We start from the raw sequence: 115,343 nt of genomic DNA, 5'->3' as shown, positions 1-115,343 counted from the left end.
CGACGCAGGGCCACGCCCCCGGCGTCCGCTATTCACACCCCGGTCTGTAAGGCTGCTGAAAGCTTCCGGCTCTATATTCAGCAGCCTCAACAGACGAATAACCGGGACCACCCGGAGACCGCCTGATGAGCGAGCTTTTTTACAACGCCGTGCCGAATGCGACCCGTGTCGCCCCGCCACTGCCCGAGCCCCGGCAGTACCCCAGCGAGAAACCGTCACGGGTCTACCTGTTCGGGACCTGCGTGGTCGATTTGTTCTACCCGGAAGCCGGGATGGATGCGATCCACCTGCTGGAGCGCGAAAGCATTCGTGTCGAATACCCGCAAGGGCAAAGCTGCTGCGGACAACCGGCCTACACCTCGGGTTACACCGAACAGGCACGGACCGTGGCGCGCTCGCAACTGGCGCTGTTTGCCGGCGACTATCCGGTGGTGGTGCCGTCAGGTTCTTGCGCGGGCATGCTCCGCGAACATTACGCCGACTTGTTCAAGGACGAGCCGGACACGTTGAAACAGGTTCAGGCCCTGGCTGCCAGAACCTACGAACTGGCCGAGTTCCTGTTGTTTGTCTGCAAGGTGCAACTCAAGGACAGCGGCGAACCAGTGAAAGTGGCGCTGCACACCTCGTGCTCGGCACGCCGCGAGATGAACACCCACCTGCACGGCCGCGAATTATTGGCGCAGTTGAGCAACGTGGAACGGGTCAATCACGATCACGAAAGTGAATGCTGTGGCTTTGGCGGGACATTCAGCGTCCGTATGCCAGACATTTCCGGCGCGATGGTGGCTGACAAGACCCGGGCGCTGAAGGAATCTGGCGCGCACAAGGTGTTGAGTGCCGACTGCGGTTGTTTGATGAACATCAACGGCTCGCTGGAAAAACAGCAGGAAGCGTTGCGCGGTCAGCATCTGGCCAGTTTCCTCTGGCAGCGTACCGGAGGTGCCCGATGAGCACTTCCACGATTATTCCTACGGTTGCCGTAGAAGAAGACTTCCGCACCCGGGCGCACAACGCCTTGGGTGACAAGCAGCTGCGAAACAACTTCCGCACTGCGATGGATTCACTGATGAGCAAACGGGCAGCGGCTTTCAGCGATGCCCATGAAAGAGAACATTTGCGAGCGCTGGGTAATGCTGTCCGCGCCCGTGCTTTATCCAAGTTGCCCGAGCTGCTCGAACAACTTGAACAGAACCTGACCCGTAACGGTGTGACAGTGCACTGGGCGGAAACGGTGGACGAGGCCAACGGCATCGTCCTTTCGATCATCCGCGCTCACGAGGGGCGGCAAGTGATCAAGGGTAAATCGATGGTCAGCGAAGAGATGGAGATGAACCATGTCCTCGCTGAACAGGGCATTGAATGCCTGGAATCGGACATGGGCGAGTACATCGTCCAGCTCGACCACGAGAAGCCTTCACACATAATCATGCCGGCGATCCACAAGAACGCCGGTCAGGTCGCGTCCTTGTTCCACGACAAACTTGGCGTGGAATACACCAAGGACGTAGACCAACTCATTCAGATCGGCCGCAGAGTCCTGCGGCAGAAATTCTTCGAAGCGGACATCGGCGTCTCCGGCGTCAACTTCGCCGTGGCCGAAACCGGTACCCTGCTGCTGGTGGAAAACGAAGGCAACGGCCGCATGACCACCACGGTGCCGCCGGTGCATATCGCCGTCACCGGCATCGAGAAAGTCGTCGAGAACCTGCGCGACGTGGTGCCGTTGCTGTCATTGCTGACCCGCTCGGCCCTCGGAATTCCAATCACCACCTACGTCAACATGATTTCCGGCCCGCGCAAGGAACATGAACTCGACGGCCCGCAGGAAGTGCACCTTGTACTGCTCGATAACGGCCGCAGCCAGGCCTTTGCCGACAGCGAACTACGCCAGACCCTGAACTGCATTCGCTGTGGCGCCTGCATGAATCATTGCCCGGTCTATACCCGAATCGGTGGTCACGCCTATGGGGAGGTTTACCCCGGGCCTATCGGAAAAATCATCACCCCGCACATGGTTGGCCTGGCGAAAGTGCCGGATCACCCGAGCGCCTCGTCGCTGTGCGGTGCCTGCGGGGAAGTCTGCCCGGTGAAAATTCCGATCCCTGCTCTGTTGCGGCGCCTGCGGGAAGAAAACGTCAAAGCCCCGGACAGCCCCCATCAAGTGATGCGCGGCCAAGGCAGCAAGTACTCGCGCAAGGAGCGGTTCATCTGGAATGCCTGGGCGAAGCTCAACAGCTCGCCGACGCTGTATCGCCTGTTCGGTTTCTTCGCCACGCGACTGCGCACCCTCACGCCGAGCAATGTCGGCCCGTGGACGCAAAACCACAGCGCACCGAAACCCGCTGCCCGCTCGCTGCACGACATGGCCCGCGAACATTTGGCCAAACAGGGAGACCGCTGATGAGCGCCAAGCAAAATATCCTCGCCAAACTGCGTAAAAGCCTGACAGGCACCACGCCAGTGGCCGACAACTTTGATGTCGATCTGGTGACCCAGCCTTACACCTACGCCCCTGAGCAGCGCATTGCGCAACTGCGCAAGTTGATGGAAGCGGTGCACACGGAAATTCATCTGACGTCCGGCCAAGAGTGGCCGACGCTACTCGCGCAATTGCTGCGGGACCGCCAGTTGCCGAGTCTGCTGATCGCACCGACAACGCCCCACGGTCAACGGATCACGCAGCACTGGGCGAATAATCCCGGCCTGCCAATGCTCAAGGCCTACGACCGTCCGATTGAAGAATGGAAAGCCGAGCTGTTCAACGACACCCCGGCGAGCCTGACCACCACCCTCGGCGCCATCGCTGCCACGGGCAGCCTGATTCTCTGGCCGACCCGGGAAGAACCGCGCCTGATGAGCCTGGCGCCACCGGTGCATTTCGCCCTTCTCAAGGCCAGCGAAATCCGCGACAACTTCTATCAGGTGCAACAGGAGTTCGAATGGGCCCAGGGCATGCCGACCAACGCGTTGCTGGTATCCGGCCCGTCGAAGACCGCCGACATCGAGCAAGTGCTGGCGTACGGCGCCCACGGTCCGAAAGACCTGGTGGTACTGATCCTGGAGGACCAATGAGTCTACCGGCCGCTTTCCTGCGTGATGCACAGCAACTGATTCCTCAAGAGCGACGTTTCGACGACCCGTTGTCGACCCTGGCCTTCGGCACCGACGCCAGCTTCTATCGCTTGATTCCGCAACTGGTGATCCGCGTCGAGTCCGAAGACGAAGTGGTGGCACTGCTGCAACTGGCGCAACGTGATCAGGTGCCGGTGACCTTCCGCGCCGCCGGCACCAGTTTGTCCGGCCAAGCCATCAGCGACTCGGTGCTGATCGTACTGGGGGATAACTGGAACGGTCGCGAGATCCGCGGCCATGGCACGCAAATCCGCTTGCAACCGGGCGTGATCGGCGCTCAGGCCAACGCCTGGCTGGCACCGTTCGGACGCAAGATCGGCCCGGACCCAGCCTCGATCAACGCCTGCAAGATCGGCGGCATCGTCGCCAACAATGCCAGCGGCATGTGCTGCGGCACGGCGCAAAACACCTATCACACCCTGGCCGGCATTCGTCTGGTGCTGGCCGACGGCAGTCGTCTCGATACCGAGGACACCGCCAGCGTCACGGCGTTTCGCCAAAGCCACGCAGCCCTGCTGGAGCGCTTGGCGACCCTGGGCCGCGAGACCCGGGCAAACGCCGAACTGGCTGCGAGAATCCGCCACAAATACCGACTGAAAAACACCACCGGCCTGTCGCTCAATGCCCTGGTGGATTTCGACGAGCCTGTGGATATCTTGAGCCATTTGCTGGTGGGCTCCGAGGGCACGCTCGGGTTCATCAGTGCCGTGACCTACGACACGGTAATCGACCACCCGAACAAGGCCTCGGCCCTGATTGTGTTCCCGGATGTCGAGACCTGCTGCACCGCGGTCACCGTGCTGAAAAGCCAACCGGTGTCAGCCGTGGAGCTGCTGGACCGCCGCAGTCTGCGTTCAGTACAGGACAAACCCGGCATGCCGGCTTTCGTACAGCATCTGTCGAACAATGCCTGCGCCCTGCTCATCGAATCTCGCGCCGCATCGTCGACATTACTGCACGAGCAACTGGCGCAAATCATGGCTTCACTAAGCCCGTTTCCGGTGGAGAAACAAGTCGACTTCACCGAAGACCCGCAGGAAAACGCCCGTCTCTGGGCCATCCGCAAGGACACCTTCCCGGCCGTAGGCGCAGTGCGCAAGACCGGCACCACGGTGATCATCGAAGACGTCACCTTCCCGGTCGAACAGCTGGCCATCGGCGTCAACCGCCTGATCGAACTGTTCGACAAACATCACTACGACGAAGCGATCCTTTTCGGACACGCCCTGGAAGGCAATCTGCACTTCGTCTTCACCCAAGGCTTCAACAACCCGGAAGAGGTGGCACGTTATCAGGCGTTCATGGACGACGTGGCGCAACTGGTGGCAGTGGAGTTCGGCGGTTCGCTGAAAGCCGAACACGGCACCGGGCGCAACATGGCACCCTTCGTTGAGCTGGAATGGGGCAGCGATGCCTACCAGTTGATGTGGCAACTCAAGCGTTTGCTCGACCCCAACGGGATCCTCAACCCGGACGTGGTGCTCAGCGAAGATCCACAGATCCACCTCAAACACCTCAAGCCATTGCCGGCCGCCGATGAGATTGTGGACAAGTGCATCGAGTGCGGCTTCTGCGAACCAGTCTGTCCGTCAAAAGGCCTGACACTGAGCCCGCGCCAACGCATCGTGATCTGGCGCGACATTCAGGCGAAGAAACGCGCGGGCATCGATACGTCCGAACTCGAAGCCGCCTACGACTATCAAGGCATCGATACCTGCGCCGCGACCGGCCTCTGCGCACAACGCTGCCCTGTAGGCATCAATACCGGCGAGCTAGTGAAAAAGCTGCGTAGCCAGAAGGCGACGCATACGAAAACCGCCAACTGGCTTGAAGGACATTTCGCCACCGCACTGCAAGGTGCGCGCTTCACCCTGCACGTGGCCAATGGCGCGCGGATGTTGCTGGGGGCACCAAGATTGGCGAAGTTGTCGGCGACGTTGACGCGCCTGTCCAAGGGTCAGGTCCCGCAATGGACCAATGCTATGCCGCAACCGGAAAAAGCCATTCGCTTCAGTCCGACAGTGACGGACGCGCGCCCGCGCGTGGTCTATCTTGCGGCCTGTGTATCCCGCGCCATGGGTCCGGCGGCGGGCGACACGGAGCAAATGTCGCTGCACGACAAGACGCGCGGCCTGCTGGAAAAGGCCGGCTACCAGGTGGTGTTCCCGGACAACCTGGACAGCCTTTGCTGCGGTCAGCCGTTCGCCTCCAAAGGCTATGTCGAACAAGCCGAGCACAAACGACAGGAACTGATCGGCGCCCTGCTGCACGCCAGCCGCGGCGGTCTCGACCCGATCTACTGCGACACCAGCCCCTGCACCTTGCGCCTGGTTCAAGACCTCGGTGAAGTCCGTCTGGACCTGTACGACCCTGTGCGTTTCATCCGTACGCACTTGATGGATCGCCTGGCGTTTACGCCACAGGACGCACCGATTGCCGTGCACGTGACGTGCAGTACGCAGCACCTCGGGGAAAGCCAGGCGCTGATCGATCTGGCGCGCAAGTGCAGCAAAAACGTGGTGATTCCCGAAGGTATTCACTGCTGCGGCTTCGCTGGCGACAAGGGTTTCACCACGCCGGAGTTGAACGCCCATTCGCTGCGCACGCTCAAGGACGCGGTGCAGCAGTGCAGCGAGGGGATTTCCACCAGCCGTACCTGTGAGATCGGTCTGACGCAACATGGCGGCATTGACTACCACGGACTAGTCTATCTCGTGGACCGCGTTACCCAGGCTAGGGTGCCCTGATAGCAGGATCTACAGGAGGGTGCATAGAGGTGCATTCCTTAACGCTACTTGCCGGAATCGAAAGCTCTACAGTAGAAGAACAGGACCCTGACGTGCCGCCGCAGTCCACAGATCAAGACCCGCTAATGCGGGACTTCCTAAAACTCGGTAGACCGTTTTGATGGCCAGCAATGCCTGGTCCTTCAGTCCAAGGAGATACACATGAATCGTTCTGTGCTGTTAGGTTTTTTCGTTGTTGCTTCCATGATGGCTTCCACTTCGTTTGCGGCCGAAAAAGACCAATGCGCGGTCAACCTGCAAACCATCGAAAACGGCAAGGCACAGATTCCCGGGGAAATGCTTGACCAGGTGGAGGCCTCCGTCAAGAAAGCCAAAGCCGACCAGGCAAAAGGCACCAAGGCAGGTATTGATGATTGCATCGCCGAGACCAACCAAACCATTATGGACGTCACGAACGCGCATAAAGGCGGGAAGTAACGCTCAACTCAGGGCCAGCCTTCGGGCTGGCCCGAAGGCTGGCCTTGTTGGCGCACATCAAAAATCGGGTACCGGCAGCCGGGAGTTCAAAGCCCGGCAGCATCCGATACGAAGCAAACCAAAACCCGCCAATTGCGGGTTTTGTTGCATCCGGGGTCTGGAAATGTGTAACCGTCCGCATCGCTGGAAAAAGCTCGACACGTTTTCTTAAAAAACCGAATTCTTGCGTTGAATCGTAGTCTTTGAGGTAGGCCCCATCAGATCGTGGCTGATTTTTCGGGCTCGGCGTGGCCGTCCGCTCATACGGCAGCACCGAGACCATCAGCTCAAGGAGACACCCATGAAACGCACCACACTCGCTGGCCTGTTCATTGCTGCCGCCATGCTGGCCTCTCCTGTATTTGCTGCGGACAACAACCTTTGTACGAGCAAGTTGCAAGAGCTCAAAGGCAAAGTGAATGCGCTGCCCGCGACCTCCGGAAACACCTCAATGGAGATTAAACGACTGATGTCCAGCGCCGAAGCCTCACAAGCCTCTGGAGACGACAAAAAATGTGTCACCGAGGCCACCCAGGCATTGGCACTCGCTGACAAACAGAGCAACGAACCAAACCCATGATCTGTGGTGGTCAACCTTCGGGTTGGCCTTCTGGGTCACGTTGACGTACACTGTACAGGCTTGCTGCTCACTTGATTCACAGAGCATCAGGCTCGGGGCCGTTTAGGATTCGACGCCGGTTGCGAAACTTTAGGTGCATGCCGAGTTGGTAACAGAACTCGTAAATCCACTGTTGCAACTTCCTATAGTTGCCAATGACGAAACCTACGGGGAATACGCTCTCGCTGCGTAAGCAGCCTTAGCCCTTCCCTCCTGGTACCTTCGGGTCCAGCAATCATCAGGGGATGTCTGTAAACCCAAAGTGATTGTCATATAGAACAGAATCGCCGTGCAGTACGTTGTGGACGAAGCGGCTAAAACTTACACAACTCGCCCAAAGCACCCTGCCCGTCGGGTCGCTGAGGGTTAACTTAATAGACACGGCTACGCATGTAGTACCGACAGCGGAGTACTGGCGGACGGGGGTTCAAATCCCCCCGGCTCCACCAAATGATCAAACAAAGACGTCCACGGACGTCTTTTTTTGTGCCTGAAATCCAGTGAAATCAAGGGTTTACGCGCTACTGGGCTCCGTAGAGGTTTTTTGAGTTCCAGCCGTTTTGGTATTCCAAATGGTATTCCAAGCCATCCGGTGCTATTTTTTGGAATACCAAAACGGTGTCAGAGGTAGCTCTCATGCCTGCTCCAGCCCTCCGCCTCTCCGACCGCCAGCTCAAGGCAGTCAAAGCCAAAGACAAGGATTACGTCCTCAGCGATGGTGACGGCCTCCAGCTCCGAGTCAGGAGCAATGGCTCGATGCTGTGGAACTTCAACTACCGCGAACCGGTAACCAAAAATCGTATCAATATGGGGCTGGGCACGTACCCAGAGCTCTCACTAGCGAACGCCAGGAAAAAAGTGGTGGAAGCGCGCGAGCTGCTTGCACAAGGAATTGATCCCAAGGTGCAACGCAATGCACAGGACGAAGCCAAACGAGCGGAGACGGAACATACGTTCGAGAACGTGGCCACCGCCTGGTTCGAGCTGAAGAAGGACTCCGTCACGCCGGCGTACGCCGAAGACATTTGGCGATCGCTTACGCTGCATGTATTTCCAGACTTGAAAACAACGCCGCTCTCGAAAATCAGCGCACCGATGGTCATCGAACTGCTTCGCCCAATAGAAGCTAAAGGCAGTCTCGAGACAGTGAAGCGACTGAGCCAACGGCTCAACGAGATCATGACCTACGGGGTAAACTCCGGGCTGATTTTCGCTAACCCCCTCAGTGGCATTCGAGCGGTATTCAAGAAGCCGAAGAAAGAGAACATGGCTGCGCTACCAGCTGATGAGCTTCCCGAGCTCATGATGGAAATCGCCAATGCCTCCATCAAAAGAACGACCCGCTGTCTGATTGAATGGCAGCTGCACACCATGACCCGTCCTGCTGAAGCGGCGACTACCCGGTGGGCAGACATCGACTTCGACAAACGCATCTGGACTATCCCGCCGGAGCGCATGAAAAAACGTCGTCCACACACCATCCCGCTGACCGAACAGGCACTCGCGCTACTGGAGACGCTCAAACCCCTCAGCGGCCACAGGGAATACGTGTTCCCGGCAGATAGAAATCCGCGCACCCACGCCAATAGCCAGACCGCCAACATGGCGTTGAAACGCATGGGCTTCCAGGACCGCTTGGTCAGCCACGGCATGCGCTCCATGGCCAGCACCATCCTGAACGAGCATGGGTGGGATCCGGAGCTGATCGAAGTCGCGCTGGCTCATGTCGACAAGGACGAAGTCCGAAGCGCTTACAACCGAGCTGACTACATCGAACGCCGGCGTCCGATGATGGCTTGGTGGAGTGAGCACATTCAGAAAGCGGCCACTGGCAACCTGTCGGCATCTGCGATCAATCAAACCAGGGACCACAATGTCGTGCCGATACGGTGAGCGCTCACCGGACGCCGCCGGTAACCGAGAATGACTCCCCAGATGGAGTGATGGTTGATTTGGCGACAGCGGTGGCGACTGTCGCCGTTGCAAGCCTCGCTCGTGGGGCTTTTTCGGCCAAGCCCACGCGAGCGGCAAGGCTCCGCATTCCCACTCGCATGGGCTCACATTAAAAACCGACGAACGACCACCCGGCCATGGAAAACCACCGGTCTCCAAGGTCTTCCAGCGCTACCGATTTGCGCAAGAGTCGCCCCCAAAATGCTGTTGACCGCGAGCAAAACGAGCACTAAACCAGAACCGTACAAGCGCTGTCCTCGACAGCACCCAGGTAGCCAGAACCTTTAAGGCTACGCCGCATCGTGGTGGTTCTCCCCGAAGTGCGATTAGCGTCCGGCGGCTCGCACGGTCACAGCGATGTGATGGATGCCACTTCTTCCAGAATGCCCACTGCGGCAACTCATGCCCCCTCCTGGCTGCTCTGCAGCAACTTATTCGCTTGGCCATTTCTTGCGCCAACCTATTGCCCGTCTCTTTGCCCCCTAAAGAGACGGGCGCTCATCCCACTGCTGCAACCCACGCCTGATCGGGCTCTGTGGCACTTCACCGCGTGACAATCGGCATGACAAAACCGATTCGACACCTCTCGCATTAACGCTGGCAACGGTGCCGCAGCCCAGGACAGGCTGCACCTGACTGACAGTCAGGCATGCCCCGCTCGCAACGTTGATGCCTTGTCCCGCCCATGGTCTCGCGGTACCGGACTCGTCAGCCGGTGCAGCCTCCACCCGCCCGCATCCTCAGATGCGTTCAGGAGGCCAGATCGATGGGGAATGCCCGTGCTCTTGGTCGTAAGGAGCCGTCCGTTCCGCGTCAGTGAACACCCTCACAGGCCGCAGGGGCCTCTATCCCTGATAACACTCAACATCCGTGGCGGGAACGTGAGGACAACACTGGGAGAACAGGAGACAGGTGATGCTGCAATCAACATGGCGACTACCGCCGCAACCGTTGCTGGAGGCCAGCCAGGCGCCATTGGATTATCCGGTGGCCGCAATCGGTGATCTGCTGGGACCAGCCGTCGAACGCATGGCCGAGGTGATGGGCGTGCCAACCGAATTGAAGTGGTCTCTGCTTACATCGGAGGCCGAAAGTTACCAACCCCTTCGACATGAAGTTATTCCTCAGCGGAGTGTTCAGCGGCTCATATGCCACTCGGCGGCGCCATATCAGACAAGCCAGGACCATGCAAATGGCGATTCAAAAACGCTGGAAACGAGACACCCCTTGGAACTGGAATATCAAACACGTGAAATGGTTTATAGATCGGCATCTGGAAAATCACACCCCATCCACTCGGTACTACTATCTGCTCACTGTAAAACTGATCTACAAGCGTCTGGGAAAAGGCACTCGGCGGGGATCGGGCAGTGTTTTTCAATGACAAGGGACAGCCACAGGACATCTTCCAGCACAACTCAAACGGCTCACCAAAAACCCGAATGATTGCGCCTCAAGAGCCCGTCTGAGCGATACCGAAGCGCGTTATCCACCCACGACCATCGGCAACACCTTCGGCAATCCGCTGCGAGGAAGATCCTCCAACCCATCGATACCGGACGCCAAGTAACGGCTACGCCACTTGAACACTACCGGTGCCGAGATGTTCAGCCGGAAGCTGATTTCCTTGGGGGAGAGTCCGCTTTCCAGTAACAGCAGAATCGAAGCCCGGGTGACACTTCTATACGGCAGAAGTCCGGAACGGGCGATTTTCTTCAGTCGCTCGCGGTCTTCGTCCAATAGTAAAAAGTTGATTGCCTTTCTGGCCATGAAGCCTCCTTGGTTAAATCATTCAAGTCTGTTTATTTGCTGGCTGAAGCCATCAGCACGCCAAAGCAAAAGAAGGTGATACCCGACAGTTTACCGACAATCCTGGCGCCCTTGTTCGTGGAGAGCCAGCCTCTTGCGCCGTTGGCCATGAGGGCATATCCGGTATGAACCAGTACGACGAGCAAGCTATAGGACGACACCAGCAAGAAGAACTGGCTGTAGTAGTTACCCTCCGGTTTGATGAACTGAGGGAATACTGCGAGAAAGAAGAAACCGGCCTTGGGGTTCAGCAACTGGATCGACAACGCCTCGACGAATCGACGCCACGGACGCGACGAAGTGACTTTGAGTTCGGGGATAAAACTCTTTGTACGCCACATCCTGATCCCCAGGTACAACAAGTACAGTGCGCCAATGTATTTGAGAATGGTGAACGCAGTGGCCGAGGTGGCCAGGATCAACCCTACGCTACTGGCGGAAATACCCGCCACGACAAAAGCGCCCAACGCGATACCGAAGATGCCGGGCAGCGAACCGGTCCAGCCGTGACGCAGCGAGTTGGAAATCGTCAGCACCACCCCAGGACCGGGGCTGAGCACGGTCAGGGTTGCCAGAATTAGAAACAGTCCGTAACTAGCCATGAATCACTCCACTAGGCAGGGAACTCAGAAGACTCTGTGTAGCCCAAACGATGTACTTGCTTAACAAACCCGTGAACAACAACCCGGCGCCGGTGACATAGAGGCAGGGCTGAATGTGCTTGTAGTAATTCCACACGCGCTCACTGCTCAGGGCCTGAATGCACGTCGCGCCATCCAGCGGCATCACGGGCAGCATGTTGACCACACAGAGGAATAGATTGAGAGACACGCAGGTCTCCAGAAACGCGACCAACCAGGCGTGTTCCTGCACCTGGTTGCGCACACCGATGCAGAGTGCGGCCAGCAGCAGGTTTGCCACCGGCCCGGCCAGTGCGGTGCACAATAGCCCGGCCTTGCGAGAGGACATACGTAGCGGTAACCGAAAATCCTCACCAGCCGGTTGGCCGCCAGCAACAGGCCCGCCTGCGGCAAACTGATGCCGAACGCCTCTGGCTGCATGGGCAACACCAAATACAGCAGGGTATCTGCGGGCAGACAAAGGCCTAATATTGACGCGGCTCGCATCGAGGCCCGATCAGCAGTATGGGTGTTTTTGACTGACATTGGATCAACGGCCGGCGAGACAAAGTGCGGCCTTCAGATTGGCGTGAAGCGAGAACGCTGACAAACGCTTTAATTGCACCTCGGATGTGACTAAATTAGACACATGATTTCCGACCTCCCCCCCTTGAACGCCGTCCGGGCCTTCGCCGCTGCCGCTCGTCATCAGAGCTTCAGCCGTGCGGCCGAAGAACTGCATGTCAGCCACAGCGCCGTCAGCCGTCATATAAAGCTGCTCGAAGAACACCTGGGGGTGTTGCTTTTCGAGCGTCGAACCCGGCAATCCTTGCTCACGCCGGCCGGCCAGACGTTTTATGAGCAAGTCAGCGTGGCCCTGGCGCAGATCGCCAACGCCGCCACCGCCCTGACCCGGGGCGCTTCGCTGCGCAAGGTGACCATCAACGTGCGCCCATCCTTTGCGGTGCGATGGCTGATCCCGCGGCTGCCGAACTTCATGGCGCTGTATCCGGATATCCAGCCCGAAGTGGTCACCAGCACCCTGCCACCGGATCAATCGCGCGAGACATTCGACGTGGTGATCCGCCGTGGACAGTCCGGATGGTCGTCCAATGTTCAACCACAAATATTGCTGGAAGATGACTTGGTGCTGGTCGCAGCACCGTCGCTGCTGCAAAGCGTGCCATTAAACAACGCCCACGATCTGGTCCACCACACGCTGTTGTCAGGCAGAACCCGCAGCAGCGACTGGCAAAACTGGGTCGAGCACGCTGGCATCGCTCAATTGCGCAATCAGCCGATCCTGCAATTCGATCACATGCACCTGGTGTTGCAGGCCGCCGTCGATGGCCTCGGCGTGGCCCTGTGCCCGGCGTCACTACTGGGCAAGGACTTGTCCACTAGACGCCTGATCTGCCCGTTTCCCTCCTTGCGCCTGCCATTGACCCGCTATTACTACGGCGTCTCCCAGGAGGCGGCGGCTGAAACGCAGGTCTTTATCGACTGGATGTTTTCCCATATCCATCAGGACGCGACAGCCCGCACGTTATGAACTTCAGCCGAATCCTGATCATTGGCAACTCTGGCTCAGAATACAGCCCCCACACCACCAGAACCACGGGAAGTACCCGGCTCAACGAGATGGGCTATCCCGCCGACTGGATCGAGCGGCAACTCGCCCACGCCGAGCCCAATGCGGTACGGCGTACCTATAACCATGCGGCGTACCTGGCGGATCGTACGAAGATGATGCAGCAGTGGGCAGACATGCTTGATGTATGGATTCTCGGCGAAAGCAACATCACACCTCTCAGTCGAAGTGCCAATCGGTAGCAAATAGCTCCTTTACCTACTGGCGACAGCGGCGATACCGGCGACAACCCGCGTCGACGCTGGGCTGGAAGGTGGCGACAGTGTTGGCGACAGTCGCCACTTTCAGGTTCGCTGCTTCGCTCTTCCGGCCAAGCCTTCATCGCTGGGAAGGCTCACACGACAAACACGACAAATGGCTACATCGCCACCGAAGTCCACAGATTCCCAAGGCCTTCCAGTGGTCTCAACTGGCGCAACGCGCCTCCCAAAACAGCGGTTGACCCACAGCAAGACAGGGCTTAAACCAAGCCCTGAGGATAGCTGTCGCTGACAGCACCAGCCCAGGTAGCCCGAACCTTCAAGGCTACGCCACAGTGTGGTGGTTCTCCCTAAGTGCGATCAGCGTCCGGTGGCTCGCACGGTCACAACGCCGTTGTGATGGATGCCGACTACTCCAATGCGTCTGTGCAGCAGACTACCTGCCTCATCACCAACTGCCCTGCAGCAACCTCCTCCCTTAGCGCATCTCGCCCTGCTGCAGCCCTGCTGCAGCCCTGCTCGCACGGGCCTTTGCGGCTTTCCCCCTCGTGACAATCGGCGTGACAAACACCGAATGCTCACTCGCCACAGCGATGCCGATGATGGTGCCGCAGTCCATGAAATGGACTGCGCCTGACTGACAGTCAGGCATGCCCCGGTCATCAACTCGCTGCCTTCACCCGACTCAGGATCTCGCGGCACTGGCCTCGTCAGCCAGTGCAGCCTCCACCCGCCCACTTCTTCGGAGGTGTTCAGGAGGCCAGATCATGTGATGCCCAGGCTCTCGGTCGTAAGGAGCCGCCAGTCCCGCGTTAGTGGACAACCCTCACAGGTCGCAGGGGCCTTGATCCCTGATAACACTCAACAACCGTGGCGGGATGAGTGAGGACGACGTCGATAGTCTCAGGAGAAGTGCGATGCAACTGTGCGAAGCGTTCGAGCCCCCACAACCATTGCTGGAATACCAGCAGGCGCCACTGCCCTACCCGGTCGAAGCACTCGGGGATCTGTTGGGCCCTGCGGTCGAACGACTGGCCGAGGTGATCGGCGTGCCCTGCGCCATGGCCGCGCAATCGGTGCTGGCTACTGCTGCCTTGGTGAGCCAGGGTCATGCCAATGTCCAACTCGACGGTCGAACCTATCCGCTGTCCCTCTACCTACTGACGGTGGCGTCCTCGGGTGATCGTAAAAGCGCGGTGGATCAGCTGGCACTGAAGGCGGCGCGCGACTGGGAACGACAGCAGTGGGCCCTGTATGCGGAAAGGCTCAAAGCCTATCGCGCAGCCAGCAGCATCATGGCCAAACCCAAAACCTCAAAGAAACACTCGGATACGGAAGGCGGTGAGCTATCCGAGCCGGTACCACCGAGACTGATCATTGCCGAGCCCACCATTGAGGCCCTGGTCAAAAGTCTGTGCCAGGGCTTGCCCAGCATGGGCTTGTTCAATGATGAAGGCGGCCAGTTCTTGGGCAGTAGCACCATGAGCAAAGAGAACCGACTCAAGGCGATCGCCACCTTGTCGACGCTGTGGGATGGCAGCCCGATCGACCGGGCACGCTCCATGGCCGGAGAAAGCCTGCGCGCCTATGACCGCCGCCTCAGCCTACATCTGATGCTACAGCCCTACCTGGCCAACCAACTGCTCAAAGACCCGGTGATCAATGGCCAAGGCATCTTGGGCCGTTGCCTGATCAGTTGGCCCGAGCGCCTGGCCGGCCAACGGCTCTACAAGGCGATCGACCTGACCCGAGATGCCAAAATCCAGCGCTACCAACAGCGGATCACCGCCCTGCTGCAAAAGCCCTGGTCGCTTCACCAGGATGGATCACTCAATCCCGCCACACTGGAGCTGACTTCCCGTGCCCGTCGTGCCTGGATTGATATTCACGACACCATCGAGTGCCAGTCTGGCGAGTTCGGCGAGCTGGCTGGCGTCCAGCCTTTCGCGAGCAAGGCCGCGGCGAATGTACTGCGTATCGCGGGCGTGCTGGCCATGGTTGAAGAGGCCAGTGCGTTGGACGAAGCCCACATCCAGCGCGCCTCCACGCTGATGGATTACTACCTGGCCGAGATTCAGCGCCTGACCGAACAAGAGCCGGTCAATAGCCGACGCGAGGAAGCGGATCGGCTGCTGCGCTGGCTGATGCAGAAAGGCTGGACCCACTTCACCATCCGCGACGTCAATCGCAACGGCCCTCGTTTTGCCCGCAAGAGCGCTGACCATACCGCCTCTTTATTGGTCGTGCTGATCACTCATCGCTGGCTGAGCAGTCGCGACGGAAAAACTTTCGAGGTCCGCCATGTTTCGCCTCAATGACGCGGTGCGCCGCTACCAGGCGCAACATCAACCACAGCCAGAATCACGGTGTGTCGCCACCGCTGTCGCCACCCTGTCGCCACGTACCAGGCCAGCAACGACGCAGGTTGTCGCCACTGTCGCCGCTGTCGCCACACCACCCCTAGACCCTGCCCACCTCGCCCTGCTGATCGAGCAACTGCGTGAGGAAGGGGCACTGCTGCAACACCACGAGAACACCCTTCTGATCCGCCCGACGCACTGGCGGCAGATGGACAGGCTCAGCCCTCACTGGAAAGCCTTGCTGCGCTTTCTACAAACAAACGAAAACGGTGATGACAATGGCACTGGTCGGTCGGCGTGATGGTCGCAACTTCGGCTACGGCCGCCAGCTAAGCTACGCCGGCCCACAAGCGCTAAAGGATCTGTTTGCCGGTGGCCACTTCGCCACGGTCAAAGCGCATAGCGATCGCTGGCAAGCGTTCGTGCGTTGGTGTCGGTCAGAGGACGGCCCCGGTTACAACGATGCGCGCCAGATCGATCGACAGACGCTGCACGATTACGCCGCTTACCTGCGCCAGCAGATCCAGCAAGGAGAACTCGGCATCGCGACCGCGCAGAACCGCTTGAGCAGCGTCAACCGTACCCTCGCGGCGCTGCGCGGTGATCAGGACATGAGGATCGCCAGCCCGAGCCAGGCGTTAGGTCAGCAGCGCTCGAGCGTACGCACCCGCGCGCCGGATGGCCAAGACCACCAACAGGTGCAGCGAGTACTCGAGACGCTTGGCGAACAGCACCACGAGCGGGTGGCCGCGATTGTCCTGTTGGCCCGAACAACCGGTATGCGCCTGCGCGAAGCCATTCTCGCGGACCTACCACGCTTGCAACGCGAATCCGAACACTTAGGCCGCATCAACATCCAGGACGGCACCAAAGGCGGCCGCTCAGGGGCTTCCGCGCCGCGATGGATCGTGGCCAATGAAGCGGTGAAAGCGGCGCTGCAGTTGGCTCGTCATGCGTCGCCGCCCCGTAGCCGCAATTTGCTGGCCCGAGACGAAAGCTACGCCGCGTTCCTACAACAGACCGTACTCCCCGCCCGCGAAATACTGCATGAACACGGGCTGAAGGGCTTTCATGAATTGCGCGCGGCCTACGCCTGCGAGCGTTACGAACAGCTCACGGGCCGCGCCGCACCGGTCAATGGTGGTCACTGCTATCGCATTGACCGCGACCTTGATCAACAGGCGCGGCAACAGATTAGCCTTGAACTCGGGCATAACCGGATCGATGTGGTGTCGGCCTACATTGGAGGTCGAGCGTGACCAAGCCCTTCGATATGACGCTGTTCCTGAGCGGCGTACTGACCGGTTCGAAGGCCACCCAGCAACGCCACCTACGCCAAGCCCGAATCATGCAAGCGGCTATTCAACAGCGATGGCAGCGAGACAATCCCTGGACCTGGCAGTTCAAGCATGTGCGCTGGTTTCTTACTCAGCACCTGAGAGATCACTCCGAGGCCACCCAGTATTACTATCGGCTCACCGCTCTATTGGTCTGGAAGCGATTAGGGAATGACTGGCAATTGCTGATTGGTAGCTCGACTAGTCGTAGGTAGGCAGCCCCCCAGTCTCACTTGCCCGCCTTCATCTATCTCAGCGTGGATATTCTCTTGCGGATAAACCTGCTCGAAAAACACCGCCGCAATGGCAAAAAACAACCCAAACTGATTAGTCGTGACAGGCCGAAAACGGCTGATTCTGTTGAAAAAGTCGGATTTTCAGCTCGCCTGAACTCAGGCACGACCACCACCGGAGAACCTATTCACCACATTGAGTGGTTTTTCGGCCCTTCGTTGAGCTTTGCAGCTCGGTTAGTGGGTTAGTTTGAGGTTTTTTGCTTCGTGCAGGCGCACCTATCCCGTAGCAGGTGGCCCTTGAGAGGTAAATTTGGCCAGACGTCGCAGGTTCTGCACCGCGGCGGCCAACGTGAACTCATCGGACGCGCCACTCATGCCACGTAGTCGCAAGCGATCCAGTTTCAGGATGCGCTTGAGGTGGGCAAACAACATTTCGACCTTCTTACGTTCGTGGCGAGAGCGCTGATACGCCGGCGTCGCCGCGATGCGCCGAGCCACATCACGAGCGGCTTCATGGACGCTGCGGACGATCTTGCGAATCGAAGTGTTCGGGCAGCACTTGGCTTTCATCGGACAGGCAACGCAGTCAGTCTGCCGGGATCGGAAGATGATGGTGTTGGCTTTGGTGACGTGCGAACGCTCGTTCTTGAAGGCTCGCCATTCGCTGCGCAATACGTTGTCGGCCGGGCAGCGGTATTCCTCAGCCTCTTCATTCCAGTGGAAATCGTTACTCGAAAAGCTGTCGTTCTTGCGCTCGGTTTTGTCCCACACTGGCACATGCGGTTCGATGTCTTTGTCCTCCACCATCCAGGCCAGCATCGGCGCGGTGCCGTAAGCGGTGTCGCCAATGAGGCGCTGTGGCTTGATGTCGAACTGCGCTTCGACCCGATCGATCATCGTCTTGGTGCTCTCGACCTCAGCGGTGCGATGAGCCGGTGTGGGTTCCACATCCATGATCACGCCGTGCTCGGTATCGATCAGATAATTCGTGGAGTAAGCGTAGAAAGCTGGGCCGCCTGGAGCCGCGGTCCAGCGAGCCTGAGGATCCGTCAGCGACAGGCGCTTCGGTAGCGTTTCGGCCAAAGCCTCTTCATCGAGGCCTTCAAGGTACTCACGCACGGCGCGGGTGCTCAGGGCCGGATCGCTCCAGTTGACCGGTTCATCACCCGGTACGCCACGCTGCCGACTCGCATCCGCTTTGATGATGCTGGCGTCCACGGCAAAGCCTTCGCCTTTAACCAGGCCTGCGTCCATGCAGCGACGCAGCACTTCATTGAACAACCAGCGAAACAGATCACTGTCTCGAAAGCGGCCGTGTCGATTTTTGGAAAAGGTCGAGTGGTTGGGGACTTCATCTTCAAGGCTCAACCGGCAGAACCAGCGATACGCCAGGTTCAAATGGGCCTCTTCGCACAACCGCCGCTCGGAGCGAATGCCGTAGCAATAGCCCAAGATCAGCATGCGGATCATCAGTTCAGGATCAATCGACGGACGCCCAATCGGGCTATAGAAATCGGCGAGGTAATGGCGCAGGTCGTTCAGATCAAGACACCGATCAATGCTGCGCAGAAGGTGATTGGCGGGAATGTGATCTTCAAGGTTGAACGAGTAAAACAGCCGCTCCTGCCCACTCGATAACTGTCCCATCATGCTGCGTGCTTCCCTGCTGGCCAATGCAGAGATTTTGCCGCAGGCCAGACAGGGGAGCTACTTTTTCAACAGAATCGGCCAAAAGCGGTCAATCGCAGATGTACAAAGCGACAGGCACTTCACTCCCTTGAGTGCGGATTGTGAATGGGCTTTCGCTCATCAGCTAACCTCTCACTGGGCTGTCTGGCAAGCTTTCCAGCAGCGAAGCATGTTCACCAAGATAAACTCCGACTGCTAGAAAACTCACCAATATTTATATGTTCGCATTACGTCAGTACTTCAATTTGAGTTGCAATTTTACTATCCCCGCTATTCGCAGGATAAAATCTGACCCTGGCATCTAAGCGTAAAATTTTCTTTTTATCAGACTCGACTAAGGAATCAACGCTGTAAAAATATTTTACATTATTGTCGCAAGATAAAAATCCAATCTCGCGACCCGAATGTATGAATGAAACTTTTCCTTCTATTTTGCCCGGCAACGATGCCTGCTCGATAAGATCACTACTGACCTGCGCTACCCGCCCAATCCATATACCGTCTTTTAATGTTCTATCTTTATTTATTTTCTCTGTCCCTTCCACGTAATGCGTAGGCACATCCTTTAGTACGGAATAGGCGTAATCAAAAGCATATATAGTGCTGCGCCGCCCAGAACCTAACTCAACAACATTTATTATATTATGCTCTTTCGATTTTCCAGTATACTTGTATAGAACTGGAGACATATTAGGGAACGTAAACTTGTAAGCTCGTCGAGACTTGCAAACACTCACCAGCACATCCAAAAAGTCTCGCTCTTGGGCATTGAATAAAGACTCAATACCATCCGCATGTTCTTTTAAAGCCTCAAAGACACACTCTTTAGTGACTAGTAAATTATCAAAATCGTCCCGATACGTTACACTCATTGACGAATCGATGAGCTGCATCAGCCTCCGCATGTTTCCTTGCGATGAATATATCAACTGCTCCAAACAGTCGCCGTAATCATCCGCACTTACAGAAAAGACATCGGAGATGTTGTATTTTATATCTTCATACGAATTAGGATTCAAATAGTTCTGTATTAAAGCAATGACCTTCTTTCGAAACCTCAAATACTCCCTTGTAGTTTCATAACCCTCTTCAAGCCTTACCGCATCACCATACCTCGTTTCGGTCAAGATGTCTGAATAAGAGTGCGGATAAACGGCTATTTTGGTACGAATGAATTCAGCTGTTCTAAACTGATTCATTATAACCTCGAAGAATGCTGAACCATCTTCATTCTGGAAAAACTTCTTATCAAGCGAACCTGCTTCATCCAAAAGCAGCAAAATCTTACCGGATTGCCCTTCGAGTAGATTGCGGTAACATTCTTCGATGTCTTTTATGCCAGGATTGGGTTTGTTTTTTATTTCCGTGAAGTGATTGTTTTTCCATTCTGCAGAAAGTTCGAGAAATTTAGATTTCACTCCACCCTTCAGTCCTAAATCCGTTGTTACCCTCTCAACGTATTCTGTGCTTCCTAGTTTTGCAAGCTGTTTCAGACTTTTAGAAAGCTTATGCGCCGAGTACAACTCATCTTTTAAAACCCTAAAACCGGAGTGCAGTCGTGCCAGTTCAATACCATCCTCCAAGTGCAGGTATATAGAAGTTAGTTCCTCTATTATTTTTATAATTATTGCTTTATAAATTTCGGCCGGATCTTGGATGTGCTGAAAATCACTAAGCCTAACAAAAACAGGTAAAACTACGTCTTCTGTTCCGTCGATTAAGCTTGGAACGATGCCGTACAGATAAAATGCATAATTTGCTCGCAAGTACATAGTCTTGCCAGACCCCATCCTCCCCTTAACAATTGAGTTTTCATAGTCAAAAGGAGTGGTAAGACCTGACAAAGGATTTACATATAAATTCAAGATACTTGACAGTTCAAACTCATCAGCATTTCGTGTTTTGAAGGGTCTGGATCTGAAAAGCGCTTCCGTATCTTTCTTCACTATATATTTCCCTATGTATGAGATGCAAAATTGCGGGCATGTTGATGGATCCTTGTTTGCCCATTTGCTAATGCCTGCCGTATCGCCATCCATATTTTTGAGGTCGATACAGGTATCGCTTGAGTGTAATGCAAGTATTCGAAGATGCAAACCGAATAATTTTGGCTTATATCTTCAGTGTTTTACTGGAACGGCTCGCAATTACGCATGCGAACAAATGCCCTAGCCAACCGAGAATCCGATGATGGCGAAAGCAGCCTTGCATGAAGGTTCGCTTCTGGCCGATTCTGTTGAAAAAGTCGGTCTGCCAAAACTGCTTGATCATTGACTGGTGAAAACGCTTTTTTGCGCGCTGCTACGCGAAATCCGAGTCCGAAAACCTCTGCCAAAAGCAAAGATTTCAATCTCGGACGCGTACTTTCCCGATGCGCAAACCATGGCTGACTTTTTCAACAGAATCGGCCGATAACAGCCTCTCGACAATGGCTGCAGTCGACGATGAGGGAACGTTAGAACAGGAAAAACAAATCTGTCCCCGTTCTTACAAGTGCAGACATGGATTGAAAAAAAAGCCGCCAGGAGGGCGGCCTAATTTACACTTTTCTTTCGGAGAGCTCCTTGAGGGATGTCTCGACCTTGGTGGATATCTCGCTTATATCCGGCCCCTTGACATTGAGCGCATCTATTTTAGCTTTCAAGCTCTCGATATCAGTGATCAACTTGCTTATATCCACATCAGCTTGGAGCTCATAAGCTTTTTCTTTTAAAAACGCAGAGAGCCGATCATCCTCTAACTTTCTCTTAAGCTTAATCCAGCCCAGCGCACTACCAGCTGCAAATATGGCAGCTGCCACGGGCAATGCTGCAGCTATGCCTGACGAAGCGAGAGCTGCGGCGCCACCCGCCACGAGAGATAAAGAAAGAAGATTCTTCCCCTCAGTTCCTTCGTCAGCGGCCCTTACGGTGTAGTCCGCCGCTTTCTCGTGAAGTGTCGAAATAAGGTCAGTAATCGAGTCGCGCACGTCGATCATTAATTATCCTCCTTGCCAGAAGACTTGGAGTAAGCCGACAGTATTCCAGTCAGGCCAAGCCCTGCTGCTAGTGCCTGGCTAATGGTTGTTGGGCCGGTTAGGGGAAGAACAATAATGGCTCCAATCATAGATGAAAAAACCATATCGCCAAATATTGTCTTTGGCTTTCCGTTATTTCCTACATCAATATTAAGGGCTGCAAACAAGGAGAAAGGCTGCCTATTATTGAGACGATTCATCACATACAGGACAAAAGCACCGCTAAATGCGAAGAAGTGTAACTTCACATATCCTCCAACGGCCACCAATGCAAGCAGCCACTGCGGTAGACCTTCTCCAGCCAATCTAATTCTCCTCATCCATAGCAGTCGAGGCTAATGAGCCCCATTCGCAGAGCATTCATCTGATCTGTCGCTCTTTTTTACTATCCTAGCCGATCCCGCCTATTGAGTCAGCAGCCACAACCTAATCAGCCCAAACCAGCGTCTTCTCTCGGCGCTCCGCCAGATGCTGGACAATCATGCGCAGCTACAGAGGACATCATTTGTGCACTCTGACATGTAGTGGGCTGTTTCCTTGCACCGGATCAGCCAAGCGCCAATTGTCTATGCGGTTCAAATACAATCTTATGAGGCTGCGCTCACGGCTCTTGGCCAGTTTCTGAAGGTTCCCACCGGCAGCTTTGGGTCGTTTTTTGCCCCTCGTGACAGGCAGAAATCGACCCAATATAGATAGTCCGTCCCGCCTGTCTTCGAAACTAGGCGCATTCAGAGTGCGGTGTTTGGTGTCTTCTAGGCCAGCTGCGTTCAGCCTTCGGTTCGATCTTTCATTGCTGTATTTAAGGGCTTAGAAACGTCCAGAACGAACACATCAATTAGTCCAGCTAGCTCTGGCGGCATCGTTTTCTCGATGCTGCTTTTCAGCTCCTGAGCGGAGTTGATATTTCGGTTTTTAATTCCTGCGACGTTCACATCTCGGCCAAACCAGATCACAAGATAAATGCCTTGGTGTTCAGCGTCTGGGTGGATGGAGTAGCGCGCATATAATTGCGCCGCCGCGGCAGTGTATAGCTCTCTATGCCACTGACCTTTTACCTCTGTCACAAGTAGCCGTCTTTTACCGCCAATCAATTTGGTCGCCGTGAAATCGCTGCGGTTAGCACTCTTCAACTGGTGCTCCGGCGTAATCGCGATGCCCTGCGGTTCGAGTATTAGGTTGAGACGTTCAGCAATGATCTCGGTAGCTCGTACTTCGTTCAAGTGCTTACCATTGTCGTAAAATCGATCCGCGGAGTTAAATTCACCACCATTTATTGCTTTCTGAAAATCTTGAAGTTCTTGGAGGACGAGTTGGCGCAAGCCCTCAACATTCACCACCATGTCGCGATCCAGGCGATCGACGATTTCCTTTGGCGTCGGTGGTTCGAAATCCCTCAGCGCTTTCTGAGCGATTTTGCCGGCACGTATGCTTTTCAGATCGTTGTACATGTCTGTGAACTTTGGATCAGCAAGAAGGCGATCAAGGACACGGACGGCGTCATCGGAGTCATCTAAATCTATTAACCAAACGACTTCCGTCAAAAATCGGTATGCATTTTCTTCGCTGGGGCTTCCCGTACCCCAATGGCTCGGTAGGTCAACCTTCGGCCATTTGTCAATAAAGGCCTCTAGAACAGCCTGCACTTTTCTTAATGTAAGCTTGGGCCAATGGGAGTGTTCACCATGGTTGAATCGCCCAGAGCGGTCATTAAGCAAAAATATAGTGTCCTTGTCGGCTTTGAGCCAATTCCAGTATGTTTCAGGTGTGTCCTCTAAAAAATAAAATGCTCGCACGAACCAAAAAGCGCGCCTTTTTTCGAGGTCTTCATCGCCTGTCGGGCTGGGCCACGCGGACATGAAAGTTGAGCAACGCTCTGCGATGATTTTTTGCAGGGCATCGCGATCACCGAACTCGGCCGCAATTTCAAAAAGTGTATCAAGCGATCCGAGCGCCAAATCAGGAAATCGGTTAAGCCATTCTATTGAGATTGCCGCCCGTAGGTGGCTGAAAGCCTCATCACCGCGTAACAACCAAATATCGGGATGTTGGCAACCCTTTTGTGCGAGTTGGGGCTCGACGTACTGCCGGAGAAAGGTTTCGGCACTTCCCGCGGCTGCGAAAATCAATCGGTTGACTTCATCTTTCAGCGCATGGCGTTCTTCGTCGGACACGGCACTGTAGCCCATGTCGATATTAGTTCGCAGTGCATTCAGTAACGGCAGATCGACATTTTCCAAGTTTCCGTCGCTGCGCATGATTTCCAAGCAAGCTGCAAAAAGAACAGGTTCAGTGTATGCGCCCTGCGATGCACACTGTAATTCCGCAAGCCTGAGCAGATTAGGGACATCGGGAGCAATGAAATCTAGGCAGTTTCTGAGAGCCTTTCGAACAAGCGCTTCATCACCGAACTCATACTCAATTTTATCTGGGTCGGTAAGAACCAAATCAGCAAAGCGCGTAAGACAAGGCCAATGCCGACCACTTTGAACAAGCTCTCGATTGTCCCGTAAATACTGGATGTTTAACTTATTGATGTCGTTTTGTTCTCGGCGGCGGCGATTCATCCTCCGCCTGTGGACAAACATGCTTTTTTGTTGGGCTTGTGCAGATTGCGCGGCCGCTCTATTGAATTTTGCCCACTCGCGCATCAAAGGAGATTTCTCCAATGCCTGTTCACGCATGTGCCGTCGCAATCTATTTGGGCCTCGCTGTGCTTGACTTTGATGAAAGTGATGCATTGCGATGTAACTCGCCCACAGTGCTGGGTTATCAATTTCAAATGCCAGATCAACTATAAAGTAGTAATCGCTGGATTGAAAACGAAGTCCGGAGTGAGAGTGAAAATCAAATTTCTGTATTCTAGTTTCGAAAATATCGTCGCTGCTGGTGAGGTTTCCAAATGCATGAGCCATTATTCCTTGCCGCAAGCCATCGTCATCTTGAAGCACTTTAACGGCCTTGCTCTGATCTGCTGATTTTTGCTCATGAAAAATCAGATTTTCGATCCAATGCCAAACCCTTTTCGGGTCAAAAGGAGGTGTTGCCAATTCAACGTATCGATCCAGCATCATGCCTACAATCTTGCTGATCCCAATTCTACAATCACATTCGTAATATTTTTTTTTGCATGTGCAAACAAGGTCTTTAGTTAAGTCATCAAGTAGCCACTCGATTGGTATCAAACCAAGTCCGCCAACGAAGCGCCTTATGAAATAACGCGTACCGATTGTGGATTTGTAAGGTTCTCGATGACTCGGGTAAAGGTTTGAGCAGACTCGAAAAAAGCCAGCGAGGTAGGCTAAACCAAATGCTTCGGCGCCGATAGCTGTTAGGATGGTTACCGCAATTTTCAGAGAGGTATGACTGGCTTCAGAGACCAGGACTGCTAAATCGGTGTGATGGTCATGGCCCGGCAGGTCGATCAGACATTTGCTGGCCAACAAGCGAGTGTGTTCGCTTTCGTCTGGATTCAACACGAGTTGACGCAACTCTTGTGTCAGATGCGCAATCGCTGGTGACCCCGTCAACAACTCAAGAATTAGATCACGCAAATGCCCATCACTGCCGCTCGCTAGAAGGGGTTTAATCTCTGTCATGACCTCTTGGGTGAAGAAACCTGAAGCACTGAACCGGCGCCAAGCATCTCCTCGCCGGAAATAGGGATCCTTCGTTTCGACAGCTTTCAGGCCTTGTATAAGTAGGCGCTTTGAGGAGTGTTCAAGTTGAGAGGGATCACCATTCGCAAGCACCGCGTAGGGATCAAGTTCAATAGCAGTCTCTTGAATGGATCTGTTGCCTAGCGCCGCGAGCCAACCCAGTAATCCCCGGAGTTCATCTCGAACTACGTTGTTCGGAGCGATGATAGGTAGGCATTTATGTAATGTCAGAGGATCAACCGGATCAGCGATCCGCTTGGCAAGGTAGTCCGCCGCACAGTATTCAGCAACGATCTTGTGAACAGGCCGATGTTGATCCGCACTGTCTCCAGGTTTAAAAAGTCGAGTTGCCAGGATGCCTTCAGCTGCTGTGTGTTTGTCAAAGAGTGATGCCAGCAGTGGATAGATCCGATCTGCGGTTGCCTCGCTCGTCCCTATGCCTTCTGCTCCGGACAGCAAAAGCTTGGCGAATACTTCCGAAGACAGAGCAACCCTTTGTGTGCTGGATAGCGTCTGCACTACATTGACGTTAGCTTCCTTCGCCAGCCGTTCGACCGCTTGTGAAAATATACTTCGTTTATCTGTGAAGTGTCTGCCGCTTTCCATATAGGCATCTGCAAACATCTTCAGAAATTGGGGGTTAGGGAGTAATGCTCCTAAGCCGAATCGAGCTACTTCCGCTTGGAACTTTGAAAATTCCTCACCCCGAACATGATGATGAAAAATTTCCTGCTGTTCTCCCTCTTCAAACTCGCAAAGCCTAACCACCAACGGTGAGCATCCTAGATAGTCTTCGAATGCGTTTGTGGCAACTGTGCCCCACTCGCTGGATCGGCTCGAAATGATGACGTGTGTTGGCTTTGCTTTTCTGGCGTTAGCAAGAAGGCTGTGAATACCCGTTTGATCGAGTTTGGCCAACTCATCAAACGCATCGATCACGAGTGGGTAATTCTCTGCATCGGCCCCCAAGTGTTTGAACTTGTTTGCGGTAACGGTGGAGGTTCCCAGCTGTCGGGCTAGGCTTCCCATAAGTTCAGTTTTTCCGCCTCCGGGTTCTGCTAAAACAACAACGTAATTTGAAGCTGCTAGCAATGCTTCTTCAGTATAAATACTGTCTTTGCTGGAGAGTATGCGCGGAAGGTAGAAAGTTGAATTCATAGGTTAAATTCTGTGTTTTAAACTGCACCTTATTTTCGGTGCTATGTTATTTCAGCCAGGTCGTTTCACTGACTGTTCCTGCTGATGATAGTACGCCATTTCAATCTCACATTGGGCTTTGCAAAGGTTCTGGCGCTCGGTTTTTTCGGTACGGTGCCAATCTCAGCAAGAGTAATCTGCCTGACCATAGGTTTGTGGTGCTGGTTGCGCTTACACTCTGAATCGCCCCCAATTTAGTAGACACGTCTGAATTAACGCTTTTGGCCGATTTCTGCCCGTCTCGAAGGGCTGCAGCCGACCCAAGTCGGACTTGTCCAAGCCTCTCGGATGCGGCCCAGCAGCTAGCTTCGGCTATACGTCAGCTTGCTAGTCAGGTCCTCCAGTTCTAAGATCGAGCTGAATCAAGGGATAGCGCCGCACGCGGTGAGCTTTGGATAAGTAGTATGACCGGATCCTAGGATCAAGCTATCAGGAAGGTAGATCTCAATGGATATCCCGTCTCAGCATGTTTTTGAGGCGCTTTCAGGGAAAGGCGTAGACGAGCTACATCATGCTAATAGTATCGCGACCGCTTGCCAGTTCCTAAGAAGCAAAGCTTTGATGTCTCGCGGCACCGTGGAGCGTATGGGATTGACGCAGACTGCGCAGTCCTCTGACGATGCAGATAAGCGATACAGCATCTGGTTTGATGTCTTTCTTGACTCCGTAGATATTCATGCGAGAGCAAGTCGTGCTAACGCCTATGGTCCTGTTCTATTTGTCTTCGATCTCGCACTCATTGATCGAAACAAGACAGGCCGAATCTGGGTAACCAAAGAGAATCCGACAAAGTGGGCAAGGAAGTCGGACGAAGAAAGATGGTTCCAGGATAAAAAAGAATTAAATAGCGATTTCGTCAGGGGAAGGTTCGATCAGATGATCGTATTGCGGCACTGTGGCGGATCATTTCCATTCGGACGGCACCTGAAGAAAATCATCCTTGATGATCCAAAGATGAAAACCGATGAGAACGTCAACATCTATAGCATGGCAGTTGGAGCTCTTAGGCTTGCGATGCAAGATGCCAACATCGATGTTCCCATTGAGCGTAGGAGGTGCAAAGCGCAATGCAAGTGTAAGGCTCACTGGAGTGGTGACGATGAGCGTCTCTTCAAAATGTTTGATCCAAAGACCTAACTGGCATTTCAAGTCGAGGTCCAGACCCTTCGCTGCGCCGCAGTTCAGCCATGGTTTAAGCTGGCCTTACCTGGCGGTTATTTTTGGTTCGTAGCAGCCACAATCCAATTCGCGGCGCGGCCTAATTCAGAGGGCACTAATGTCCGCCTCTGGCTGGCACTATCCGCTCGACGTTCAATTGCGTCAGTCGGCGGGTGTCCTGCTTTCGGTTCTTGCACGATGGCCGAGGCTACAAGCTTGGGTTCGCAGCATGGATGCCGCTGCCAACGAGCTGCATGCGCCGGCTGCACCGACCGCTTGATAGTCTCCTACTGGGCAATTTGTGCCTCTGGCTAGGGACAGCAGTCGACCCATTGCGGTCAATTGCAGAAGATGGCGGGCCAAAAGGCAAAAAGCGGCCTTTTGAACGTTCGCTCGATGGAAGTGTTAAGCCTACGCCGTTACATACTGGGCACTCATGGCAGCAAGGAATTGATTCATTTGCTTAGCCTTCGCGTCCGGTATCCCTGGGATTTGCCACAGAGTGGTTTGCCTCGCGTTTATGAATCTATTCTCCGCGTTCTCCACATCTGCGATAACGGCACAGGAAACCAGAGCGGATATTGCGCGTCCCGGAGTCAGGTATTTTCGTAGGTGGCGCTCATGGGCCTGAAGAAAGGTATTGTTTCTTTCCTCGAGTATTGACGACATGACCGCCAGCGTGGGCGCTTTTAAGATCGTATTCTCAGGCAGCAGGTCATCGAGATTAAGGGCAATGATGCCGAATTCACCCTCCCGTTCGATCTGCGCCACGGCGTTTGAGAGAACCTTTGAAACGTTGCCCTCGGAGTAGATCTTTTTGCAGGCAAACCCCACGGGTGCACCGGAGAAGCGAACTGAGAGATCAGGCTCGTCCAGTCTTGCGTCGATCTTGTGGCCTACAAGGATCCGGAGTAGTTCAAGTTCCCAGAGCGTATCTTTCGCCTTCGATCGTTCGCGACCAAGGAGGTCGAGGCTTCCCGTCAACAGACCTCGCAAGGTGTTACTCGGTGCTTCACATTGCGCTGCCGACAGCACTGCGGTGGAAATTCGTTCGACTTGAGCTGCAGCTAACAACTGAGCGAAGGTTATATCCTCTTTGGAGCCACTATCCCACGAGTCCGACATTTCAACCGTCATATCAATAAGTTGCTGCAATGATGGACTCTTCCTCGGGTTCAGCCCGTGGGACTTGATTACCTCAACAAGGGACAATGCCCTTGCCTTGATGCCGGCATACGGTGAGCTATCGACAGTAGTGAAGGCCGACGTTGTGCCAACCTGCGTTGCAAAGCCGGACGCGTAGACTTCAAGAATTGGCGAGTGTTCCGAGTGTCGTTTCATAGGCCCTACTTACGATTTGAGCGTGAGACGCATGTAGGAGAAGTTATGACTGTCCGCTCGATGAAGGCGTTAGGCGCCGATCGATCGCACATACCGAACCAGCGCTTCCTCTTCTGTTAGTAGAGTTGCATGGACTTTGGTGAGTAAAGCGTCAACTCGCGCTCGATCGCCACTCGAAAGACCATGCATGGCTGCCTTACTTCCATCAAGCATGGTACGAGGATAGAGTGCCTCGGGATGAAGTGGAATAGGATAACGCCCGGCCCATTCAAGAAAGTGCTCGAGCCTCTCCATGAGTTCTCTTTCGTCTGGCTCAAGAGTGAGATCATCCGCAAGGTCTTCGAGTTTATGTGACTTAAGAGCGAAGTTGCCGCCAGGACTGATTGCTGCTCCCTTAGCCGCAAGGCCTGCCTTGAGTAGGTTTTCTAGGGCGAACGCATAGAGCATCATCGCAACACTACCGGTGAACGGTTCACCACTGTCATCTCCACCTGATGCGAGTGCCGTTAGTTCAGAGGAGAACTGATCCCAGACGAGATTGGCGGCTCGCCGCATCTCCCTTGCCTTAATAAGCCACGGAAAGGGCTCCGCGCAGGCCTTGTGGTACTTATCGTTCGCGAAGGCCTTAGGCAACTCTTTGGTAATAGGTGTTCTTCGGCGGCTCATAATTTGGCACTCCTTACGTACCTAGCGCTTCACATAAACGGCGCGAAGCACGAGTGTCCGGCGCCCGCAGGGAGCGAATTTGATGTGATTGTACTTTTTCCAAGTATTTCGCTAGCAAGTTTGCTGAGTGTGTAAAGTTCTTCTCTACGTGGGCAACCCCGTAAATAGAAACCGTTCAAGAAACTCACCATGATCCTCAGATACAACTGACCTATGATTGCCCTCAATTAGCCAGCCCGAAACAGGCGAAAGATTTGTCCACGGTGGCGGCTCAATCAGTTCAGTGCCCATCGATTTGGTGAAGTACATGCTCCGACCATCCACGACCTTCACCGTTGCAATTTTATGCACTTCGGCGTACTTCAGAGCGCCGGACTGATAACCGGACGTAGTGAACACGGCACATTTCTGAGCCCCCACGGAACGCATCTTGTCGTAAAGCGCTTGAAGTGTCTCCCGCTTCACTGAGTACTTGTAGTGTTTGCACTCTACGAGAACCAAGAATTCCATCCCTAGGAACTCGAATCGAGCGGATACGTCAATTTCGTATTCGCCATCGACTCCTTGGATTACCTCCCGATGCTCCGACCTATATTCGAGAAGCGAATGACCCATCGCATTGAGCATGGAGCGCACATGAAGCTCAAACTCGATAGGGGTAAGCGTCAATTGAGGGTATCTGTCGTCCATTGACATCCGCTCCAGCGGTTTGCAGGGATAGGAAGGTTAGCGCTTTCCCCATGCGTCAGCCAGAGGCTGCTTCTGGCCGATCTCTGCCTGTCGCCACCGGCAGCTATGGGCAGTTCACTGCCAATCATGGATACGAAGCGTGCTGGTCAGATCGAATGCAAACGGCTGGTCAAGTGGAGTGCAGTATTCCAATTGGTATTCCAACAAAAAATTAAAATAGTTTTTAATGTTATAAATCAATAAATTACCGAACCGATTCAAATTACCCCGGCCCACCAATTGAGACACCAACGAAGCCCGCCCAGTGCGGGCTTCGTTGTATCTGGAGCTTCATATGTGACGGCTGTTGTGGACTCAGACAGGTTTCAGCGACATTTCAGCAACATCCTCTCTCCGGCGCTCTGCCGACCAAACACCAGCCCCATCTATATCAAAAGCCTTCAAGGCGCTCGAAACCTCCTACCTCGACCGGCACGTGGAATAATTGATCTGTTGGCAGGCGCAAACAGGACTCACGCTAACGATCAGTACTTGATGTCCCGGGCTGTGCGGCGGGTATCCTGCTTGGTGCTGCGCTTGTCCTGGCGACACTCTACGTTGCTCTTGTCATTGCCTTTTCTACAATCATCCTTGGTTTGCCGGGCAGTGGAGCGCCCTTCCTGCCTGGTATCGCGAGCTTCACGCCGTTGTTGACCCTGCTCGGTCGCGTAAGCGGGTAGCGTCACCCACTGCACGCCAGCGGCGATGAGCAGCATCGCCAGGGCTTTCAAGTAGTGCTTGCGAATCATGATTTTTCTCCAATGCCATATCGCTCAGTCGCTTCGTTCGCGCCCCCAGGAATTCAGCGAAAACGTGAGTTACATCGTACGCTCACAACTCACAAAAGCACTTTGTGGTACGTGAATTCTGACGATAGGGTCACATAGGCCGTCGCGCTAGGCTGTTATGTGCATGGTTGCAATATGGGCATCGGTCACGACTAAGCTTTGCAGCGGCCTGCCCCCAAAGAGGCCAGCGAGCCCCTCCAGAATATTTTGCATCCACGGTCACCCCTATCACTGCCATTTCCTCGGAAAAGCCCATGCGCCAAGCCCTCCTGATCATCGACGTACAACCCGGCTTCGCCCCGCCGCAGTGGCTGATCGACGGTATCCAGGCGCTCATCGGCACCCTGCCCAGTGTTGCCACGGTCGAGCGCCATGACGAATCCATAACCCCCTTCGAAAAACAGCTCGGCTGGCACCCCGCGCCGGACGATGACAGCCTGATCCCGGCCGACCGCATCTTTATCAAGCACGGCTATGCGCCCACACCGGAAACCATCGACTACCTGAAAAGCCTCAACGTCGAACGCGTGCTGGTGTGCGGCCTGCAGACCGAGACCTGTTGCCTGGCGGCGGGGTTTGCGCTGTTTGATGCGGGTTTGCAGCCGACGTTGATCACGGATTTGACGGTGGGGTCTTCGCTGGACCGGACGGGCGGGTTGGGGGTCAGGCTTTGGGAGCATCATTTCAAGCACACGGTGAGATCGAGTGACCTGTGATCGGTGCAACGACTTCACCGCGTCCTAGGACATTTCCCGCAAAACGCGTCGCCTTTCATGAACTGGCGGATGCAACTTCTCGACGATAGCCTTCAGGGGTCGCTGCACATCAGCGACCGGCTTTGACAGGCTGAAAACCGGGGCAGCTCCTATAAACAGACCAGGATCTCCATCATGAAAAGACACAGCCCCACCCCGCAAGACTCTTCACCCGATACAACTACCGAAACACCCAACTTATCCAACCTCTCCAAAACCACCGAACCCACCATCAGCGCCCGCCTCCGCAACCCCAATCACCTCGATCCCATCAGCCACGTATTCACCCTCCGCCCCAACATCGACACACCGTCCCTGCTCACCCACGCCAGTGAAACCCTCGCCTCACTCAACGTCATGAGCACTGACCTTGCTTGCGAGCTTGAGAGTTCGCGTCGCAACATCGCCCTGGCGATCCAGCAGTTGGCCGTGCTGGCGCAATTGCTGGTGAACCGGGCACTGGACAACATTGCGCCACTCGACGAAGTGGAGGCTTGAGATGGATCGATACATGCCGATGACCGGCATCGACTGCACCATCGCGTCGCTGCTGATAGACACCGAAGCACCACTGGATGTGCTGCACGAAACAGCCGCCTATCGCATTCGAACCGCGACGCAATTGCTGGAGAGCTTCGCGGCTGACGAGGGTGTTTACAGCGAACTGGCGCGGGTGCTGGTCACGTCCCTGCGCGATGGTTGCGATTTGCTGGATGTGGTTGGGCGGCGGTTGCGGATGCAGGTTTGATCCTTGAAAAATGGACGGTCTCATTGAGGTCGTCCAACTCCAGAGCCGCGATCATCAAGCACGCAGCCGCTTAATCCCAACCCCCACCAATATCCCCAACACAATCGACACCAACGGCACCGTCCCCACCCAGGTCAACGTCGGAAACACCAACAAAATCTGCGAGTCATTCCCACCGAGCATCATCGATGCACCGGTCCCCATCAACACGCCTGCGAGCAAATGCCTGCCCGCTGTCATCGCTGCCAACCGCTGATAGTTGAACGTGCGGCGATGCAAGGTGTAACAGAGCATGCCCAGCATCAGCATGGCGAACACCGCCACACGTTGGGTGGTCAATGATGTGTCGCCCGGGCCCCAGAACCTTTGCGAGAGATCGTAGAAGAACACGCTGGGCGTCCACAGCGGTTCGAAGGTGTAGAGGGCACTGGTCAACGCCCCCAGGAGCAGGCTCGACAGCACCAGGTGTCTGTCGCCGTGAATCCGCATCAGGAACAGCAAAATCAGCAGCACGATGCCAATGACCAGCCAGTAATGACGGCTGGTGATCATCGGCATTTGCAGCGCCCGGTGTTCGGTCAGCATGTTCAAGTGATGCCACAGCACGATGCCCAGCACCCAGCCGAGGATGGTGAAGGCCTTGTTGAGGTTGCCGCTGGCGAGCTTGGTGAGGGTGCCGACACTGCATCCGTCGTTGAGTACCGAGGCGAGGCCGAACAACAACCCGCCACCGACCAGTGACAGATAGCCAACTTCAGGGATGAACAGCGGCTGACTGACGCCAGACAAGGCGTAGAGCGGTGCGAGCAAGAGACCGAACAGACCGCAACTGACCAGCGACACGAACAGGGTCGGCCGGCGTTTGAGCAGCAGCCCCATGGCATTGACCAGGCACATGCCCATGCGCTGGGACACCCAGCCAATGAGGAACGCCAGCAGCAGTGAAACCGGCAATGAAAACACGGGCCTCCTTGTTTCCGGGTGATGGCAGCGAGTCGATGCCTGACAGACAGATTAGTCGCTGGGCAAACACTTCGGATGAACCCGCAAAGCCCTTCTACACTCATTTCGCAATCGCCCTACAACCCCTGTCGAATAGGCCCCCATGACCACCCTCACCGACCGTTTGAAGCAAGGCAAGGATGCGCGCAAGAAGTGTTCCCGCAGTTCGCAAGCAGCCTTGGGCAATGTCGACCGCGACCCCATACCGCTGATCAAGGCGTCGAGTGAAGGACGCGTCAAATCGCTGGTGGAGTTGCGCTACGGACGCATGCTGGTGTCACCTTTCACCTTCTATCGCGGCAATGCGCTGCTGCAGGCCCACGATTTGGCGGGCACCTCGAACATGGGGCTGGTATCGCCGATTTGCGGTGATAGCCACCTGATGAATTTCGGGGGGTTCGCAACGCCTGAACGCAACCTGCTGTTCAGCGTCAACGACTTCGATGAAGCCCATCCCGGGCCGTGGGAGTGGGACTTGAAACGCCTGGTCGCGAGCTTCCTGGTGGCCGCCCGCGACTTGCGTCATGGGGAATCAGTTGAGGAAACCATCTGCCACGACGTGGTAAGCGCCTATCAAAAGACCATGCAGGAGTGCGCCGAACAGAGCTCGCTGGAAACCTGGTACGAATCCATCAGCTATGACGACCTGCTCGAGCAGGCCAACAAAAGTACGCTGGAGCATGTGGAACGCGCCATCGCCAAAGCCGAACGGCGCACCCACGCCGAACTGCTGCCGAAAATCAGCGAACGCGACGCCCATGGCCGTCTGATCATTCGCGATGACCTGCCGGAAATTTTCCACCTGCACAAAAACACCACCTTGCTGGACGCCGATGATGACTGGTTGCGCCTCTCGGACTGGCGTCCGCTCTACGACACCTTCATGCGCGACTATCGCGGCACCCTGCAAGCGGACCGCCGTGATCTGGTGTCGCGTTTTCACGTTCAGGACATGGCGTTCAAAGTGGTGGGCGTGGGCAGTGTCGGTACCCGTTGCCTGGTGGCGCTGCTGACCGACGATCAGGAGTTCCCGCTGTTCCTGCAATTCAAGGAAGCACGACGCTCGGTACTCGCCGGCTACGTGAAGACCAGGTCGCGGGTGCGGCATGAGGGGCAGCGAGTGGTCGACGGCCAGCGGTTGATGCAATCGGCCAGCGACTTGTTCCTCGGCTGGACCACCGGCCCCAGCGGGCGACATTTCTATGTGCGGCAATTGCGCGATATGAAAATCTCCGCCGAGCTCGAGACCTTCGATGGCGACGCATTCGCCGCCTATGGCCGGCTCTGCGGCCGGGCCCTGGCTCGCGCCCATGCCAAGTCTTCCGGGCACGCGGCGGTGATCAGCGGCTACATCGGCAAGAGCGACGCACTGGCCGACGCGCTCTATAAATACGCCCAGGGCTATACCAAGCACAACGAGCGTGATTTCGAGCGGTTCCAGCAAGCCTGCCGCAAGGGCCGCTTGCGTGCCCGGTCGGAAGCCGACTTTGCCGCGGATCATTTGCCGTAGCGGTGTTGCAAGCTCTGGTACGGGGCTTTGTGCGAGATGAATTTTTCTTCACCCCACTACCCCGCGCCAGCCTGTACATTTCGCTCGCTCATTCAAGAAACTACGGTTTGCCCGCTCTCCCGCGGGCTTTTTTTCGCCTGTTGATTTGCCTGACGGCCACCGCTGGTTTTAGCCGGCCGTCACCCTCCATCACTGTGCCACCTGCGCGACGCTCCCTTGCGATTGCTCGGGCAGCAAACAGCCTTTGGCCATCCACTGGCAGTCTCTGGCCCAGCGAAAGCCGGATTCCAGATCGCCGCGGTCGTTGTAATACCCCAGCCTGAGTTGAGTGGCACTCAGGTCGAGTTTGGCAAAACCAGCCCGCGAGTCAGTAAAGGTGCTATCCGGTGTTGGCGTTTGCAAGGCAGACAGCCTCTTACCACCCGCCCCGGAAATCACCCAAGCGGGTTCGCCTGCACGCAACAGCAATTGCTGGTTGTGATCATGACCCGACAAAAGCAGATCGACGTGGTTGCGTTGCAACACTGGCAAGAGCCATGTGAGCAGATTCGACTCCTCGTCATGCTTGCCTTGATTGCGCACCGGGTGATGGGACGCGGCTATTCGCCATACCGGTGCCGGTCCGGGTGCCTGGTACGCCTGATCGATCAAATCGATTTGCTGCTGCAAACTCTCACGTGGCGCCGAGGTGTCGAGGAACACCATCCGCACCAATGGCCGCCCGTCGACGTCACCGAAATCCTTGACGTAGAAATTCGCCGGCAACTGCCAACGGCCCGATCCCTTGTGCTGTTGGCCGTACTCGATCTCGTATTTTTGCGACACCGGGTAATCGTGATTGCCCAGCACCGCGTAGAATGGCACACGGCTGAGCCAATGGCCCCAATAGACACGCTCGAATCGGGTTTCCCAGTGGAGATCGTGGGTGCTGGTCAATGGCTTGCCATAGAAGTTGTCGCCGAGGAAAACCACCATGTCCAGGCGCCCCTCCCTGGACGCAACCCACTCCATGGCTTGTCCCACCCGCCACTGTTGCAAGTCGCCGCTACCCTGATCGCCCACCGCGATCATCGACACCGATGCAGGGTCCAGACCGCTCAACGGAACGTACGGCGATGGTGGCGTAAACAGCCAGTAACCACCGCTCGCCAATAAAAGAGCGAAGGCAATGCCTGAGCCAAGTACGATCCTTCGGAGCACCAAACGTTTTGCAGAAATCGAGGTGGAATTTGTGCGTTTCACTCAGGGGCTCACTGGGCTTGGAAAGCCAGACAGGGTGGCGAAATGAAGATCAATCTACCCCCCAATAGATCACAGCATTTGTCCACGATTTGTTAAGAAATCGTTCTTTAGACTTTTTCCAGCCTGTTTTTTCGGCCTTCCTTTTCCGGTAGCCAGAAGTCATGTCGTGCGCTGTGTTGCCTGCGACTTTTCAGCGAAGCGTTTCTGGAAAAACCGCCTCTGCGCCTGCTGTACCGTTGATCGCAGTCGCACACGAACCCTGAGCTTTCTGAAGGTTTCCCCGGGCAAAAAAAACCCGCAACCCTTTCGGGTTGCGGGTTTTTCAGTTCAACGCCAACTCAATTCACAGGCTGAGTCTGAGCCGTCGGCACCGGTTGTTGCGCCTTGGAGAGCACGGGCTGTTCCAGCCTCGCTCGCCCATAGAACGCCAGCGCCGTCAGCAAACACGCCAACCACACGAAGATCCCGGCCCAGAAGGTGTGGGACATGTAGTGCCACCCTTGCAATACCCGTGTGGTGCCATAGATGAAACCGAGGGTCAGCGAGCCGTACATGATCGCTTTCGAATAGCGCCAGCGATAACGGCGAGCCACGAAGTACAACGCCAGCATGGTGAAACCGCCCGATGCGTGTCCGCCCGGCCAGCAGCGACCGTCACCGGCGACTTTCAGCAGGTCGAAATTCTCATACCACTCAACGTGCTCCTTTTTGCCGCCGTACTGGGTGGTCTCGATCGGGCAATACACGCTGGTGTGGCCCTTGAGGTAGTGAATCACCCCGGTGCTGATGGAGAACGCGAACACCACGTAGAGAAAATCGCGACGGTGCCGGGTGGCAAAGCGCAGCACCGGTGCGACTTTGATTTTTTCCAGGAAGGCGATGATTTTCGAGTGCTTTTCAGCCTTCAGGCGCGGCCAGAGAAATGACAGCAAGGCACCGATAATCGCGATCTCGCCCGTCCAGTTCGGGATGATCCGCGCCCATTTATGGGTAATTTTTTCGAACAGATGGACATGGTCCAACGGGAACGTCTGCGTCACCGGATCAAAAAAGTAATTATTGAAGGCGATGTCGATGCTGGTCATGTCGAACATCAGAAACACCACGACCGCGCAGGCCAGCGGAATACCGAAGTTCACCCAGTAAAAGCGGTAGCGAGAAGCGGTCAGCATTGTGAATCCTGATTCTGAAAGATGAAGGAAAAGCTCAACGAGTGGTCACCGAGCTCCAGTCGGAAGCTTCGATGAAGCCAAGCATGCGCGGAGTCTGCGGGGTTTCGGCGGAAATAAACAGAGAGGCGCCGTAACCCAGCGTCGATGCCGGCAACTTGAGGTCTTTTTCCAGTTGCTCCATGCACTCGCTGTGAGTGACAAGAATCAGGTTGCGCCCGGCCACTTTGTGCGCCAGGGAGTCGCGCAACATGGTGCCCTTGCAACTGATCAGCCAGTTTTCACCCGTGCCAACCTTGTTGAACATGAAGTTGGCGGTCTGCGCTGTACGCAATATCGGGCTGTTGTAGATATCAGCCTTGTCCAGGCCCAGGTGCTTGAACTGTACCCCGAGGCTCTCGGCAACACTGCGAGAGCGCTCGGTAATGCCATCGTTGCCTATCAGGCAAGGCGCCGAGGAGTGATCGCAGCGCTCGACGTGACGCACCAGCACGATCATGTCGCCCTTGGCCCATCCCGTCATCAACGCCTGTGCACCGGCTACATTACCGTGAGCCAGGTCCGGTGCGGTGGCGGGACGCAACAAAAATACGGTCAGCGGGATGACCAGCAGCGCCGAGGCCAACACCACGGCGGCATTGCGATAGCGGGCATAGCGGTTCAGATCGATCGAGCGTTTTTTCCCGAAAAGACTCAGTCTCAATTCCACATCAAGCCGCCTCACCGGCACGCAACACCTCATTAGATCCCGAAAGGCTAAAGAAACGTGCGTTGCCGGCGGGTGAAAGACATGTGAAAAAAAGCTTAAAGCATTGCAAAAACCTTGTTACAGAATCCGCCACACAAAAACCTTTCAGCTCCCGGGATTGCTGCCGATACATCCTGCTTACACAGCTTGGCGGCCCCCAAAAAAAACAATCTTCCAGCCAACCGACGATAAAGAAGTACCAAGTTCCTGGAGGAATGTGATGAATAGCTGGTTCGGCAACATCAGCGTGAACCTGAAACTGGGCCTGGGGTTTGGCCTGGTCCTGGCACTGACCTGCGTCCTCGCCCTGACCGGCTGGACCAGCCTGGGCGGGTTGATCGACCGCAGTAACTGGATGAGCGACATCACCCAGCTCAACGCCGGCCTGACCAAGCTGCGCGTGGTTCGCCTGCAATACATGCTGACCAACGGCGACGAAACCGCCGCGCAGAGCGTGCAGACCACCCTCGACGCCTTCTCGGCCCAGCAGCAAACCCTGCTGGCGAAGTTCAAGAGCCCGGAAAACCTCAAGCTGCTGCGCGAGCAAGGCGCCGTCATCGACGCCTACAAGACGTCCCTGGGCAAGATGCGCAGCGCCTATCGCGCCGGCAACAGCGCCCGCGACGCCATCAGTGCCAACGCCGAAACCGCCAACACGCTGATCAATGACATCAATACCCGCGTGCAGCAAATGCCGTTGAGCGACCAGCGCTTCGAACAGTTCCAAGTCATCACCGCGGCCAAGGAAGCGTTCCTGTTGGCCCGCTACGAAGTGCGCGGCTACACCACCAGTACCAATGCCGAGACCGAGCAAAAAGCCATCGGCCAACTGGACGCCGCCATCGCCAGCCTGAAACCGCTGAACGCGCACTTCGCCGATTCCCAACAAGACGCCCTGCGTCAGCTGGAAACTGCGCTAGGCAACTACCGCAACGCCTTGCAGGCCTACAAGGCCGCCAGCAATGACGCGGTGCAAGCGCGCAAGGAAATGACCGACCAGGGCACCGCCATCGTGTCCCAGAGCGATCAGCTGTACCAGATCCAGCTCGACCGCCGTGACGCCGAAAGCGCCCAGGCACGCACCCTGCAAATGATCAGCACCTTGCTGGCGTTGCTGGTGGGCGTCATTGCCGCTGTGGTCATCACTCACCAGATCACCCGCCCATTGCGTGAAACCCTGGCGGTGGTCGATCGCATCGCCAGCGGTGACCTGTCCCAGAACGTGCTGGTCACCCGCCAAGATGAGCTCGGGGTGTTGCAGCAAGGCATCGCACGTATGGGCGTGACCCTGCGCGACTTGATCAGCGGCATCCGCGACGGCGTGACCCAGATCGCCAGCGCCGCCGAAGAGCTGTCGGCCGTGACCGAGCAGACCAGCGCCGGGGTCAACAGCCAGAAAGTCGAGACCGATCAGGTGGCCACCGCCATGCACGAGATGACCGCCACCGTGCAGGAAGTCGCGCGCAACGCCGAAGAAGCCTCGCAAGCCGCTGCGGCGGCGGACGGCGAAGCCCGTGAAGGTGACAAGGTGGTCAACGAAGCCATCGCCCAGATCGAGCGTCTGGCCAGCGAAGTGGTACGTTCCACCGAGGCCATGAGCGTGCTGCAACAGGAAAGCGACAAGATCGGCAGCGTCATGGATGTGATCAAGGCCGTCGCCGAGCAGACCAACCTGCTGGCGCTCAATGCCGCCATCGAAGCGGCCCGTGCCGGTGAAGCCGGTCGTGGTTTTGCCGTGGTGGCCGACGAGGTCCGCGGCCTGGCCCAGCGCACGCAGAAATCCACCGAGGAAATCGAAGGCCTGGTGGCCGGTCTGCAGAACGGCACGCAACAAGTGTCGGCGGTGATGAACAACAGCCGAGTCCTCACCGACAGCAGCGTGGCCCTGACCCGCAAGGCCGGCGAGTCACTGGAGAATATCACCCGCACGGTGTCCAACATCCAGTCGATGAACCAGCAGATCGCCGCCGCTGCCGAACAGCAAAGCGCCGTGGCCGAAGAGATCAGCCGTAGCATCATCAACGTGCGCGACGTGTCTGAACAGACTGCTGCTGCGAGTGATGAAACGGCTGCGTCGAGTGTTGAACTCGCTCGACTGGGGAGTCAGTTGCAGATGATGGTCAGCCACTTCCGCGTCTGACATTCAGTCAGCGCTTAATGATAGATCCAATCGCGAGCAGGCTCGCTCCCACAATGGATCTGTGTCGTCCCATCGCCCCCTGTGGGAGCGGGCTGCTCTTGGCACATCATGCCGGGTAACCCTGAGCGACTGGCGAACGGTTTTAAACACAAATCGCATTGGTAAACACCAACCGATTGCCAAACGGATCACTGATGGTCATATCCTGGCTACCCCATGGCATGGCCTGGATCTGTGGAGGCGCAAACGCATACGCCTTGGCCAGCAATTGCTCCTGGAAGGCTTCCAGTTCATCGGTCTCGATGCGCAAGGCCGAACCCGGCGTACTGTCGCCGTTGTATTCGGACAAGTGCAGCACGCACTCACCCCGCGAGACTTGCAGGTACAACGGGAGGCTGGCTTCGAAACGATGCTGCCAGTCGATCTTGAAACCGAGGAAGTCGACGTAGAACTCCACTGCCTTGGCTTCGTCGAAAATGCGCAGGATCGGAGTGGTTTTGCCGAAGCTCATCGGGTTGCTCCCTGTAGGAACGAGCCTGCTCGCGATGGTCGTTAACGATAACGCGTTTTGACTGGCTAAACGCGGCGCCTTTGACTCCATCGTCGGATCGCCGCCCGGAGCAGGCTCGCTCCTACATGATTGAACAGCGTTAGGTTGTCGGCTTTGATAACAGTCCTTCGGCGCGGAAATGCCAATCTTTAGTCTCAAAATGCCATCACTGTGACGCAGTCCTCGAAACTCACTGAAAACCCGTGCGCAAATCCCCTTCCCGGGCCAGGAACCGCCCTTCCCTGCGCCCGTTGGCCTGGCCATCGCGGTAGCTCAACACACCATTGACCCATACGCCCTCGATACCTTGCGCCGCCCGCTGCGGGTCGTTGAAATCGGCGACATCACGGATGGTCGCCGGATCGAACAACACCAGGTCGGCCCAATGGCCTTCGCGTATTTCACCGCGCTCCTTCAAACCGAAGCGTGCCGCCGACAGCCCGGTCATTTTGTGCACGGCGGTGTGCAACGGGAACAGTCCTACATCACGACTGAAATGTCCGAGCACCCGGGGGAATGCGCCCCACAAGCGTGGGTGCGGAAACGGGTCTTCCGGCAAGCCGTCGGAGCCGACCATCGACAGCGGATGCGCGAGGATTCTGCGGACATCCGCCTCATCCATTCCGTAGTACACCGCACCGGCCGGTTGCAGTTGGCGAGCGGCCTCCAGCAACGGCACATTCCATTCGGCGGCAATGTCCATCAGGTCGCGGCCACCCATCTCCGGGTGCGGCGTCGACCAGGTGATGGTGATGCGATGGGCATCGGTCACCTGCTTGAGGTCCAGGGTCGAAGAGCTCGCGGCGTAGGGATAACAGTCGCAACCCACCAGGTGGGTTTTCGCCGCCTGTTCGAGGGACGCCAGCAGCTGCGGACTACGCCCCCAGTTACCGGCGCCGGCGCATTTGAGGTGAGAAATGATCACCGGGCTTTGCGCATGACGACCGATCCGGAACGCCTCGTCCATGGCCTCCAGCACCGGTTCGAACTCGCTGCGCAAATGGGTGGTGTAGACCGCCCCGAACGCGGTCAACTCTTCAGTCAGCTGCATCACTTCCTCGGTGGACGCCGAGAAGGCACTGGCATAGGCAAGGCCGGTGGACAGGCCCAAGGCGCCAGCCTCAAGGCTTTCGCGCAATTGCTCACGCATCGCGCTGATTTCGTCCGCCGTGGCGGTGCGATACAGGTCGTCCAGATGATTGCTGCGCAACGCCGTGTGGCCGACCAACGCAGCAACGTTCAGCGTGGTGTTCGCCGCTTCTACCGCCGCGCGGTAATCGCGGAAGGTCGGATATACGAACGCAGCGGCCGTGCCCAGCAGGTTCATCGGATCTGGCGGATCGCCGCGCAAGCTCACTGGTGACGCACTGATCCCGCAGTTGCCGACGATGACCGTGGTCACGCCCTGGCTGAGCTTGGGCAGCATCTGCGGCTGACGAATGACTACGGTGTCGTCATGGGTGTGCACATCGATGAAACCCGGCGCCAGCACATGGCCCTGCGCGTCGATTTCCTCGCTGGCACGGGCATCGCGCAAGTCGCCGATACGCTCGATGCGCCCGTTGAGAATGGCCACGTCGGCGGGGTATCCGGGGCTGTTGCTGCCGTCGATGATCAGGGCGTTGCGAATCAGCGTGTCGTACTGCATGTCAGTCTCCCAGCGGCAAGTGATCGTCGCCGCCGCGGTATTCGTCGAGGGCGAGTTTGATCCGCCGCAGACGTTCTTGATTGTCTTCAGGATTGGCCAATGCAAGCTCGGTGGCGAGCACATCGATGGCCAGCAGCATGCCGTAGCGCGCTGCCGTGGGTTTGTAGATGAACGAGGTTTCGGCGCTCTGCAGGGGCAGGACAATGTCGGCCCGTTGCGCCAGCGGCGAATCCGCCCGGGTGATGGCCAGAATGCGTGCGCCATAGTTGCGCGCCAGTTCCACCGTTTCAATCAGCTCCGGGGTGATCCCGGTCAGCGAGCAGACAATCACCACGTGTTCGGCGCTGAGGCTGGCGGCGGTGACGCGCATCATCACCGCATCGTGGCACACCGCAATCGGATAGCCGAGGCGAACCAGGCGCACCTGCAGTTCATCGCTGCACAGGGTCGAGCAGCCGCCCATGCCGAAAGCGTGAATCATCTGCGCCTTGCCCAGCAGTTTCACCGCATCGGCGAAACGTGACTCATCGAACGCGGCCAGGTGCTGGCGCAAAGTCGACTCGATGTCACCCACGATCTGCCCGTAGAACGCCGACTGCTCGGGCGTGCCCGCCGGGTCGAGAAACCGGCTGCCGACGCCGCTGGCCTGGGCCAGTTGCAAGCGTAAGTCACGCAGGTCCTTACAGCCGACCGTGCGGGCGAACCGCGACAGCGTGGCGCTGCTGACTTCCGCCCGCAGCGCCAGTTCATCAAGGCTGGCGGAGGCGGCAAATCCTACGTCGTCGAGCATCAGGCGGGCGATGCGTCCTTCACCGGCGCTGAAGGAATCCTGACGGGCGCGGATCTGGTAGAGGATGTCCATGCAAGTGGCTCCGGCTAAATCAGGTAAGAAAGGCCAACGGTCAGGCCGAAGGCAACGACCGAGATCAACGTCTCGAGCACGGTCCAGGTCTTGAAGGTTTGGGCAACGGTCATGTTGAAGTATTCCTTGATCAACCAGAAACCGCCGTCATTGACGTGGGAAAAGATAACCGACCCGGCGCCAGTCGCCAGCACCAGTAGCTCCGGATGGGGATAACCCAGACCAATGGCCACTGGCGCGACCACGCCTGAAGCGGTGGTCATGGCCACAGTGGCAGAACCGGTGGCGATGCGCATCAACGCGGCAAACAGCCAGCCCATCAACAGCGGCGACAGATGGAACTCGTGGGCCAGGCCGACGATCTGGTCGGTGACGCCGGCGTCCACCAGAATCCGGTTCAAGCCACCACCAGCGCCGACCAGCAACGTGATGCTCGCGGTCGGCGCCAGACATTCGTTGGTGAACTTGAGGATCGACTCGCGGTTGAAGCCCTGGGCCAGGCCGAGGGTCCAGAAGCTCAGCAATGTGGCCAGCAACAGCGCGATCACCGAGTTGCCGATGAACAGCAGGAACTGGTTGAAGCCACTGCCCGGCGTGGAAATCAGATTGGCCCAACCGCCGATCAGCATCAGCACCACCGGCAACAAAATGGTCGCCATGGTGATGCCGAAACCCGGCAGGCTGTCGCGCGGCTCACGTTCAAGAAACTGTCGTTCCAGCGGGTTTTCCGCCGGCAACTGAATACGCGGCACGATGAATTTGGCGTACAGGGGACCGGCGATGATCGCGGTCGGAATGCCGATCAGGATCGCGTACATCAAGGTCTGCCCCACCGACGCCTGATACACCTGCACCGCCAGCATCGCCGCCGGGTGCGGCGGCACCAGCGCATGCACCACCGAAAGCCCGGCGACCATCGGCAAGCCGACCATCAGGATCGAGACGCCCACGCGCCGCGCCACGGTAAAGGCAATCGGCACCAGCAAGACGAAACCGACTTCGAAGAACAGCGGCAGCCCCACCAGAAACGCGATGCACACCATCGCCCAATGCGCATTCTTCTCGCCAAAGCGGTCGATCAGCGTACGGGCCATCTGCTCGGCGCCACCGGACTCGGCCATCATCTTGCCGAGCATGGTGCCCAGCGCCACCACCAGCGCGATGTGCCCCAGGGTCTTGCCGACACCCGCCTCGTACGCCCCCACCACACCCGACGGCGGCATCCCGGCGACCAGCGCCAGGCCAAGGGAAATCAGGGTGATGACAATGAACGGATTGAGCCGGTAACGGGCGATCAGAACGATCAGTGCAATGATGGCAACAGCGGCATACACCAGCAGCCAATAGCCGAAGGACGGGGTCATGCGGTACTCCTCGAGAGGGTCACGTCGAAATATTTGTGAAACTCTTAAAACATTTCGGCGGGTGATTTTCAAACGAGGTGAAAGTAATTTTCGTGCAGAGGTAAGGCGCGTCGTACAGAGGTATGAGTTGTCGCAAATAATGAAAATCAGGCAGGCGGATTTTCATCGCGCCTGCCTGATTGATTTCAGTCGTGCTGCATCCGGGCGCGCTTGAGCAATTTCTTGCAACGCTCGGACAAATGCTGCACCCGCAGGTGCTTGCCAGCCTTGGCATAGCGCTCGCGCAAGGTGCCCAGCGCGGCGATGGCCGAGTAGTCGACAAAGCTCAGGTGCTGGCAATCAAGTGTCACTTGCGCCGGGTCATTGGCCGGATCGAACTGATTGAGAAAGGGTGCGGTCGAGGCGAAGAACAGCGTGCCATGCACCCGGTACAGCTTGCTGCCGTCAGTTTCCAGATGACTGTCGGCATACAACTGTCGGGCCTGCTGCCAGGCAAAGTTCAGTGCCGCGATGATGATCCCGCAGAGCACCGCCATTGCCAAGTCGGTGAAAACGGTAATCACCGTCACCGCGATGATCACCAGCACGTCGTTCAACGGCACCTTGTTCAGCACCCGCAACGAGGCCCAGGCGAAGGTCTGTTGCGACACCACGAACATCACCCCTACCAGCGCGGCCAGCGGGATGCGCTCGATCAGCGGAGACAGAAACAGGATGAACAACAGGATCGACACCCCGGCCACCACACCGGACAAACGCCCGCGCCCGCCGGAACTGAGGTTGATCATAGTCTGGCCGATCATCGCGCAACCGCCCATGCCGCCGAGCGCACCGGACACCACATTCGCCGCCCCCAGCGCCACGCACTCGCGATCCGGGTAGCCACGGCTTTCGGTGATTTCGTCGGTGAGGTTCAGGGTCAACAGGGTTTCCAGCAACCCGACCATCGCCATAAGGATCGCGTAGGGCGCGATGATGCGCAGGGTGTCCAGGTTCCACGCAATGTCCGGCAGCGCCAGCGTGGGCAAGCCACCGGCAATGTGCGCCATATCGCCCAGGGTGCGGGTCGGCAGGCCAAGCAGATACACCGCCAGGCCCACGCCGAGAATCGCCACCAGCGCCGGCGGCACCGTACGGGTCAGGCGCGGCAGCACATAGACAACCGTCATGGTCACCGCGACCAGCCCGATCATCATGTACAGCGGCGTACCGCTCAACCAGGCCTCCCCGCTCTTGAAGTGCTCCAGTTGCGCCAGGGCAATGATGATCGCCAGGCCGTTGACGAAGCCGAGCATCACCGGGTGCGGCACCATGCGCACCAGTTTGCCGAGTTTGAGCAGCCCGAACGCCATCATGATCAACCCGCCCAGCAACACCGTGGCCAGCAGATACTGCACGCCGTGTTGCACCACCAGCGCGACGATCACCACGGCCATCGAGCCGGCCGCGCCGGACACCATGCCCGGTCGCCCGCCGAACAGCGCGGTCAGGGTGCAGATGATGAACGCGCCGTAGAGCCCCATCAGCGGATTGAGATGAGCCACCAGCGCGAAAGCGATGCACTCGGGCAACAGGGCGAAGGACGTGGTAAGTCCGGCCAGTACATCGGCGCGTAGACGTTTTGCTTTCATGGGGAACCGCACACAGGGAGAGACGAAAAAGAGTGTGCGGATGTTACGGAATCGAGGGCCGACCGGCCAGTTAATGGGCTGCTGAAAACGTCATCGCGGGCAAGCCACGCTCCCACAGGTTTTGTGTCGTTCACGAAATGAGCGAACAACACAGTACCTGTGGGAGCGTGGCTTGCCCGCGATGAACGATGACGCGGTTTTAAGCGAACTCAAACCATCTCGTCGAGAATCCACTCCACTACCGACGTGCGCTTCGGCACCCAGCCCAACAACTCCCGAGCATGCTTACCGCGCACCCGACTGTTGGAACCCAAACCATAATTGGCCATTTCATAGCCCCACTCGGCTTCCGCGTCATTGAGCGCCCAGTCCTGCGGCTTGCCCAGATTCAGCGCCTGGGCCATGGCGGTGGTCATGTCGATGAACGACGCTTCACCGCTTTCGACGAAGTAGAAGGTGCCCGGTACGTTTTCAGTCAGCGCCAGCAGGTACAGTGCAACCACGTCCTCGATGTGCACATTGGACCAGATGTTCTGGCCCGGGCCGACATGACGCACCACACCGCTTTTGCGCGCCTGTTTGAGCAGGCGCGGCAACTGCACGCTGTCGCGATGGACGCCCAGGCTATGACCGTAGATCAGCGTGTTGCAGATCACCGCCGAGTTCACCCCGTCCATGGCCGCCGCCAGGATCAGGTTGTCGATGGCCACGCGCGCCGCCTTGTCGACTGTCGGTTTCGGCAGGTTGTCTTCGAAGTAGATGACATCACTGGATTTACCGCCCGAGGCATCACCGACGATGCTCGAACCGCTGGTGTGCAGGAACACTTTGCCAGCACCGCGCAAGGCATCGAGCAAGGCTTCCACCGCGCCACGATGATCGCTGCTGGCGGCGTTGATCACCGCGTCCGCAGCCAGTGCCTGATCGGCCAACAGGTCGTTGTCGTCCAGACTGCCCACCACCGCAGAAATGCCCAGTGCGCGCAGTTCATCGGCTTGTTCGGCGCTGCGCACCAGACCGGTGACGTTGTGGCCGGCCTGGACCAGGCCCGTGGCGATGGAACCGCCGATAAAACCGGCGGCACCGGTAACGAATACATTCATGGATAAACTCCCTGCGTTGATCAGTGATGCAAGGAGTATCAAGGAGCGATCACTGCCGAAAAATGCCCTCTAACCCAATTCACTTTTGCGCAGGAATCACGAATCAGCCCTTGAAGTCTGCGCTCGCATAATCCACCAACTTGCCCTGGATAAAGTCCAGGAAGCATTGAATCCGCAGGGCCAGTTGCGAGTTACGGTAGTACACCGCGTTGATCGGCTGGCGATAACCGCTGTTGAATTCGGCCAGCAACACTTTCAAGCGCCCGGCACGAATGTCTTCGATGGTCATGAAATGCGACAGGCTGGCGATGCCCTGGCCGTCCAGTGCGAGATGGCGGATGGTCTCGCCGCTCGATGCGCTGATCGACGCCTGGATCGGCCAGCGATCGCCATGCACATAACGCAGCGGCCATTGGTTGAGGCCTTCGTTCTGGGTGAACCCCAGCAGCGTATGGTGGGCCAGGTCAGCCACCGCTTGCGGTGTGCCGTGCTTTTCCAGGTAGGCCGGGCTGGCGACGATGTGCAGCGGGCTGCAACCCAGGGAGCGGGCATGCAGCGTCGAGTCGGTCAGGGTGCCGATGCGGATGGCGATGTCGGTGCTCTGTTCCAGCAGGTCGATGATCAAATCGTTGCTGTTGAGTTCGAGCTGGATGTCGGGGTACAGCCGGCGGAATTCATCGATGTAAGGCACGATGGCGTGCAGCATGAAAGGTGATGCCGCGTTGATCCGCAGCCGCCCGGACGGTGTTTGCTGGCGCGAGGACAGGCGCTCTTCGAGCTCATCCATCTGATCGAGAATCCGCTTGGCGTGTTCGAAGAAATACTTGCCCTCTTCGGTCAGGTCCATGCGCCGCGTGGTGCGATTGATCAAGGTGGTGTCGAGCTTGGCCTCCAGCCGCGACAGCGTACGACTGACCGCCGAAGGCGTTTGCCCGACCTGCTCGGCCGCCGCAGAAATCGACCCACATTCAATCACGCAGACGAAAACCTGTAATTCATCGGATCTGGCTTTCACGTGTGTCCCTTATCGATAGTCCTGACCGGTTCTTGCGAGCTGAGAAGAACCCTTGTGGCGAGGGAGCTTGCTCCCGCTCGGCGGCGAAGCCGTCGTAAATGGTTTGACGCGGACAACTTGAACCACCGCGCAGGCTGGTTTTGGGTCCGCTGCGCGCACCAGCGGGAGCAAGCTCCCTCGCCACAAGAGTGCGCACACAAACTCAGGCTTTCGATACTAGCTGACAGTTACGCCTTCAGGCCAAACACCTCAGCCAAATGCTGCTCATATCGCGCCACATCACCTTCGATGTTCGGGCGCTTCATCACGTCCACGCACAGGAACGTCGGCAAACCGGTCATGCCCAGGAACTCGTTGGCCTTGTGGAACGGGAAGTACACCGCGTCCACGCCCTTGGCTTCGAAGAAATCGCTCGGGTCGTCGAAGGCTTGCTGCGGAGCGTTCCAGGTCAGCGACAGCATGTATTGCTTGCCGTGAATCAGACCGCCGCTGCCGTACTTCTGCGACGCGTCCGAACGGGTGCGACCGTCGCTGGCATAGAGGCTGCCATGGCCTTCGGTGAAGACTTCATCGATGTACTTTTTCACGGTCCACGGCGCGCCCATCCACCAGCCGGGCATCTGGTAGATGATCACGTCGGCCCAGAGGAACTTGGTCACTTCTTCGGCGATGTCGTAACCCTCGTCGATGAAGGTGGTTTTCACATCCATACCGCCACGATCCAGCACGCTCAGCGCGGCTTCATGCAGGGTGGCGTTGTAGCGGCCGTCGGAGTGCGCAAATTTTTTGCCGCCATTGAGCAACAGGACTTTTTTCATGGGAGGTCTCGGGAAGGTCGGGAATCGGATGGCGGCAGAGTACCGATCGACCTCGCGCGGAGTAAGCGTCGATTCGGCAAAATTCATTTGACCTACAAGCACGAATCAACAGGAGATTGTTGCCTTAGACTGGCGCCAGTTCTGACTTGAGGAGAGATGTAGATGAATGAAATCCAGGGCTTCATCCTGCACGCCAAGACCCGCCCGGAAAAATCCGATGCCTTCGAAGCGTTTTTCAGCGGCTATGTGCAAGCGAGCCGAGCCGAACCCGGTTGCATCGAATACCACATGTTGCGCGACAAACAGGACCCGACCCTGTTCATCTTCTACGAGATCTGGCAATCCCAGGCCCACCTCGACGTGCACTCGAACCTGCCACACATGAAGCAGTTTCTCGCGCAGCGTGATGAATACCTGGAACGGGACTTCGAGATCCGCGCCATCGAGATGATCAGCCCGTCGTCCGCTAGCCGCTGATCAGCAAATGGCCGCCGAGCACACCCAGGCCAACGAAGAACACGCGCTTGAACCACAGGGAGCTGATCCGCTGGCGCAGCGATTGCCCCAACCACATGCCGAGCATTGCCGGGATCAGCGCCAACAGCGACGCGCTCAACTCGCCCCCGCCAAGCGCGCCACGCCATAGCAAGCCACCGGCCAGCGCGAGGGTCGAGACGGTGAACGACAGGCCCAGCGCCTGTACCAGTTCGTCCTTGCTCAAACCCAGCGCTTGCAGATAAGGCACCGCCGGAATCACGAACACGCCGGTGGCCGAAGTGATGACGCCTGTCAGCACGCCACACAATGGACCGAGCCAGCGTTCGCTGCGCCGCCCCACACGCACAGTCGGCAGGAACAAACCGCTCAGCGCATACAGCAACAATGCCGCGCCCAACCCCCGCACCACCCAATGGCCACCGCTCATGCCGACCCACAGCGTGCCTGCCCCGGTGCCGAAGAAAATCGCCAGCAACATCGGCCACAGCCGTTTGACCAGCCCCGACAGATGCCCGCCGAATGCCAATTGCCAAATGTTGGTCAGGGTCGCCGGAATGATCAGCAGCGCCGCAGCCTGCGTCGGCGCCATAGCCAGACCTAGCAGCCCCATGGCAACGGTCGGCAGGCCGAGGCCGATCACGCCCTTGATCATGCCGGCCAGCACAAAGGTGCCGATAACCAGCAACGAAAGGGCCAACCCGAGATTCTGATAAAACGCTGAGAGTGTGTTCATGGAGCCATGGTGAGCCCGCGGGGGTTGATTGAAAATCTGCCATATACTGAGGCTGCCTCTTGCCCTGACAGAGGCTGAGTATTTCGCTGAAGCGACTGGCCTCTTCGCGGGCAAGCCCGCTCCTACATTTGATCGCATGCAGTCGGGAGAACCTGGTCCACTGTAGGAGCGGGCTTGCCCGCGAAGGCGCCCTTCCAGACAACATTCAACTCGGGATTGTTGTAATGCACTTCGACCTGACCGACCTGCGCCTGTACCTGAACATCCTCGACACCGGCAACATCACCGCCGGCGCCGCACGCAGTCATTTGTCCCTCGCGGCGGCCAGTGCGCGAATTCGCGCCATGGAGGCGTCGCTGGGCGTCGAGTTTCTTCAGCGCAATCGTCGCGGGGTCAGCCCGACACCGGCCGGCAATGCCCTGGCCCGACACGCCCGGGTTCTGCTGCAACAGGCCGAACGCCTGCAACAGGAGCTGGCCGAATACGCCCGGGGCGTCAAAGGTCAGGTGCGGCTGCTGTGCAATACCACGGCAATCACCGAGTACCTGCCAGAGTTGCTCGCGGACTTCCTGCACAGCCATCCCAACCTCGACATCGACCTGCAGGAACTGCCCAGTACCCGTATCACCCACGCCTTACGCCAGGGTGCGGCGGACCTCGGCATCGTTTCCGACGCGGTGGACACCGATGACCTGCAGACCCGAGCGTTCCGCGATGATCCGCTGGTGCTGATCATGCCCCGGGAACATCCCTTGGCGCAGGCAACCTCAGTGAGCTTCACCGACACCCTGCATCACGACTACGTCGGCCTGAATGCAAACAGCGCCTTGGCGGTGTATCTGGAAGAACAGGCACTGCACGCCGGCCTGCGCATGCAGATTCGCATCCGCGCCGATGGCTTCGATGGCGTGATGCGCATGGTCGCCCGGGGGGCTGGACTGGCAATCGTACCGTTGGCCGCGGTCGAACGCGGGTCAGGCGGACTGCACTTCAAAAGCCTCGCCCTGCAAGAACCCTGGGGCCAACGCAAACTGTTGCTCTGTGCCCGGGACTTCGCCGCATTACCCGGCTATGCCAAGGCCCTGCTGCACGCCTTGACTCTCCCCTGAGGAGCAGACTTTATCCTTGAGGTTTGATCTTCAAGGATAGCGATGATGGGTAAACGAATATTGGTGATTCTCGGGCATCCATCAAGCAACAGCTTCTGCGCCGCCCTTGCCGAGCGCTACACACAGTCGGCAGTGCACGCCGGGCATGAAGTGCGTCAATTGTTTCTCGGCAGCATGGATTTTGACCCGGTGCTGCGTGAAGGCTATCAGCAGGTCCAGCCGCTGGAAGACGACTTGCGTAACGCCCAGGCCGACATCCTGTGGGCCGAACAACTGACGCTGGTTTATCCGATCTGGTGGGGTGGCGTACCGGCCTTGCTCAAGGGCTTTTTCGACCGGGTGTTCTTGCCGGGTTTTGCCTTCAAATATCGCCAGGGCAAAGCCTTCCCCGACAAACTCCTGCGCGGCCGAACCGCCCACCTGCTGGTGACCATGGACACACCGCCCTGGTACTACCGATGGATCTACCGCATGCCCGGCTTGCACCAGGTCCGTAAGACCACGCTGGAATTCTGTGGCATCAAGCCAACCCGAACCCTCACCTTCGGGCCAATTCTCGGCGCCAGCGCAGACCGGCATGCGGCCTGGTTACGCCAAGCCGAAGCTATCGCCAGCGGATGAGTCGGTCGATAATGCACCGAGCTTTATCCTCGGAGAAAAGGACCTTCCCATGTACATCGGCCAAGCCGCGCAGCGCTCCGGAACCACTGTCAAAAGCATCCGTCACTACGAGTCGATTGGCCTGCTGCCTGCCGCTCGCCGCCTGGGCAAGTACCGCATCTATGACCAGCACAGCGTTGAACTGCTGATGTTCATCAAATGTGCCCAGCAACTGGGTTTCAGACTCAAGGAATTGCAGCCGATCTTCGCCGGCCATCAGGGCCCGCAGTTGCCATGGGAGCAGGCACACCAGGTCATCGCCAGCAAAAAACAGGAAATCGCTGAGCGGATAGCGGCGCTGTCGCAACAGCACTCGCAACTGGTCGAGTTCGAGAACGGCCTCGAACAATCCAGGCTCGACTGCCCGCTGACCCGTATTTGAGGGCCGTGCGTTTCTGGACAGCTCAGTGTCGAGCACAGACAACTGATGGTTGGACAGGCGCTATAGGGTGCGACTTCAGTTCTTGAGCCCACTGCCCGGAGTCATCATGACCGCACCGATTACCGTTCTTCGCGACACCCACCCGCTGCCTGTGCTCGACGCCTGCAAATGGGAAAAACTCGAAGGCGACCCGCACACCGTCAACCTCAATGCCTACACGAGCGAAGACGGCAGCAAGATCATGGGCACCTGGATCTGCACACCAGGCAAGTGGTACGTGGAATATGTGAAGTGGGAGTATTGCCATTTCCAGGAGGGCTACTGCGTCATCACCCCGGAAGGCATGGCGCCGATCCACCTGCGCGCCGGCGACATTTTCGTCGTTGAGCCGGGGATGAAAGGCACCTGGGAAGTGGTGGAAACCGTGCGCAAATATTTCGTGTTTGCCTGATACAAAAAAACCGGGGGATCACCCGACGTGATCTCCCGGTAAATATCTTTGGGTACATTCAATCCCTGTAGGAGCGAGCTTGCTCGCGATAAACCTGAGACCACCAAGGGGTGTCAGGCTTGCCGCGTAATCGTTGCAGAACATCGCGAGCAAGCTCGCTCCTACAACGGTTTGCGATAGCTGTTGATGATCGCCGAGAAGTCATTCCCCCCTTCCCCACGCAAACTCATCGCCTGATACAACTGCTGGGCCACCGCGCCGAGTACCACCGGCTGGTGCGCCTGACGCGCCGCTTCGGTTGCCAGCCCCAGATCCTTGAGCATCAGTTCGGCCCCAAAGCCGCCGGTGTAACCGCGCGACGCCGGTGCTGTTTCAACGATGCCCGGCCATGGGTTGTACATCTCCGAGCTCCAGCAACGCCCGGTGGAACTGTTGATGATACCCGCCAGCACCTTGGTGTCGATGCCCAGGGCATCGCCCAATGCCATGGCTTCGCTGACGCCAACCATGGAAATCCCCAGCAGCAGGTTGTTGCAGATTTTAGCGATTTGCCCGGTGCCGACCTCACCACAATGGACGATGTTGCGGCCCATTTGCGCCAGTACCGGTTGCAGGGTGGCGAACAGTTCGGGGGTGGCGCCGACCATGAAGGTCAGCGTCCCGGCGGCTGCACCACCGGTGCCGCCAGAGACCGGTGCATCGGCCATGGCCACGCCCTGTTTGGCAGCGGCGGCGGCTACGTCCCGCGCGGTCTGCGGATCGATGGTGCTGCAATCCACGGCCGGTACACCTTTGCCGATACCGGCGAGCACGCCGTCTTCACCCAGCCACACACTGCGTACATGCACCGCAGCAGGCAGCATGGTGATGACCAGTTCGGCGCCTTCTGCCGCTTCACGGGCCGATGCACTGATGCTGCCGCCCAGCTGTTCCAGTTCCGCCAGCACGGCTTTGTTCAGGTCCACCAGGCGCAGTGCATGGCCGGCCTTGATCAGGTTGCGCGCCATCGGCGCACCCATGTTGCCCAGACCGATAAAAGCGATTTTCATGTCCGGCTCCTTAACGCAGGTTGATGGTGGTGTTCACACCGTCGTTGACGCTGTCGTCATCGAACCAGCGACTGGTGACGGTCTTGGTCTGAGTGTAGAACTGCACCACTTGCTTGCCGTACGGGCCGAGGTCGCCGAGCTTGGAACCGCGCGAACCGGTGAAGCTGAAGAATGGGACCGGCACCGGAATCGGGATGTTGATGCCGACCTGGCCGACGTCGATTTCGTTCTGGAATTTACGCGCCGCCGCGCCGCTCTGGGTGAACAGGCCCGTGCCGTTGCCGAACGGGTTGGCGTTGACCAGGGCGATGGCCTCGTCGAGCGTCTTGACTTCCAGCACCACCAGCACCGGGCCGAAGATTTCCTGGGTGTAGATCTGCATGTCGGTGGTCACGCCGGAGAACAGGGTCGGGCCAACAAAGTTGCCCTTCTCGTAACCGGGAACCGTGATCTCGCGACCGTCCAGCTCCAGTTTCGCGCCTTCCTTGATGCCGCTCTCGATCAGATCGAGAATCCGCGCCTTGGCCTTTTTCGAGATCACCGGGCCGACATCGGTACCCGGCTCACTGCCGGCATTGACCTTGAGCTTCTGCGCCAGCGCCTTGAGATCCGGCAGCCACTGCTTGGCCGCACCCACCAGTACCACCACCGAAGTGGCCATGCAGCGTTGGCCGGCAGCACCGAAACCGGCACCCACCAGCGCATTCAGCGCTTGTTCGCGATTGGCGTCCGGCAGCACCACAGCGTGGTTCTTGGCGCCCATCATCGATTGCACACGCTTGCCGTGTTTGCCGGCCAGGTCATAGACATGAGTACCGACGGCGGTTGAACCGACGAAGGAAACCGCCTTGATGTCCTTGTGGGTGCAGAGCCCGTCCACCACGTCCTTGCCGCCATGCACGACGTTGAGCACGCCGGCCGGAATACCCGCTTCAATCGCCAGTTCCACCAACAACATGGTCGACATCGGGTCCTGTTCGGATGGCTTGAGTACGAAGGTGTTGCCGCAGGCGATGGCCATCGGGAACATCCACAGCGGAATCATCGCCGGGAAGTTGAACGGGGTAATGCCGGCGCACACGCCGATTGGCTGGCGCAGGGTGTAGGTGTCGACGCCACCGGCGACGTTTTCAGCGAATTCGCCCATTTGCAGGCTGCCGATGGAGCAGGCGTGCTCGACCACTTCCAGCCCACGGAAAATGTCGCCTTCGGCGTCAGCAATGGTCTTGCCCTGCTCGGCGCTGAGGACTGCGGCGATGCGTTTGGAATGCTCGCGAATCAGCGCCTGGAGCTTGAGCATGATGCGCATGCGGGCGCCGATCGGGGTCAGCTTCCAGGTCTGGAAAGCACGATGAGCGGCACTGATGGCAGCATCGACTTCTTCGGCGGTGGCAAACGGCACTTTGGCCAGCACTTGCTGGGTCGCCGGGTTGATGATGTCGTGCCATTCGGTGGTCTTGGATTCGACCCACTCGCCGTCGATCAACAGTTTGACCTTTTGCACGGTGGTTTCGTTGGGCGTGAGCGATGCGTTCATGTGGGTCTCCAGATCTTTGTTTTTATCGTGGGAGCCAAGGCGAGAGAGTCGCCTTGAGATGAGGCGTGTGTCGCGAATTGGTTGTCGGACTGTTTTTGGAGTATAGATGTGCAAACTTATAATATGAACGCACATAAAAACCGGTCCAACATGCAAAAAAACATCACCTCCCTCGGTTCGCTGAACTGGGATGACCTCAAGTTTTTCCTCGAAGTCGCCCGCACCCGCAAGGCCAGCACCGCGGCCAAGCGCCTGGCGGTGGACTACACCACGGTGTCGCGGCGCATCAGTTCCCTGGAAACGGCGTTGGGTACTTTGCTGTTCGAGAAATCCCGGACCAATGGCTTTATCCTGACCGCCGAAGGCCAGCGGTTGATGGGGTATGCCGAGTCGATCGAAAGTACCTTGCACATGGCGTGCGAGCAGGTTTCCGGGTCCGGCGTGGCACTGTCCGGTCATGTGCGCATGGGCTGCACCGAAGGCTTCGGCAGCTTTTTCATCACGCCGCAGCTGAGCCACTTCGTCGACACCTATCCGGCCATTTCGGTGGATATCCTGCCGCTGCCGCACTTCATCAGCCTGTCCAAGCGCGAGGCCGACATCGTCATCGCCCTGGAGCGTCCCGAGCATGGCCCGTACGTCTGCTGCAAACTGTGCGACTACCGACTGCAGCTGTACGCGACCCAGGATTATCTGGACAACCACCCGCCGATCCGCCGCCCGGCAGACTTGGCGAAACATTCGTTTATCAGTTACGTCGACGACCTGGCGTTCAGTTCGGAGCTGTTGTACCTGGCCAACGTATTGCCCGGTGCCAGTGCCAACCTGCGCAGCACCAGCGTGATCGCGCAGTTCGTGGCCGCGCAGCAAGGACGCTCACTGGCGATCCTGCCGTGCTTCCTCGCCACTCAGGACCCGCGCCTGCTGCCGGTGTTGCCGCAGGAAATCAATATCACCCGACAATTCTGGATGTATTGCCGCGAAGACCTGCGCAAGCTCAAGCGGATCACCCTGTTGTGGGATTACATCCGCCAGGTGACCGAGCAGAATCAGGGTCTGCTGATGGGCGAAAGCCGGGAGATGCTGTTTGCCGAGGCATGAATCTTCAAGGAATCAGGTAGGGGCATCGTAACGAGGTCAACAGACCGTTGCCAAGGGTTTGTGTCAGGGTTTGATACACGACTTGTAACACCTCGACGTTGACATTCAGAGACGCACAGGCATGGGATAAAGACTACGCAAGGGTCGCAAGGCGGGGATGCCTGCACATATCCGTACTGAGGTGATCATTCAGATTTTTCTGCCAGACTCTCAAGGAGTCCTATGCTGTCACAGTGCAGTCGAAGGGGCAGATTGGCAGCGAAATTATAGGTTGAGGCCCTGCCATTGATTCCGCATCCCCTTACCTAAACATAGCTTTGATGAAGGACTTCATCGTGGACCAAATTTCAATCTCGGATTGGCTAATCATTTTGGCAACACTGCTCAGCCCATTCATTGCAGTTCAGGCGACACGATACCTTGACGACCGCAACGAGGTTCGGGGACGCAAGCTCAGCATTTTCAAAACTCTCATGGCAACTCGGGCGTATGTGATCTCTTGGGCCCATGTCGAAGCACTGAACCGAATCGACCTTGAGTTTATGAAGGCACACAAGAAAGAAAAAGCCGTAGTTGAAGCGTGGAAGGAGTATCACGACCTTCTGAATAACGACAAGCTATCTCAGGAACAATGGGAATCCAAAAGGGTAGATTTGTTGGTTAATTTGCTACATAAAATGGCCATCGTTCTTGACTACGACTTCGATAAGACGCACATCAAAAATTCTTCGTATGCACCGCGCTATCACTCGGATACTGAAAATGAACAGGCCGCAATTCGTAGAGGCCTAATCCAAGTGCTGGCAGGTGACCGTGTAGTGCCAATGCGGGTAACAAATCTGCCCGATCAGAATGCTTAGACCTTTACCTATGCACCGGCCCTAAGACGCCCTAATAAGGAATATTGAATCTACGATGGAAAATCACTATGCCCGACTTAAGATATAACTCAATCGAGTGGCGAAAGAGAAAACTTATGGAAGGGGGTCTAGATGGCCATCGAAATTACCTACACAGCAGTGTGTCGTAATAACGGGTTGATCATTTTTGATGCGCTTTCAAAGGGTGAAGGTCAGTCGGGGCGTCGACTACACGAAGATGTTACCGACTTCGCCAACAGCATCGGACGATACAACTACTGCACACGCTATGTAATCAAAGATAGGGTTATGCTGGTAGCTCACTTGAAAGCTATGGAGAGCGAGTGCAGAGCAGGCGTACTGTTACCGGCTTTACATTTTGAATGCCATGGGGATGACGAGAAAGGCTTGTGGCTGTCAGCCAGTAATGAGTACATACCGTGGCCTGACTTAGCAGTCCTCATAGCTCCCCTTAATGCCGCCACCCGGAATAATATTGCTGTAGTGCTTGCATCGTGTCATGGTTTTACACTGTGGAGGTCAGTGAACTTCAAAACACCTTGCCCCTTCCACTTCATGATTGCACCCAACCAAGAGATTAGTGTAGGCGCCATTCACGACTCTCTTCTTCCATTCTATAAAGAAGTCATATCAACTGGCGAACTGAGCACCGCACTTACACACCTTGATAGTAAATTTCAACGCTTCATTGCAGGTGAATGGTTTTATTCAACAATCGCTTCCTACTACACCCATAACTACAGCTTGAAAGACAAGGAAGAGATTATGAATCAAATGATTGATAACGAAGTGGCAAAAGCTGGCTACTCTAATCGTCAGCTGATTAGGGCAAGCAGGGTAAAAATCAAGAAATTCCTTTCCGACCCTAAGGAGTTTTATCAAGCACTAGAAAAACTCTTCTTCCACGGGCAAATGAAAGTGCCATACGAGGAAATGAAGCGGTTTATTGAGTATCGCAAAAGCATAAAGTGAGCAAGGGACGCCGCTAGGCACCCCAAGCTTTTTACTCGACTAAAAACGGCTAGCTGTCCATCTAGATACAGGCGTCACCGAAGGACTCCATCTGGAGCTGACCGTCGAACATTTCGAGATATGACTCCTCAACATCGAAATTCTTCAAATCATTTTGTTCAACGTCATGGAAGTTATGAATAGAGCTATCTCCCAACAAAACGGGTGGCAAATTCATCTCTTGCAAGTCCATCATGCCATAATGGCCTACCGTATTGATCAAGTTCCCGAATCCTGCCACTGCCAAGTCTACAATCGTCTTGACGCGGCTCGTGCTCACTTCTTCAATAATGTTCTCAGCTTCCGCCAGTGCTGTTCTCTCATAATCTTTTTTGTAATGAACACCAAATCGCATCAGCGTAGCTATCAGCGACATTGCAAAATCCGCTACGTTGTCCAGCGCGTTTTTATCCATTCTCAAACACAGAACGTAAAACAAGACCCCGGGATCACAGTTTTCTAAGCCCCGGCGGATTGCTTTAGCTTCTGGCTTCCCATTACTCAACCCAACTACATCAAAGAAAGCTTTTATATTCTTGAGGACTGTTCTGTACACATCCTGACTGGAGTTCAGCACCACTCTCGCGATTATGGCTGATGCCCAAAAAGTAAGGCTAGCCTCCGAAGCATTGAATCGGTTTGCTACCAGATGAGCGCATACCGAATATTCGGTGAGATTCTCATTATAGAGATATGCCATTGTCTCATTTTCAAAAATTTTAGTCTGAACAGCACGCTCTCCATCATCTTGAATTCGCTTTATTAATGAGGCTGTAGCTCTCAACTCAGCAGCCATCGCACTAGTTTCAAGGAGAGAAATTGTTGAGATTGGAGAGCGAACAATGGGCTCCCAGTTTTCGTTAAAGAAGCGGATGAAAAATATAGGCCGCTCACCCGGCTTTCCGTCATAGCGGAACTCTCGACCAGCGGTTGGACTCCACTGCCAAGGTCGAGCAGTGTCAAACTCTTTGGTGACAGTAGTGTAATAATCAGGAAGTTTGATCCGTTTGAGATGTGTGTAGCACGTTCGCATCACATGAAACTTTGACTCATCTGTCATTTCGCATGTAAATGCCCTGTGGAGCATTCTAAGATGTCTCAACCCCCAAAGAGTAGAGGTCGAGTCCACAAAGTGAGTGTATTCGTGCACAGCCAAAGCTAAAGCTTTAGTCAACCGTGAGTAGGTTACCACATCGATCTTCTCTTCCGATTTCAAGTCGGCGAGCGAGATACCTTTAACAGATGGAGCCTCCAAGGAGTCAAGCATTACTATACAAGTAGTGAAATCAAACTGACCAAGAGTATCAACTTTCCGTAGAGGGTTCCAACGGGCGCTTGTCTTCTTTACCTTCTCAGCCAAAGACAGATTTTGGTTTAACATTCCTAATTTCCTAGAGCGTGTCCTACGTTGTAATTATGTGTCGGCGGCGGATTCTACCAGAGCACAAATTACGAAGAGCATTTTTCATAAGAACTAATGCCCGCCCGCCGTGGGAATGTGACTTTTGCACATAAGCTAAGATTCGGGCTAGAGTGGCTAATATGGTGCGCATAGGAGCAGTGAAATGAACGCAATGTTTGCCACAGCAGGTTATACGCTGTACATCCTGAGTTGTAACTCTGACGGTGCAGCGTGCCAAAGGATACAAGATACAGCGGTCTATGAAACGGTTGAGCAGTGCGTGGCCTACGCGCAGGAATCGACTAAGTTTATAGCCGAGCAGCAGGAGTTCCAGTTTCCCGGCCAACCACTACCCAAGCAGGGGTGGGAGTGTTACCAGATTCCCCGTAAGACTGGTGACAAACCACTGGAGGCTGGGGGTTACAAACTTAAGCTCAAACAAATGAAGTGATACAAGAGGTGGGTGGGCTATCCACACTTGAATGTGTCAGCTTAAAATGGCTGTAACCATTATAGAATACGGCTTGCAGGCGGATCGGTGGGAGTAGAACCTCTCCTATGCGCCCTTGAATGAATAACACCAATATGAATAACCACAGGTATGTGACTTAGGGGATTTATGAGTAGACTTCAGTTGGATAATGGAAGATCGGTTGAGATAAGTTTGTATCCAGATCATTGCCCGATTTGCAATGTTGGCGTTAATCCGAATTTCATAACAGCCATGACGTGTAGTAGAGAGGACGATATAGATGCGTTGTTTGTGTGCCCAAAGAATAACTGCAAGAGCATGTTTATAGCCTCATACAGGAAGACATTTCAAAGCAGTACATACTACCTTGGATCAGTACTGCCCAGCTTTCCGAAAAAAGTCAGTGTTGTAGAGGAGGTGGCTGATATATCTCCTCAGTTTGCTGAGATTTTCTCGCAAGCCAACCAAGCCGAAGCTTATGGGCTCGGAGAGATTGCAGGTGTTGGGTTTAGAAAGTCGTTAGAATATCTTGTTAAAGACTACTGCACCTTGCAGCACCCAGATAAAGAAGATGACATTAAGAAGCGACCTATAGCTCAGGTTATCGAAGGTTTTGTCGCAAATGAGAATATTAAACAATGTGCAAAGCGGGCCATCTGGCTGGGAAATGATGAAACCCACTATGTGAGAAAGTGGGTGGAAAAGGATATTAAAGACCTTAAACTGCTTTTGCAGATAACAGTGAACTGGATTCAACAAGAGGTTATTACAAAGAAGCTTCTTGAAGAAATGCAGTGATAGGGGTGGATATATCCTAATAAAGCCCGCTCTAGGCGGGCTCTTTCGTCATTGCTGAAAACTCACTGGCTGTTCTTTTGCAGTTCCGCTAGTGATGTTACGTCACTTTCCCGCACTGGGTTCTGCTTTATAAAGTCTGCCAGCTCTGTCTCCGCTAGCACAAGATCATCCTGCAACGCTCTCATTGCACGCTTTATGCGGGTGACTTCATCAGTCAGGCTCTCAAGATACGCTGTCTTGTGCTGTTCAAACGCCAGTTTCTTAGCCTTGAAGTCGGTTGGTGCAGTTTTAGCACCGATGGCAGCAGGTGCCTTGGTTTCAACACCTTCACCAGCAGCATCAAGCCAGCCTTTCAGGGTTTGGTAAGCTGGCTTGTGGCCGCGTTCCTTGCAGAACAGGGTGATGCCTTTGCCTGACTGCTTATACAAAGCAATGATGGCTTGAATCTGATCGTTGGTGTAGGTCTTGCTTTTGAACTCTGTCATTTCAATTTCTCCGTGTCTGTTGTGTTGCGGCGGAGAGAACCTTACAACATCCTACTAGAATAATGCTAGAACATTCTGCTTTGGTGGTGGTGACGCTTTCCCACGAGATTTCATTTCCGCCGTCAGACAGGAATGACATTCTAGGGTGCGAGCTGTCTGGTGGCTGGGAAAATAAGACAAGACGTTTTCCACACCAAACCCAAATTTTCCCAAAATTTTTGGGCCTCATCCTTATGAAGCTTGGTTTTGAAACTGGGATTTTCAAGTGAGGCTCTTAACGATGTGCGAGCGTCCAAACAAGAACCGTTCTTAATTCTAAAATAACCTATGCCCCTGTAAGCCCCTACAAGGCTCAGAAAGACACGTTGAGAGCGATCATCAGGCGACGTACTGCTGTAGGTGTGAACTGGCTACCACGGGCTGTCTGGATGCCTTTAGCATTGAGGCAATCAGCTACTGACTGAAGCGTGTTGATCTTGTCATGCAGGCAGGTGATGAGGTGTGGACGTACCATCGTTTGATAGCTGGTGACGTTCTCCATTCTCACTGTGTTGGCTGCTGCAATACTCTCTGCTGTACGTCCCTTAGCCAGAGCCTGAGCACGGTTCTGAATCGACTGCACTGCTACAGCATCACCATTGTCAGCACGCTTCTGGAGGGCTGCCAGAGCTTCACGGGTACGGCCTGCAATGAAGGCTCGTTCCTGTTCTGCCAATGCTGCAAACAAATGCAACTGGAATTTGTCAGCTAGGGGCATGGTTGCCACTTTGAAGTCAGTACGCTTCATCAGACCAGCGATGTGTTCAACATCTCTTGAAAGACGATCCAGCTTTGCAACCACCACTGGCAAACCATGTGACACGGCCTTACTGAACTCAGGGCGCTCTAGGGGATGGATGGTGCCTGACACAGCCTCACTATAGACAGCAACAACGTTCCATCCATTTTGTTGGGCTGCACGGTTGATGTACTCAAGCTGAGCCTCAAGACCTAAGCCTGATTCACCTTGCGATTTCATCGACACACGCACATACCCGATACAGTCCATTTCAAATCTCCAATCTCGTTTCTGTTGTACGGATGGTGCCACCCAGTGAGCACGATTCTAGAATGATTTCTGGAATATATCAATTGGTGGACGACCGTTGAACAACTGACATCTGCAATTTCTGCCAAATGACAAATGGAAAATCTGGTGAGCTTGCGAGCCAATCTGACATATGCCATTCGTCGCCTGCAATGGAATCTGCTTGCTTTCAGGTGTGGAGAGTGGGTTGGCCGGTGGCTGGCCTGCACCCTCAAAATCACTTTTGCAACTTTTTCCATTTCCGCCGTCGCGGGAGAAAAAGCGATACGCTTAGTACCTGCGCACTATTATGGTGCGGGAAAGGGGTTTAGAACGTTTGGAGGGGTGTTAGGCGGGAAGGGCTGGATTAGCCAATATGGCTCTAGGCCACGGAAATCAACGTGTGTAGCCACTTTGGTCAATTCGCTGTCGTAACGGCACTAAAGCTAATCCATATACTTTGCATGGGTATTTGGCAGGTTTAGCGGGGTTTGTATATCGTGAAAAGACGATAGACTTAGTGTCGCACTCTATAGACAGTAGGAAACTGGATGCTACGCATCAAGGAGAGGAACAACCTGAACTACGTTCAGAAGGTTTGCACTGGAAGAGTTACCCAGATAAAAACAAAACAGATAATACCTACCATCAGAACTGACGTTCTTGAGAGTGCTTACGACCGACAAGCCTGCTTGTCAGTGTTACTCTTTTTGAAGAGTTGGGCTTTGTTGTAAGTTAATTTATGAAAACTCACAGAAAGAGAACACTCCGCATCCTGCTATCCGTGCAAACATTCGGCTGAAGGCCGGGGCTGGATACCATTGTGACGTTGCCGTCACGGGTTAATACCACTTTCTTTTTGGGGGATTGATTTCATCAATTATTATCCCCCCATAACATTCCAAGTGTATCAACCTCAGTCGTACCGACTAGTGGTGCACCATTCCAGTGTGCGAATGCTTCACCTGAACGGAGTGATTCACCTTCTATATCCGAGCGTAATTCAACCACCTAATGTTACCTTCCCTAAAGTGGCGTTCGCTTCTCTCTCTTATCCGAGCGTAATTAAAATCCAGCCAATTCTTGCAGGGTATCCGCTTGGCCGTCGTGGTACGAATCGGCAAAGTCCACTTCGAACTGGAGCTGCTGGAGTACAGTCGGATTGCGTTCAAGGTAGAGTTCCATTCCGCCAATGGCGAACCGGGCACACTGGCAGATTCTTCGTGCTTGTTGGTCACTCATGGTGCGTAAACCTTCAAGGCGAATCACGCGCTTCATGACTTCAACACTGATCTCATCCAGCAGGCAAGCCCGTAGTACATGGGTTGGTTTTACGTTCAACTTGTCATTGCTGTCACCAGCCGCTACATAGCAGGAACCATAAACGTAATCGTCAACCCATCCACGTTTCTCAGCGTGGGCCACCTTCAACAAGCTGGCGATCTTGTTGGATTTCACTTTGGGCTTTGGTCCCCGTTTACTGCGTTGTGCATCCAGATCAATCACGCCATCCGGCAAGCCTTCCACTTCAGCTTCGGTAACGTCGGGGCGTGGCGCCGGGTCAAGCTCAAAGCTCGTGTATGCCGCTGAGGTCTTACCGACCTGGGGCAATGGATAATCGTAGAGGGCTGGAGTTGGGGCGTGAGTGGTATAGCTTCCCAGACATTCGCCAGTAGCTAAATCAAGAATCAATCCATCAATGATGCGGGTGTGCTTGCGTGCAATGCGTTTACGTTCATGTTGTTCCATGGGGTGGTTCTCCTGTTCAGTTCAATTCGATAGGCGTTACCTCGGGTATTGCCGGTTAGGGTTGGTAAATCGCAGGCAATATAAAGCCCCCTTGCAAGGCACCAATTCGGTGGTCGCGGCGGAGGCTTTAGAAATGTCTGTCTGCTCTCTGAAGCAGGTGGATAATCATACAGTATTATGACTTTCTGTCAAGTTCTTGTTGTGCTTGGCTGCGATGTATGGTTAGCGCTTGAACCTGAATAGCCCCCAACAACACAGTCACTGACCACCACCAACGAACAACTCCACAAGCATCTCCGCGATGGTCTCAATGGGCACCCCTGAACCGTAGACATCAAAAGTAATCGTGCCCGACGCATGTCCCATTACAGCCTGTGCATAAGCCGTAGGAACTCCTTTGGCTTGCATCAAGGACGCCAGCGAATGTCGCATGGAATGGAACGTTAAGCCGGGACCAAAGGACTCCCCCAGAGCCGCTGGGATTGCCTGCTGATTCGCCCACTCACCTCCGGGCCTGTAGCCAATCTGAGCCAAGGAATCCGACCGACTGACCTTGCTCGCCTCGACGTACCGCAAGAATGCTGCAAGGTCGAAACCGTAAGCTCCGTCAGTCAATGGCACCAAACGCTCACTACGCTTGTTCTTGATTGACTTCCCCTCGCCCAGCTCGTTGATGTGAATGACCGTGACACCTGATGCGAGGTTCTGAACGTCACTCACCGTCAACTGCGAGATTTCATTAAGACGCCCGCCTGTGATAGCTCCAAGGCTCAGCAACCAGCGCTTCCATGAGGTCTCTGGCAGCGTGTTGGAGTAAGCCACCAGCTTGCCTACCTGATCCTGCGTGAACGCCTTACGGCTCGACTCAGTGCCCTTTGTGAGCTTTAGTTTCTTGTCGTAGGACTTGGATATATGACCGTTTTCAACCGACCATGCGAGGACTGCTGACAGCTTTACTAGCAGCTTATTGACCGTTGAGGGCATGCGGCCATCTGAAAGACGATCCCGCAGCGCCACAAGATCAGCCCGTGAGTGGGTCCGCATGTCCAGCTCACCGAGAGCCAGCCCGAGTACCCTGTGGCAAATCGTGGTCTCTTTAAGAGTAGAGGCCTTTTGGTCTTGCCCACGGTCAGCCACATAGAGAGCTGAAAGGGCCTCAAAGGTTACTGCGGAAGCCATTACAGATAAGGACACAGGAGCCCTCGCTACTGACTTCACGGGTCGCGTAGAGCCGCCCACAGAGCATGAGTGGCTATCATGCAATCCGCCCCACACCTGCGTAACGTCACCTTCACGCCCAGACTCAAACAGCTCCACTGAGACCAACCGGAAGTGTTCCTTCAGCTTGCTCCAAGAGGCGTCAGGGTTCTCCAAGTGAAAGCCCCTGACGAACTCCGTAAGCTGCTCTGCGGCCTCCATAGCCGCCCTTCTGTTGCTGGTCTTTAGCGAAACCGAAGCGAGATCAGTGGTGCTACCTGTGGCCCTGAGACGCATGTAGTAAATACCGTTGCGTCGGTAGTGATACGGCTTAGCAAGCCTTGTGGTCGGCTTCACGGGAAACGTAAGACTGGTAACAGTGCTTGATACAGCAGATCGAACTTCAAGGATACTCATGGCGGTTAGCCCCCGTATTCATTGGGTTAACCTGTTTTCCTTGAAGTTCTGGATGTACTGCCGCGAGGACCTGCGCAAGCTCAAGCGGATCACCCTGTTATGGGATTACATCCGCGAGGTCACCGAGCAGAATCAGGGCCTGCTGATGGGAGAAAGCCGGGAGATGCTGTTTGCCGATTACTGACCTTTCAGCTTGTCGGCTCGCTGGCTTCCTTTAGCTCCAGCATCAGCCCGCTCAAGCGTTTGACCCGGCGTTTCACCGCCTCTTCAAACACGCCTGCACGCGACTCGATCAAGGTGAACCAGTCCTTGGCGCGGGTAATTCCGGTGTAGATCAACTCTTTAGTGAGCACCGGGTTCAAGGCATCGGGAAGAATCAACGCGGTATGCGCGAACTCCGAGCCCTGGGATTTATGCACGGTCATGGCGTACACGGTTTCGACATCATTCAGGCGACTGGGCAGGACAAATCGCACGCCACCCTGGCCATCATTGCGTGGGAATGCCACACGCAGAACCTGTTTTCCAGTCCCGTGGCCTTCCTGCTCCGGGAGCTTGAGGGCAATGCCGATATCGCCGTTCATCAAACCCAGCCCGTAATCGTTGCGGGTCATCAGGACAGGGCGACCTTCGTACCACTGCTGGTCGCTGTCGATCAGACGCGCCCTGAGCAATGCCTCCGTCACCCGCTGGTTCAAGCCCTCCACACCCCACGGTCCCTTGCGCACGGCACATAACAACTGGAACGCGTCGAAGGCCTGCAGCACTTGTCGGGCCCAATCAATCCAGCGTGAATCTTCCAGCGGGCTGTCCAGTGGCGGCCGCTGTTTGCGCAGCACGCTCAGGTAATGTCGATAACCCTGCGGACCCTCACCATGGCCGTCGAGAAGCAAGCGTTCCAGGGCCCGATCCTGCTCCCCCTTGAGGGCCAGGCAATACACATCGTCATGGCTTCGCGCCGACAACAACTTGCGGGCCTCTTCGGGTTGCTGCTGGTTGACCCAACGAGCCAGTTGGCCAATGCCGCTGCCCTCACCGAATCGCCGGGAATGGCGCAACATCACGACCTGTTGGGCCAATGGATGAGTGCCCTGCGCGTCCTCCTGCAACCCGCTGGCCTGCAGGTTTTCGCCACTGACGGCTTCCAGCCACTGGCGTGTCTGCGGGCTGTACCAGCCAGCCTCTGCATCGCGACACAGGTCCCCCAGCACCGCACCGGCTTCTACCGAAGCCAATTGATCCTTGTCACCCAACAGCACAAGGCGCGCATGGGCCGGCAAGGCGTCGAGCAGGTTAGCCATCATTTCCAGGTCGATCATCGAAGCCTCGTCCACCACCAACACATCCAGCGGCAGGCGATTGCCCGCGTGGTGTCGAAAATGACGAGTCCCGGGCCGGCTGCCGAGCAGGCGGTGAACGGTGGTGACATCGGAGGGGATCTTGTCTCGTATGTCTTGGGTAACCTTCAAGGTCCGGACTTGCTGGCTGATGGATTCTGTCAGACGCGCCGCGGCCTTGCCGGTCGGTGCGGCGAGGCGAATGCGCAGGGGCATGCCAGCCTCGACCGCCGGCGCCTGGAGCAACGCCAGCAAGCGCACGACGGTGGTGGTCTTGCCGGTTCCCGGCCCCCCCGTGACGATGCTGAATGCGCTGCGGGTCGCCAGGGCGCAGGCCAGCTTCTGCCAGTCGATCACTTCACCAGGCCGGGCAGGACCAAACAACCCGGTGAGGCGCTGGAGCAAGTCATTCGGCGTGAATTCGTGTTGCGTCAAACGCTCGCGCAACGAAAGGTCGATCCGCCGTTCGTAGGCCCAATAGCGGCGCAGGTACAAGCGTTTGCCCGATAAAACCAAAGGCCGGTCGCGCACGTTGTCACGACTGTCAGCGGCCAGTGCGACCAGGTTGCTGGCGGCCAGCACCTTGCACCAATGAGCACCGTCCAGCGATCCCAGCAACTGCGAGGGCAACAGCATCGCGCCGCCTTGCACGTCACCTTCGGGTGGTAACGACAGGGCGAAGTCCGGTTCTTTCAGCGTCTCGAACAGATCGAGGCAGACATGCCCGTGGCCCAATTGGTGGCTGGTCAGCGCGGCTGCCAGCAACACCAACGGATCATCTTCCGGGGCCAGTTCATGCAGAAACGCCACAAAGGCTTTGTCCAGCGCGCGCAACCAGCCGCGCTCGACCCAACGCGTGAGCAACAACAGCAAGTCGTCGGCACGACTCAGAGGCGCCAGATCGGCCAGGCTTTCGGCTGCCAGCGATGTGGGCAACAAATCGGCGAATGTGCGATTCATAACAGTACTCCCTGTTCCCAGGCGGGCTCGGCCTTGGGCTCTGGCTTGCCCTGGAACAGCCTGTCCAGACGCTCGATCAGTTCTCTTGGCGGCCGGGCGAAAAACACACCCTGGCTGGCCGCACGCGTACCCCGCAAAAACAGGTACAACGCACCGCCGACATGTCGGTCGTAGTCGTAATCGGCGAGCCGCGCCTTGAGCTGGCGGTGCAGGGCCAACAGGTACAACACGTATTGCAGGTCATAACGGTTGTCGAGAATCGACTGTTCCATGGCCTGTGCGGTGTAGGCCGCATCATCGACGCCGAGCCAGTTGGATTTGTAGTCGGCAACGTAATAGCGGCCGTCAAGTTCGAACGTCAGGTCGATGAAGCCCTTGAACATGCCGTTGAGCAATACAGGTTCCGCGGCCACCCGGGCCACGCCGTTATGGGTGTATTGGCACACCAGCGCATCGAGCTTGAGCACATCGACCTTATGGCTGGCGAACCAGAACTCCATCTCGACCTGATACTGCGTCAACTGGCTGAATATCACCGGCGCCTGACCGCCGCCCAGTTGCAACGGCGACTTGAGCAGATGCTGCAGCCAGTCACTCAAGGTGCTGATCCAGCCCTCCCAGCCTCGACGGTTGCAGCGACGGGCAATGGCGTCGATAACCTCTTGTGGTGCCGCATCAAAACCCTCACCTCCCGCCCACTCGAGCAAGCCATGGAGGAAGGTGCCGGGGTTCGGGCCGCGCGGGAAGCGATGGATATCGCCGCCACCGGCCACCACTTCCCTGGGGGCCTGCGGGTCGAGGCGTTCGTCATCGAACAGTTTTTGCGCCTGCGGGCTCTCCGGCGCCTCGTCGGTGCCGACACTCAGGGTGTCGCCAATACGCAACGCGCTGTAGGAAGCGATCCACCAGTTTTCACTGGCCTTGCGCTTCGGAACCAGCGGCACCAGCAGCGCCGCGTCGTTTTGCGGTGGTCGGTAATGCTCTGCAGTCGCTTCAGGCATCTCGGCATACGCCAGCGCCGGGCAGTCCTGTTGCAGATCCTGCAACCAACGCTGCAATGCCGGGGGCTCGGCCAATGGCGCACCGCCGCCCAGCAGATAACCCAATGCCGACAGATGCAGCACCGAGCCATTGTTGTTGCCACGCTTGAGGTCAGCCACCCCCAGCCAGCAAGCGTGTTGCGCCCGGGTCAGGGCGACATAGAGCAAGCGCAGATCCTCGGCCAGGCGCTCATCGTCAGCAAGGGCAATCAACTCAGTTGTCGGCTTCAACGTGACCAGGGCATTGCCGGATTCATCGTGGTAGTGCAATGGCAGGCGACTGCCATCCACCGGTTTCGCCGAGCAAATGAACGGCAGGAACACCAAGGGGTATTCAAGGCCTTTGGACTTGTGAATGGTCACGACCTTGACCAATTGCTCATCGCTTTCCAGACGCAGGATCTGCTCTTCGCCAGCCTGCCCGGACAACGCCAGATGCTCGGACAAATGCCGGATCAGGGCTTGCTCGCCATCGAGTTCCGCGGCGGCTTGTTGCAGCAGTTCGAAAAGGTGCAGAAGGTTGGTCAAGACGCGCTCGCCGTCACTGCGGGCGATCAACGCCTGGGGCAGGTGGAAGTCGTGCAGCAGGCGTCGCAGCATCGGCAGTACGCCCTGCTTGCGCCAGACTTCGCGATAGCCACGGAACTGCATGACCCGGGATTCCCAGGCCAACTCGTCCTGATTCAGCCGCTCCAGCTCAGTCAGCGAAAGGTTCAACGTGATGCTGGCCAACGCAGCCCGCAGCGGTCGCTCGACATCCGGCTCGGCGCAGGCCTTGAGCCAGGTCAGCACGTCATGCGCCTCCTGGGCGGCGAACACCGAGTCCTTGTCCGACAGGTAAACACTGCGCACGCCACGGGCGGCCAATTGCGCACGAACCGCCTGCGCCTCCTTGCCGTCGCGCACCAGGATGGCGATGTCCGCCGGCAGCAGGCCCCTGAAGGCTTTGCCATCCTGGGTGAACCCCGCTTGCCCCTGCTGTCCGCCATTGAGCAATGCCGTGATTTCACTGGCGCAGGCCGCCGCCAGGTGTTGCCGGTACACCGCTCCGGACAACGGTTGTTCGGCCGGCAAGTGCCAGATGTTCAAGGCAGGGATTACCTGGTCATTGATGCGCAAGACTTCCTTGCGGCCCAGGGAGGCAACCGGCGTGAACGGAACCGGGTTGTCGCCATTCTTCTCCCGAAAGAGGAAAGCGCCGCGGCCTGACTCCCGGGCTTCGGCGCGCTCGAACACATGGTTCACCGCGTTGACCATGCCATGGCTCGAGCGGAAGTTGGTGCCAAGGGTGTGCAGGCGGCCGGTGGTGGCCTGGCGGGCGCGCAGGTAAGTATGGATGTCGGCACCGCGAAAAGCGTAGATCGCCTGTTTCGGGTCGCCGATCAGGAACAGACCGCACTCGGGGCTGTTCTCTTCAATGCGGTAGATGCTCTCGAAGATTCGGTATTGCACCGGGTCGGTGTCCTGGAACTCATCGATCAGGGCGACCGGAAACTGTTCTCGAATCAGGGTTGCCAGTCGTTCGCCGCCATCGGACTGCAAGGCCGCATCAAGGCGCAGCAACATGTCGTCGAAACCCATTTCCGCGCGGCGACGCTTCTCTTCCTCGAATCGCGCCCCGACCCAGCGGGCCGCATGTTGCAGTACGGCGGCATCAGGCGTTGGCAGCCCATCGAGACAGGCCTTGAGGCCGGCCATCGCATCGAGCCCCGGATGTCGAGGTGCTTCGCCTTTCCAGGCTTCAGCCATGCCATCCGGGGTCAGGCGAGTGAAACCGGTGCCAATATCCAGTTGCTCAAGGGATTCGTCCTCGGCCCAGGCTTTGATCTTTTCAAACCAGGGCTCGAAATAGCGTGCCTGCATCTTGCGACCGTCGACACTCTTGCTGGCTACGCCCTGGTGACAGATGGCAAGCAACTCGTCCGCCCACTGCAGCCAGGGCTTCTTGAGTTCGATCAGGGCAACCCGGCGCTCTTGCAAGCATTGCGAAATCACTTCGGCGGGTTCTTTCCCTTCAAGGGTATCCCGCTCGCTGGCGAACAGCGCACGAATCCGCGGCAGCAGCGCAGCCGGCCCGCCCCAATTGCTGCGCACCCAATTCAAGGCGTCACCTTGCATCGGGTAACAGAACAGCCGCCAGTAATCGCGCAGGACCTCCCCCAACAAGTCGCTGTGGTCGGTTTCCAGGGTCTGGGTAAACAGGCTGCCGCTGTCGAATGCGTGCTCGCGCAACATGCGCTGGCACCAACTGTGGATGGTCGACACCGCCGCCTCGTCCATCCACTGGGCGGCGATATCCAGGCGGTTTGCGCACCCCGGCCATTGCTCGGGCAGGTACTGATCACGCAACTCGGCAATCAGGCTGTCGGGGGCCGGTGTTTCATCGCGGAAATATCGTGCGGCCTCGGCGAGCCGCGTGCGAATGCGTTCGCGCAGCTCTTTGGTCGCGGCGTCGGTGAACGTCACGACGAGGATTTGCGGCGGCAACAACTCACGTCCGAAACCACTGTCCTCCCCGCCGTTGCCCAGCACCAGGCGCAGGTACAACGCGGAAATGGTGAAGGTCTTGCCGGTCCCGGCGCTGGCTTCGATCAGTTGACTGCCGCGCAGCGGGAATGCCAGGGCCAGAGGTGTCTTCTTGCTCATCAGCGCGACTCCTCGCTGGACAGTGAATGCCAGGGTGCTTCAAGAAGCGGGCGATAGAGCGCGTCACACCACTGGGGGAACGTCTCGTCGGCGACCAAGGCATCGTAATCGGCGAATTGACGCGCGAGTGCCGGGCTTTCGCGGCGCTCTCCGTCCGTCGTCTGCCCATCACCTTCATAGGCCTTGCGCGCAGCGGCCTCGGCTTTGACCGGGTCGGTTTGCCCCAGCCACGCGAAGGCTGTCTTCACCGCGATCGGCAGAGGCTGGCGCATCCCCGACTGCCAGTCCATCAACAGGTCACCGAGAATTGTCCGCGCCGTGGACTGCTCCAGTGGACCGAGCAACAGGCTGTCGTCGCTGGCCACCAATGCGGTAGTCAGCGCCATGCCACTGGCACAAGCCATCAGATGATTGACCCACGGGCGTGTCAGTCGATGCCATTTGCGCGACTTGATCGAGCCGATACTGTTGGGGATCGTGGTGACAGACAACAAACCACCATCAGCACGCTGATGCAGGCCGCTGAGCCAGCCCTCAATGTGCAGGCCTTGCAGCTCAATACTGACGGGCAACGCGCTGCTGAGCGGTGTTGGCCACAACGCCAGGAGCTGTTGGTGGCGTTGCAGCAAGTCAGGTAATGGCTCGATCAACTCGCGTTGCAGGCACTCACCGAATCCGGCCATGGGCAGCAGCCCGCTGTTCTGCAAACGTTTCGCCTGATCCTCCAATGCCTGTCCGGTATTTCCCGGATCTGCCAGCGCCGCTTCGAGCAAACGGTCGCTGAGGCTGTAACGCTGCAACGCATCCAGGACAAAAGGCTCTTCATCGGCCAACGGCACTTCGGCCGCCTCGAAGAAGACCTTCAGTCGCTGGGTGAAAAAGTGCCGTATCGGATTGCGCAGGAAATCCTGCAGTTGACCGAGACTGAGTGGTTCGTCCTGAACGTGGGGGCCGAGCACTTCGGCGCTTGCCTGTTGCTCTGTCGCTTGATGAAGGACCTGCCATTCGATCGCGTAGCTGAACGACTCATCCCCTTCGTGAAAGTAGCGAGCACTGAAGGGTTGCAATGGGTGTTCGCGGGTCATGGCTTCCAGCAGATCCTCGTCGCCTTGCAGCAATCGCCAACCGCTGGCCAAGTGATCACGCAACTGGCCGATCAGCACCGAAGCAGGCCGCTCGCTGTTGTCGCGGATGCTGCGGCCCACCCAACTGATGTAGAGCTGGTCCCTTGCCGACAGCAAGGCTTCCAGCAACAGGTAGCGGTCATCTTCGCGCCGGGAGCGGTCGCCCGGACGGTAATCACTGCCCATCAGATCGAAATCCAGCGGCGGTTGCGCGCGCGGATAATCGCCGTCATTCATGCCCAGCAGGCACACCAGTTTGAACGGGATCGCGCGCATGGGCATCAAGGTGCAGAAGTTGACCGCACCGGCCAGAAAACGCTGGGACAAACGGCCCTGATCCAGACCTGCAAGCCAGGCTTCACGGACGACGGTCAGCGGCAACTCATCCTGCAACCCGACGGATTCGCAGGTCTCGAGCCAGGTCTCACGCAGCTCTTCAAGTTGGGCCAGCAAATAGTCATCGTGTTCGTTACTAGCAAGGAAGAACAACTGCACCAACGCCTGCAAGCGCAAGCCCCATTGCCCCGGTGATGCCGGCTGAGAGAGTTCGTGGTGAGCCACTTCCAGCGCGTCGAGCAACGCAACCAGCGGACCGATGAGCGCAGCGTCCAGGCCACCGATCTCGTCGTAGGGTTCGATACCCTCATAAGCATCGGCGCTGCCAACGGCATAACCGAGCAACATCCGTCGCAAGCCGAAACGCCAGCTGTTTTGCTCCAGTTCATTGGGCAGCCCGAGCCCGGCGCGTTGCTCGGCATTCATGCCCCAGCGAATGCCGGCGCCTTCGATCCAGCGGTGCAGCGTCGGCAGGTCACGCTCCTCGACAACAAAGCGAGCGCGCAGTGCCGGGACGTCCAGCAGATCGAGAATCTCACTGACGGGGAATCGGCTGTCAGGCAGCTTGAGCAGGTGCTCCACAGCAATCAGCAATGGATCGCGACCACGCTGGCCCTGGTCAGCCAGGGTAAACGGAATGAAGCGTGGGTCCTGGCGGTCAAGCTGACCAAACACGGCACGAATATGCGGTGCGTAGCTGTCGATGTCCGGGACCATCACGATGATGTCCCGGGGCCGCAATGTCGGGTCGGCGCTGAAGCGCGCGAGCAGTTGATCGTGGAGGATCTCGACTTCTCGCTGGGCGCTGTGGGCGATGTGAAAACGGATCGATTCGTCCTTCTCAAGATCGATTGCGGACCAATGCTCCCGTGTCTCGTTGAGGGGACGCAACTCGAGAATGTCGTCCTGTAACTGGTTAAGCACGTTCAGCGGCTGACCGTCACTGAACAGGTCGATACGCCCGTCGCGGAATGCCGAACGATAGCTGTTGGGATCGTCATAACTGTCGAGCAGGTTGATGTAGTCCCGCCCCTGCTTGCCCCAGGCGGCCAGCAGTGGGTGAGCATGCTGATGCAGGGTTTGCGGATCGATCACTACCGGCATGCCGCTTTTGCGGGCCTGACGCTTGTATTGATGCCGCAACAGGTCTTTATCGGCGACGATGTCTGCCCAATGGTGACGACACGGGTTATGTACACACAGCAGGACCTGGCTGAATCGTGCCAGTCCAGCCAGTGCTTCCAGGGCTTGGGCAGGCAGGGAAGAAATCCCGAAAACGATCACTCGCGAGGGCAATCCCTTGGGAGCTGTTTCGAGGTTATTGATGCGCTCGACAAATCGCTGATGGACACCTGCACGGCTTTGCGCCATGCCTTCTGCTCCCACATCCTGCAAGAGTGCGCGCCATAACTCTGCCTGCCAGCAATTGGCCGGGGTCAGGTATTTGGCTTCGCCCCTGGCGTTTCTTGTTTGATGGCGACCTTGCGCCCAGTCTTCGAGCCAGTCGGCTCGGTACACCTGGTATTGGTCGAACAGATCCGCCAGACGCTCAGCCAATTGATAGCGTTTACGCAGGTCGGTGTCGTGGGTCAGGAAACGCTGCAGCGGCTCGAAGTGCGGTTGGTTGATCAACTGCGGCAGCAGGCGCATCAGACGCCAGGTCAGCGGGGCTTTATCGAGCAGGGACTTGACCGGAATTTCGTCGCGGCCAAGGACCATGCGATAGAGCTGCCACATGAAGCTGCCGGGCAACTGCACGTCGATGGCGGCAGCGATGCCGCAGCCTCCCATGTCGTCTTCTTCAGAATCTTCCGCCAGTGCCAGCTTCAGCCATTGGGCAATGCCATTGCTTTGCACCAACGCGATTTCATTCTCCAGGGGAGCCAGCGGGTAGCGGCGCATCCAGCTGACCACCAGGCTGCGCAACTCGTCCAGGCGGTTGCCGTGAACCACCATAAAACCAGCACTGAGGGACGTCGCGTCCGGCATAAAGGCTTCCTTGGAAAACACAAATCGAGGGACGACTTTAGCATTGAAGGCGACTTGCTGTAGGAGTGAGCTTGCTCCAGGCGGCGTTCCGACGATGGTCGTCAACGCTGACGCTAACTTGCTGATGCCCCGCGCCGTCCTGAAGTCCATCGCGAGCGAGCTCGCTCCTACATGGCGGACAAAAACAAAACCCCTACCTGCATACGCAGATAGGGGTTTCGGAATTTAATCTTGACGATGACCTACTCTCACATGGGGAAACCCCACACTACCATCGGCGATGCATCGTTTCACTGCTGAGTTCGGGATGGGATCAGGTGGTTCCAACGCTCTATGGTCGTCAAGAAATTCGGGTACTGAGTCGTGACCAGATGGCCTCGCTTCAGCAAATTGGGTATGTGACAGCTTTCGGTGTTTTGTGAGTATCTCGAACTTTCGGTTCGTTTCGTCTTCACACACCGCAATCTGATGCCTCTTTCGAAGTAAGCAAATTGCTTGGGTGTTATATGGTCAAGCCTCACGGGCAATTAGTATTGGTTAGCTCAACGCCTCACAGCGCTTACACACCCAACCTATCAACGTCGTAGTCTTCGACGGCCCTTCAGGGGACTCAAGGTCCCAGTGAGATCTCATCTTGAGGCAAGTTTCCCGCTTAGATGCTTTCAGCGGTTATCTTTTCCGAACATAGCTACCCGGCAATGCCACTGGCGTGACAACCGGAACACCAGAGGTTCGTCCACTCCGGTCCTCTCGTACTAGGAGCAGCCCCTCTCAAATCTCAAACGTCCACGGCAGATAGGGACCGAACTGTCTCACGACGTTCTAAACCCAGCTCGCGTACCACTTTAAATGGCGAACAGCCATACCCTTGGGACCGGCTTCAGCCCCAGGATGTGATGAGCCGACATCGAGGTGCCAAACACCGCCGTCGATATGAACTCTTGGGCGGTATCAGCCTGTTATCCCCGGAGTACCTTTTATCCGTTGAGCGATGGCCCTTCCATACAGAACCACCGGATCACTAAGACCTACTTTCGTACCTGCTCGACGTGTCTGTCTCGCAGTCAAGCGCGCTTTTGCCTTTATACTCTACGACCGATTTCCGACCGGTCTGAGCGCACCTTCGTACTCCTCCGTTACTCTTTAGGAGGAGACCGCCCCAGTCAAACTACCCACCATACACTGTCCTCGATCCGGATAACGGACCTGAGTTAGAACCTCAAAGTTGCCAGGGTGGTATTTCAAGGTTGGCTCCACGCGAACTGGCGTCCACGCTTCAAAGCCTCCCACCTATCCTACACAAGCAAATTCAAAGTCCAGTGCAAAGCTATAGTAAAGGTTCACGGGGTCTTTCCGTCTAGCCGCGGATACACTGCATCTTCACAGCGATTTCAATTTCACTGAGTCTCGGGTGGAGACAGCGCCGCCATCGTTACGCCATTCGTGCAGGTCGGAACTTACCCGACAAGGAATTTCGCTACCTTAGGACCGTTATAGTTACGGCCGCCGTTTACCGGGGCTTCGATCAAGAGCTTCGCGTTAGCTAACCCCATCAATTAACCTTCCGGCACCGGGCAGGCGTCACACCCTATACGTCCACTTTCGTGTTTGCAGAGTGCTGTGTTTTTAATAAACAGTCGCAGCGGCCTGGTATCTTCGACCGGCGTGGGCTTACGGAGCAAGTCCTTCACCCTCACCGGCGCACCTTCTCCCGAAGTTACGGTGCCATTTTGCCTAGTTCCTTCACCCGAGTTCTCTCAAGCGCCTTGGTATTCTCTACCCAACCACCTGTGTCGGTTTGGGGTACGGTTCCTGGTTACCTGAAGCTTAGAAGCTTTTCTTGGAAGCATGGCATCAACCACTTCGTGTTCTAAAAGAACACTCGTCATCAGCTCTCGGCCTTGGAATCCCGGATTTACCTAAGATTCCAGCCTACCACCTTAAACTTGGACAACCAACGCCAAGCTGGCCTAGCCTTCTCCGTCCCTCCATCGCAATAACCAGAAGTACAGGAATATTAACCTGTTTTCCATCGACTACGCTTTTCAGCCTCGCCTTAGGGACCGACTAACCCTGCGTCGATTAACGTTGCGCAGGAAACCTTGGTCTTTCGGCGTGGGTGTTTTTCACACCCATTGTCGTTACTCATGTCAGCATTCGCACTTCTGATACCTCCAGCAAGCTTCTCAACTCACCTTCACAGGCTTACAGAACGCTCCTCTACCGCATCACCCGAAGGTGATACCCGTAGCTTCGGTGTATGGTTTGAGCCCCGTTACATCTTCCGCGCAGGCCGACTCGACTAGTGAGCTATTACGCTTTCTTTAAAGGGTGGCTGCTTCTAAGCCAACCTCCTAGCTGTCTAAGCCTTCCCACATCGTTTCCCACTTAACCATAACTTTGGGACCTTAGCTGACGGTCTGGGTTGTTTCCCTTTTCACGACGGACGTTAGCACCCGCCGTGTGTCTCCCATGCTCGGCACTTGTAGGTATTCGGAGTTTGCATCGGTTTGGTAAGTCGGGATGACCCCCTAGCCGAAACAGTGCTCTACCCCCTACAGTGATACATGAGGCGCTACCTAAATAGCTTTCGAGGAGAACCAGCTATCTCCGAGCTTGATTAGCCTTTCACTCCGATCCACAGGTCATCCGCTAACTTTTCAACGGTAGTCGGTTCGGTCCTCCAGTTAGTGTTACCCAACCTTCAACCTGCCCATGGATAGATCGCCCGGTTTCGGGTCTATTCCCAGCGACTAGACGCCCTATTAAGACTCGCTTTCGCTACGCCTCCCCTATTCGGTTAAGCTCGCCACTGAAAATAAGTCGCTGACCCATTATACAAAAGGTACGCAGTCACCCAACAAAGTGGGCTCCCACTGCTTGTACGCATACGGTTTCAGGATCTATTTCACTCCCCTCTCCGGGGTTCTTTTCGCCTTTCCCTCACGGTACTAGTTCACTATCGGTCAGTCAGTAGTATTTAGCCTTGGAGGATGGTCCCCCCATATTCAGACAAAGTTTCTCGTGCTCCGTCCTACTCGATTTCATGACCAAGAGATTTTCGCGTACAGGGCTATCACCCACTATGGCCGCACTTTCCAGAGCGTTCCGCTAATCTCAAAGCCACTTAAGGGCTAGTCCCCGTTCGCTCGCCACTACTAAGGGAATCTCGGTTGATTTCTTTTCCTCAGGGTACTTAGATGTTTCAGTTCCCCTGGTTCGCCTCTTGCACCTATGTATTCAGTACAAGATAACCATCTTATGATGGCTGGGTTCCCCCATTCAGACATCTCCGGATCAAAGTCTGTTTGCCGACTCCCCGAAGCTTTTCGCAGGCTACCACGTCTTTCATCGCCTCTGACTGCCAAGGCATCCACCGTATGCGCTTCTTCACTTGACCATATAACCCCAAGCAATCTGGTTATACTATGAAGACGACATTCGCCGAAAATTCGATTCTTGCTCATAAAGAGCAACTCACAAATTTTACCTTAGCCTGATCCGTTACCAGTGAAAGTAACGTTCAGTCTATCCTTCTATCACATACCCAAATTTTTAAAGAACGAACTAGTCAAAGACTAGAAATCAACATTCACCATCGTCTCGATGGAATGCTCATTTCTAAGCTTTACACAATCAGAAGCAGTAGTGGTGGAGCCAAACGGGATCGAACCGTTGACCTCCTGCGTGCAAGGCAGGCGCTCTCCCAGCTGAGCTATGGCCCCGTATTTCTACAGGCGTTTCCCACACAAAATTGGTGGGTCTGGGCAGATTCGAACTGCCGACCTCACCCTTATCAGGGGTGCGCTCTAACCAACTGAGCTACAGACCCAATTTCGAGCTGCTAAGGCCGACCTCACCCTGCTCTTAACCACAGAGCATGGGGTGCGCTCTAACCAACTAAGCTACAACCCCAAGGCTGCTTCTTATCGTCTTCTTCAATGAATCAAGCAATTCGTGTGGGAACTTATGGAGCAGCTGAGTCGTCGATTAAGGAGGTGATCCAGCCGCAGGTTCCCCTACGGCTACCTTGTTACGACTTCACCCCAGTCATGAATCACACCGTGGTAACCGTCCTCCCGAAGGTTAGACTAGCTACTTCTGGTGCAACCCACTCCCATGGTGTGACGGGCGGTGTGTACAAGGCCCGGGAACGTATTCACCGCGACATTCTGATTCGCGATTACTAGCGATTCCGACTTCACGCAGTCGAGTTGCAGACTGCGATCCGGACTACGATCGGTTTTGTGGGATTAGCTCCACCTCGCGGCTTGGCAACCCTCTGTACCGACCATTGTAGCACGTGTGTAGCCCAGGCCGTAAGGGCCATGATGACTTGACGTCATCCCCACCTTCCTCCGGTTTGTCACCGGCAGTCTCCTTAGAGTGCCCACCATGACGTGCTGGTAACTAAGGACAAGGGTTGCGCTCGTTACGGGACTTAACCCAACATCTCACGACACGAGCTGACGACAGCCATGCAGCACCTGTCTCAATGTTCCCGAAGGCACCAATCCATCTCTGGAAAGTTCATTGGATGTCAAGGCCTGGTAAGGTTCTTCGCGTTGCTTCGAATTAAACCACATGCTCCACCGCTTGTGCGGGCCCCCGTCAATTCATTTGAGTTTTAACCTTGCGGCCGTACTCCCCAGGCGGTCAACTTAATGCGTTAGCTGCGCCACTAAGAGCTCAAGGCTCCCAACGGCTAGTTGACATCGTTTACGGCGTGGACTACCAGGGTATCTAATCCTGTTTGCTCCCCACGCTTTCGCACCTCAGTGTCAGTATCAGTCCAGGTGGTCGCCTTCGCCACTGGTGTTCCTTCCTATATCTACGCATTTCACCGCTACACAGGAAATTCCACCACCCTCTACCATACTCTAGCTCGTCAGTTTTGAATGCAGTTCCCAGGTTGAGCCCGGGGCTTTCACATCCAACTTAACGAACCACCTACGCGCGCTTTACGCCCAGTAATTCCGATTAACGCTTGCACCCTCTGTATTACCGCGGCTGCTGGCACAGAGTTAGCCGGTGCTTATTCTGTCGGTAACGTCAAAACACTAACGTATTAGGTTAATGCCCTTCCTCCCAACTTAAAGTGCTTTACAATCCGAAGACCTTCTTCACACACGCGGCATGGCTGGATCAGGCTTTCGCCCATTGTCCAATATTCCCCACTGCTGCCTCCCGTAGGAGTCTGGACCGTGTCTCAGTTCCAGTGTGACTGATCATCCTCTCAGACCAGTTACGGATCGTCGCCTTGGTGAGCCATTACCTCACCAACTAGCTAATCCGACCTAGGCTCATCTGATAGCGCAAGGCCCGAAGGTCCCCTGCTTTCTCCCGTAGGACGTATGCGGTATTAGCGTTCCTTTCGAAACGTTGTCCCCCACTACCAGGCAGATTCCTAGGCATTACTCACCCGTCCGCCGCTGAATTCAGGAGCAAGCTCCTGTCATCCGCTCGACTTGCATGTGTTAGGCCTGCCGCCAGCGTTCAATCTGAGCCATGATCAAACTCTTCAGTTCAAACATCTTTGGGTTTTGAGAAAACCCTAAACTTGGCTCAGCAATCGTTGGTTACATCTTTGATTTCTCGCGGAGTAACTTGTGATGCTGATAATCTGTTGACTAGCAGTCTGACTCCACAAGCACCCACACGAATTGCTTGATTCAGTTGTTAAAGAGCGGTTGGTTAAGATCTTTCGTCTCAACCGAGGCGCGCATTCTACAGCAGCCTCATTTGCTGTCAAGTGGTATTTTTCAGAAGTTTTCCAAGTTTCCTTTTCAACTTCAACCACTTGCGCTTCAGATCTCTCGTCAGCGGGAGGCGAATTCTACAGCGTTACACGCTGCTGTCAACACCTCTTTTTCAACTCCCTTTTGGCTTCGATGAACTGAAGCAACTCGCTGCCGAAAACTGCGTAACTCTTTGTTTACCAAGGAGTTTTCCGTTTCGACCGCGCCGGAAGTGGGGCGAATTATAGAGATCTGGAATCTGCCGTCAACAGCTATTTTCACAATTCTGTCATATAGGGCAAAAAAGCCCCGAAAACAAAAAGGCCGACCCAATGGGTCGGCCTTCTGCGCCCCTCTACTTACAAGCTAGGGAAGGCGAACTGCGAAGCTTCATGGCTCGCGCGCTGCGGCCAGCGCTGGGTGATGGCTTTGCGGCGGGTATAGAAACGCACACCATCCGGGCCATAGGCGTGCAGGTCGCCGAACAGCGAACGCTTCCAGCCGCCAAAGCTGTGGTAAGCCACCGGCACCGGCAGCGGTACGTTGACACCGACCATGCCGACCTCGATCTCGTCGCAGAACAACCGCGCCGCTTCGCCGTCACGGGTGAAGATGCAGGTGCCGTTGCCATACTCGTGATCGTTGATCAGCTGCATGGCTTCTTCCAGGCTATTGACCCGAACAACGCACAGCACCGGCCCGAAGATCTCTTCTTTATAGATACGCATCTCTGGCGTGACGTTGTCGAACAGGCAACCACCCAGGAAGAAGCCTTCCTCGTGACCAGCCACGGTCAGGCCACGGCCGTCCACCACCAGTGTCGCGCCGGCGGCTACGCCGTCTTCTACATAACCGCTGACCTTGTCGCGTGCCTGGCCAGTCACCAGTGGGCCCATGTCCAGGCCGCAGTTGGTACCGGCACCGATTTTCAGCGCCTTGATTTGCGGAACCAGCTTGGCCACCAGTGCATCGGCCACCTGATCACCCACGCACACCGCTACCGAGATCGCCATGCAACGCTCGCCGCAAGAACCGTAAGCCGCGCCCATCAGAGCGCTGACGGCGTTGTCCAGGTCTGCATCCGGCATCAGCACGGCGTGGTTCTTCGCACCGCCCAGGGCCTGAACGCGTTTGCCGCGCTTGGTGCCTTCGGAATAGATGTATTCGGCAATCGGCGTCGAACCAACGAAGCTCAGCGCTTTGACTTCCGGCGCTTCGATCAATGCGTCCACCGCAGTCTTGTCACCGTGCACCACGCTCAGTACGCCTTTAGGCAGACCAGCCTCCAGCAGCAACTGGGCGATCAGCAGCGTCGAGCTCGGGTCACGCTCGGACGGCTTGAGGATAAAGCAGTTGCCGCAGACGATCGCCAGCGGGTACATCCACAGCGGCACCATGGCCGGGAAGTTAAACGGCGTGATACCGGCAACCACGCCCAGCGGCTGGAAGTCCGACCAGGCATCGATGTTCGGGCCGACGTTACGGCTGTACTCGCCCTTGAGGATTTCCGGAGCCGCGCAAGCGAACTCGACGTTCTCGATACCGCGCTTCAATTCACCGGCAGCATCTTCCAGGGTCTTGCCGTGCTCTTCGCTGATCAATTGCGAGATGCGAGCTTCGTTCTGCTCCAGCAGTTGCTTGAAGCGGAACATCACTTGGGCACGCTTGGCCGGCGGCGTGTTGCGCCAAGCCGGGAATGCAGCCTTGGCCGCGTCGATGGCGCTCTGGATGGTTTCGCGGGTTGCCAGCGGCAGCTTGTGAATCGCCTGACCGGTAGACGGGTTGAACACATCAACCGCGCGACCGTTCTCGGTCACCAGTTCACCATTGATCAAATGCGGAATAACGCTCATGGAAGCTCCTGAAAAGTTGTCCACAGGCGCCCTTCAACGGGTGCCTGCTATATAGATAGCTTTTGTAGGAGCGAGCTTGCTCGCGAAGATAGTGAGGGCGCCGCGTTCATCCAGGCAGCCCGCATCATCGTTAACGTCCATCGCGAGCAAGCTCGCTCCTACAGGTGTTTTGTCAAATCAGTCGATCTTGCTCAGCACTTCGCCGACCGCGTCGAACAGACGATCCAGGTCCTGCGGCTTGCTGTTGAAGGTTGGGCCGAACTGCAGGGTGTCGCCGCCGAAGCGTACGTAGAACCCGGCTTTCCACAGCGCCATACCGGCTTCGAACGGACGCACGATCGCGTCGCCGTCACGTGGGGCGATCTGGATCGCGCCCGCCAGGCCGTAGTTGCGGATGTCGATGATGTTCTTGGTGCCTTTGAGGCCGTGCAGAGCATTTTCGAAATGCGGTGCGACTTCGGCCACGCTCTGCACCAGGTTTTCCTTTTGCAGCAGGTCGAGTGCTGCCAGGCCTGCGGCGCAAGCCACCGGGTGCGCGGAATAGGTGTAGCCATGGGGGAATTCAACCGCGTATTCAGGCGTCGGCTGATTCATGAAGGTCTGGTAGATCTCGGAGCTGGCAATCACCGCGCCCATCGGGATCGCACCGTTGGTGACTTGCTTGGCGATGCACATCAGGTCCGGAGTCACGCCGAAGGTGGTGGCGCCGAACATGGTGCCGGTACGACCGAAACCGGTGATCACTTCGTCGAACACCAACAGGATGTTGTGCTGGTCGCAGATTTCACGCAGACGCTTGAGGTAACCCTGTGGCGGAACCAGCACGCCAGCGGAACCGGCCAATGGCTCGACGAAGACCGCCGCGATGTTCGACGCATCGTGCAGTTCGATCAACTTCAGCAGTTCGTCAGCCAGGGCGATACCGCCTTGCTCCGGCATGCCACGGGAGTAAGCGTTGCTTGCCAGCAAAGTGTGCGGCAGGTGGTCGACGTCCATCATCGCCTGACCGAACAGCTTGCGGTTGCCGTTCACGCCGCCGAGGCTGGTGCCGGCGATGTTCACACCGTGGTAACCACGGGCACGGCCGATCATTTTGGTCTTGGTCGACTGGCCTTTCAGGCGCCAGTAAGCACGAACCATCTTCACGGCGGTGTCAGCACACTCGGAGCCCGAGTCGGTGAAGAACACGTGGTTCAGGTTGCCCGGGGTCAGGTCGGTGATTTTTTCAGCCAGCTGGAAGGACAGCGGATGGCCGTACTGGAAGCCTGGCGAGTAATCGAGGGTGCCCAGTTGCTTGGCGACCGCTTCCTGGATTTCCTTGCGGGTGTGCCCGGCGCCACAGGTCCACAGACCGGACAACGAGTCATAAACCTTGCGGCCCTTGTCGTCGATCAGCCAGCTGCCTTCGGCGCCAACGATCAAGCGTGGGTCGCGCAGAAAGTTACGGTTGGCGGTGTAAGGCATCCAGTGAGCATCGAGCTTGAGCTGGCTGGCCAGGGAAGTCGGGGCGTTTTCAGGCTGGTTCATGGGCGAAACCTCGCAAGGCAGTAAGCGGCGTAAGGATTGAAAACCGTTGTTGCAGCTAAATTGCCACGGAGATAAAGTCGGTGAAATGCAACTCTTCTAATGTTCAGTCAGCCCATTACTAAACTTTTGAGTAACCCGCATGAGCACTCGCCGTCCCGATCCGTTGGCCCAGGTCAGCGACTTTGATATTCGCCTGCTGAGGATCTTTCGCAGCGTGGTGGAATGCGGCGGCTTCTCTGCGGCGGAAACCGTACTGGGCATCGGTCGCTCGGCGATCAGCCAGCAGATGAGCGATCTGGAGCAACGCCTCGGCCTGCGCCTGTGCCAACGGGGACGTGCCGGGTTTTCCCTGACTGAAGAAGGCCGCGAGGTTTATCAATCGGCGTTGCAGCTGTTAAGTGCACTGGAAAGCTTCCGCACCGAGGTCAATGGCCTGCACCAGCACTTGCGCGGCGAATTGATCATTGGTTTGACGGACAACCTGGTCACCCTGCCCCACATGCGCATCACCCATGCCCTCGCGCAATTGAAAGAACGCGGCCCGGACGTGCAAATCCAGATCCGCATGATCGCGCCCAATGAAGTCGAACAAGGCGTGCTCGACGGTCGCCTGCACGTCGGCGTAGTGCCGCAGGCCAGTGCATTGTCGGGGCTGGAGTATCAACCGCTGTATAGCGAACGTTCGCTGTTGTACTGCGCGGTCGGCCATCCGCTGTTTTATGTCGATGACAAGCAACTGGACGACGAACGCCTGAACAGTCAGGACGCCATCGCGCCCACCTTCCGTTTGCCAGCGGAGATCCAGGCTCACTACCAGGCGCTCAACTGCACCGCCAGCGCCTCGGACCGCGAAGGCATGGCGTTCCTGATCCTGACCGGGCGCTACATCGGTTACCTGCCGGATCACTACGCGAGCCTTTGGGTGCAGCAAGGTCGGTTGCGCGCGTTGAAAGCCAAAACGCGTTTCTATGACCTCAGCCTGGCGTCGGTCACACGCAAGGGGCGTCGACCCCATCTGGTGCTGGAGAGTTTTCTCGAGAGTCTTGCGGCGACGCGTTGAAAATTGTGGGAGCGGTGCAGTGTTTTATTGTGTGAGGCCTTGTCTGACGTCGGTGGGTGCGCTATCAACGCACTGGCCGCCCCCACTCATCTTCTCGGAAGTGCCTATGACCTTTGAAGTCCCAGCCCACGGCGGAAAACCCGTCAGCCGCATTCGTCAGAAAAACGAAGAGACCATCATCAAAGCCGCCGAAGACGAGTTCGCCCGTCACGGGTACAAAGGCACGAGCATGAACACCATCGCCCAGAATGCCGGGCTGCCCAAGGCGAACCTGCATTACTACTTCACCAACAAGCTCGGTTTGTACGTGGCGGTGCTGAGCAACATCATCGAGTTGTGGGACAGCACCTTCAACACCCTCACCGCCGAGGACGATCCGGCCGAAGCCTTGATCCGCTACATCCGCGCGAAAATGGAGTTCTCCCGACGCCAGCCGCAAGCCTCGCGGATATTTGCCATGGAAGTCATCAGCGGCGGTGAATGCCTGACCGAGTACTTCAACCAGGATTATCGCAACTGGTTCCAGGGTCGTGCGGGCGTGTTCCAGGCCTGGATCGACGCCGGTAAAATGGACCCGGTCGATCCGGTTCACCTGATCTTCCTGTTGTGGGGCAGCACCCAGCACTACGCCGATTTCGCCACGCAGATCTGCCGCGTCACCGGGCGTACCAGGTTGACTAAACAGGACATGGAAGACGCCGGGGACAACCTGATCCGCATCATTCTCAAGGGCTGCGGCCTGAAACCAGCCATCTAAGCACTTATGCCATTTACCCTCAGCGGTTTTTGCGAATACCGCGAAGAGATTCGCAAGAGCCGCTTCATCACCTTCGCCGCGCCGATCTCCAGCCCGGCCGAGGCCCAGGCGTTCATTGAACAGCACAGTGACTTGAATGCCTCGCACAACTGCTGGGCCTGGAAGCTCGGCGATCAATATCGCAGCACCGATGATGGCGAGCCCGGCGGTACGGCCGGCCGGCCGATTCTGGCGGCGATAGAGGCGCAGGATTGCGATCAGGTCGCGGTGCTGGTGATTCGCTGGTATGGCGGCATCCAACTGGGTACCGGGGGGCTCGCCCGGGCCTATGGCGGGGGTGCAAACAAATGCCTGCAAGCGGCGCCAAAGATTGAGCTGATCAGCCGGGTGCCGCTGCGTTGCGCTTGCGGATTTGCCGAGTTGGCCCTGGTCAAGCTGCGGGTGGCGGAGGCTGGTGGATTGGTTGTGGATGAAAGCTTCACCGCTAATGGTGTCGAGCTGCAGTTGGCCGTAGGCGATGCACAGATCGACACCTTGCAGTCACAACTGGCCGATTTGAGTCGCGGACGTATTTTGTTGCAGCGCTAAAAGGCTTCAGCACAGGCTGCGATCTTTTGGGGCACGCCGCTTTTTCACTTATTCCATATTTGCCCACATCTGCTGTGCACCCGCCTGTGGATAACCTGAGCACATACCGCTGTAACCCTTTTGTCATGCGGCTTTGCGGACTTTGCTCAATTTTTGTCCAATCTGCCATCAAGCTCATCAAATTCAAATAAAAACAAACAGTTACAACGGTTTATCGCCTTTAGAAGAAAGCCACTCAGTGCTTATGCCCGTGCTTTGAGCTTGCGCACAAATACTGTGGAGCAATCTGTGGATAACCCGTTCATGGCCGTCTCGGCGCCCTGCACGGTACGGCTTGTGGTCGATTGCTCATTTTTTGAGCAAAAGCGCACGAGCAAAATCGGGGCTTGAATTGCACCATTGCCCCCATGTGGTGCCGGGCTCTGCGTGGCACATTTGAAAGCTGCGTACTCAACGCCTCTGGTCGCAGGACTTCGACATTTTCCTGACCTAGTGGCCAGAAAATTGCTTTATCCACAGGCACAAGTCCAACAGCACCGAGCCTGTCATGCCCAATCACGCTCCAATCCCCGACCCGGTTCCGCGCCTGCAACTGCGCAGAATCAGCAAACGCTACCCCGGCTGCCTGGCCAACGATGCCATCGACCTGACCATTGCCCCTGGCGAGATCCATGCCCTGCTCGGCGAAAACGGCGCGGGCAAAAGCACGCTGATGAAGATCATCTACGGCGTGACCCACGCCGATTCCGGCGAAGTGATCTGGCAAGGTCAGCGGGTGAGCCTGCGCAACCCGGCCCAGGCCCGGGGTTTGGGAATTGGCATGGTGTTCCAGCATTTCTCGCTGTTCGAAACCCTGAGCGTGGCGCAGAACATCGCCCTGGCCATGGGTGCGGCGGCAGGCACACCCAAACAGCTTGAGCCGAAGATTCGCGAAGTGTCCCGGCGCTACGGCATGGCGCTGGAACCTGAGCGACTTGTCCACAGCCTGTCGATCGGTGAACGGCAACGGGTGGAAATCATTCGCTGCCTGATGCAGGACATCCGCCTGTTGATTCTCGATGAACCGACTTCGGTGCTGACGCCGCAAGAGGCCGACGACTTGTTCGCCACCCTGCGCCGGCTCGCCGCCGAGGGCTGCAGCATTTTGTTCATCAGCCACAAGCTCGGGGAAGTTCGCGCGTTGTGCCACAGCGCAACGGTTTTACGAGGCGGTCGGGTGGCCGGCCATTGCGTGCCGGCCGAGTGTTCGGATCAGCAACTGGCGCGCTTGATGGTCGGTGAAGCGGCGGAGTTGATCGCAGACTATCCGAAGGTTACCGGAGGTGATGCGTTCCTTGATGTCCGTGGCTTGTCCTGGCGCAATCCGGACCCGTTCGGCTGCTCGCTTGCCAACATCGACCTTGAAGTGCGCGGCGGTGAAATTGTCGGCATCGCCGGTGTCGCCGGCAATGGCCAGGATGAATTGCTGGCCTTACTCAGCGGCGAAGTGCTGCTGCCCCGCAACGCCAGCGCGACGATACGTTTTGGCAAGGAGCCAGTCGCCCATTTGCGTCCCGATGCACGCCGCCAACTCGGCCTGGCGTTCGTTCCCGCCGAACGCCTGGGTCATGGTGCGGTGCCGGAGCTGAGCCTGGCGGACAACGCGCTGCTGACCGCTTTCCAGCAAGGACTGGTGAGTAACGGCCTGATCCAGCGCGGCAAAGTCGAAGCACTGGCCGAGGAAATCATCCACCGTTTCGGGGTCAAGACGCCCGATAGCCAGGCGCCGGCCCGCAGCCTGTCCGGCGGCAACTTGCAGAAATTCATTCTCGGCCGGGAAATCCTTCAGCAACCAAAACTGCTGGTCGCCGCACACCCGACCTGGGGCGTGGACGTCGGCGCGGCCGCCACCATTCACCGCGCCTTGATTGCCTTGCGCGATGCCGGCGCGGCGATCCTGGTGATTTCCGAAGACCTCGACGAACTGTACCAGATCAGCGACCGCCTCGGCGCCTTGTGCGGCGGTCGGCTGTCAGCGCTCCACGCCACCGTCGACACGCGCCTGAGCGATGTCGGCGGCTGGATGGCCGGCCAGTTCGGCGCCCCTCAATCACTCGCATTCGCCACGCGTTAACGGAGTGTCACATGCTGCTTTCTCTTGAACCCCGCGGCCAGCAATCGCGCCTGATGCTGTGGTGCTCGCCGTTGCTGGCGGCTGCACTGACCCTGGGCTGTGGATCCTTGTTGTTTATCGCGCTCGGGCACGACCCGCTGCTGACCTTACACACCTTGCTGATCGCGCCTGTCAGCGACCTGTATGGCGTCTCCGAATTGCTGGTCAAAGCCCTGCCGATTCTGCTCTGCGCATTGGGCCTGGCGGTCGCCTATCAGGCGCGCATCTGGAACATCGGTGCCGAAGGTCAACTGCTGCTCGGTGCGCTGGCCGGCAGTGCGCTGGCGGTGAACATCATCGATATGCAAAGCCGCTGGGCGCTGGTGCTGATCCTGCTCACAGGCACTCTGGCGGGCGCCGCGTGGGCCGGCCTGACGGCGTGGTTGCGCACGCGCTTCAACGCCAATGAGATCCTGACCAGCATCATGCTCAACTACATAGCACTGAACCTGCTGCTGTTCTGCGTTCACGGCCCTTTGAAAGATCCCGCCGGGTTCAACTTCCCCGAGTCAGCGATGTTCGGTGATGCCAGCCGCCTGCCGCTGCTGATGGACGATGGCCGGGTTCACGCCGGGGTTTATTTCGCCCTGCTCGCGTTGGTGACCGTGTGGGTGTTGTTGCAGAAAAGCTTTGTCGGTTTCCAGATCAAGGTGCTCGGGCTGGACAAGCGTGCCGCCGGTTTCGTCGGCTTTCGCGAGAAGCGCCTGATCTGGCTCGCACTGTTGATCAGCGGCGGCCTGGCGGGGCTGGCTGGTGTGTGCGAAGTCACTGGCCCCATCGGCCAGCTGGTGCCGCAGGTCTCGCCGGGCTACGGCTATGCGGCGATCACCGTGGCATTTCTCGGCCGCTTGAATCCTGTCGGCATCCTGTTTTCCAGCCTGTTGATGGCGCTGCTGTACATCGGCGGAGAAAGCGCACAAATGAGCCTGAACCTGCCGCAAGCGATCACCCAATTGTTCCAGGGCATGATGCTGTTTTTCCTGCTGGCCAGTGATGTGCTGATTCTCTACCGACCGCGCTTGAACCTGCGCTGGACCCGCCGCGCCCAAGCCACCGCCGTACAAGCAGGAGCGTTGTGATGGATATCGATCTGCTGAGCAATATTTTCTATGCCATGGTCCGCTGCGGCACGCCGTTGCTGCTGGTGGCGTTGGGGGAACTGATCTGCGAGAAAAGCGGCGTCCTCAACCTCGGCCAGGAAGGCATGATGCTGTTTGGCGCGGTGATCGGTTTCATCGTCGCATTCAACACCGGCCACCTGTGGCTCGGCGTGTTGCTGGCGATGCTCGCCGGGATGCTGTTGTCGTCGCTGTTTGCCCTGGTGGCGCTGGTGTTCAACGCCAATCAGGTGGCCACCGGTCTGGCCCTGACGATTTTCGGCGTGGGTCTGTCGACCTTTGTCGGTGCGGCGTGGGTCGGCAAGCCGCTGGCGGGGTTCGAGCCGATGTCGATTCCGTATTTGAGTGAAATCCCGCTGATCGGGCGGATGCTGTTTGCCCAGGACCTGTTGGTGTATCTGTCGTTCGCACTGTTTGCACTGGTGGCCTGGGTGATTCTGAAAAGCCGCGTCGGGCTGATCATTCAGGCGGTCGGGGAAAACCCGGATGCAGCCAGCGCCATGGGCTTACCGGTGTTGGCTGTGCGGACCCTGGCGGTGTTGTTCGGCGGTGCGATGGCAGGGTTGGCCGGAGCATATCTGTCCCTGGCCTACACACCGATGTGGGCGGAGAACATGAGCGCCGGGCGCGGCTGGATTGCCCTGGCGCTGGTGGTGTTCGCCAGTTGGCGGGTGTGGCGCCTGCTGCTCGGCGCGTACCTGTTCGGGCTCGCCAGCATCCTGCACCTGGTGGCGCAGGGGTTGGGACTGGCGATTCCGTCCAGTTTGCTGGCGATGCTGCCGTATGTCGCGACCATTGTGGTGCTGGTGCTACTGTCGCGGGATGCGCTGCGCACTCGGTTGTATGCGCCGGTGTCGTTGGGGCAGCCGTGGCAGGCCGGGCATTAGTGGTTGTTTGGGCGGGCCTCTTCGCGAGCAAGCCCGCTCCCACATTGGATGGGTGTGAACTCGGTCAACTGTGGGAGCGGGCTTGCTCGCGAAGGCGTCCGAACAGGCAACACCTGAGCCACACCCCACGCCAATTCAAACACCAGAAAAACCACCAGCAGCGAACTCGCGCCATGGATCAGGGCATAAGCCTGCCAGGCCGAGAACAGGAATCTGGCCACGGCGTCATACCGCCCATAAACCTGCTGCGGATCACGAATCCGCAGCACCGCCCATACGCAGACAATCGAGCCCAGCAGATTCGCCATCAACATGTGCACCGGTTCGAACGGTGGCAGCTCACCGGGCAAACTCAACGCCTGACTCACCCCCGTCAAAAGCCCATGCAACGCCGCAAAACTCCACGGCGTGACAAACGCGACCGTCACGATCAGGTCGTACCAGGCACTGCCTTGCACCAACCGGCGATATTGCGTTGTAGTCCACATCGACATTGCTCCATCAATTCAGGGAGCAACAAGGCTAAAGCCTGGAGTATGCTCCAAGGTCAAGCCCCCTCGAGACGTGATGATGCGCATCGGTGAATTAGCCCAGGCCAGCGCCGTCAGCCGCGACACGCTGCGCTTCTACGAGCAGCGCGGGTTGATCGCCGCGCAACGCAGCGCCAACGGGTATCGCGACTATCCGCCAGACATGGTGCAACTGGTGCAGTACATCAAGACGGCTCAACGACTGGGCTTTACCCTCGGCGAGATCGGCAACAGCGTCGCTACAATCTGGCAGTCGCCCGATCCGGACAGCGCCGTCACGCAACTGCTGCAAGACAAACTCAAACTGATCGAAGCCCGCATGGCCGAACTCGGCGCGCTGCGCGATGAGTTGCAACAACGGCTCGTGCAACAGTGTCCATTGAATCCACGATCCTGAACTTTCAAGGAAGCCACTCATGTCCAAGGCAAAAACCGCACTCATCATCGGCGCCTCCCGGGGGCTTGGCCTCGGGCTGGTGAAAACCCTGCTGGCCGATGGCTGGCAAGTCACCGCCACCGTGCGCGATCCGCAAAAAGCCGAAGCCTTGCAGGCCCTGGGCAATGTGCGGATCGAAAAGCTCGACATGGACGATCAGCAGGCGGTGTCCGCCCTGAGCCAACAACTCGAGGGTGATGTGTTTGACCTGTTGTTCGTCAATGCCGGGGTCAAGGGGCCGGAGGTCCAGACGCCAAACGGCGGCGCGACAATGGCCGAAGTCGGTCAGCTGTTTTTCACCAACGCCGTGGCGCCGATTAACCTGGCCCAGCGTTTTGTCGAGCAACTGCGCCCGGACACCGGCGTGCTGGCGTTCATGAGCTCAGTGCTGGGCAGCGTGACCATGCCCGATGCGCCGGAACTGGCACTGTACAAGGCCAGCAAGGCGGCGCTGAATTCCATGACCAACAGCTTCGTCACTCAGTTGGGCGAAACCGGGCTCACCGTGTTGTCGCTGCACCCGGGCTGGGTGAAAACCGACATGGGTGGTGAAGGCGCGGACATCGACGTGGAAACCAGCACCCGTGGCCTGGTCGATCAGGTGAATGCGTATGCCGGCAAGGGTGGGCATTACTTCATCAATTACCGGGGAGAAACCATTCCCTGGTAATCACCGCCGCCCACTGTAGGAGCGAGCAGGCTCGCTCCTACAGAGTCTTGAGTTGTTCTGTCGGGCCGGGCTTGCCCGCCAGAGCGTTTTGATCGACACTGCGCACCTCGCCTCCCCGGCGAACCTGGATCAGCAGACAGGGCAACACTGAGCTGGCAACCCTGAACCCAACTTTCAGAGGAGCCGGCCAACATGCCTGCGACCCGTACCTGGTTAAAAAATCCCCTCGCCATTTTCACCTCCAACGGTCTCGATGCTCGTGGCGGCCTGGTGCTGCAAGACGGTTTGATCGTCGAAGTACTCGGCACCGGTCAACAACCGTCCGCCCCATGCAATGAAGTGTTCGATGCCCGCGAGCATGTGATCCTGCCGGGCCTGATCAACACCCATCACCACTTCTATCAAACCCTGACCCGCGCCTGGGCGCCGGTGGTCAATCAGCCACTGTTCCCGTGGCTGAAAACCCTGTACCCGGTCTGGGCTCGCCTGACCCCGGAAAAACTCGCCCTCGCCACCAAGGTCGCGTTGGCTGAATTGCTGCTGTCCGGTTGCACCACCGCGGCCGACCACCACTACCTGTTCCCGGAAGGTCTGGAAAACGCGATCGACGTGCAGGTCGAGAGCGTTCGCGAACTGGGTATGCGCGCCATGCTCACCCGCGGTTCCATGAGCCTCGGTGAAAAGGACGGTGGCCTGCCGCCGCAACAGACCGTGCAGGAAGGCGAAGTGATCCTCGCCGACAGCCAGCGCCTGATTGCCGAGTACCACGAACGTGGTGACGGCGCGCAAATCCAGATCGCCCTGGCACCGTGCTCGCCGTTCTCGGTGACCCCGGAAATCATGTCGGCCAGTGCCGAACTGGCGAACAAACTCGACGTGCGCCTGCACACCCACCTGGCAGAAACCCTCGACGAAGAGGATTTCTGCCTGCAACGCTTCGGCCTGCGTACTGTGGACTATCTGGACAGTGTCGGCTGGCTCGGCCCCCGTACCTGGCTGGCCCATGGCATCCATTTCAACCCGGACGAGATCGCCCGCCTCGGCGCCGCCGGCACCGGCATTTGCCATTGTCCGAGTTCGAACATGCGCCTGGCCTCGGGTATCTGCCCGAGCATCGAGTTGACCGATGCCGGTGCCTTGCTTGGTTTGGGCGTGGACGGTTCGGCGTCCAACGATGCCTCGAACATGATGCTCGAAGCGCGTCAGGCCCTGTACATCCAGCGCCTGCGTTACGGCGCCGAGAAGATCACCCCGGAGCGCGTGTTGGGCTGGGCGACCAAAGGTTCGGCGAGCCTGCTGGGCCGTACCGATATCGGCGAGTTGGCAGTGGGCAAGCAGGCTGACCTGGCGATGTTCAAGCTGGATGAATTGCGCTTCTCCGGTAGCCATGATCCTGTCTCGGCATTGTTGCTGTGCGGCGCCGATCGCGCGGACCGGGTGATGGTCGGCGGCAAGTGGCGGGTGATCGATGGGCAGGTCGAAGGGCTGGACCTGAAGGGATTGATTGCTGATCACAGCCAGGCGGCGCGGCAACTGATCGCCGGGACCTGATACAACACCGATTAAAACTGTGGGAGCGAGCCTGCTCGCTCCCACATTGGTTTTGTGGAGGGTCATGACCATCTGGATTGGCGCACCAGTGGATGGCAACTGTGCAAGGACATGCACTGTTATCGGACTTCAAGGACCTGTCGCGAGCCTGCTCGCGATAGCATCACCGCGGATTCATGTTTTGTTGTCTTGTTGGTCAGCAATTTGCATTGCCCTGTGCAAGCCAGAGAGCCCAGCCAACCTCACAACAAAATGGAGTTCCAATTCATGCACAACCGTCCGTTGAAGAAGCTGCTTTGCGCCGTTGCGGCGGCCATCGGTTTGAGCGCCAGCCTGACCGCCGTAGCCGCCGATCCGCTGAAAGTCGGCTTCGTCTATATCGGCCCGATCGGTGACCACGGCTGGACGTATCAGCATGAACAGGGGCGCAAGGAACTCGCGGAAAAATTCGGCTCGCAGATCACCACCAACTACGTGGAAAACGTCGCCGAAGGTGCCGACGCCGAGCGGGTGATCCGCAACATGGCCAAGGATAAATACGACCTGATCTTCACCACCTCCTTCGGCTACATGAACCCGACCGTGAAAGTCGCCAAGCAGTTTCCCAAGGTGACCTTCGAACACGCCACCGGCTACAAGCAGGACAAGAACCTCGGCACTTACCTGGCGCGCACATACGAGGGTCGCTACGTCGGCGGCTTCCTTGCGGCGAAGATGACCAAGACCAAGAAGGTCGGCTACGTCGCCTCGTTCCCGATCCCGGAAGTGATCCGCGACATCAACGCCATCCAGCTGGCCCTGAACAAGTACAACCCCGGCACCGAGATCAAGGTGGTGTGGGTCAACTCATGGTTCGATCCGGGCAAGGAAGCGGATGCCGCCAACGCGCTGATCGACCAGGGCGTGGACGTGGTGTTCCAGCACACCGATAGCCCCGCGCCGATCCAGGCCGCCGAACGTCGCGGCGTGTATGCCGTGGGCTACGCTTCGGACATGGCGCACTTCGGACCGAAAGCGGTACTGACCTCCATCGTCAATGACTGGGGCCCGCACTACGTTCAGGCAACCCAAAGCGTGATCGACCATGACTGGAAATCCCAGGACTACTGGGGCGGTTTGAAGGAAGGCACCGTTGAACTGCCGATCAGCGACCTGGTGCCTGCAACGGTGAAGAGCAAAGCCGAGCAGCTCATCGCCGACATCAAGAGCGGTGCGCTGCAACTGTTCACCGGGCCGATCAAGGATCAGGTCGGGGTCGAGAAAATCCCGGCGGGCGCGAGCGCGACCACGGCGGAACTGGCGTCGATGAATTACTACGTGGAAGGCATGAAGGCCGAGATTCCGAAGTAATGCTTCAGCCAGAACACAAAACCCGGTGGGAGCGAGCCTGCTCGCGAAGGCGTCTGTACACTCAACATTGATGTTGGCTGACACACCGCATTCGCGAGCAGGCTCGCTCCCACATGTGATCTTCATCGCGTTCAAGGATTGCGTATGAACAGCCTCCCCATCATCGACATCACCCCGCTCTACAGCGATGACCAGCGTGCCTGGCAAACTGTCGCCAATCAAATCGACCTCGCCTGCCGCGAGTGGGGATTTTTCTACATCAAGGGCCACCCGATCAGCACTGCGCGAATCGACGAACTGCTCGACAGCGCCAAGCGCTTCTTCGCCCAACCCACCGCCGAAAAGCTCAAGATCGACATCACCCAGACCCATCACCATCGCGGCTACGGCGCCATTGCCACCGAGCAATTGGACCCGGGCAAACCCAGCGACCTCAAAGAAACCTTCGACATGGGCCTGCACCTGCCGGCCGAGCACCCTGACGTACTGGCGGAAAAACCCTTGCGCGGCCCCAATCGCCATCCGTCCATCCCCGGCTGGGAAGCGTTGATGGAACAGCACTACGTCGACATGCAAGCCCTCGCGCAAACGCTGTTGCGGGCCATGACCATCGCGCTGGGAATTGAACGCGATTTCTTCGACACACGCTTCAATGATCCGGTCAGCGTGCTGCGGATGATCCATTACCCGCCACGCCACACCGCCAGCTCCGAAGAGCAGCAAGGTGCCGGGGCGCACACCGATTACGGTTGCATCACCCTGCTCTATCAGGACGCCGCCGGTGGCTTGCAGGTCCGCAACGTCAAAGGCGAATGGATCGACGCGCCGCCGATCGAAGGTACGTTCGTGGTCAACCTCGGCGACATGATGGCGCGCTGGAGCAACGACCGTTACCTGTCGACGCCGCACCGGGTTATCAGCCCCCTGGGTGTGGATCGTTATTCGATGCCGTTCTTCGCCGAGCCGCACCCGGACACCCCCATCGAATGCCTGCCCGGCTGTCAGGATGCATTGCACCCGGCGAAATACCCGGCCACCACCTGCGCCGAGTTCCTGCTCTCGCGCTTCGCCGATACCTACGCTTATCGACGGGAACTGGAAGCGGTGTGATGAACCGCCTGGTCAGGTTTTACCAATTGTTGCGGCAACCCTCTGTAGAATGGCGACCATTGCACCTGATGAGAAAAGAATTATGTACGACTGGCTGAACGCCCTGCCCAAGGCAGAATTGCACCTGCACCTGGAAGGCTCGCTGGAACCCGAGCTGTTGTTCGCCCTGGCCGAGCGCAACAAGATTGTCTTGCCATGGAACGACGTCGAAACCTTGCGCAAGGCGTATGCCTTCAACAACCTGCAGGAGTTCCTCGACCTGTATTACCGGGGGGCCGATGTGCTGCGCACGTCCCAGGATTTCTATGACCTGACCTGGGCGTACCTGTTGCGTTGCAAAGAGCAGAACGTGATTCACACCGAACCGTTCTTCGACCCGCAGACCCACACCGACCGTGGCATTCCGTTCGAAGTGGTGCTCAACGGCATCGCCGCCGCGCTGAAGGATGGCGAGCAGCAACTGGGCATCACCAGTGGTTTGATCCTGAGCTTCCTGCGCCATCTGAGTGAAGACCAAGCGCAGAAAACCCTCGACCAGGCGCTGCCGTTCCGCGATGCGTTCGTCGCCGTGGGCCTGGACAGCTCCGAAATGGGCCACCCGCCAAGCAAGTTCCAGCGCGTGTTCGACCGTGCCCGTCACGAAGGCTTCCTGACCGTCGCCCACGCCGGTGAAGAAGGCCCGCCCGAGTACATCTGGGAAGCCATCGACCTGCTGAAAATCCAGCGCATCGACCATGGCGTGCGCGCCATCGAAGACGAGCGCCTGATGCAGCGAATCATCGACGAGCAGATCCCGCTGACCGTGTGCCCGTTGTCGAACACCAAGCTTTGCGTGTTCGATCACATGTCGCAGCACAACATTCTCGACATGCTGGAACGCGGCGTGAAAGTGACCGTGAACTCCGATGACCCGGCGTACTTCGGCGGTTATGTCACCGAGAACTTCCATGCGCTGCACACCCACCTGGGCATGACCCAGGATCAGGCCAAACGCCTGGCGCAGAACAGCCTCGATGCGCGGTTGGTGAAGCCCTGAAGTCAAACGCAAATCCTTGTAGGAGCTGGCTTGCCAGCGATAAGGCCATCACCTCCAGTATTGATGCTGGTTGGGAGGCCGCCATCGCCGGCAAGCCGGCTCCTACAGCGCCATTTCCAACTCGCTCTCCTGGGCAAAGCGATGAATTTCGCGTTGCCCCGAGGCCGTCACCTGCAAGGCTCGGGAATCATTGGGCAGGCTCAGCCACCCCGACTGCATGAACAGCTGCAACAGTGCCGCGCCCAGCGAGCCGCCCAAGTGCGGGCGTCTTTCGCTCCAGTCAGGGCAGGCGCAGGCAACCCTGCCGTTGTGATGGGCCAGCGCCTGGATGAACACGCCCCGTGCCGCCAACTCCGTCGCGCCCTTGAGCGTGACCGTGACCCGCTGATCAAAGTGTTCGATCCAGCCTGCCTCCAGCAGTCGCTGATACAGATCGGCGGACAGGGTGCCCCCCAAGTGATCGTCGCACAGTCGGGCACTCAACAATGACGAACGCACCGCCCGGGGTTTGGCGAGAGGTGCATTGCGCTTGAATACGTCCGGAATATCCTGGGGTGCGCTGGCGAAGGTCGCGCTGGCCAGTGCTTCGATTGCCGCCCCGACCTCGGGAGCGGCCAGACGGAAGAAGCGTTTGCGGCCGCGGTTTTCAACCCTCAGCAGACCTCCGGCGGACAAACGTCCCAGGTGTGCACTGGCCGAAGACGGTGACAGGCTGGCCAGCAATGCCAACTCTTCGGTTGTTCGCGCCGAACCATCCATCAAGGCCCACATCATTGCGCTGCGCTTTGGGTCAGCCAGCAATGTGGCGATCTGGCTGATGCAAGGTGCATGTTCCATGTATTCACTCCCTGTTGAATCGTTTCGTCTACTGTCCAGAGAAATCTTGACCAGTAATGTGTCGTCGGCCAATCCGTGGAAACTGCCATAAGCCCGGCAACGCCTTGCTCACTCATTAGCGCTGCCTGACCGATGCTGCGAAGGCCAGAAGGATGACCGTGCAGCCGGGCCGACTCGAACGTGGACCCGCCATTGGGGATCGACGCTACTTACATGATGAGGGCGCTAGTATATGCGGGTTGGTCGGCGGATCCTTTCCTCCGCCCGGCATAGGTGGTGATCGTTCCTGAGGGAAATTTCTCTTTTTTCATGCGACTAATGATCGATTTCCGCAAAGCCTGGAAATTGACTGCTCAAAAGGGCGCAACGGCTGGCAAGTATTTCACGCAACAGGTTCACCGGCTTACTCAATTGTGCGCGATGGGCGCACAACAGATTCAACGGTGCGCGCTCACAGAGCAGCTCCGGCATCAGCACCTTCAAGCGGCCGGCCAGTACATCGGCGGCCACATCGAGCCAGGACTTGTAAGCGATCCCGGCTCCTGCCACGGCCCAAAGGCGCACGACATCGGCATCGTCACTGAAACGATCGCCGCTGACGGTCAGGCTGACTTCGCGTTTGCCGTCGTGAAAACTCCAGTGATCGTGGACCCGGCTGCCGAGCATGTACAACAGGCAATTGTGCTGTGCCAGTTGCTCCAGATGCCGCGGCTCGCCATGCCGGGCCAGATAGCCGGGAGCGGCGCACAGCACCCGGCGGTTCTGCGGTGCGATGGGCAGCGCCACCAGGCTGGAGTCCTCCGGCTCACCGTAGCGCAGGGCAATGTCCACCGGTTGGCGAAACAGGTCGGCGATGCGGTCCCCCAGCAGCAGACGCACGGTGAGTTTCGGGTGCTCGCGTTGAAACTCGTCGAGCCAGGGCAGCAGCAGGTTGCGGCCAAAGTCCGATGGCGCCGACAGTTGCAGCAACCCGCTGACCTGGTCCTGACCACTGGCCAGCAATCGCCGGCCCTCGTCAAGATTGCTCAGGGCCGCGCGGGCGTATTCGAGAAAGCCCTCGCCTTCGGCGGTCAGGCGCAGGCTGCGGGTCGAACGGGCCAACAATCGGGCGCCGAGTTGCTGTTCGATGCGCTTGAGCGCCGCACTGGCCACCGCCGCCGACATGTCCATGCCCCGCGCGGCGGCGGACAGACTGCCCAGGTCCGCCGCCCGGACAAACAACTGCAAGTCATCGAAACGCAGCATCAGAGCACCGATTATCAAAAAAATATTGAAAGAGACTGCTCTTTTAGCCGGTTTTATCTTCAGGAAAAATAGCCAATCATCTGCCTCATCGAATCTCTTCTTTAATTAGTGTTCAGGAGCCGCCCATGAAAGCCATTGCCTACTACGCCTCTTTGCCGATCAGTGACGACAAAGCCCTGCAAGACATCGAGCTGCCAGAGCCGACCGCCGGTCCTCGCGACTTGCTGGTGGAAGTCAAAGCCATCTCGGTCAATCCGGTGGACACCAAGGTGCGCCAGAACGTCCAGCCCGAAGGTGGCGCGGCCAAGGTGTTGGGTTGGGATGTGGCCGGTGTGGTCAAGGCGGTGGGCAGTGAGGTGACGCTGTTCCAGGCCGGCGACAAGGTGTATTACGCCGGCTCCATCGCGCGTGCGGGCGGCAACAGCGAGTTGCATGTGGTGGACGAGCGCATCGTCGGCAACATGCCAAAGACCCTGGGTTTCGCCGAGGCCGCTGCCCTGCCGCTCACCGCGATCACGGCGTGGGAGCTGTTGTTCGAGCGCCTGCAGGTACGCGAAGGCAAAACCGCTGAAGGCCAGAGCCTGTTGATCGTCGGCGCGGCGGGTGGCGTGGGCTCGATGCTTACGCAGCTGGCTCACCAACTGACGGCCCTGAAAGTCATCGGCAGCGCTTCGCGTGCGCAAACCCAAAGCTGGGTGAAAGAGTTGGGCGCCGACCTGGTGATCGACCATGGCCAGCCACTGAGCGAAGCACTCAAGCGTGCCGGTGTAGATCAGGTCACCCACGTCGCCAGCCTGACGCAAACCGACCAGCACCTGGACCAATTGATCGAGGCATTGGCACCCCAAGGCAAACTGGCGCTGATCGATGACCCCAAGTCGCTGGACGTGACCAAGCTCAAACGCAAGAGCCTGTCACTGCACTGGGAGTTCATGTACACCCGTTCGCTGTTTGAAACCGCGGACATGATCGAGCAACACAACCTGCTCAATCGCATCGCTTGGCTGATCGATGCCGGGACACTGAAAACCACGGTGGGCGAACACTTCGGCACGATCAACGCGGCCAATTTGCGCCGTGCCCATGCCCTGCTGGAAAGCGGCAAGGCCAAGGGCAAGATTGTGCTGGAAGGGTTCTGAAGCGCTGAAAAAAACCGCCGCTGATTTCATCGCCTTCTGCTGTTTTCCGACTGCGACCGGGCAATCCCGGTCGCAGACAGCCTCTGTGGCGCCCTCGTAAAAGCCGTGTTTTTTTCAGTTACAAACCGTCAGTCCGACAGTTGATCCTTGTCACAATGGTGACCGTATACGGGACTACAATCGAATCTCCTGCGAGGCATTCTTTTGCGTAACGTCTTTTACGAGACATCTTTTACGAGACATCTTTTGCGAGAGGAGTTCGGCTATGAAGATCCTGATAAAAGAACTGGCAAAGTCCCAGTGGCAAGTTCGCTTAGACCAACATGCTGTGACGTTCCGCAGCGAAGCAGAAGCTCGCGCCTTCACGCGTACCCTTGAAGCCCGCATCCAGGCCCCTCATCAGATTCCCGTCCTCCTCCCGCAGCGTGCAGCCGGCTGACTCCGGCCTCAAACCTGGGCTTGCGCCAGCGCCCGGGCATTTTGCAAACGCCGGGTGAGCACCGCTGCGCTCACCACCAGAATTCCACACAGGCTGATGACCATGGCCATTGGCACGGCGCTGCCGTCGTGCAATACGCCCACCAGCGCAGAGGCGCCGGCAGCCACGCTGAATTGCAGGCAACCGAGCAGCGCCGACGCGCTGCCGGCCCGTGCACCCTGCCCGCTCATCGCGCAGGCCGCGGCGTTGGGACTGATGCAACCGAGGCTGGCGATACAGATGAACAATGGAATCAGCAGCGGCCACAGGTGTGCCGTGTGCAGAGAGCTGACAGCGAGCAGGGTCAAACCGGCCGCCAGATAAACCCACACCGCACGCGCCAGCAAGAACGTCGGGCCACGTTTGGCCAGTAACCGCGCATTGACCTGCGCCACCAGAATGAAACCCGCCGCATTGGTGCCGAACAGCCAGCCGAAATGCTCGGCCGGAACGCCGTAGAGCTTGATGATGATGAAGGGTGAACCGGCGATGTAGGCAAACATCCCGGCGATGGCGATGCCCCCGGTCAAGGCATGGCCAAGAAATATCGGGTCGGCCAGCAACCGACCGTACTGACGCAGCGCACCCGACAGCGGTTGACGCGGTATGTGGGCCGGCAAGCTTTCCGGCAATCCCGTTGCCACCGCCAGCCCTGCCAGCGCACTGAAACCGGTCAAGGCCAGGAAGATCGACTGCCAGCCTGTCGTGTTGACCAACAACCCACCCAGCAATGGCGCGAGGATCGGGGCAAGCCCCATCACCAGCATCAACTGCGAAAAGACTTTCGCCGAACCCACCGCATCACATTTGTCGCTTACCACCGCCCGGGAAATCACCATCCCCGCGCAACCGCCCAACGCCTGGATGAAACGCGCGCCGATCAGCCACTCCAGGTTCGGCGCATAAGCGCACGCCACGGAGGCAGCGGTGAACAGGCCGACACCGGTGAGCAACGGAATGCGTCGCCCGAAACGATCCGCCACCGGGCCATAGGCCAACTGACCGATGGACAAGCCGAGGAAGTACGCCGCCAACGTCATCTGAACGTGATTTTCGTCCGTCCCGAAAGCCAGGGCCATAGCCGGGAAGGCCGGCAGGTAGAAATCGATCGCCAGCGGACCGAAAGCGCTCAAGGCGCCGAGAATCAGAATGGTACGGAAGTTCATCAGGCATCCAGGGGGGCAGAAGTCGGCAGCCCGACAGTCTAGCCGCGCATGGACGCCTTGAACATTCCGGTAGCTCGCTAACTATCAAATTCAGGCCAGTTTGACGCCGTAACCCTCTTCGCTGATCGCCTCGATCACTTGCTGGGCGGTCAGCGCACTTTCGACACCGACCTCCCTGGCCGCCAGATCGACCCGCACGCTGGCCGCCGGGTCTTTGGCCTGGACCGCCTGAGTGATGGCCTTGACGCAGTGGCCACAAGACATGCCTTCAACGTTGAACACTTGCATGGGATGACTCCTTTTCCGAGGTTTGAACCGAGTTTCGAGCTTGCCACCATGGCAAGGTCAAGTTCTGAAGCTAGCTGCCGGGCTGGCAATCGGCGCGACGCTCGGCCAAGCTGCGTCCATCAATGACTCGAACTCAGGAGATTCAGCCATGCGCTGGTCAGTTTTCAGCCTGTTTGGCTTTCTCAGCCTTTTCGCCGCCGTGCCTTCGGTCAATGCTGCCGGTCAGGATTATGGCGTGCTGATCATTTCCCGCGAGCGCCTGGAAGTCGCGACCAGTTGCGAGATTGGTGTGTACATCCAGGATCAACTGGCGGCGCGGCTGTTCCAGGAACAGAGCACCTCGTTCAACCTGCCGCAGGGCATCGTCTCGCTGCGCCTGAAACTGCTGCCGGGCCAGGTCCCGGGTTGCAATCCGGGCATGCTCGCTCCGGGTTCGCAGGATATCCAGCTCAAGGCCGGCGATGTGCTCAAGTACCGGATCGCTATGACGCAGGAAGGGATGTACCTCAAGCGCGCCGGTCTCGGCTACTGATCGGCTGCTTGATCTGAAACATGGCACTTGACCTTGCCAGCATGGCAAGGTTGATCCTGTGGTCATCTACTACAGGGAGTGCGACCGATGTCCGAATCCACCACGTTCGACCTGCCGATTGCCGGCATGACCTGCGCCAGTTGCGCCGGGCGGGTCGAGCGCGCCTTGAGCAAAGTCATTGGAGCCAGTGCCGTCAGCGTCAACCTCGCCACTGAACAGGCGCGGGTCCAGGCACCCAGCGACAGCTTGCCGGCCTTGATGGATGCCGTGGCCAAGGCCGGCTACAGCGTGCCGCAACAGAGCCTGGAATTGAGCATCGACGGCATGACCTGCGCGTCCTGCGTCGGTCGCGTCGAGCGTGCGCTGGGCAAGGTAGCCGGAGTTAAAAGCGTCAGCGTCAATCTGGCCAACGAACGCGCCCACCTTGAACTGCTCGGCCAGGTCGATCCGCAAACCTTGATCGCCGCGGTGACCAAGGCTGGCTACAGCGCCAGCGTATGGGAAGCCGAACACCCGCCAACCGACAATCAGCAACAGCGCCTGCACCGCGAACGCCAAGCCTTGATCATTGCCATCGCCCTCGCCTTGCCGCTGGTATTGCCGATGCTGCTACAGCCATTCGGCGTGCACTGGATGCTCCCGGCCTGGGTGCAATTTGCCTTGGCCACGCCGGTGCAATTCATCTTCGGTGCACGGTTTTACATCGCCGCGTGGAAAGCCGTGCGCGCCGGGGCCGGCAACATGGATTTGCTGGTCGCCCTGGGCACCAGCGCCGGTTATGGCTTGAGCCTGTACGAATGGGCCACCGCCGCCGGGCGCATGCCGCATCTGTATTTCGAAGCCTCGGCGGTGGTGATTGCCCTGGTGCTGTTGGGCAAGTACCTGGAAAGCCGCGCCAAGCGCCAGACCGCCAGCGCCATCCGCGCCCTCGAAGCCTTGCGCCCGGAACGGGCGATTCGGGTGATCGGTGGCCACGAGCAAGACGTCGCCATCAGCGCCCTGCGTCTCAATGACCTGGTGATGGTCAAACCCGGCGAACGCTTCCCGGTGGACGGCGAAGTGGTTGAAGGCCAGAGCCACGCCGACGAAGCCCTGATCAGTGGCGAGAGCCTGCCGGTGCCCAAGCAGCCCGGCGACAAAGTCACCGGTGGCGCGATCAACGGTGAAGGTCGGCTGCTGGTGCGTACCCAGGCCCTCGGTGCGGAAACCGTGCTGGCGCGGATCATCCGTCTGGTGGAAGACGCTCAGGCTGCAAAAGCGCCGATCCAGAAACTGGTAGATAAAGTCAGCCAGGTGTTCGTACCCGCTGTACTGCTGATTGCCCTGGCTACCCTGATCGGCTGGTGGCTGTATGGCGCGCCGATGGAAACCGCGCTGATCAACGCCGTGGCAGTGCTGGTGATCGCCTGCCCGTGCGCCCTGGGCCTGGCCACGCCGACCGCGATCATGGCCGGCACCGGCGTGGCGGCACGCTACGGGATTCTGATCAAGGACGCCGAAGCACTGGAGCGTGCCCATGAAGTCAGCGCGGTGGTATTCGACAAGACCGGCACCCTGACCTCCGGCGCCCCGCGCATTGCGCATCTGAGTGCCATCGACGGTGATGAGGCGAGCCTCCTGCAATTGGCCGGCGCCCTGCAACGCGGCAGTGAGCATCCGCTGGCCAAGGCTGTTCTGGATGCCTGTACCGAGCGTGGACTGAAGGTGGCCGATGTCAGCGACAGCCAGTCCCTGACCGGCCGCGGCATCGCCGGCAACCTCGAAGGGCGTCGCCTGGCTCTAGGCAATCGTCGCCTGCTGGAGGACAGCGGTTTGAAAGCCGGGCCGTTGGCCGACTCGGCGATCACGTGGGAACGCGAAGGCCGGACCTTGTCCTGGCTGATCGAACAATCCCCCGAACCACAGGTGCTGGGCCTTTTCGCCTTCGGTGACACCCTCAAGCCCGGCGCGCTGCAAGCGGTGCAACAACTGAATGCACGGAACATCAGCAGCCACCTGCTGACCGGCGACAATCGCGGCAGCGCCAAGGTGGTCGCCGAGGCGCTGGGCATCCATGATGTACATGCCGAAGTGCTGCCGGCAGACAAAGCCGCCACGGTCGCCGCACTGAAACAAACCGGCGTGGTGGCGATGGTCGGCGACGGCATCAACGACGCCCCGGCACTGGCCGCCGCCGACATCGGCATCGCCATGGGGGGCGGCACCGACGTCGCCATGCACGCAGCCGGCATCACCCTGATGCGCGGCGATCCGCGACTGGTGCCGGCCGCGCTGGAGATTAGCCGCAAGACCTACGCAAAAATCCGCCAGAATCTGTTCTGGGCCTTCGTCTATAACCTGATCGGCATTCCGCTGGCGGCGTTCGGCTTCCTCAATCCAGTGCTGGCCGGTGCGGCGATGGCATTGTCGAGCGTCAGCGTGGTGAGCAATGCGTTACTGTTGAAAACCTGGAAACCCAAGGACCTGGAGGACAACCGATGAACATCGGCCAAGCGGCCCGCCACAGTGGCCTGAGCGCAAAGATGATCCGTTATTACGAATCCATCGGCCTGCTCAAGGCGGCCCATCGCACCGACAGTGGCTACCGGGTATACGGCGATGACGACCTGCACACGCTGGCGTTCATCAAGCGCTCGCGGGACCTGGGGTTTTCCCTGGAAGAGGTCGGCAAGTTGCTGACCCTCTGGCAAGACCGCCAGCGCGCCAGCGCCGATGTGAAAGCGTTGGCCCGCCAGCACATCGATGAGTTGAACCAGAAGATCCGTGAGTTGGGGGAGTTACGCGATACCTTGCAGGATCTGGTTGAGCATTGTCAGGGCGATCATCGGCCGGATTGCCCGATTCTGAAGAATCTTGAGTCGGGGTGTTGCGCTGAACCGGTTCGCACCTGAAACATCGATGCTGGATGTACTGACGCCTTCGCGGGCTTGCCCGCGAAGGCGGACCGTCAGGCGACAAAATTATTGAATCTGCACACACAAAAAAACCGGCCGAACAGACTGTGTGAAAACCTGGCAATCTGCCTAGCGTTCAAAGAAAATGCTCCGCGTCGAAAGATACGGAGCATTTTTCGTTATGGCCTACATCCAAGGACAGTCCCGCAGTCAGACCAGTCTGTTTCCGGTCTCGCTGGAAGAGTTGATCCCCGAGGATCACCTCGTTCGAGTCATTGACCTGTACGTCACCAAACTGGATCTGGTGCAACTGGGCTTTGATAAGGCGCTGCCCAAAAGCACAGGGCGCCCCTCTTATGATCCTGCCGATCAGCTAAAACTCTACCTCTACGGTTATTTCCAGCGGATTCGTTCATCACGGCGTCTTGAAGCCGAGTGCCAGCGCAACATCGAAGTGATGTGGCTGATCAACCGCCTCAAGCCCGACTTCAAGACCATCGCCGACTTCCGTAAAGACAACAAACCCGCTTTTATCGCGACGTGCCGGGCCTTCGTCCGGTTTTGCCGCACGGTGGGTTTGATCGCGGGTGATTTGGTGGCGATTGATGGCAGCAAGTTCCAGGCGGTTGCTTCCTCGCGGCGCCATACGAGTTTGCAACGGCTCAAACACCAGGAGCAGAAGCTGGAGAAACGCATTGCCCAGTACCTGGCCGATCTGGATGAAGCGGATAAAACCGAAGCCGACGAGAAGGTTGACCGTAGCGCGATCAAGACGGCTTTAGCGCAACTTGAAATTAGGCATTCCAAAAACCTGACGTGCCAAGCGCTGATGAAATCAATGGCGCTCGAGCAATTCAATACCCACGAAAGCGATGCGCGAATGATGCGCACGCATAAAGGGCCGCGGGTCGGGTACAACGTGCAGACAGCCGTGGATGCCGAGCATTGCCTGATTCTGCATCATGAAGTGACTCAGGACAGCGATGATCGCAAGCAGCTTGAACCGATGGCCAAGGCCGCCAAAGAGCAATTGCAGCAAGATGAACTGACTGTCACTGCTGATATGGGCTATTCAAATGGCAAGCAGTTCCAGGCTTGTGAGGATGAAAACATAACGGCTTATGTACCGCCGGCTCGGTCGAACAACTCCTGCGGCAAGGAACAGGCGTTCTTCGACCGAACGATATTTACCTACGATGCGTCGCAGGATCGCTATCAATGTCCCACCGGTAAATGGCTGACTTTTAAACAGATCAGCAATAAGGGGCGTATCTACCAGGCGGCGGTCAGTGACTGCCTAAGCTGTCCGTTAAGAGCGCAATGCACCGACGCCCAACGCCGATACATTTCACGCCACGTGCACGAAGAGGCTTTCGAGCGAATGGAACGGCGAATGCAAGCACACCCCGAAATGATGGTCAGCCGAAGATCCATCGTGGAGCATCCCTTCGGAAACCTAAAGCAGTGGTTGTTTGGCAACGCTCGCTTCCTGCTGCGACAACTAGAAGGCACGAGAGCCGAGATGGCCTTGGCGGTGAACGCCTACAACCTGAAAAGAGCGATCAACGTGCTCGGCGCACGTCAGCTGATGGCGTTGATGGGCTGAAACGCCTTTTTCGTCTGCTGTCCGTACAAAAGCAAACGCCCCGAACATGTCGGGGCGTTTGCCAGAACCACCATCAGTGCGTTTTCACACAGCCTGCGAAGCCGGGTTTTTCTTTAACCGATCACTGCATCCACGGTGGAGGTGGCTCTTCGGTCTTGCCCGGCGGAGCATCGTCCGCCGCGCGTACGGCTTGCTTGCGCTCTTCATCCAGGCGCGCGGCCTCGATCTCGCGCATGATTCCACCCACGTCGGCCAGCTCTTCCGTGTCGGCGAACTCGCCGGTCAGGACACTGGCCGGGTGCAAGGTGCCGGCCTCGTACAAGGCCCACATTTCCTTGGCGTACTTGGTCTTCTTCAACTCCGGCGCAAACCGCCCGAAGTAGGACGCCATGTTGCCCACATCCCGCTCCAGCATGCTGAACGCGTGGTTGTTGCCCGCCGCGTCCACCGCCTGCGGCAGGTCGATGATGACCGGGCCGGTCGGCGTCAGCAGCACGTTGAACTCGGACAAGTCGCCGTGCACCAGACCGGTACACAGCATCAGCACGATCTGGGAAATCAGATACGCGTGATACTCCCGGGCCTGGTCCGGCTCCAGCACCACATCGTTCAGACGCGGCGCGGCATCACCGTACTCGTCGGCCACCAGTTCCATGAGCAGCACGCCTTCGAGAAAGTCGAACGGCTTGGGCACCCGCACACCGGCATTGGCCAGACGGAACAGCGCCGCCACTTCGGCATTCTGCCAGGCGTCTTCGGTTTCCTTGCGGCCAAACTTGGAGCCCTTGGCCATCGCACGGGCCTGACGGCTGTTGCGCACCTTGCGGCCCTCCTGGTACTCGGCCGCCTGACGGAAACTGCGTTTATTCGCCTCCTTGTAGACCTTCGCGCAACGCAACTCGTTGCCGCAGCGCACCACATAAACAGCTGCTTCTTTACCACTCATGAGTGGGCGCAGCACCTCGTCGACCAGACCGTCCTCGATCAGGGGTTCAATGCGTTTTGGAGTCTTCATCAGCTTTTATTGTGGGTCCTTTATTACCAAACACGCGAAAGTCATTCGTTATACGGCAATCCACTCACCGGGGGGAGGGGTTGCCGACTTATGAACATTGCAGAAGCACACAATGTACCGATTTCATCAAGTAAAACCGACGACCGCCATGGTCGTTCCAGATCATAGCCGAGCCTGCGTCACTTGTTGTGCAGGGGCATTGAGGGCAATTGCGACAGACGCTGACACCACAATTCATGCCTTCCGTAGGATTTTTCCCAACAGGCCTCAATTTCCTCCGACAACAGCCGAAGTCCTTAGTGACAAAGTGATTTGTCCGACAATCGCTCCCCCAACAATAGCGATGCCGCACTCAAGGATCCGGGTTGACCAAGAACGTTTACGGCTGCCAATAAACCGCGAGTCATCTGCACTGCGTGGGCCTACAAGAAAATCTGGAGCGCGGATGAACATCAAACAGAAGTTGACCTGGGCGTTTGCAATCATCGCCTGCCTGCCCGTGGTGCTGGTCGCCACCCTCGTTGTGCTGAACCTGCGCAGTGATGCCAGGGACGAATTCATCGACGGCAGTGCCCGCGAGATTCGTCAGGTCAGCAACGCGATGCAATTGTTCTTTGACGGCATCAGCCAGAACGTTGATTACCTGGCCAAGCAACCGCTGATCCGAAACTCCGACGACAGCCTCAAGACTTACATGGCCGCCAACGCCGAGAGCGTCCCTCAGGGCGAAACTGACAAAAAAGTCTTCGCCCTGCTCCAGGACCTGGGCAACAGCCACCCGTCCTACGCCTATGCCATCCTCGGCACGGCAGCGGGCGGTTATGTGTCGTGGCCGGATGATCCGAAGCTGAGCAACTACGACCCGCGCCAGCGCCCCTGGTACAAGGCGGCCCAGGCCAAACCGGGCAAGCCGTTGCGCACCGAGGCCTATTACTGGGCCCAGGATGACGCGACCTACGTCAGCACCGTGCGCACCATCGACAACAAGCTGGGCACCAACGGCGGCGTGGTCAGCATCGACGTGACGCTCAAGCAGCTCACCGAAATCGTCAAACAGATCAAGCTCGGTGAAACCGGCTACCTGATGCTGCTGGAAAACACCGGCATGGTCCTGGTGGATCCGAAACAACCGGAACACAACTTCAAACCCCTGAACAGCCTTGGCGACGGCTACGCGCAACTGGCCAAGGCCGGCAAGGGCCTGGTGGAAGTGGAGCTGAACGGCGAGCACTACATGGCCAACGTCTGGCCGTCCGAGCAACTGGGCTGGACCTTTATCGGCCTGATCAAACAGGACGACGTGATGAGCTCCGCGACCCAGTTGACCTGGTTGATCGCCATCATCGCCGCCGTCCTGGCCGTCATCTTCGCCATCGTCGGCGCCAGTTTTGCCAGCCTCATCGTGCGCCCGATCCGCAGCGTGGCCAGCGGCCTGGAAGGCATCGCCCAAGGCGAAGGCGACCTGACCCAGAACCTGCAAATCCGTGGCAACGATGAAACCGCGCAACTGGCCAACTGGTTCAACCAGTTCCTGACCGCGATTCGCAACCTGATCCAGAACATCGGCGGCGCGGCGGGCAAGATCCTCGCCACGTCCAAGAGTTCGACCCAGGTCTCCAGCGACATGGCCGAAGCCGCCGGACGCCAGCGTGAAGCGGTGGACATGGTCTCCACGGCGTTCCACGAAATGGTCGCCACCGCCAACGAAGTCGCGCGCTCTTGCAGCCAGGCGGCGGAGTCTGCCGACAGCGGCCAGCGCCAGGCGCGCGAAGGTCAGCAGCAGATCGATGCGGCGGTGAACAGCGTGGATCGCCTGAGCCAGGAAATCGAACAGTCGGCCCAGTCGATGCAACAGCTCGAACGCGACAGCAATGACATTCAGTCGATCCTGGGGACCATCCGCTCGATCGCTGAGCAGACCAACCTGCTGGCGCTGAACGCCGCGATCGAAGCGGCCCGGGCCGGTGAACAGGGACGCGGTTTTGCCGTGGTGGCTGACGAAGTGCGAGCCCTGGCCAAGCGCACGGCCGACTCCACGGCAGAAATCGACGGGCTGCTGGGCAACCTGGCCAAACGCACCAGCCAGGTGACCCAACAGATGCACGCCAGCCTGGAAGTGTCCCAGCAATCGGTGACACGCATCGGCGAGGCGCGCAACAGCTTCGGGCAGATCCGCGAGTCGGTGGACGTGATCCGCGACATGAACACCCAGATCGCCACGGCGGCGGAACAACAGCATCAGGTGGCAGAAGACATCAACCGGCACATCAGCCAGATCCACGGCGATGCGCAGTTGGTGGAGGAACTGGCCAACTCGGCACGCCTGGATTCCCAGAGTCTGGCCGGGTTGTCCAATGAGCTGGACGGGTTGGTGCGCAGGTTTCGTACCTAATTAGTCGCCATACCCCCAAACCCTGTGGGAGCGAGCTTGCTCCCACAGTTGTTCTGTGTTCAGCGCTCGATAATGGCAGTCACCCCCTGCCCGCCCGCCGCACAGATCGATATCAGTCCCCGCCCCTTGCCCGCCGCATCCAGCAACTTCGCCAGGTTGGCGATGATGCGCCCGCCCGTGGCGGCAAACGGATGCCCCGCCGCCAATGAACTGCCCTTGACGTTGAGCCTGCTGCGATCGATCGAGCCCAGCGCCGCATCGAGACCAAGACGGGTTTTGCAGTACTCCGGATCTTCCCAGGCCTTCAAGGTGCACAGCACTTGCGCGGCGAAGGCTTCGTGGATTTCGTAGTAGTCAAAGTCCTGCAAGGTCAGGCCATTGCGCGCCAGCAAACGCGGCACGGCGTAGACCGGCGCCATCAACAAGCCTTCGGCGCCGTTGACGAAATCCACCGCCGCCGCCTCGCCGTCACGCCAGTAGGCCAGAATCGGTAACCCGCGTGCCTTGGCCCATTCCTCGCTGCCCAGCAACACCAGTGACGCACCATCGGTCAGTGGTGTGGAATTGCCTGCGGTCAGGGTGCCCTTGGCGCTTTTCTCGTATGCCGGTTTGAGCGCGGCGAGCTTTTCCAGCGTGGAGTCCGGGCGCAGGTTGTTGTCGCGGGTCAGGCCCAGGAACGGCGTCATCAGGTCGTTGTGCCAGCCCTCGGCGTAAGACGCGGCCAGTTTCTGATGGCTCTCCAGCGCCAATTGATCCTGTGCTTCGCGAGGGATGTTCCAGGTCTGGGCCATCAGCTCGCAATGCTGGCCCATGGACAACCCGGTACGCGGCTCGCCGTTGCGCGGGAATTCGGGGATCAGATGCCTGGGGCGCAATTGCAGGAAGGTTTTCAGTTTATCGCCGGTGGTTTTCGCGCGGTTGGCTTGCAGGAGGATTTTGCGCAGGCCCTCGCTGACACTGATCGGCGCATCCGAGGTGGTGTCCACGCCACCGGCGATGCCGCAATCGATCTGGCCCAGGGCAATCTTGTTCGCCACCAGCAACGCCGCTTCCAGCCCGGTGCCGCATGCCTGCTGGATGTCATAGGCCGGGGTGGCGGGCGACAGTCGCGAACCCAGTACGCACTCGCGTGTGAGGTTCATGTCCCGCGACAACTTGAGCACCGCCCCGGCGACCACTTCGCCGATGCGCTGGCCGTGCAGGTTGTAACGTTCGATCAGGCCTTCGAGGGCGGCGGTGAGCATCAGCTGGTTACTGGCCGTGGCGTAGGGGCCGTTGGAGCGGGCGAAGGGAATCCGGTTACCGCCGATGATCGCGACGCGGCGCAGTTGGGTCATGAAGAGCTCCTGACAAAAGACCTGATGTAAACACTAACCCCTGTGGGAGCGAGCCTGCTCGCGAAGAGGTCAGCACATGCAACATCGATGTTGGCTGATACACCGCCATCGTCGGAACGCCGCCCGGACCAAGCTCGCTCCTACAATGTAACCAAGCGTAGGCCTTATCTCGTGGATCCAACGACTGATCGCCATTCATGGTCCACACTTTGAACCCCAGCTTTCGGAGCGCGTTCCATGTCTGACCGCTATTTCGACTTCGCCAATTCGTCCATTGGCCATCGCCTGGTCGGCGCCCTGGGGTTGCCGGTGCCGAGCAGACTGGAGCGCTGGCAAGCGGGCCGGTTGCGACCTGTAGAAGGTGCGCTGCTGATCGGCGGCGGGCCGTTGGCGGAACACGTCAGTGCCTTCGCCAACCGCCTGACCGACGCGATCTACAGCTACGGCACCGAGCCTCGCTGGCCACGGCCTGGATTCCCGGCCACGGACCGAAACTCAAGGCCGTGGTGTTCGACGCCAGTGACCTGCTGCACACCGATCAGCTCAAGCAACTGCGCGAGTTCTTCCAACCACTGATGAAAAACCTCGAACACTGTGCGCACCTGGTGATTCTCGGGCGTGATCCGCAAACCCTGCGCGACCCGTTCGCCGCCAGTGCGCAGCGTGCCCTGGAAGGTTTCAGCCGTTCGCTGGCCAAGGAGTTGCGCAGCGGTGGCACCCTGCAATTGATCCATGTCGGCGAAGGTGCCGAGGAACAACTGGAAGGCCCGCTGCGGTTTTTCCTCTCACCGAAAAGCGCCTTCGTGTCCGGGCAGGTCATTCGTTTGAATCCGTGTTCGACACCAGTCACCGACTGGACACGCCCGCTCGCCGGGCGCAAGGCACTGGTCACCGGTGCAGCACGCGGTATCGGTGCCGCCATCGCAGAAACCCTGGCCCGCGATGGTGCCGACGTCATCCTGCTCGACGTGCCGCCGGCCAAAACCGATCTCGAAGCCCTCGCCGCGCGCCTCGGCGGGCGCAGCATCACCCTCGACATCTGCGCCGAAGACGCCGCCACGCAGTTGATCGAACAGCTGCCCGACGGCCTCGACATCGTGGTGCACAACGCCGGCATCACCCGGGATAAAACCCTGGCCAACATGACCCCGGAATTCTGGGACGCGGTGCTGGCAGTCAACCTCAATGCGCCGCAAGTGCTGACCAAAGCCCTGCTAGACAGCGGCACCCTGCACGACAACGGCCGGGTGGTTCTGCTGGCGTCCATCAGCGGCATCGCCGGCAATCGCGGGCAAACCAATTACGCCGCGAGCAAGGCCGGGCTCATTGGCCTGGCACAAGCCTGGGCGCCGCTGCTCCACGAGCGCGGCATCAGCATCAACGCCGTGGCGCCGGGCTTCATCGAAACGCAGATGACCGCGCACATTCCCTTCGGCCTGCGCGAAGCCGGACGCCGCATGAGCACCCTCGGCCAAGGCGGCCTGCCGCAGGACGTCGCCGAAGCCGTGGCCTGGCTCGCGCAACCGGGCACCGGCGCGTTCACCGGGCAAGCATTGCGCGTATGTGGGCAAAGCGTTCTGGGGGCTTAAGGATGATCACCGACTGGCACACACTCAACCGCGAACCCAGCCTGCCGGGGTTGTACGCACGAGCGGCAACACGACGCAAAATCACTGGCAGCCGCCTGCCCGATTCGGGCCTTCGTTGCTGGGTCGAAGTCGATCCCAAGCGCCTGGTGGCCTATCGCAAGGTCTGTGGTTTCGCCGACAACGGCCTACTGCCACCGACCTACCCGCACATCCTCGGGTTCGCCTTGCAGATGCAATTACTCACGGCCAGAGACTTCCCGTTCCCGCTGCTGGGCCTGATTCACCTGAGCAACCGCATTCGTGTGCT

General features: G+C 57.7%; 94 protein-coding genes, 2 tRNA genes, 3 rRNA genes, 1 other RNA gene and 6 pseudogenes (1 of these 106 running past the window's edge). 56 read left to right on the top strand and 50 right to left on the bottom strand.

Annotation, left to right across the window (positions count from 1 at the left end; translation table 11 throughout):
• The first annotated feature begins 125 nt into the window (after positions 1-125).
• The 9 genes from AC3ITY_RS03610 to AC3ITY_RS03570 all read left to right on the top strand — a co-directional run bounded on the left by AC3ITY_RS03610 (position 126) and on the right by AC3ITY_RS03570 (position 10,351).
• Entirely contained in the window at positions 126-950 is an 825-nt protein-coding gene (locus tag AC3ITY_RS03610) for a (Fe-S)-binding protein (RefSeq protein WP_489307665.1), read from the top strand.
• Positions 947-2,401, top strand: a complete 1,455-nt coding sequence (locus AC3ITY_RS03605) for a LutB/LldF family L-lactate oxidation iron-sulfur protein (protein WP_489307663.1) — start codon at positions 947-949, stop codon at positions 2,399-2,401. The genes AC3ITY_RS03610 and AC3ITY_RS03605 overlap by 4 nt, the downstream gene beginning before the upstream one ends.
• Positions 2,401-3,072: a LutC/YkgG family protein gene (locus tag AC3ITY_RS03600; protein WP_489307661.1), complete on the top strand. Its 672-nt coding sequence runs from the start codon at positions 2,401-2,403 to the stop codon at positions 3,070-3,072. The genes AC3ITY_RS03605 and AC3ITY_RS03600 overlap by 1 nt, the downstream gene beginning before the upstream one ends.
• A complete protein-coding gene (locus AC3ITY_RS03595; protein ID WP_489307660.1) occupies positions 3,069-5,879 on the top strand; it encodes an FAD-binding and (Fe-S)-binding domain-containing protein in 2,811 nt (936 codons plus the stop codon). Before AC3ITY_RS03600 ends, AC3ITY_RS03595 begins: the two co-directional genes overlap by 4 nt.
• Before the next feature lie 201 nt (positions 5,880-6,080).
• The gene (locus AC3ITY_RS03590; protein WP_489307659.1) at positions 6,081-6,356 is read left to right on the top strand and encodes a hypothetical protein; all 276 of its coding nucleotides are present in this window, start codon (positions 6,081-6,083) and stop codon (positions 6,354-6,356) included.
• 340 nt (positions 6,357-6,696) lie between these two features.
• Positions 6,697-6,975, top strand: a complete 279-nt coding sequence (locus AC3ITY_RS03585) for a hypothetical protein (RefSeq protein ID WP_489307658.1) — start codon at positions 6,697-6,699, stop codon at positions 6,973-6,975.
• A gap of 94 nt (positions 6,976-7,069) precedes the next feature.
• Positions 7,070-7,463, top strand: a transfer-messenger RNA (tmRNA) gene (ssrA, locus tag AC3ITY_RS03580).
• Positions 7,464-7,650: 187 nt separating this feature from the next.
• Positions 7,651-8,907, top strand: a complete 1,257-nt coding sequence (locus tag AC3ITY_RS03575) for an integrase domain-containing protein (RefSeq protein WP_489307657.1) — start codon at positions 7,651-7,653, stop codon at positions 8,905-8,907.
• 1,252 nt (positions 8,908-10,159) lie between these two features.
• Positions 10,160-10,351 (top strand): hypothetical protein, encoded by a 192-nt coding sequence (locus AC3ITY_RS03570; RefSeq protein WP_317851112.1) that lies wholly within the window; start codon positions 10,160-10,162, stop codon positions 10,349-10,351.
• Positions 10,352-10,452: 101 nt separating this feature from the next.
• Here the strand turns inward: AC3ITY_RS03570 and AC3ITY_RS03565 are convergent, their stop codons facing one another.
• The 4 genes and pseudogenes from AC3ITY_RS03565 to AC3ITY_RS03550 all read right to left on the bottom strand — a co-directional run.
• Positions 10,453-10,737 carry a helix-turn-helix domain-containing protein gene (locus AC3ITY_RS03565; RefSeq protein ID WP_411740698.1) on the bottom strand — a complete coding sequence of 95 codons (285 nt, stop codon included), beginning with the start codon at positions 10,735-10,737 and terminating at the stop codon, positions 10,453-10,455.
• Between the two features lie 32 nt (positions 10,738-10,769).
• On the bottom strand, positions 10,770-11,378 hold the full coding sequence (locus tag AC3ITY_RS03560; RefSeq protein ID WP_489307656.1) for a LysE family translocator: 609 nt from the start codon (positions 11,376-11,378) through the stop codon (positions 10,770-10,772).
• Positions 11,371-11,745 (bottom strand): site-2 protease family protein, encoded by a 375-nt coding sequence (locus AC3ITY_RS03555; protein ID WP_489311065.1) that lies wholly within the window; start codon positions 11,743-11,745, stop codon positions 11,371-11,373. The genes AC3ITY_RS03560 and AC3ITY_RS03555 overlap by 8 nt, the downstream gene beginning before the upstream one ends.
• Positions 11,745-11,942 (bottom strand): annotated as a pseudogene (locus tag AC3ITY_RS03550) (MFS transporter); the annotation flags it as partial. The gene AC3ITY_RS03555 and the pseudogene AC3ITY_RS03550, both read right to left, overlap by 1 nt.
• A 103-nt stretch (positions 11,943-12,045) precedes the next feature.
• Between AC3ITY_RS03550 and gcvA the strand changes: the two are divergent.
• The 7 genes and pseudogenes from gcvA to AC3ITY_RS03515 all read left to right on the top strand — a co-directional run bounded on the left by gcvA (position 12,046) and on the right by AC3ITY_RS03515 (position 17,426).
• The gene (gene gcvA / locus AC3ITY_RS03545; RefSeq protein ID WP_489307654.1) at positions 12,046-12,948 is read left to right on the top strand and encodes a transcriptional regulator GcvA; all 903 of its coding nucleotides are present in this window, start codon (positions 12,046-12,048) and stop codon (positions 12,946-12,948) included.
• A gap of 23 nt (positions 12,949-12,971) precedes the next feature.
• Positions 12,972-13,229 (top strand): annotated as a pseudogene (locus AC3ITY_RS03540) (tyrosine-type recombinase/integrase); the annotation flags it as partial.
• 935 nt (positions 13,230-14,164) lie between these two features.
• On the top strand, positions 14,165-15,565 hold the full coding sequence (locus tag AC3ITY_RS03535) for a YfjI family protein (RefSeq protein ID WP_489307652.1): 1,401 nt from the start codon (positions 14,165-14,167) through the stop codon (positions 15,563-15,565).
• Entirely contained in the window at positions 15,549-15,908 is a 360-nt protein-coding gene (locus AC3ITY_RS03530) for a hypothetical protein (protein ID WP_489307651.1), read from the top strand. Before AC3ITY_RS03535 ends, AC3ITY_RS03530 begins: the two co-directional genes overlap by 17 nt.
• Positions 15,886-16,866, top strand: a complete 981-nt coding sequence (locus AC3ITY_RS03525; protein ID WP_489310766.1) for an integrase domain-containing protein — start codon at positions 15,886-15,888, stop codon at positions 16,864-16,866. The genes AC3ITY_RS03530 and AC3ITY_RS03525 overlap by 23 nt, the downstream gene beginning before the upstream one ends.
• Positions 16,863-17,159 carry a hypothetical protein gene (locus AC3ITY_RS03520; RefSeq protein ID WP_489307650.1) on the top strand — a complete coding sequence of 99 codons (297 nt, stop codon included), beginning with the start codon at positions 16,863-16,865 and terminating at the stop codon, positions 17,157-17,159. Before AC3ITY_RS03525 ends, AC3ITY_RS03520 begins: the two co-directional genes overlap by 4 nt.
• Before the next feature lie 18 nt (positions 17,160-17,177).
• Entirely contained in the window at positions 17,178-17,426 is a 249-nt protein-coding gene (locus AC3ITY_RS03515) for a hypothetical protein (protein WP_489307649.1), read from the top strand.
• A gap of 30 nt (positions 17,427-17,456) precedes the next feature.
• On the opposite strand, the gene AC3ITY_RS03510 is transcribed toward AC3ITY_RS03515, so the two are convergent.
• The 5 genes from AC3ITY_RS03510 to eruA form a co-directional block, all read right to left on the bottom strand.
• On the bottom strand, positions 17,457-18,830 hold the full coding sequence (locus AC3ITY_RS03510; RefSeq protein WP_489307648.1) for an IS1182 family transposase: 1,374 nt from the start codon (positions 18,828-18,830) through the stop codon (positions 17,457-17,459).
• A gap of 266 nt (positions 18,831-19,096) precedes the next feature.
• Positions 19,097-20,815, bottom strand: coding sequence for a hypothetical protein (locus AC3ITY_RS03505; protein ID WP_489307646.1), 1,719 nt, complete (start codon positions 20,813-20,815; stop codon positions 19,097-19,099).
• A gap of 593 nt (positions 20,816-21,408) precedes the next feature.
• Positions 21,409-21,846 carry a hypothetical protein gene (locus AC3ITY_RS03500; protein WP_489307645.1) on the bottom strand — a complete coding sequence of 146 codons (438 nt, stop codon included), beginning with the start codon at positions 21,844-21,846 and terminating at the stop codon, positions 21,409-21,411.
• A complete protein-coding gene (locus AC3ITY_RS03495; RefSeq protein WP_489307644.1) occupies positions 21,846-22,190 on the bottom strand; it encodes a hypothetical protein in 345 nt (114 codons plus the stop codon). Before AC3ITY_RS03495 ends, AC3ITY_RS03500 begins: the two co-directional genes overlap by 1 nt.
• A gap of 462 nt (positions 22,191-22,652) precedes the next feature.
• Positions 22,653-26,699 (bottom strand): NACHT domain-containing antiphage protein EruA, encoded by a 4,047-nt coding sequence (gene eruA / locus AC3ITY_RS03490; protein ID WP_489307643.1) that lies wholly within the window; start codon positions 26,697-26,699, stop codon positions 22,653-22,655.
• Positions 26,700-27,185: 486 nt separating this feature from the next.
• Between eruA and AC3ITY_RS03485 the strand changes: the two genes are divergently transcribed.
• Positions 27,186-27,875, top strand: coding sequence for a hypothetical protein (locus AC3ITY_RS03485; protein ID WP_489307641.1), 690 nt, complete (start codon positions 27,186-27,188; stop codon positions 27,873-27,875).
• A gap of 432 nt (positions 27,876-28,307) precedes the next feature.
• Here AC3ITY_RS03485 and AC3ITY_RS03480 read toward each other — a convergent pair whose 3' ends face one another.
• The 4 genes from AC3ITY_RS03480 to AC3ITY_RS03465 all read right to left on the bottom strand — a co-directional run bounded on the left by AC3ITY_RS03480 (position 28,308) and on the right by AC3ITY_RS03465 (position 31,381).
• Entirely contained in the window at positions 28,308-29,237 is a 930-nt protein-coding gene (locus AC3ITY_RS03480) for a hypothetical protein (RefSeq protein WP_489307639.1), read from the bottom strand.
• A 69-nt stretch (positions 29,238-29,306) separates the two neighbouring features.
• Entirely contained in the window at positions 29,307-29,903 is a 597-nt protein-coding gene (locus tag AC3ITY_RS03475; RefSeq protein WP_489307637.1) for a hypothetical protein, read from the bottom strand.
• A gap of 144 nt (positions 29,904-30,047) precedes the next feature.
• On the bottom strand, positions 30,048-30,593 hold the full coding sequence (locus AC3ITY_RS03470; protein ID WP_489307635.1) for a restriction endonuclease: 546 nt from the start codon (positions 30,591-30,593) through the stop codon (positions 30,048-30,050).
• A gap of 524 nt (positions 30,594-31,117) precedes the next feature.
• Positions 31,118-31,381: a hypothetical protein gene (locus tag AC3ITY_RS03465; RefSeq protein ID WP_489307634.1), complete on the bottom strand. Its 264-nt coding sequence runs from the start codon at positions 31,379-31,381 to the stop codon at positions 31,118-31,120.
• 293 nt (positions 31,382-31,674) lie between these two features.
• Between AC3ITY_RS03465 and AC3ITY_RS03460 the strand changes: the two genes are divergently transcribed.
• From AC3ITY_RS03460 to AC3ITY_RS03450, 3 genes are all read left to right on the top strand, one after another.
• Positions 31,675-32,136, top strand: coding sequence for an isochorismatase family protein (locus tag AC3ITY_RS03460; protein WP_223454223.1), 462 nt, complete (start codon positions 31,675-31,677; stop codon positions 32,134-32,136).
• Positions 32,137-32,310: 174 nt separating this feature from the next.
• Positions 32,311-32,673: a DUF6124 family protein gene (locus AC3ITY_RS03455; RefSeq protein ID WP_223533425.1), complete on the top strand. Its 363-nt coding sequence runs from the start codon at positions 32,311-32,313 to the stop codon at positions 32,671-32,673.
• Position 32,674: 1 nt separating this feature from the next.
• Positions 32,675-32,923: a hypothetical protein gene (locus AC3ITY_RS03450; protein ID WP_056728170.1), complete on the top strand. Its 249-nt coding sequence runs from the start codon at positions 32,675-32,677 to the stop codon at positions 32,921-32,923.
• Between the two features lie 54 nt (positions 32,924-32,977).
• Here the strand turns inward: AC3ITY_RS03450 and AC3ITY_RS03445 are convergent, their stop codons facing one another.
• Positions 32,978-33,886, bottom strand: a complete 909-nt coding sequence (locus AC3ITY_RS03445) for a YeeE/YedE thiosulfate transporter family protein (RefSeq protein ID WP_489307631.1) — start codon at positions 33,884-33,886, stop codon at positions 32,978-32,980.
• A gap of 142 nt (positions 33,887-34,028) precedes the next feature.
• On the opposite strand from AC3ITY_RS03445, the gene AC3ITY_RS03440 reads away from it, so the two are divergent.
• Positions 34,029-35,435: a DUF2252 domain-containing protein gene (locus tag AC3ITY_RS03440; protein ID WP_489307629.1), complete on the top strand. Its 1,407-nt coding sequence runs from the start codon at positions 34,029-34,031 to the stop codon at positions 35,433-35,435.
• 189 nt (positions 35,436-35,624) lie between these two features.
• Here AC3ITY_RS03440 and AC3ITY_RS03435 read toward each other — a convergent pair whose 3' ends face one another.
• The 3 genes from AC3ITY_RS03435 to pmrG form a co-directional block, all read right to left on the bottom strand.
• Positions 35,625-36,677 carry a metallophosphoesterase gene (locus AC3ITY_RS03435; RefSeq protein WP_489307628.1) on the bottom strand — a complete coding sequence of 351 codons (1,053 nt, stop codon included), beginning with the start codon at positions 36,675-36,677 and terminating at the stop codon, positions 35,625-35,627.
• 338 nt (positions 36,678-37,015) lie between these two features.
• Entirely contained in the window at positions 37,016-37,849 is an 834-nt protein-coding gene (locus tag AC3ITY_RS03430) for a phosphatase PAP2 family protein (protein WP_489307626.1), read from the bottom strand.
• 34 nt (positions 37,850-37,883) lie between these two features.
• The gene (gene pmrG, locus AC3ITY_RS03425; protein ID WP_489307625.1) at positions 37,884-38,555 is read right to left on the bottom strand and encodes a lipopolysaccharide core heptose(II)-phosphate phosphatase PmrG; all 672 of its coding nucleotides are present in this window, start codon (positions 38,553-38,555) and stop codon (positions 37,884-37,886) included.
• A gap of 259 nt (positions 38,556-38,814) precedes the next feature.
• Here pmrG and AC3ITY_RS03420 point away from each other — a divergent pair.
• Together AC3ITY_RS03420 and AC3ITY_RS03415 are read left to right on the top strand one after the other, a co-directional pair.
• Positions 38,815-39,876, top strand: a pseudogene (locus tag AC3ITY_RS03420) (methyl-accepting chemotaxis protein); the annotation flags it as partial.
• Positions 39,871-40,734 carry a methyl-accepting chemotaxis protein gene (locus AC3ITY_RS03415; protein WP_489310764.1) on the top strand — a complete coding sequence of 288 codons (864 nt, stop codon included), beginning with the start codon at positions 39,871-39,873 and terminating at the stop codon, positions 40,732-40,734. The pseudogene AC3ITY_RS03420 and the gene AC3ITY_RS03415, both read left to right, overlap by 6 nt.
• A 142-nt stretch (positions 40,735-40,876) precedes the next feature.
• Here AC3ITY_RS03415 and AC3ITY_RS03410 read toward each other — a convergent pair whose 3' ends face one another.
• From AC3ITY_RS03410 to mdaB, 8 genes are all read right to left on the bottom strand, one after another.
• A complete protein-coding gene (locus AC3ITY_RS03410; RefSeq protein ID WP_489307624.1) occupies positions 40,877-41,245 on the bottom strand; it encodes a glyoxalase superfamily protein in 369 nt (122 codons plus the stop codon).
• A gap of 229 nt (positions 41,246-41,474) precedes the next feature.
• Complete coding sequence (locus AC3ITY_RS03405; RefSeq protein ID WP_489307623.1) at positions 41,475-42,932, bottom strand: N-acyl-D-amino-acid deacylase family protein; 1,458 nt, start codon at positions 42,930-42,932, stop codon at positions 41,475-41,477.
• A 1-nt stretch (position 42,933) separates the two neighbouring features.
• Positions 42,934-43,794, bottom strand: coding sequence for a MurR/RpiR family transcriptional regulator (locus AC3ITY_RS03400; RefSeq protein ID WP_489307622.1), 861 nt, complete (start codon positions 43,792-43,794; stop codon positions 42,934-42,936).
• Between the two features lie 14 nt (positions 43,795-43,808).
• Positions 43,809-45,158 carry a GntP family permease gene (locus AC3ITY_RS03395; protein WP_413421701.1) on the bottom strand — a complete coding sequence of 450 codons (1,350 nt, stop codon included), beginning with the start codon at positions 45,156-45,158 and terminating at the stop codon, positions 43,809-43,811.
• Between the two features lie 185 nt (positions 45,159-45,343).
• Positions 45,344-46,789 (bottom strand): SulP family inorganic anion transporter, encoded by a 1,446-nt coding sequence (locus AC3ITY_RS03390; RefSeq protein ID WP_489307620.1) that lies wholly within the window; start codon positions 46,787-46,789, stop codon positions 45,344-45,346.
• 209 nt (positions 46,790-46,998) lie between these two features.
• Positions 46,999-47,892 carry an NAD-dependent epimerase/dehydratase family protein gene (locus AC3ITY_RS03385; RefSeq protein WP_489307619.1) on the bottom strand — a complete coding sequence of 298 codons (894 nt, stop codon included), beginning with the start codon at positions 47,890-47,892 and terminating at the stop codon, positions 46,999-47,001.
• Between the two features lie 103 nt (positions 47,893-47,995).
• Entirely contained in the window at positions 47,996-48,907 is a 912-nt protein-coding gene (locus tag AC3ITY_RS03380) for a LysR family transcriptional regulator (protein WP_223448192.1), read from the bottom strand.
• Positions 48,908-49,134: 227 nt separating this feature from the next.
• Positions 49,135-49,725 (bottom strand): NADPH:quinone oxidoreductase MdaB, encoded by a 591-nt coding sequence (gene mdaB, locus AC3ITY_RS03375; protein WP_489307618.1) that lies wholly within the window; start codon positions 49,723-49,725, stop codon positions 49,135-49,137.
• Between the two features lie 162 nt (positions 49,726-49,887).
• Between mdaB and AC3ITY_RS03370 the strand changes: the two genes are divergently transcribed.
• Complete coding sequence (locus AC3ITY_RS03370; RefSeq protein ID WP_489307617.1) at positions 49,888-50,202, top strand: putative quinol monooxygenase; 315 nt, start codon at positions 49,888-49,890, stop codon at positions 50,200-50,202.
• On the opposite strand, the gene AC3ITY_RS03365 is transcribed toward AC3ITY_RS03370, so the two are convergent.
• The gene (locus AC3ITY_RS03365) at positions 50,192-50,956 is read right to left on the bottom strand and encodes a sulfite exporter TauE/SafE family protein (RefSeq protein ID WP_489307615.1); all 765 of its coding nucleotides are present in this window, start codon (positions 50,954-50,956) and stop codon (positions 50,192-50,194) included. The two genes, AC3ITY_RS03370 and AC3ITY_RS03365, sit on opposite strands and share 11 nt — an antisense overlap.
• A gap of 224 nt (positions 50,957-51,180) precedes the next feature.
• Here AC3ITY_RS03365 and AC3ITY_RS03360 point away from each other — a divergent pair, with 224 nt between their 5' ends.
• From AC3ITY_RS03360 to AC3ITY_RS03345, 4 genes are all read left to right on the top strand, one after another.
• Entirely contained in the window at positions 51,181-52,065 is an 885-nt protein-coding gene (locus AC3ITY_RS03360; protein ID WP_489307613.1) for a LysR family transcriptional regulator, read from the top strand.
• A 42-nt stretch (positions 52,066-52,107) separates the two neighbouring features.
• Positions 52,108-52,686 (top strand): NAD(P)H-dependent oxidoreductase, encoded by a 579-nt coding sequence (locus AC3ITY_RS03355; protein ID WP_489307611.1) that lies wholly within the window; start codon positions 52,108-52,110, stop codon positions 52,684-52,686.
• A 49-nt stretch (positions 52,687-52,735) separates the two neighbouring features.
• A complete protein-coding gene (locus AC3ITY_RS03350; RefSeq protein WP_489307610.1) occupies positions 52,736-53,107 on the top strand; it encodes a MerR family transcriptional regulator in 372 nt (123 codons plus the stop codon).
• Positions 53,108-53,213: 106 nt separating this feature from the next.
• Positions 53,214-53,558: a cupin domain-containing protein gene (locus tag AC3ITY_RS03345; RefSeq protein ID WP_028624747.1), complete on the top strand. Its 345-nt coding sequence runs from the start codon at positions 53,214-53,216 to the stop codon at positions 53,556-53,558.
• A 161-nt stretch (positions 53,559-53,719) separates the two neighbouring features.
• Here AC3ITY_RS03345 and mmsB read toward each other — a convergent pair whose 3' ends face one another.
• On the bottom strand, positions 53,720-54,607 hold the full coding sequence (gene mmsB / locus AC3ITY_RS03340; protein ID WP_429368160.1) for a 3-hydroxyisobutyrate dehydrogenase: 888 nt from the start codon (positions 54,605-54,607) through the stop codon (positions 53,720-53,722).
• A 10-nt stretch (positions 54,608-54,617) separates the two neighbouring features.
• Complete coding sequence (locus tag AC3ITY_RS03335; protein WP_489307608.1) at positions 54,618-56,144, bottom strand: CoA-acylating methylmalonate-semialdehyde dehydrogenase; 1,527 nt, start codon at positions 56,142-56,144, stop codon at positions 54,618-54,620.
• Positions 56,145-56,294: 150 nt separating this feature from the next.
• Between AC3ITY_RS03335 and AC3ITY_RS03330 the strand changes: the two genes are divergently transcribed.
• The 3 genes from AC3ITY_RS03330 (at position 56,295) to AC3ITY_RS03320 (ending at position 59,098) form a co-directional block, all read left to right on the top strand.
• Complete coding sequence (locus tag AC3ITY_RS03330) at positions 56,295-57,245, top strand: LysR family transcriptional regulator (RefSeq protein WP_489307606.1); 951 nt, start codon at positions 56,295-56,297, stop codon at positions 57,243-57,245.
• 335 nt (positions 57,246-57,580) lie between these two features.
• Entirely contained in the window at positions 57,581-58,105 is a 525-nt protein-coding gene (locus tag AC3ITY_RS03325; RefSeq protein WP_489307605.1) for a DUF6680 family protein, read from the top strand.
• A gap of 132 nt (positions 58,106-58,237) precedes the next feature.
• A complete protein-coding gene (locus tag AC3ITY_RS03320) occupies positions 58,238-59,098 on the top strand; it encodes a hypothetical protein (protein WP_489307604.1) in 861 nt (286 codons plus the stop codon).
• A gap of 61 nt (positions 59,099-59,159) precedes the next feature.
• Here the strand turns inward: AC3ITY_RS03320 and AC3ITY_RS03315 are convergent, their stop codons facing one another.
• Positions 59,160-60,518, bottom strand: coding sequence for a hypothetical protein (locus tag AC3ITY_RS03315; RefSeq protein WP_489307602.1), 1,359 nt, complete (start codon positions 60,516-60,518; stop codon positions 59,160-59,162).
• Between the two features lie 184 nt (positions 60,519-60,702).
• Here AC3ITY_RS03315 and AC3ITY_RS03310 point away from each other — a divergent pair, with 184 nt between their 5' ends.
• Both AC3ITY_RS03310 and AC3ITY_RS03305 read left to right on the top strand, forming a co-directional pair.
• Positions 60,703-60,990 carry a hypothetical protein gene (locus AC3ITY_RS03310; RefSeq protein ID WP_489307600.1) on the top strand — a complete coding sequence of 96 codons (288 nt, stop codon included), beginning with the start codon at positions 60,703-60,705 and terminating at the stop codon, positions 60,988-60,990.
• A 168-nt stretch (positions 60,991-61,158) separates the two neighbouring features.
• Positions 61,159-61,809, top strand: a complete 651-nt coding sequence (locus tag AC3ITY_RS03305) for a hypothetical protein (protein WP_489307599.1) — start codon at positions 61,159-61,161, stop codon at positions 61,807-61,809.
• Positions 61,810-61,871: 62 nt separating this feature from the next.
• On the opposite strand, the gene AC3ITY_RS03300 is transcribed toward AC3ITY_RS03305, so the two are convergent.
• From AC3ITY_RS03300 to AC3ITY_RS03285, 4 genes are all read right to left on the bottom strand, one after another.
• The gene (locus AC3ITY_RS03300; protein WP_489307597.1) at positions 61,872-62,294 is read right to left on the bottom strand and encodes a hypothetical protein; all 423 of its coding nucleotides are present in this window, start codon (positions 62,292-62,294) and stop codon (positions 61,872-61,874) included.
• A gap of 352 nt (positions 62,295-62,646) precedes the next feature.
• Positions 62,647-63,342 carry a recombinase family protein gene (locus AC3ITY_RS03295; protein WP_489307596.1) on the bottom strand — a complete coding sequence of 232 codons (696 nt, stop codon included), beginning with the start codon at positions 63,340-63,342 and terminating at the stop codon, positions 62,647-62,649.
• Between the two features lie 1,083 nt (positions 63,343-64,425).
• Positions 64,426-65,109 (bottom strand): hypothetical protein, encoded by a 684-nt coding sequence (locus tag AC3ITY_RS03290; protein ID WP_489307594.1) that lies wholly within the window; start codon positions 65,107-65,109, stop codon positions 64,426-64,428.
• Positions 65,110-65,367: 258 nt separating this feature from the next.
• Entirely contained in the window at positions 65,368-66,153 is a 786-nt protein-coding gene (locus tag AC3ITY_RS03285; protein ID WP_489307592.1) for a tyrosine-type recombinase/integrase, read from the bottom strand.
• Between the two features lie 613 nt (positions 66,154-66,766).
• Here AC3ITY_RS03285 and AC3ITY_RS03280 point away from each other — a divergent pair.
• Positions 66,767-66,907: pseudogene (locus AC3ITY_RS03280) on the top strand (LysR family transcriptional regulator); the annotation flags it as partial.
• Between the two features lie 4 nt (positions 66,908-66,911).
• Here the strand turns inward: AC3ITY_RS03280 and recD are convergent.
• The 10 genes from recD to aptA form a co-directional block, all read right to left on the bottom strand.
• The gene (recD, locus tag AC3ITY_RS03275) at positions 66,912-69,020 is read right to left on the bottom strand and encodes an exodeoxyribonuclease V subunit alpha (RefSeq protein ID WP_489307591.1); all 2,109 of its coding nucleotides are present in this window, start codon (positions 69,018-69,020) and stop codon (positions 66,912-66,914) included.
• On the bottom strand, positions 69,017-72,706 hold the full coding sequence (recB, locus tag AC3ITY_RS03270) for an exodeoxyribonuclease V subunit beta (protein ID WP_489307590.1): 3,690 nt from the start codon (positions 72,704-72,706) through the stop codon (positions 69,017-69,019). Before recB ends, recD begins: the two co-directional genes overlap by 4 nt.
• A complete protein-coding gene (gene recC, locus AC3ITY_RS03265; protein WP_489307589.1) occupies positions 72,706-76,155 on the bottom strand; it encodes an exodeoxyribonuclease V subunit gamma in 3,450 nt (1,149 codons plus the stop codon). The genes recB and recC overlap by 1 nt, the downstream gene beginning before the upstream one ends.
• A gap of 229 nt (positions 76,156-76,384) precedes the next feature.
• Positions 76,385-76,500: ribosomal RNA gene (gene rrf / locus AC3ITY_RS03260) — 5S ribosomal RNA — on the bottom strand.
• A gap of 161 nt (positions 76,501-76,661) precedes the next feature.
• A 23S ribosomal RNA gene (locus AC3ITY_RS03255) occupies positions 76,662-79,555 on the bottom strand.
• A gap of 249 nt (positions 79,556-79,804) precedes the next feature.
• Positions 79,805-79,880: transfer RNA gene (locus tag AC3ITY_RS03250), tRNA-Ala, on the bottom strand.
• A gap of 30 nt (positions 79,881-79,910) precedes the next feature.
• Positions 79,911-79,987, bottom strand: a tRNA-Ile gene (locus AC3ITY_RS03245).
• A 159-nt stretch (positions 79,988-80,146) separates the two neighbouring features.
• Positions 80,147-81,683, bottom strand: a 16S ribosomal RNA gene (locus AC3ITY_RS03240).
• The 16S, 23S and 5S rRNA genes sit together here with 2 tRNA genes alongside, the layout of an rRNA operon.
• Positions 81,684-82,252: 569 nt before the next feature.
• A complete protein-coding gene (locus tag AC3ITY_RS03235; RefSeq protein ID WP_056725206.1) occupies positions 82,253-83,746 on the bottom strand; it encodes a CoA-acylating methylmalonate-semialdehyde dehydrogenase in 1,494 nt (497 codons plus the stop codon).
• A gap of 177 nt (positions 83,747-83,923) precedes the next feature.
• Complete coding sequence (aptA, locus tag AC3ITY_RS03230) at positions 83,924-85,273, bottom strand: omega-aminotransferase AptA (protein WP_489307588.1); 1,350 nt, start codon at positions 85,271-85,273, stop codon at positions 83,924-83,926.
• 139 nt (positions 85,274-85,412) lie between these two features.
• Between aptA and AC3ITY_RS03225 the strand changes: the two genes are divergently transcribed.
• The 6 genes from AC3ITY_RS03225 (at position 85,413) to AC3ITY_RS03200 (ending at position 91,835) form a co-directional block, all read left to right on the top strand.
• On the top strand, positions 85,413-86,333 hold the full coding sequence (locus tag AC3ITY_RS03225) for a LysR family transcriptional regulator (RefSeq protein ID WP_007971880.1): 921 nt from the start codon (positions 85,413-85,415) through the stop codon (positions 86,331-86,333).
• 106 nt (positions 86,334-86,439) lie between these two features.
• A complete protein-coding gene (locus AC3ITY_RS03220) occupies positions 86,440-87,090 on the top strand; it encodes a TetR/AcrR family transcriptional regulator (protein ID WP_489307587.1) in 651 nt (216 codons plus the stop codon).
• Between the two features lie 6 nt (positions 87,091-87,096).
• Positions 87,097-87,678, top strand: coding sequence for an IMPACT family protein (locus AC3ITY_RS03215; protein ID WP_223460143.1), 582 nt, complete (start codon positions 87,097-87,099; stop codon positions 87,676-87,678).
• 547 nt (positions 87,679-88,225) lie between these two features.
• Entirely contained in the window at positions 88,226-89,791 is a 1,566-nt protein-coding gene (locus tag AC3ITY_RS03210; protein WP_489307586.1) for an ABC transporter ATP-binding protein, read from the top strand.
• Between the two features lie 11 nt (positions 89,792-89,802).
• Positions 89,803-90,909, top strand: coding sequence for an ABC transporter permease (locus AC3ITY_RS03205; protein WP_489307585.1), 1,107 nt, complete (start codon positions 89,803-89,805; stop codon positions 90,907-90,909).
• Positions 90,909-91,835 carry an ABC transporter permease gene (locus AC3ITY_RS03200; protein ID WP_489307584.1) on the top strand — a complete coding sequence of 309 codons (927 nt, stop codon included), beginning with the start codon at positions 90,909-90,911 and terminating at the stop codon, positions 91,833-91,835. The genes AC3ITY_RS03205 and AC3ITY_RS03200 overlap by 1 nt, the downstream gene beginning before the upstream one ends.
• Here the strand turns inward: AC3ITY_RS03200 and AC3ITY_RS03195 are convergent.
• Positions 91,832-92,323 (bottom strand): hypothetical protein, encoded by a 492-nt coding sequence (locus AC3ITY_RS03195; RefSeq protein WP_489307583.1) that lies wholly within the window; start codon positions 92,321-92,323, stop codon positions 91,832-91,834. The genes AC3ITY_RS03200 and AC3ITY_RS03195 overlap by 4 nt on opposite strands.
• 82 nt (positions 92,324-92,405) lie before the next feature.
• Here AC3ITY_RS03195 and AC3ITY_RS03190 point away from each other — a divergent pair, with 82 nt between their 5' ends.
• From AC3ITY_RS03190 to AC3ITY_RS03165, 6 genes are all read left to right on the top strand, one after another.
• A complete protein-coding gene (locus AC3ITY_RS03190) occupies positions 92,406-92,762 on the top strand; it encodes a MerR family transcriptional regulator (RefSeq protein WP_489310762.1) in 357 nt (118 codons plus the stop codon).
• A gap of 19 nt (positions 92,763-92,781) precedes the next feature.
• Positions 92,782-93,471: an SDR family oxidoreductase gene (locus AC3ITY_RS03185; protein ID WP_489307581.1), complete on the top strand. Its 690-nt coding sequence runs from the start codon at positions 92,782-92,784 to the stop codon at positions 93,469-93,471.
• A gap of 192 nt (positions 93,472-93,663) precedes the next feature.
• Positions 93,664-95,022, top strand: coding sequence for an 8-oxoguanine deaminase (locus AC3ITY_RS03180; protein WP_489307580.1), 1,359 nt, complete (start codon positions 93,664-93,666; stop codon positions 95,020-95,022).
• A 267-nt stretch (positions 95,023-95,289) separates the two neighbouring features.
• Positions 95,290-96,372 carry a BMP family ABC transporter substrate-binding protein gene (locus AC3ITY_RS03175; RefSeq protein WP_489307579.1) on the top strand — a complete coding sequence of 361 codons (1,083 nt, stop codon included), beginning with the start codon at positions 95,290-95,292 and terminating at the stop codon, positions 96,370-96,372.
• 144 nt (positions 96,373-96,516) lie between these two features.
• A complete protein-coding gene (locus AC3ITY_RS03170) occupies positions 96,517-97,482 on the top strand; it encodes a 2-oxoglutarate and iron-dependent oxygenase domain-containing protein (protein ID WP_489307578.1) in 966 nt (321 codons plus the stop codon).
• An 82-nt stretch (positions 97,483-97,564) separates the two neighbouring features.
• On the top strand, positions 97,565-98,518 hold the full coding sequence (locus AC3ITY_RS03165) for an adenosine deaminase (RefSeq protein WP_489307577.1): 954 nt from the start codon (positions 97,565-97,567) through the stop codon (positions 98,516-98,518).
• A 102-nt stretch (positions 98,519-98,620) separates the two neighbouring features.
• Here the strand turns inward: AC3ITY_RS03165 and AC3ITY_RS03160 are convergent, their stop codons facing one another.
• Both AC3ITY_RS03160 and AC3ITY_RS03155 read right to left on the bottom strand, forming a co-directional pair.
• Entirely contained in the window at positions 98,621-99,355 is a 735-nt protein-coding gene (locus AC3ITY_RS03160) for an ArsR/SmtB family transcription factor (protein ID WP_489307576.1), read from the bottom strand.
• Positions 99,356-99,670: 315 nt separating this feature from the next.
• Entirely contained in the window at positions 99,671-100,600 is a 930-nt protein-coding gene (locus AC3ITY_RS03155; RefSeq protein WP_489307575.1) for a LysR family transcriptional regulator, read from the bottom strand.
• Positions 100,601-100,725: 125 nt separating this feature from the next.
• Between AC3ITY_RS03155 and AC3ITY_RS03150 the strand changes: the two genes are divergently transcribed.
• Together AC3ITY_RS03150 and AC3ITY_RS03145 are read left to right on the top strand one after the other, a co-directional pair.
• Positions 100,726-101,739 carry a zinc-binding alcohol dehydrogenase family protein gene (locus tag AC3ITY_RS03150; protein WP_489307574.1) on the top strand — a complete coding sequence of 338 codons (1,014 nt, stop codon included), beginning with the start codon at positions 100,726-100,728 and terminating at the stop codon, positions 101,737-101,739.
• 265 nt (positions 101,740-102,004) lie between these two features.
• Positions 102,005-102,178: a hypothetical protein gene (locus AC3ITY_RS03145; protein ID WP_223448310.1), complete on the top strand. Its 174-nt coding sequence runs from the start codon at positions 102,005-102,007 to the stop codon at positions 102,176-102,178.
• Positions 102,179-102,186: 8 nt separating this feature from the next.
• Here the strand turns inward: AC3ITY_RS03145 and AC3ITY_RS03140 are convergent, their stop codons facing one another.
• Positions 102,187-103,383, bottom strand: a complete 1,197-nt coding sequence (locus AC3ITY_RS03140) for a multidrug effflux MFS transporter (RefSeq protein WP_489307573.1) — start codon at positions 103,381-103,383, stop codon at positions 102,187-102,189.
• Between the two features lie 90 nt (positions 103,384-103,473).
• On the bottom strand, positions 103,474-103,671 hold the full coding sequence (locus AC3ITY_RS03135) for a cation transporter (RefSeq protein WP_150727782.1): 198 nt from the start codon (positions 103,669-103,671) through the stop codon (positions 103,474-103,476).
• Positions 103,672-103,819: 148 nt separating this feature from the next.
• On the opposite strand from AC3ITY_RS03135, the gene AC3ITY_RS03130 reads away from it, so the two are divergent.
• From AC3ITY_RS03130 to AC3ITY_RS03115, 4 genes are all read left to right on the top strand, one after another.
• Complete coding sequence (locus AC3ITY_RS03130; protein WP_489307572.1) at positions 103,820-104,203, top strand: hypothetical protein; 384 nt, start codon at positions 103,820-103,822, stop codon at positions 104,201-104,203.
• An 87-nt stretch (positions 104,204-104,290) separates the two neighbouring features.
• The gene (locus tag AC3ITY_RS03125) at positions 104,291-106,684 is read left to right on the top strand and encodes a heavy metal translocating P-type ATPase (RefSeq protein ID WP_489307571.1); all 2,394 of its coding nucleotides are present in this window, start codon (positions 104,291-104,293) and stop codon (positions 106,682-106,684) included.
• Positions 106,681-107,094 (top strand): Cu(I)-responsive transcriptional regulator, encoded by a 414-nt coding sequence (cueR, locus tag AC3ITY_RS03120; protein WP_489307570.1) that lies wholly within the window; start codon positions 106,681-106,683, stop codon positions 107,092-107,094. The genes AC3ITY_RS03125 and cueR overlap by 4 nt, the downstream gene beginning before the upstream one ends.
• 184 nt (positions 107,095-107,278) lie before the next feature.
• Entirely contained in the window at positions 107,279-108,703 is a 1,425-nt protein-coding gene (locus AC3ITY_RS03115) for an IS1182 family transposase (RefSeq protein ID WP_489306598.1), read from the top strand.
• 121 nt (positions 108,704-108,824) lie between these two features.
• Here AC3ITY_RS03115 and AC3ITY_RS03110 read toward each other — a convergent pair whose 3' ends face one another.
• A complete protein-coding gene (locus AC3ITY_RS03110) occupies positions 108,825-109,718 on the bottom strand; it encodes a PA4780 family RIO1-like protein kinase (RefSeq protein WP_150727786.1) in 894 nt (297 codons plus the stop codon).
• 112 nt (positions 109,719-109,830) lie between these two features.
• Here AC3ITY_RS03110 and AC3ITY_RS03105 point away from each other — a divergent pair.
• Positions 109,831-111,252 (top strand): annotated as a pseudogene (locus AC3ITY_RS03105) (cache domain-containing protein); the annotation flags it as partial.
• A gap of 90 nt (positions 111,253-111,342) precedes the next feature.
• Positions 111,343-112,110, top strand: a complete 768-nt coding sequence (locus AC3ITY_RS03100) for a methyl-accepting chemotaxis protein (protein ID WP_489310760.1) — start codon at positions 111,343-111,345, stop codon at positions 112,108-112,110.
• Positions 112,111-112,169: 59 nt separating this feature from the next.
• Here AC3ITY_RS03100 and AC3ITY_RS03095 read toward each other — a convergent pair whose 3' ends face one another.
• Entirely contained in the window at positions 112,170-113,447 is a 1,278-nt protein-coding gene (locus AC3ITY_RS03095) for an acetyl-CoA C-acetyltransferase (RefSeq protein ID WP_489307569.1), read from the bottom strand.
• Positions 113,448-113,684: 237 nt separating this feature from the next.
• Here AC3ITY_RS03095 and AC3ITY_RS03090 point away from each other — a divergent pair.
• Positions 113,685-115,036, top strand: a pseudogene (locus tag AC3ITY_RS03090) (3-oxoacyl-ACP reductase).
• A gap of 2 nt (positions 115,037-115,038) precedes the next feature.
• A protein-coding gene (locus AC3ITY_RS03085) for a MaoC family dehydratase (RefSeq protein WP_489307568.1) crosses the window boundary here: on the top strand, positions 115,039-115,343 show its 5' end (the start). Its footprint extends 550 nt past the window's final position; only the first 305 of its 855 coding nucleotides appear in the window; it begins with the start codon at positions 115,039-115,041; its stop codon lies off the right edge, out of view.

The sequence above is a fragment of the Pseudomonas sp. GL_091 genome (genome assembly GCF_057837725.1).
This window is presented reverse-complemented; position numbering and strand designations above follow the sequence as displayed.

What these genes read in the sequence shown, in the direction of transcription:
- AC3ITY_RS03610 (WP_489307665.1), top strand. Translation starts at nt 126, where the DNA reads ATGAGCGAGCTTTTTTACAACGCCGTGCCGAATGCGACCCGTGTCGCC.
- AC3ITY_RS03605 (WP_489307663.1), top strand. Translation starts at nt 947, where the DNA reads ATGAGCACTTCCACGATTATTCCTACGGTTGCCGTAGAAGAAGACTTC.
- AC3ITY_RS03600 (WP_489307661.1), top strand. Translation starts at nt 2,401, where the DNA reads ATGAGCGCCAAGCAAAATATCCTCGCCAAACTGCGTAAAAGCCTGACA.
- AC3ITY_RS03595 (WP_489307660.1), top strand. Translation starts at nt 3,069, where the DNA reads ATGAGTCTACCGGCCGCTTTCCTGCGTGATGCACAGCAACTGATTCCT.
- AC3ITY_RS03590 (WP_489307659.1), top strand. Translation starts at nt 6,081, where the DNA reads ATGAATCGTTCTGTGCTGTTAGGTTTTTTCGTTGTTGCTTCCATGATG.
- AC3ITY_RS03585 (WP_489307658.1), top strand. Translation starts at nt 6,697, where the DNA reads ATGAAACGCACCACACTCGCTGGCCTGTTCATTGCTGCCGCCATGCTG.
- AC3ITY_RS03575 (WP_489307657.1), top strand. Translation starts at nt 7,651, where the DNA reads ATGCCTGCTCCAGCCCTCCGCCTCTCCGACCGCCAGCTCAAGGCAGTC.
- AC3ITY_RS03570 (WP_317851112.1), top strand. Translation starts at nt 10,160, where the DNA reads ATGGCGATTCAAAAACGCTGGAAACGAGACACCCCTTGGAACTGGAAT.
- AC3ITY_RS03565 (WP_411740698.1), bottom strand. Translation starts at nt 10,737, where the DNA reads ATGGCCAGAAAGGCAATCAACTTTTTACTATTGGACGAAGACCGCGAG.
- AC3ITY_RS03560 (WP_489307656.1), bottom strand. Translation starts at nt 11,378, where the DNA reads ATGGCTAGTTACGGACTGTTTCTAATTCTGGCAACCCTGACCGTGCTC.
- AC3ITY_RS03555 (WP_489311065.1), bottom strand. Translation starts at nt 11,745, where the DNA reads ATGTCCTCTCGCAAGGCCGGGCTATTGTGCACCGCACTGGCCGGGCCG.
- gcvA (WP_489307654.1), top strand. Translation starts at nt 12,046, where the DNA reads ATGATTTCCGACCTCCCCCCCTTGAACGCCGTCCGGGCCTTCGCCGCT.
- AC3ITY_RS03535 (WP_489307652.1), top strand. Translation starts at nt 14,165, where the DNA reads ATGCAACTGTGCGAAGCGTTCGAGCCCCCACAACCATTGCTGGAATAC.
- AC3ITY_RS03530 (WP_489307651.1), top strand. Translation starts at nt 15,549, where the DNA reads ATGTTTCGCCTCAATGACGCGGTGCGCCGCTACCAGGCGCAACATCAA.
- AC3ITY_RS03525 (WP_489310766.1), top strand. Translation starts at nt 15,886, where the DNA reads ATGGCACTGGTCGGTCGGCGTGATGGTCGCAACTTCGGCTACGGCCGC.
- AC3ITY_RS03510 (WP_489307648.1), bottom strand. Translation starts at nt 18,830, where the DNA reads ATGATGGGACAGTTATCGAGTGGGCAGGAGCGGCTGTTTTACTCGTTC.
- AC3ITY_RS03500 (WP_489307645.1), bottom strand. Translation starts at nt 21,846, where the DNA reads ATGATCGACGTGCGCGACTCGATTACTGACCTTATTTCGACACTTCAC.
- eruA (WP_489307643.1), bottom strand. Translation starts at nt 26,699, where the DNA reads ATGAATTCAACTTTCTACCTTCCGCGCATACTCTCCAGCAAAGACAGT.
- AC3ITY_RS03485 (WP_489307641.1), top strand. Translation starts at nt 27,186, where the DNA reads ATGGATATCCCGTCTCAGCATGTTTTTGAGGCGCTTTCAGGGAAAGGC.
- AC3ITY_RS03480 (WP_489307639.1), bottom strand. Translation starts at nt 29,237, where the DNA reads ATGAAACGACACTCGGAACACTCGCCAATTCTTGAAGTCTACGCGTCC.
- AC3ITY_RS03475 (WP_489307637.1), bottom strand. Translation starts at nt 29,903, where the DNA reads ATGAGCCGCCGAAGAACACCTATTACCAAAGAGTTGCCTAAGGCCTTC.
- AC3ITY_RS03470 (WP_489307635.1), bottom strand. Translation starts at nt 30,593, where the DNA reads ATGGACGACAGATACCCTCAATTGACGCTTACCCCTATCGAGTTTGAG.
- AC3ITY_RS03465 (WP_489307634.1), bottom strand. Translation starts at nt 31,381, where the DNA reads ATGATTCGCAAGCACTACTTGAAAGCCCTGGCGATGCTGCTCATCGCC.
- AC3ITY_RS03460 (WP_223454223.1), top strand. Translation starts at nt 31,675, where the DNA reads ATGCGCCAAGCCCTCCTGATCATCGACGTACAACCCGGCTTCGCCCCG.
- AC3ITY_RS03455 (WP_223533425.1), top strand. Translation starts at nt 32,311, where the DNA reads ATGAAAAGACACAGCCCCACCCCGCAAGACTCTTCACCCGATACAACT.
- AC3ITY_RS03450 (WP_056728170.1), top strand. Translation starts at nt 32,675, where the DNA reads ATGGATCGATACATGCCGATGACCGGCATCGACTGCACCATCGCGTCG.
- AC3ITY_RS03440 (WP_489307629.1), top strand. Translation starts at nt 34,029, where the DNA reads ATGACCACCCTCACCGACCGTTTGAAGCAAGGCAAGGATGCGCGCAAG.
- AC3ITY_RS03430 (WP_489307626.1), bottom strand. Translation starts at nt 37,849, where the DNA reads ATGCTGACCGCTTCTCGCTACCGCTTTTACTGGGTGAACTTCGGTATT.
- AC3ITY_RS03415 (WP_489310764.1), top strand. Translation starts at nt 39,871, where the DNA reads ATGGGCGTGACCCTGCGCGACTTGATCAGCGGCATCCGCGACGGCGTG.
- AC3ITY_RS03410 (WP_489307624.1), bottom strand. Translation starts at nt 41,245, where the DNA reads ATGAGCTTCGGCAAAACCACTCCGATCCTGCGCATTTTCGACGAAGCC.
- AC3ITY_RS03405 (WP_489307623.1), bottom strand. Translation starts at nt 42,932, where the DNA reads ATGCAGTACGACACGCTGATTCGCAACGCCCTGATCATCGACGGCAGC.
- AC3ITY_RS03400 (WP_489307622.1), bottom strand. Translation starts at nt 43,794, where the DNA reads ATGGACATCCTCTACCAGATCCGCGCCCGTCAGGATTCCTTCAGCGCC.
- AC3ITY_RS03395 (WP_413421701.1), bottom strand. Translation starts at nt 45,158, where the DNA reads ATGACCCCGTCCTTCGGCTATTGGCTGCTGGTGTATGCCGCTGTTGCC.
- AC3ITY_RS03390 (WP_489307620.1), bottom strand. Translation starts at nt 46,789, where the DNA reads ATGAAAGCAAAACGTCTACGCGCCGATGTACTGGCCGGACTTACCACG.
- AC3ITY_RS03385 (WP_489307619.1), bottom strand. Translation starts at nt 47,892, where the DNA reads ATGAATGTATTCGTTACCGGTGCCGCCGGTTTTATCGGCGGTTCCATC.
- mdaB (WP_489307618.1), bottom strand. Translation starts at nt 49,725, where the DNA reads ATGAAAAAAGTCCTGTTGCTCAATGGCGGCAAAAAATTTGCGCACTCC.
- AC3ITY_RS03370 (WP_489307617.1), top strand. Translation starts at nt 49,888, where the DNA reads ATGAATGAAATCCAGGGCTTCATCCTGCACGCCAAGACCCGCCCGGAA.
- AC3ITY_RS03365 (WP_489307615.1), bottom strand. Translation starts at nt 50,956, where the DNA reads ATGAACACACTCTCAGCGTTTTATCAGAATCTCGGGTTGGCCCTTTCG.
- AC3ITY_RS03360 (WP_489307613.1), top strand. Translation starts at nt 51,181, where the DNA reads ATGCACTTCGACCTGACCGACCTGCGCCTGTACCTGAACATCCTCGAC.
- AC3ITY_RS03355 (WP_489307611.1), top strand. Translation starts at nt 52,108, where the DNA reads ATGATGGGTAAACGAATATTGGTGATTCTCGGGCATCCATCAAGCAAC.
- AC3ITY_RS03350 (WP_489307610.1), top strand. Translation starts at nt 52,736, where the DNA reads ATGTACATCGGCCAAGCCGCGCAGCGCTCCGGAACCACTGTCAAAAGC.
- AC3ITY_RS03345 (WP_028624747.1), top strand. Translation starts at nt 53,214, where the DNA reads ATGACCGCACCGATTACCGTTCTTCGCGACACCCACCCGCTGCCTGTG.
- mmsB (WP_429368160.1), bottom strand. Translation starts at nt 54,607, where the DNA reads ATGAAAATCGCTTTTATCGGTCTGGGCAACATGGGTGCGCCGATGGCG.
- AC3ITY_RS03335 (WP_489307608.1), bottom strand. Translation starts at nt 56,144, where the DNA reads ATGAACGCATCGCTCACGCCCAACGAAACCACCGTGCAAAAGGTCAAA.
- AC3ITY_RS03330 (WP_489307606.1), top strand. Translation starts at nt 56,295, where the DNA reads ATGCAAAAAAACATCACCTCCCTCGGTTCGCTGAACTGGGATGACCTC.
- AC3ITY_RS03320 (WP_489307604.1), top strand. Translation starts at nt 58,238, where the DNA reads ATGGCCATCGAAATTACCTACACAGCAGTGTGTCGTAATAACGGGTTG.
- AC3ITY_RS03315 (WP_489307602.1), bottom strand. Translation starts at nt 60,518, where the DNA reads ATGTTAAACCAAAATCTGTCTTTGGCTGAGAAGGTAAAGAAGACAAGC.
- AC3ITY_RS03310 (WP_489307600.1), top strand. Translation starts at nt 60,703, where the DNA reads ATGAACGCAATGTTTGCCACAGCAGGTTATACGCTGTACATCCTGAGT.
- AC3ITY_RS03305 (WP_489307599.1), top strand. Translation starts at nt 61,159, where the DNA reads ATGAGTAGACTTCAGTTGGATAATGGAAGATCGGTTGAGATAAGTTTG.
- AC3ITY_RS03300 (WP_489307597.1), bottom strand. Translation starts at nt 62,294, where the DNA reads ATGACAGAGTTCAAAAGCAAGACCTACACCAACGATCAGATTCAAGCC.
- AC3ITY_RS03295 (WP_489307596.1), bottom strand. Translation starts at nt 63,342, where the DNA reads ATGGACTGTATCGGGTATGTGCGTGTGTCGATGAAATCGCAAGGTGAA.
- AC3ITY_RS03290 (WP_489307594.1), bottom strand. Translation starts at nt 65,109, where the DNA reads ATGGAACAACATGAACGTAAACGCATTGCACGCAAGCACACCCGCATC.
- AC3ITY_RS03285 (WP_489307592.1), bottom strand. Translation starts at nt 66,153, where the DNA reads ATGCGGACCCACTCACGGGCTGATCTTGTGGCGCTGCGGGATCGTCTT.
- recD (WP_489307591.1), bottom strand. Translation starts at nt 69,020, where the DNA reads ATGAATCGCACATTCGCCGATTTGTTGCCCACATCGCTGGCAGCCGAA.
- recB (WP_489307590.1), bottom strand. Translation starts at nt 72,706, where the DNA reads ATGAGCAAGAAGACACCTCTGGCCCTGGCATTCCCGCTGCGCGGCAGT.
- recC (WP_489307589.1), bottom strand. Translation starts at nt 76,155, where the DNA reads ATGCCGGACGCGACGTCCCTCAGTGCTGGTTTTATGGTGGTTCACGGC.
- AC3ITY_RS03235 (WP_056725206.1), bottom strand. Translation starts at nt 83,746, where the DNA reads ATGAGCGTTATTCCGCATTTGATCAATGGTGAACTGGTGACCGAGAAC.
- aptA (WP_489307588.1), bottom strand. Translation starts at nt 85,273, where the DNA reads ATGAACCAGCCTGAAAACGCCCCGACTTCCCTGGCCAGCCAGCTCAAG.
- AC3ITY_RS03225 (WP_007971880.1), top strand. Translation starts at nt 85,413, where the DNA reads ATGAGCACTCGCCGTCCCGATCCGTTGGCCCAGGTCAGCGACTTTGAT.
- AC3ITY_RS03220 (WP_489307587.1), top strand. Translation starts at nt 86,440, where the DNA reads ATGACCTTTGAAGTCCCAGCCCACGGCGGAAAACCCGTCAGCCGCATT.
- AC3ITY_RS03215 (WP_223460143.1), top strand. Translation starts at nt 87,097, where the DNA reads ATGCCATTTACCCTCAGCGGTTTTTGCGAATACCGCGAAGAGATTCGC.
- AC3ITY_RS03210 (WP_489307586.1), top strand. Translation starts at nt 88,226, where the DNA reads ATGCCCAATCACGCTCCAATCCCCGACCCGGTTCCGCGCCTGCAACTG.
- AC3ITY_RS03205 (WP_489307585.1), top strand. Translation starts at nt 89,803, where the DNA reads ATGCTGCTTTCTCTTGAACCCCGCGGCCAGCAATCGCGCCTGATGCTG.
- AC3ITY_RS03200 (WP_489307584.1), top strand. Translation starts at nt 90,909, where the DNA reads ATGGATATCGATCTGCTGAGCAATATTTTCTATGCCATGGTCCGCTGC.
- AC3ITY_RS03195 (WP_489307583.1), bottom strand. Translation starts at nt 92,323, where the DNA reads ATGTGGACTACAACGCAATATCGCCGGTTGGTGCAAGGCAGTGCCTGG.
- AC3ITY_RS03190 (WP_489310762.1), top strand. Translation starts at nt 92,406, where the DNA reads ATGCGCATCGGTGAATTAGCCCAGGCCAGCGCCGTCAGCCGCGACACG.
- AC3ITY_RS03185 (WP_489307581.1), top strand. Translation starts at nt 92,782, where the DNA reads ATGTCCAAGGCAAAAACCGCACTCATCATCGGCGCCTCCCGGGGGCTT.
- AC3ITY_RS03180 (WP_489307580.1), top strand. Translation starts at nt 93,664, where the DNA reads ATGCCTGCGACCCGTACCTGGTTAAAAAATCCCCTCGCCATTTTCACC.
- AC3ITY_RS03175 (WP_489307579.1), top strand. Translation starts at nt 95,290, where the DNA reads ATGCACAACCGTCCGTTGAAGAAGCTGCTTTGCGCCGTTGCGGCGGCC.
- AC3ITY_RS03170 (WP_489307578.1), top strand. Translation starts at nt 96,517, where the DNA reads ATGAACAGCCTCCCCATCATCGACATCACCCCGCTCTACAGCGATGAC.
- AC3ITY_RS03165 (WP_489307577.1), top strand. Translation starts at nt 97,565, where the DNA reads ATGTACGACTGGCTGAACGCCCTGCCCAAGGCAGAATTGCACCTGCAC.
- AC3ITY_RS03160 (WP_489307576.1), bottom strand. Translation starts at nt 99,355, where the DNA reads ATGGAACATGCACCTTGCATCAGCCAGATCGCCACATTGCTGGCTGAC.
- AC3ITY_RS03155 (WP_489307575.1), bottom strand. Translation starts at nt 100,600, where the DNA reads ATGCTGCGTTTCGATGACTTGCAGTTGTTTGTCCGGGCGGCGGACCTG.
- AC3ITY_RS03150 (WP_489307574.1), top strand. Translation starts at nt 100,726, where the DNA reads ATGAAAGCCATTGCCTACTACGCCTCTTTGCCGATCAGTGACGACAAA.
- AC3ITY_RS03145 (WP_223448310.1), top strand. Translation starts at nt 102,005, where the DNA reads ATGAAGATCCTGATAAAAGAACTGGCAAAGTCCCAGTGGCAAGTTCGC.
- AC3ITY_RS03140 (WP_489307573.1), bottom strand. Translation starts at nt 103,383, where the DNA reads ATGAACTTCCGTACCATTCTGATTCTCGGCGCCTTGAGCGCTTTCGGT.
- AC3ITY_RS03135 (WP_150727782.1), bottom strand. Translation starts at nt 103,671, where the DNA reads ATGCAAGTGTTCAACGTTGAAGGCATGTCTTGTGGCCACTGCGTCAAG.
- AC3ITY_RS03130 (WP_489307572.1), top strand. Translation starts at nt 103,820, where the DNA reads ATGCGCTGGTCAGTTTTCAGCCTGTTTGGCTTTCTCAGCCTTTTCGCC.
- AC3ITY_RS03125 (WP_489307571.1), top strand. Translation starts at nt 104,291, where the DNA reads ATGTCCGAATCCACCACGTTCGACCTGCCGATTGCCGGCATGACCTGC.
- cueR (WP_489307570.1), top strand. Translation starts at nt 106,681, where the DNA reads ATGAACATCGGCCAAGCGGCCCGCCACAGTGGCCTGAGCGCAAAGATG.
- AC3ITY_RS03115 (WP_489306598.1), top strand. Translation starts at nt 107,279, where the DNA reads ATGGCCTACATCCAAGGACAGTCCCGCAGTCAGACCAGTCTGTTTCCG.
- AC3ITY_RS03110 (WP_150727786.1), bottom strand. Translation starts at nt 109,718, where the DNA reads ATGAAGACTCCAAAACGCATTGAACCCCTGATCGAGGACGGTCTGGTC.
- AC3ITY_RS03100 (WP_489310760.1), top strand. Translation starts at nt 111,343, where the DNA reads ATGGCCGAAGCCGCCGGACGCCAGCGTGAAGCGGTGGACATGGTCTCC.
- AC3ITY_RS03095 (WP_489307569.1), bottom strand. Translation starts at nt 113,447, where the DNA reads ATGACCCAACTGCGCCGCGTCGCGATCATCGGCGGTAACCGGATTCCC.